Source organism: Kiritimatiellia bacterium (assembly GCA_026417735.1).
Lineage (GTDB): Bacteria > Verrucomicrobiota > Kiritimatiellia > PWTM01 > PWTM01 > CAACVY01.
Map to the genome: position 1 here is coordinate 15001 of JAOACR010000004.1, position 115343 is coordinate 130343.

Here is a 115343-nt window from a genome sequence, read left to right on the forward strand (position 1 = left end):
ACCACCGCGCAACGGATCACTCACACCCCACACCACCATTTTCAGCCGCGCCAGCACCGCCGCCCCCGCACACATCGCACACGGTTCCTTCGTCACGTACATCACCGCCCCCTCCAGCCGCCAATCGCCCCTCGCCGCCGCCGCCTGCGTGATCGCCAGAATCTCTGCGTGCGCGGTCGGATCACGCAGCCGCTCCACCTGGTTTGCCGCTTTCGCGATCAGCCGCCCCTCGTGCACAATCACCGCGCCGACCGGCACTTCGCCATCCTCCCCCGCCGCGCGCGCCTGCGCAAGCGCGATCCGCATGAACCGCTCGTGACGCCGTCGCTCCGCACCCGCCTCGATCATCTCCGCACCCATGCCTTCTACCCTGCCGTGCCGCACCATGCGCCGCAACCCGCACACCGCAGCGTGCCGCGACGTCTCCCATTCTCGCCGGCGTACCCCGCGGCGCTTATACTCAACCGCAACACCCCAGACCACCAACGATGAGGATGACCGAGACGCAGCAGGCCGCCTTACGCACGCTCGCCGCTTTCCTGCGCGAGCGCAGCGTACGCATCGCGATCCTCCGCGGGTACGCCGGCACCGGCAAGACCACGTTGCTGGCCCAGCTCGCCCAGCTCGCCGAGCGAGACAACCGTCACGTCGTGCTGCTGGCGCCAACCGGCCGCGGTGCGCGCGTGCTCGCCACCGCAACAAGACGTCCTGCCGCCACAATCCACGCGCACATCTTCAGCCTGACCCAACTCGACACCCGCCGCACCTCGGACGACGAACCCGACACGCTCCACGCCGCGTTCCGCCTGCGCACCAATCACGACCGCGCTCCGACCCTCTATCTCGTCGACGAAGCCTCGATGATCTCCGACACCTTCTCTTCTTCGGAGACTCTGTGCTTCGGTTCAGGACGGCTGCTGGCCGACCTTCTCGAGTATGCGCTCTTCAGTTCGCCCGGCGACGGTCACCAGATCGTCTTCGCCGGCGACCCCGCACAACTACCACCGGTGGACCAATCCGAGTCCCCCGCACTCGAACCCGCATGGTTTCGCGAACATTACGGGCTGCAGCCGCTGGTGGTGGAGCTGACCGACATCGTCCGCCAGGCCGCCGAGCATCCCCTCCTTGAGCTGGCCACAGCGCTGCGCGACGGCTTGCGGTCGGAGTGCTTCTGCGACCTCCGCATCGCGGACGCACCGCCCGGACTGCAGCGCATTGGCGCGTTCGACCCCGCCGGGTGGGCCGCCCATCTGCGCGAGCGAGGTATGGCCTCCGCAGTGGTGATCACAGATTCCAACGCCCGGGCGCTGCGCTACAACCGCGCAATCCGCGCCGAGCTTCACGGCACACCGTCCGCACCCCCGCAGCCCGGTGACCGGCTCATTATCGCCGCGAACTCCCACTACAATGAGCTACCATTGCTCAACGGCGATCTCGTCGAAATCGTCGCGGCGGACCGCGAGGTGGAAATCGTCCAGCAGCCGCTCGCCGCCCGCGATCGCGACAGTGGCCGGAGAGTGATCCCGCTGATGTTCCGCCGCGTCGTGATCCGGCCGCCGAGCGCCAGTCCCACCACGAAGCTCGAACTACGCATTCTTGAAAATACGCTCGACTCCGAGGAGCGCGACATCTCGCGACTCGAACACCAGGCCCTCTATGTGCACTTCCGTCAGCGGTATCGCTCACTGGACCCGCGCTCGCCGGATTTCATCTCGACGTTGTTCCGTGACCCGTGGTTCACCGCGCTCCGCGTGAAATACGCATACGCGCTCACTGCCCATAAGGCTCAAGGCGGCGAATGGCCACGGGTGTTGGTGGACATGGCCACCGTCTGGCACCCCGCCACCGCCACATGGTTCCGATGGGCCTACACCGCGGTCACCCGCGCACGCGAGGAACTCCAGCTGCTCAACGCGCCCACCCTTTCGCCAGACCTCCGCGCGGAGCCAGCAGCCGCCGGCATCGTCCGCGTGTGCGACGCCATTCACCCCACCCTCCGTCCCGCCGATGCGGCTCTGCCGCCGGAATGGCTGGGCAGCACCGCCTTCCTCCGCGCCGCCACGCTCGAGATCCTTCACGCGCTGCGGGAAGCGGGCTTCGAAGCCACCGGTGTCGCTCACTACCCCTGGCTGATCCGCTTCGAACTTGTTCACGACAGGCGCCCGATCTCCGCGAACGTGCACTACAACGGCCAGCAGCGCCTCACCACGCTGGTCACTCCGCCACAGGCGGACCAGACCCTCGCCGACGCGCTGCGCACCGCGATCGCGCCCCTGCTCGGTCGGCCGTTCGTGCTGGACCACCTTGCGCTGCCGGTGCCATCGCCCGAACTTCCACCCCACTCGCCGTTGCCGGAAACCTGCCCTCACCCCGGCATGCGGCGATTCGATCAGCTCCATCGCGCAGCGCTCACCGGCCAGCCGCTGTCGATCACCGCCATCGAAGTGCTCGGACGCCACCAGCTCCGCTACACCTACCGCGACGCCAGCGGCGCGCAGGCGGTCATCAACTACTACTTCAACCGCGCCGGCGCGTGCACCAGCCACTCAGTGGACGCCCGGCGCACCACCGCCGCGGAACTGGCCGGCCGTATCCTCGCCCTGCGCCGGCCACTACGCGAGGCGCCCCAATGACCGCGCCGGTTTCCGTTCGTGAAGTCTACACCCTCCGCCGGGCCGACCGATTGAAAGAAGCCATCGCGGCGGCGCGCAGCCTCTTTCAACGGCACCCCTCCGATCCCAACACCCGCCACGCGCTCGCCTGGTGCCTGGTAAACCTCGCCTGGGCCGCACTCCGACGTGCCGACACCAACACCGCCCACGGCCATGTGGAAGATCTGGACCCACTGGTCGATTCCTCTGACGTGCAGTTCCATGATGCCCGCGCCCGCCTTCAGGACCGCCCTGCAGGCGACCCCCGTGCCCACGAGATCCTCAAACGGCTCGTGCAACTGGCCGGCGATTCCGCCGCCAGCAACCCCCTCCGGTCAGACTCTCCGCGAACGGAGGGACTCCGACTGCTGCGGCAGTACGCGCGGCTGACCGCATTGAAGCGGCCCGGCGGGATTCACTCTCAAATCCTCTCCACCGCGATCCGCCTCCACCGCCAGATCCCCCGCTTTGTCGCGTTTGCGCGGTGGTGGGACCCCGCCCATCTGCAGGAGGCCGATTGGCAGCGCCCCGCGAAAACCTCGGCGACGCGGTCATCTGACGCCCCGCCACGCTCGCTCGTTGAACGACTGATTGCCGCACTGGCCCACTACCGCCAACACCCCGACTTCACCCGCGACAACCTCGCACCATTCGAGCCCGTGTGGACCCGCGCGCTGCAGCGATTCCCCGACAACAACTGGCTGCTCTACCAGGTGGGCGTGATGCTCACCCGACTCGGCCGCGAAGCTGACGCACAGCCGCTGCTGCTCCGGTTTGTCGAGCGTCATCCGGATGACTGGTGGAGCTGGAGCGCGCTCGCGGAAGCGTACGCCGGTGAGCCACGCACTGCCGCTGCGCTGCTCGCCCGCGCGATCAGATCTGCAGCGCGCCAGCCGCATCCCGCGCAGCGTCTGCGCCGACAGCTTTCGGAATACGCGGCGCGTCTGGGACGACCCGAAGTCACCCGCGCGCTGTTGGCCAAGCCGGCCGTGCAGCAGCCCGCAGCCGGCCCCGCCCTAACTCACAAGCCCGACCAGGCCACCGACATGGCCGCGTTGGACTGGTGGATCGCCGAACTGGCCGCGCGCGCGGACGCGCTGGTGTTCCCCACCAATGTGCTCGGCGTCATCACACGCCATGACACCGCGCATCACCTCACCGTCATCGCGATCGGCCCCGCGAGAGTCGCACTCGGCCGTCGTCCCCTGTGGCCCGAGGTCGCCCTGCCGCGGCCGGGATCCAATGTGCTCGTCGCGCTGGCTGCCCCGCTCGAGCCCGGTCGACCGGCACTTGTCCAGGCCGACCGCTTCGTTGAGCGACCGCACCCTTCGGACTTCGCGCGCCGCATTTCCGGGCGTTTCCAGCGCCATCCCCGCGGGTTCGGCTTCGTTGGCGACATCTTCGTTCACGCGACCCATGCGCGCCATCTGGCCGACGGCGCCGTCCTGCGGGGTATCGCCACGCTCGACGCCCCCGCCCGTCATCCCGGCCGCCGGTCCTGGGCCGCGATCCCCATCGAGGTAGAGCCGGACACCCGCCCGCGCCGATCTGGAGACCTGCCATGCCCGGCCTGATCCTCATGACCCCCGGTACCCGCGTCTCGCTGGTCAGTGAACGGCTGCGCGTCACTGTTCCACCGCGCGATGGCGAGACCGAACCAAGCCACGTGGACCTTCACCTTCACGAGATCGACCACGTTGTCCTCACCACCCGCGTCGCGCTCACCGTTCCCGCCCTCGCGGAGCTGGCCGACCGTAACGTGCCGGTGTTGGTCATTTCCGGCGTCACCCACCGCATGGTCGCGCTGATCACACCGCCACCGCCCGTCAGTCCGGCCCGCGTCGCCCAATATGCCGCACTGCAGAATCCTAGCCGCGTCGGGCCCCTCGCCAACGCCCTCGTCGAGGCGAAGATTCGCAACCAGCGACGCATCCTGCAGCGGCTGGCGGCGCACCGCACCGAGATCCTCGCATCGGGGGCGCTCGAAGCGCTGCGGCAGTTGGCGGACCGCGCAGCAAACATTCCGCCGGGCGGCCTGGACGCGCTGCTGGGCCTGGAGGGCTCCGCCGCCGCGGAGTACTTTTCGCTGTTCGCCGCCTTTTTCCCGCCGCACGCGCCGATGGCCACGCGCTCCCGGCGCCCGCCCCGCGATCCCCCGAACGCGGTGCTCTCCTACGGCTACACGATCCTCGCCGGCGAAATGATCTGCGCCATCCTCGCCGCCGGCCTCGACCCCGCGCTCGGGTTCTACCACGATGCCGCTCGCAACCGCGCCGCGCTCGCGCTGGACCTCATCGAACCGTTCCGAGCCCCTCTGGTGGATGCGCTGGCCCTCGACCTCTTCAGCCACCACGTGCTCGAGCCGGACGAACACTTCCAGCGCGACGGCGAGGCGGTCTATCTGAACGCCGATGGTCGGCGCAAGTTCCATGCCGCCTACGAACGCCGAATGACCCGCCCGTTCACCCCCTCCGGTGCAGAGTCTCCGACCACCTTCCGAGATCTTCTCTACCAGCAGGCCCGTGACTTCCGTCGCGACATTCTGGGAGAGGCCAGATGGACGCCCTTCCGGATGCCTTGAACCCAACCCCCGGCGGCGGCAACGCCTGCGCGCCTCTCGTGCACAACATCGTCGCCGGCTGGTGGGAACAGGCCTTCAGCACCGAACCGTCCGACGAAGACCAGAGGGAATGGACCATGCTCATGGTGGTTGCCTACGACATCCGCGACCCGCGCCGGCTCGCCCGCGTCGCGCGCCACTGCGAGGACTACGGCGGTCGCGTCCAGTACTCCGTTTTCGAGGTCCGCCTGACCGCCGACCGTTTCGACCATTTCTGGGAAGAAATCCAGCGGCTGATCGATCCCCGCGAAGACCGGCTGGTGGCCTACCGAGTTTGTCAGGAGTGCGCTCGCAAGATCCGCATCAGCGGCACCCAAACCCTCACCCCGGAGTCGCCTTCTGCCTTCATCTTTTGACCGGCGTTGGTCCCAGCGCCTGCGCGGCCGTCCCCCGGTTGCCCCTCACACGCCGCTGTGGTAGCGTGCCCGGACGAGGCGGGACCGGACCGGGTCCTGCGCGGCGGTGCGCGACCGAACCCCGTCAGGCCCGGAAGGGAGCAGCGGTAAGGCCGCCGTGCCGAGCGCCGCAGAGCGCCCGGTCCGCCCGCTTTGCCCTCCGCGGTGCGAGCCGGCAGGCGGACTCATGGCATACGAAGTTCTGGCGCGCAAGTGGCGGCCCCGTCAGTTCGATGACGTGGTCGGGCAGCATCACGTCACCCGTACGCTCGTCAATGCGATCACCACCGGCCGCATCGCGCACGCGTACCTCTTCGTCGGCCCGCGCGGCATCGGCAAAACCTCGATCGCCCGCATCTTCGCACGCGCGCTGAACTGCGCGCAGGGCCCCACGCCCCGGCCCTGTGATCGCTGCCCCTCCTGCACCGACATTGCGGCCGGCGCCTCGCTCGATGTGATCGAAATTGACGGCGCATCGAACAACAGCGTCGACCAGGTGCGGGAACTGCGCGACACCGCGCGCTTCGCGCCCGCGCGGGACCGGTTCAAAATCTACATCATTGACGAAGTCCACATGCTCACGATCGGCGCGTTCAATGCGCTGCTGAAAACGCTCGAAGAGCCTCCCGCACACGTGAAGTTCTTCTTCGCCACCACCGAAGCGCACAAGGTTCCCGCGACGATCCTCTCGCGCTGTCAGCGGTTCGATCTACGCCGCATCTCCACGGCGGACATCGCCGCGCAGCTGGGCCGTATCGCCGAGGCGGAGGGCATTCAGATCGACGCGGAAGCCCGGCGCGCGATCGCCCGGCTCGCCGACGGCGCGCTGCGCGATGCGGAGTCCGCACTCGACCAGCTCGTCGCGTTCTGTGGGCGCAACATCACCGAGGAGGACGTTCTCTCCGTTTTCGGGCTGACCTCGCGCCATCACCTTGAACACATCGCGGACGCCGTCATTCGCGGAGATGCCGCCGGACTGCTGGCGGCGGTCGCCCAGCTCGATGCGGCGGGCAGGAACCTCGCGCGGCTGCCGCTGGAACTCGTCGAACACTTTCGCAACGTGCTGAGTGCCGCCGCAACCGGTGAGGCGGTGGACGCACCGCCGGATGAGGCCGAGATCTGGCGCCGCCAGGCCGCCGCCGCAGGCGTCGAGCGGTTGCTGCGCATCGTCGAGGTGCTGGTCGAGTCGGAGGCGCGGGTGCGGCAGTCACTTTCGCCCCGCACCGCGCTCGAGATCACACTGCTGCGTTGTGCGAGGATCGCGAGCGGTCCCACGCTGGAGGCGGTCCTGCAGCGGTTGGATGAGTGCGTGGCGATGTTGAGCGGGACCACGGAGCCCAGTGCCGGCGAAAGTGGCGCGTCGACCGCAGCGGCGTCAACGCCGGCAACCAGCCGGGTCACCGAAGCGCCGCCAGAGGGCCGGCCGGGCGACGCATGGGCCGCGGCGGTGAGCGCGCTCGGCGACGCCGATCCCTCGTTGCGTCCGCTGCTGCGCGATTCGGTGCTGCAGCCGCTTCCCCCCGGTCGTGCGCGCATTCTGCTGCACGGCACACCAGCCTCCGCAGATCATCTTCAGCCCCGACAGCGGCGCATGATCGCGAAGGCGGTGGCCCGGGTGCTCGGCCGCGAAGCCGAGATCGAGTTTGCCGCCGCTAGCCCTGGCGACCCACTCCCGCCCACCACGGCGCGCCCGGCCGCGGAGACCCCGCTGCTACCGGCGGAGGTGGAAGCGCGGCGCGCCGCGCGCGAGCAGCGCATGAATGAAGGCCGGGTGACCGCCTTCCTGGAACGCTTCAACGGCCGCATTGAGGAGGTCGAAGACTGAACGCAGCGGAACGGTGGAGATTCCGATGAACCTGTTTTCCGCGATGCGGCAGGCCGCAGCATTGCAACAAAAGATGGCTGAGGTGCACGCGCGCCTCGCGGCGCAAACAGTGGAGTTTTCCAGCGGCGGAGGCGCGGTGAGCGTCACCGTACGCGGCGATCTGGAGGTCGTCGCGGTCCGGATCCGGCCCGACGTGATGCACGCGGCCGACCCGGCGCTGCTGGAGGACATGGTACGCGCGGCGGTGAACGGCGGGCTGCGCGCGGCCCGTGAAATGATGGAGCGCGAGTTCGCCGCAGTCGCGCAACAGCTGGGACTGCCGCCGGGCGCCGTGCCCAACCGCTAAACGTCGTGTCGCAATGATCGAACCTCTGGAGCGTCTGATCGAGGTGTTTGCCCGGCTGCCCGGTCTTGGCCGGCGCTCGGCCGAGCGCATCGCGCTGCGACTGGCGCGCGACCGCAGCCGCGCGCTCGCCGACGAACTGCTGGCGGTGCTCACCGAGTTTCGCCAGCGCGTGGCTCAGTGTCGGATGTGTGGCGGCGTCACCACCGTCGAGGCAAACCCCTGCACCCTGTGCACCGACCCCCGCCGCGACCCCACCGTGCTGTGCGTGGTCGAGGACCCCGCCGACATCGCCGCGATCGAGGCGAGCGGCGCGTTCACGGGCCGGTATCACGCACTGCTCGGGCGGCTCTCGGCCGTGCGCGGTGAGGGCCGCCGCCACATCCGCGCCGATGAGCTGTTCCGCCGCGTGGCCGAGGAACACATCGAGGAGGTCGTGATCGCGCTGGACACCGATGCGGAAAGCGAGGCCACCGCCCGATGGCTCGCAGAACGGCTCGCGGCGCAGCGCGTGCGTACCACGCGTCTGGCCTGCGGCCTTCCGGTGGGCAGCGGGATCGCCTATTCGGATCCCCAGACGCTCGAACAGGCAATCCGCCGGCGCGTCCCATTCTGAACGGAGGCGCCGCCGTGCATCGCCTCACGCTCCACATCGAAAGTCCCGCGCTGAACCGGCCGCTGCGCGCACACGTGCTTTGCCCCGCAGGACGCGGGCCCTTCCGCGTGCTGTACCTGTTGCATGGACTGGGCGCCGACGCAGACGTCTGGCGCTTTTACGATGTCGAAACCCTCGCCGCTCCCCTCCGGCTGATGGTTGTGATGCCCGATGGCGGCGCCTCGTACTACGTGAACGACCCCCGGCCGGCGGGGCTCGGGCACTGGGAGGACGCGCTGATGCGTGACCTGCGAGGGGCGGTCGATCGGCTGTTCCGAACACTCGACAACCGCGGCGGCCGCGCGGTCGCCGGCATCAGCATGGGCGGGTATGGCGCGGTGATGCTCGCGCTCCGGCACCCGCACCTCTTCGCCGTGGCGGCGGGCCTTTCCGGTTCACTCTATTTCGGCCACGCGCCTCACCCTCGAGGCCAGCCGTTTCAAACGGAACTGTCCGCCGCACTTCCGACCGGCGCCTACGATGTGTTCGCGCTGGCCGAGCAGATCGTACGTCTTCGCGCGCCGAAGCCCGCCCTGTGGCTCGCTTGTGGCACCGAAGACGGCCACCTCGCCACCAACCGCGCGTTTCGCGATCACCTTGTTTCACTCGGCTGGCCGCCCGTGTACCTCGAGCGGCCCGGCGGGCACAACCGTGAATTCTGGCAGGCGTGTCTGCCGGACCTGTTCCAGTTCGTCGCCCAAAACCTCGCGCCGTCCGCTCCGGAACGAGAATGATCTGCCCCCTTGTTGGCCCCCCCGCAGGACGGCATCGCCAGACGTGAGCGTTCGCGACCGCGCGGCGGTGCAGCCAGCCCTCCCGTGGCGCGCAACGTGCCGCGTTCGAGTTCCGGACCCCAAGAACGAAGCACCTCAAGCCTTCACGACACGAAAGGACCGTCACTCCCCCGCCCTCCCGGCACCCCGCGCTACTGCGCCGACTCGGCCCGACCGCCGCCCCCGCCGCTTCCCGACAGCGAGGCGACCGACCTCACTCCTCGTCGTTCGCCAGCTTGCGGTACAACGTGGTCAAACTGATCTTCAGCGCGACCGCGGCAGCCTCCTTGTCGCCCCCCATGCGGTCCACGACCATCTTCACGTACTCACGTTCCTTCTGCCGCAAAAACGCCTTGAGCGACCGTCCCCGAAACTCGTCCGGAGAAGGCTCACCGTGCGTCGCCGATCCGGGCGCCGTGGCGGCCGTCGCGTTCACAATGCGGGCAGGCAGCACGTCCGGCGTGATCGTGTCGCCCCGCATGAACGTCAGCGCATGGCGCACCGCGTTTTCAAGCTCGCGCACGTTCCCTGGCCACGAGTAGTGCTCGAACATCCACTCCACCCGTGGGTCGAGCTTCGGTATGGGCGCCCCCGCCGGCCGCTCGCGGCGCAGCACGTAGGACACTAGCGGCAGAATGTCCTCCCGGCGCTCGCGCAACGGCGGAATGCGGATCGGGATCACGCTCAGCCGGTAGTACAAATCCTCGCGGAACAGTCCCCGCGCAATCCGGTTCTCGAGCGGCTCGTTTGTCGCCGCAACCACCCGCACGTCCACCGGATACGATTCGGTGCCCCCGACCTTCCGGATCGTCTTGTCTTGCAGCACCCGCAGAAATTTCGCCTGAATGCTCGGCGGCATCGCGCCGATTTCGTCAAGAAAAATCGTGCCGCCGTCGGCGGCCTCGAACAGCCCCTGTTTGTCGCTCACCGCACCGGTGAACGCACCCTTCACGTGGCCGAACATTTCGGACTCGAGCAACGGCTCCGGCATCGCCGCGCAGTTGATGGGCACAAAGCTCTTCTTGCGCCGCAGACTCTGGTCATGAATCGCCCGCGCGACCACCTCCTTGCCCGTGCCGCTCTCGCCGATGATCAACACCGTCGAGTCGGTCGGCGCCACCCGGTTAATCACCTCGCAAATCTGACGCATTGCGGCACTCTCCGCGACCAGCGAGGGGATCGTTTGGCGGAGCCGGCTGCGCAGGTCCTCCCGTTCCAGCAGCAGGGCGCGGTACTTCAGCGCACGCTGCAGCGTCGCCAGTAGTTCGTCCATCTTGAAGGGCTTCGTGCAGTAGTCGAACGCACCGCCCTTCATCGCTTCAACCGCTGTTTTCACCGAGCCGTAACCGGTCAGCAGCACCACCGGCGTATTCGGGCACATCTCGTGGGCCCGGTGCAGCAGCTCGATGCCATCCACCGGTGCCATGTGGATGTCCGTGAGAATCAAATCGAACTCCTGCTTACGCAGCTCCTCCAACGCCTCCTCGCCGTTCGCGCGCGGCACGACCTCGTAGTCTTCTTTCCGGAGCATCGAGGATAGAACGCTCAGCACGCTCGGCTCGTCGTCCACCACCAGTATCTTCGGCATGTTCAGCCCGCTCCCAACAGACCCTGGCAGCCGCGGCCGCAGCTCCGGCAGCGGCCCGCTGTTCACACTATCAAGTTATCCCTAATTTTCAATAGCTCCTTTCAATTTTGAGTGCTGCGAACCATTTTTGACCTTTTGCAAATCAATTGTGAGGTGCCTGCAGAATTGATTCGGCCACAACGCGAAGCAAATCTCGTGGAAAAACGTCCGGTGCCACGCTCCCGGCTCCCGGCGTTCTCCTGCGTCGTCCACGCCAAACGAGCGCCGGCATCAACATTGGAACGCGGAAACGAACTCTCCGCGCTTGCGGGAAGAGGACCAGTGGCCCGAGCCGGCGATAAACCCCTGCGCAGCTTGATGCCGGCGTGAAGAGGATCGGGTCTGGCGCCCCGATCCGTTTTGCCCACACCTGCGGAACGTTCAGCGCCGGCGGACAACCAGCACCCAGTCGTGCTCTTCGCCGGAGCTCGGTGGCGTGAACATCGCGGGATCCTCCGCCGGGAACGGCGTGATTGCGCTCTTCGCGCCCGTGCGCGGATCATACCAGAACGCTTCTGCGGGCCGGCCGAACCGGTCCGCGCGGAAACGGATCGGCCGCCCCATGGGCGAATACACGATCGCCACCGACCCGTCGGCGGACGCACCCACCTGAATGTGCGCGTCACCTTCTCCGGCCTCACCCTCCAGCAGTTCCATTGCGGGCCGGTGATCGTGAAAACGGGTTTCTTCCACGAGACGACGCAGGTGAATCATCTGCGTCGCGCCGGGCGCGTGCAGCCGTTCGTACCACGGAATGTGCGCGCCCCAGCGGTAGGTTTCTCCCTTCCGGATCCAGCCAATGAAACTCCGATGGCCATAGGTGTGGCCGAAGCCGCCGGCCAGCACATTCCACCACGCCGCGCGCCGCACATCCCAAGGCCGGATTCGGATGTCCTGCCGCTCGGTCTGGCGCAACGAAAGCGATTCCTCATATGCGACCTCCGCATCGAGCACCGGCTTCGGCGGCGTCCGTGCGAAATCCCGCATCACGGTTCGCCAGTTTTCGAAGGAAAAGCGGGTGGTCGTCTGCACCATGTTGAAGTCGAGCCACGGCTCATCGTGTAGCCACGTCGCGGACGATTTGTCCCCGCCCGGCGGATGGAACGTAATCAGCACCGCATCCCAGGCGGCTCGGCCATCGAACGCGTCCGCCCCCGTCGCTCCATCCGCAATCCCTTCCGCCATCGCGCGGACTAGTGCCAGCCGCGATGGCGTGTCCACATTGCGGCCCTTCTGATACGCGTCGCCGCCCATCACCCAGATCACCGGCGCACGGCCCCAGCGCGAACCCAGAAACCTTCCGTAGCGGTACGCGACCGTCGGATCGCGCGCGAGTGGATCGTCATCCTCGACGTCGTTGAGCCAGACCGGCAGCGCGGCAATCCGCAGCCCGTGCCGCGCCGCCTCCTCGATGCACCAACCGATGTGGTCCCAAAAGTCATCGAACTCTCCCGGCCCCAGCGCCGGCCGTGACGCATCCCCTTCCACAAACGGGACATGCCCGTACGCGTTTTCCTGGTTGCGCTTCGGACCGCCACCTCCTCGGAACTCCCGAACGATCACCGACTGGATCACCGTAAATCCCTGCGCGGCGCGCGTGCGAAAGTAGAGGCTCACAGAGGGCTGGTTCGTGGTGTCCTCGCGCACGCTCTTGCCCAACATGTGCCAGGCCGTGTCGCCCAGCCAGAAGAATGGCGTGCCGTCGTCGTGCACCAGGTACCGGCCGTTCGCACTCACTTTCAGCGGACGCAGCCCCGCTGCCGAGGCGGGCACCGCCAGCGCCAACGCCACCACCCCCACTGTTCGCGCCCAACTCCTCATCACAGTCTCTCCGCTTGTACCGGCGGCCTTGAACCTGGCTCGGCCGCTCCCACAAACATCGCCGCCCCCCCGGCGGGCCATCACCGCGTCAGTCAGGGGGGCGGCGATTCAGCCAACGACCCTCCTGATGGCTAGGGCTGCTGGGGCTGCGCCGGTGCCGCAGCAGGAGCCGGCGCGGTTTCCGCCGCGGCCGGCGCCGCCGGAGCAGACTCCGCCGCCTGCGCCACGTTGGGCAGCTTGTGCAACACCACCGCAAGGATCGCGAGCACCACACAGGCCGGCAACAGCAGCTTCAACGCCTTCTGAACCGACGCGCCCTTCGCCATGTTGCCGATCGCCTTGGGCACAATCACCGCCCCGAGCAGACCCACCGCAAAAATAATGCCGAACAGACTGCCCGACCCGCCACCGAACTTTCCAAACGTCACGCCCACAGTGGTGGGAAAGGCCGGCGCAAACACCAGACCGGACGCCGCCGCCAGCGCAAACGCCGCGCCGCTGCCGCTCACGCCGGTCATGATCAGGATCACAATTGCCGCAATCACCGCCGAACCGGCGATCAGCCAGCCACCCGCGTTCGTGATCGGCGTCAGCCCCGTGATCAACCGGCCCACCATCATCGCAATTGCAAACACCGACAGCATCCGCGCCGCGGAGGCGTCCAACTGCGCGGTCGGCATGCCCGGCTGCGCCTTCGAGATCACTTCCTTGCCGAACGGCGCCAGCCAGTTCGTAAAGCTCGACTCCAGCGCGATGTAGCAGAACAACACCAGCGCGGCGACGATCGTCACCGGCTGCTTCAACAATGCAAACGCAGAGGCCAGTGTGAAGCCCTGAGCGGCCGGGTATTTCGCCGGGAACGTGAACAGAACCGGCACCAACAGAATGATGCCCAGCACTGAAACAGCCTTCTCATACGGAAGCTTCTGGAAGAGGAAGCTCACCACGAAGGGCGTCAGAAACAGGCCCAGCCCGAAACAAACATTCACCAGATTGTTTGCCGCAGCCGGGTTGTTTTTCAGCATCTGGCCCACCACCGCGGTACCCAGCACGTTGCCAGTGGTGTTGCAGGCCATCGCACCGATCCCCAACAGCACGCACGCGATCACCCCCGCGTTGTAGTTCTTCGCGTTCGCGAGAATCAGCACGCTGGCCGCCGCCGCCACAAACCCGATGATCGCCACCGCCTGAAACCCGAGCTTGTCCTGCAACGTGCCGACCACCAGGGACGCGATCAGACACGCGAACATGAAGGCGGAGATCATCGAACCAAATTTCGCGGAGTCAATGCTCATCCGCGGCATCATCTTCACCGCGATCGAGCCCAGCATCGCAAAGCACATGCCCAGCCCGAATGCGCCGCTTAGCCCCACGATCAACGTCCAGCCGTTGTGGTCCATATCCCTGCACTCCCCTTTCTACCGGCGCCGGCGGCCGGAGCCGTGCGGTCGGCCCCTCTCGCCCGACGGCCGTACACTGGCAACAATGTCAAAAAGGTTCAGATCGCGCAAGCAGCGAGCGCGCCTCCGTGAAAGCCGGCGCAAACCACCGAACGTCGCGATCGCGATAGTGCCGAAGAGAAGCTTCGCCGGCCGGGCCGAACAGGGTCGCGTTGATCCGAAGGCGCCGCCCCCCGGTCCCACCGCAAAGCACCTGGTCGATGCACCTCGCAGCCCCGTGGCTGTCGCCAGCGCAGGGAATGTCAACCGGCCGCTCTGTTGGCCCCTCTTGAACAGCAGGGTCGCGAGATTCATACTCCCTGGCATCCGCTTCGCGGCCACCAGAGACAAGGAGCACTGACCATGCCCTCGTGCCGGGTTTCTCGCCGTTCGTTCTTGCTCACGGCTGCGGGGGTGAGCTCCTTTTTGATTCTCCCGCGTCGTGCGCGTGGCGCAAACGAGCGGATCCGGGTCGGCTGTATCGGAATCGATGGCAAGGGACGCTCGGACGTGCTGTGGACCGCCGCCGCGGGCGCCGAAATCGCGGCATTGTGCGACGTTGTCGACCCTCGGCACGCCGCCGCGCGAAAACCACCCAAGGACGGCGAATCCCTGTTCCAAAAGTTCCCGGATGCGAAGTTCTTCACGGACTACCGAGAGATGCTTGAGGCGATGAGCGACCTCGACGCGGTGACGATCTCGACGCCGGACCACCATCACTTCCACGCCGCAATGCTCGCGATGCGGAAGGGACGTCATGTCTACTGCCAAAAACCCCTGGCGCACTCCGTGTGGGAGGCGCGCAGGATGGCCGAAACCGCCGGCGCGGCCGGCGTTGTCACGCAGATGGGTAACCAGGCCCATGCGGGGGAGCCGCTTCGTCGGGGAGTGGAGCTGGTGCGCGCAGGGGCGGTCGGCCCTGTGACCGAAGTCCATGCGTGGACCGACCGCCCGATCTGGCCGCAGGGTATGAGCGCGTGGCCGAAGGCCGAACCGGTGCCGGAGGGGCTCCACTGGGATCTCTGGATCGGGCCTGCACCGTTCCGTGAATACAGCGCCGCGATCGCACCGTTCAAGTGGCGCGGATGGTGGGACTTTGGCACCGGCGCGCTCGGCGACATGGGCTGTCACATCCTCGATCTGCCCGTCTGGGCGCTCGCAAAAGGGCCGCCCAACCGCGTTGAAGCCTGGTCGGAAGGGGGCACCGAGATTTCGGGGCCGCTGCGCTCGATCGTCACCTGGCACTTTCCCACTAGCTGGTTCGGCAGGCCGTTCAAACTGGTCTGGTACGACGGCGTCAAGGGCAAGGACGGCAAGTACGAGTTCGCCCCGCCGGAGGAGCTCTGGAAGGCGGACTTCCCGACGCCGGACCACGTGTTTCGGCGTTTCGATGTGATCCTGGTGGGCGAGAAGGGCCGGATGTTTTTCGGCCGTACCCGGACCGACTGGGTCTTCAAACCCGACTCCCTCAAAGACGAAATCGGCGACCCTCCGAACACGATACCCCGCGTGCCGCCCATCACGGCGGACGGAAAATATGGCGGCAGCGACCCCTCCGTCGTGGAGTGGCTCAATGGCATTCGGGGCGGGCCTGCGCCGCTGTCACGTTTCGAACTGTCCGGCCCGTTGACAGAAATTGTTCTGTTGGGCAACGTCGCAGTGCGGGTCGGTCGGCCCGTTGAATGGGATTCCGGGGGTTTGCGCGCGCGCAATGTGCCGGAGGCCGCGGCGTTGATCCGACGCCGCTACCGGTCGGGCTGGGAGATTGAGCCGGCAACCTGATCATTCGCCCGAGCTCAAGGCCGACGGAGCCGCCGATGTGTCTTTTCCGCTCGCATCGTCCGCCAAAGGTGGTGCCACCGGATATCGCGCTTCTGATCGCGGTCGCGGTGCATACCGCCGCTTCAGCGGAATGGGTGACGCTCCCCTATGCGCCGGCACCACCGGACAACCCGATGAAGGGCCTTGTGCCCTACGCCGGACACGCGCAGGACTTCCCCCACAGCCTCGAATTCCAATACTTCGGCCTGAACGAAATCCTCCGCGGGCCAGACGAGTTCGACTGGACGCCCATTGAACGTTTTCTGGAGGGTGCGGCCTCGCGGCGTTGCCAGGCCATCTTCCGCGTGTGGGTCGAATACCCCGGCCGCTCGAGCGGGGTTCCGGATTTTCTCCTCCGCGCCGGCGCGCGGATGCACGTATGGTCGAACGCTTTGTTCTCCGATGGGCGAACGATGTGGACGCCCGACTACTCAGATCTCCGGATCCGGGCCGCGATCACCAGCACAGTCGCCGCGCTGGGCCGCCGGTACGACAAGGATCCTCGCGTGGCCTATCTGACCGCAGGCTTCCTCGGCCACTGGGGTGAGTGGCACACCCATCCCCGGCGCGACCTTTGGGCGTCGAAGGAGGTCCAAACAGAGCTCATGGCCGCCTTCGAGCGGGCTTTCCGACATGTACCGGTCCTGCTGCGTTATCCCGCCGGCGCCGACGATCCCCAGTATGCCCCCAACCACGACCGGCCCTTCGGCTACCACGACGATTCCTTCGCCTATGCGACCCGGCAGACCGGCCGCTGCGATGACGAATGGTTTTTCCTCGCCCGGCTCCGCCGCGCCGGGCCATCCGCGCTGGAGCGCTGGCGCACCCATCCGATCGGCGGCGAAATCCGGCCCGAGGTCTGGGTGAAGGTGTGGGATCTGCCGCCAGGCACGCCGCCCGGCCAGGAGTTTTTCGAGTGCGTCGCGGAAACCCATGCGACGTGGCTGATGGATTCGAGCATCGCGCGGCCGCTGACCGCGCAACAGCGGGCGCGGGCGATCGAAGGCGCACGGCGGCTGGGCTACGAACTGCATGTGGAGCGAGCGGCGCTCGCGCTCGACGCCGCCGGCCGCCTGCAGGTCGCCATCGCGGTGCGCAACCGTGGCGTCGCCCCATGGTACGCCGACTGGCCCGTCGAGCTCGGTATCTTCAGCGATGCCGCAGAGCCCCTGAAGGTCTGGCGCACTGACTGGACGCTGCGCGGCATCCAGCCGGACGAGCCAGACGCTCGCCAGTTCCGCTTTCAAACTGACCAGCCGCTTCCCGCCGGCGTGCAGTTCGCCGCACTCCGGGTCCCACATCCCATGCCCGGCGGCCGGCCGCTCAGGTTTGCAAACCAGGCGCAGGATGCGGACCGACCCGGCTGGCTCACGCTCGGCCCCTGCCCTCCTCCGCCGCCCCCCCGCTGACCGGCCCTTTTTGCCAAACCGGTCCCGTCCGTCTAGAGTTGAGTGCATGGGCCAGATTTGGACCACGGATGGCTCCCCCGCCGGCACGGACGTCGCCCGGGCCGCCGCGCTCCGCGAGACGGTCGTCGAAACCGCGCGGCCGGACGCTCCGACCGCCGGCATGGAGCAGCTCATCGAGAACTACAACGCGATCCTCGCGTCGCGCACGATCTACTACCCGGTCGCGTACCGGTTCGTCCGGGAGCTCGGCCGCGGGCGGCAGGGCGTGGTGTTCCTCGGCCTCCGCCACGGCGCGCGAGGTTGTCTGACGCGCCACGCAATCAAGCTCTTCGACCCCTCCATCTACGCGACACCCCGCCAGTACTGGACCGACATGGGCCGCATCGCGGCGCAGATCTCCCGTCTGCAGACCGTCAATTCGCCCAATCTGGTCGGCCGCGACGTGTACGACGAGGAGAACGGCATCGGCTACGTGCAGATGGAGGCCATCGACGGTCTCGACCTGCAGCGCCTGCTGTACGGCCGCCACTTCGACGCCGCCCGCGCGCGATCCTCGCCGGAGGAATGGGAGCGGTTCGCGGACGTGATCTTCCGTTTCGAGGAAGGAAAGGTCCGCATCCAGCCTGGCGTGGCCCTCTACATCATGCGCGCCGCGTTGCGCGGCCTCGAGGCGCTGCACGACGCCGGCTTCGTGCACTGCGACGTGAAACCCGCAAACATCATGGTCGACCAGCTTGGCAACATCAAACTGGTGGACTACGGCCGCGCGAACGTGATCAACGAAAAGGCGTCGCTGCTGCTGGGCAGCCCCCTCTACATGGCCCCCGAGGTGCACCGCCGCGAGCGCTACCAGATCCAGTCTGACATCTACAGCCTCGGCCTGGTCGGTCTCGAGCTGCTGCGCGGCGAAAGCCTCGTGGACTATAGCCGCATGAACGAGGCGCAGTTGCTGCAGTTCAAACTCGAGCTACCCCGTCGCCTCGCCGACCTGCTCCCGCCCCACGTGCGCCGTAACCGCGATTTCGTGGCGGTGATGCACAAGTTCCTCGATCCCGATCCGGCGCGACGCTACCAGCGCTGCGACGAGGCCGAGTCCGGCCCCATGGGGCTTGCACTGCTTCACAAGCAGCTTACAATCGCGGGACAAGACTCCGAGTACTATCGGGACCTGGAGAGCTACATGGCCAAACTCCAGCCGGCCGCCGCGAGCGGGTCGGCCAGTCCGGAGGGCCTGATGGCCTGAAGGCCGTCTGCATCCAGACCGACGCACGGAATTCGAGGACACTGAATGAACGTATTACATGTGTGTGCGAACCCGAAGCCGCCCGAAGAATCGGCCAGCAAACAGCTTTCGATCGCCTTCATCAGCAAGCTGATCGAGGTGAACCCGGACGCGGAGGTCAACAACGTCGACCTCTACCAGGATCCGCCGCCGTTCCTCTCCTACGAGGCGTGGCGAGGCATCTGGCTGGCAGCGATGGAGCCCACACATAAGTTGACGAAGAAGGAGCAGGAAGCCTCCGCCTACGCGAACCGGCACGCCGAACTGTTCAATCAGGCCGACCTGCTGGTGCTGACCATGCCGATGTGGAACTTTGGCCCGCCCGCGATCATGAAGGCGTGGCTGGATATGGTGCTGTCCCCCGGCCGTACCTTTGATCTGGCGCTGGCGGAGGGCGGCGGACTCCAGGTCAAACCCCGGCACAAGCTGCAGCGGGTGGTGCTGCTGGTCTCCTCCGGCGGCGTCTACGCAGAGGACGACCCCCGTGACGCGTTGACGCGGATGATCCGCAGTGCGTTCGCGTTCATCGGCGTGGACCGTATCCAGATCGCCTGGGCCGACGGCCAGACCCCACTGGTCCACGGCGACCACGAACAACGCCGGCAGATGGCGATCGAGGCGGCCACCGATCTCGCCGAGGAGATCGGCGAGGAAAGCCTCGCCGCACCGCCCGCGTGAGCCGCGGCGCGCCGGCATCGCCGTGAGCGAGCGCCCCCATCCGTTCGAAGCCTGCATCGGCGATCAGATCGAACACTGCCTGTGCGCCTCGGTCGCGCGCCTCCGCGCGCTGTACGCGGACACCGGCGAGGACCGGCCCGACAGCGTGCTGCGCGACTACCCGGACACCACCCGCGTCATCGAAGGGCTGCGGGTGTTGCTCGACGCGATGTTTCCTGGCCGCGTCTTTCCCAGCGACATCCAAGGCGACGAAATCGGCGTGTTCCTGATGCGCCGGCTCTCCCTTGTTTGGCGCGCGCTCCGCCCCGAAATCGAAAAGGCCTTGCCGTTCCGATGGCGCGGCGCCACCGGCCGCGACGAGTCCGTCGAGCCGCTCGCCGACGTCCGGGGCGAGTCGGTGCGCATTCTGCGGGAGTTCATCGAGGCGCTGCCGGACGTCCGCGCGATGCTGATTGACGATGTGCGCGCCGCCTACGAAGGGGACCCGGCCGCGCTGACTTACGCGGAAATCCAGCTCGCCTATCCGGGCATCCTTGCGATCGCCTCGCACCGGATCGCCCACGAGCTGTACCGGCGCAACGTGCCGGTGATCCCCCGGATCATGAGCGAGTGGACCCACGCGCAAACGGGCGTGGACATTCATCCCGGCGCACGGATCGGCCGCTCATTCTTCATTGATCACGCCACCGGGGTGGTGATCGGAGAGACGGCGGTGATCGGCGACCGCGTGAAAATCTATCAGGGCGTCACCCTCGGCGCGCGCAGCTTCGCGCTCGACGAGCACGGCCACCCCGTCAAGCACATCCAGCGCCATCCGACCGTCGAGGATGACGTGGTGATTTACGCAAACGCGACGATCCTCGGTGGTCGCACCGTGATCGGCCGAGGGTCGGTGATCGGCGGCAACGTGTTCCTCACCCACAGCGTTCCGCCCAACAGCGTCGTCACCATGGAACAGGCCCACATCCGCATCAAAAGCGCCGAGGACACAGACACCGGCACGCCACCGCCGCCGGACTTCGAAATCTAGCGGCGGACGGCCGTCCCGTGGGGCCCGCGGCGCAGCGGTGAAAGGAGGACGGGATGAACATCTGGCGGTTCGCGACGAAGGCAGGGCTCGGCCGCGCGGCCGCCGAGCGGGCCGCGGAATTGATGCGCGGCGCGATCGCCGCCCGCGGAAGTGCCCGGATCATCGCCGCCACCGGCGCGTCCCAGTTTGAGTTCCTCAGCGAGCTGGTCCGGCAACCGGCGGTGGACTGGCGACGGGTCGAGATGTTCCACCTCGACGAATACGTCGGTCTGCCGGCGACCCACCCGGCAAGTTTTCGGAAGTACCTGCTCGAGCGACTGATCCGGCCCGCCGGTATTGAGCGCTATCACCTGCTGGACGGCGATGCGCCGGATCCCGCCGCGGTCGCCCGCGAGATTGGCCGCCGACTGAACGATGCGCCGGTGGATGTCGCGTTCGTCGGCATCGGCGAGAACGGTCACCTCGCCTTCAATGATCCGCCCGCGGACTTCGACACGGAGGAGCCCTACCTGATCGTCACTCTCGATGACGCGTGCCGCCGCCAGCAAGTCGGCGAAGGTTGGTACCGCTCGCTCGACGAGGTGCCCCGACAGGCGATCTCCATGTCGATCCGGCAGATCCTGAAGTCGCGAACGATCCTCTGCATCGTGCCCGACCTCCGCAAAGCCGACGCAGTCGCCAAGTGTCTGGAAGGTCCGATCAGCCCGATGGCACCCGCCTCCGCGTTGCGGCTGCATCCGGACGTCGAGCTTTTCCTCGACCGCGATTCGGCCAGCCTGCTGCGGACTACGCCGATCGTGGACCGCTGAACGGTGGCCACCATGCTGCTCTCCGGCCCCGGCTGGTGTGATCTGCAGGTGAACGGTTTTGCGGGCGTGGACTTCAACCATCCCGACCTCACGCCGGAACAGGTGCACCACGCGCTCGCCGCGATGCGCGCGACCGGCGTCACGCTCTGCCTGCCGACGGTGATCACCTCCCCGCTCGAACAGTTCGCACGCGCGGCGAAGACGATTCTGTCGGTTCGCGATCCCGCGATCGCCGGTCTCCACATGGAGGGTCCCTACATCAATCCTGCCGACGGGCCCCGCGGTGCGCACCGGCGCGACGCGACCATGCCGCCGCTGCTCGGCGACTTCCTCCGTCGGCAGGAGGCGGCGGATGGCCGAATTCGCCTTGTCACGCTCGCGCCGGAGCTGCCCGGCGCGCTGCGCCTGACCGAGGCGCTCGTCAGCATGGGCGTGCGGGTCGCGATCGGCCACTCCGCAGCAACGCCCGGGCAGATCGCCGACGCGGTACGCGCCGGCGCCACCCTCTCCACTCACCTCGGCAACGGCGTGGCGCTGCTGTTGCCCCGTCACCCGAATCTCATCTGGGCCCAGCTGGCCAGCGACGAGCTCTCCGCCTGCTTCATCGTGGACGGCCACCACCTGCCACCGGAGACCGTGAAGGCGATGATCCGCGCAAAAGGCCTCGCCCGCTCGATCCTCGTCACCGACGCGACCGCGGCGGCCGGCGCGCCCCCCGGCCGCTACACGATCGGCGCGATCGAAATCGTCCGCACGCCGGACGGCCGCGTGACCCTCGCAGACGGCAGCTCGCTGGCCGGCTCCGCACTGACGCTGGACCGCGCGCTGGCGCTCGCCGCCCGCTATACCGGCCATACGGTGCCGGAGCTGTGGCCGCTGGCCGCGCAGCAGCCGGCCGCCGCTATCGGGCAGGTGCCTCGCGGCCGCGTCACCGCGCGATGGACGCCCGGCACCGGGCGCCTCGAGGTGCTGCGCGTCGAGCCGGAGACTGCGCAGTGAGCCGGCCGCCGATTCGCGGGCTGCGCTGGTGGATTGCGGCGCTGTTGGTGCTGTCCACGACGTTGAACTATCTCGACCGTCAGGCACTCTCCGCGCTCGCGCAGACGGTGCAGCGCGCGCTCGAGCTCTCGAACGAGGACTATGCAAGGATCACCTCCTCGTTTCTGCTCAGCTACGGCGTGATGTACCTGCTCGGGGGGACGCTGGTGGACCTGCTCGGCGTGCGGCGGAGCCTCGCGCTGTTTGTGCTGGCCTGGTCGCTGGCGACCGCCGGGCACGGCTTGGCCGCGTCGCTCGCACATCTGTGCGTGGCGCGGTTCCTGCTCGGCGTCGCGCAGCCCGGGAACTTTCCGGCCGGCGTGCGGGCGGTGAGCGAGTGGTTCCCGATGCGCGAGCGCGCGATGGCGGTCGGCCTCTTCAACGCGGGCACCGCGCTGGGCTCGACGCTCGCGATGCCGGTGGTCTCCGCGCTCGCGCTGCGCTGGGGCTGGCGCGCCGCGTTCGTTGGGGTCGGCGCGCTCGGTCTGCCTTGGCTTGCGGCGTGGCTGTGGCTGTACCGGGCGCCCTCGGAACACCCCCGTCTTGCGCCGGAGGAGCTTGCGCGCATTCGCGACGGCGCGCCCGCGGCCCCATCGGCCAGCCGCATCCCCTGGCGCTGGCTTCTGCGCGCGCCGGAAACGTGGGGCTGCGTCGCGGTGCGCGTGCTCACCGATCCGATCTCCTATTTCCTCGCCTTCTGGACACCCAAATACTTTCAGGCCGAGCGCGGCTTCGATCTGAAACAAGTCGGCACCTTCGCGTGGCTGCCGTTTCTCGGCATGGCGCTCGGTAGCACCGCTGGCGGTGCACTCCCGCGGTGGCTCACCGCGCGCGGATGGAGCGTGAACCGCGCACGAAAGACGACGATGGCGCTGGTCGCGATCGCCATGCCGGCGCTATGTCTGGCGGTGACGCGCGTCCGTGGCGCACCGGCCGCCCTCGCGGTGATGTTTGCGATCATGTTCGGGCACGGCGCCTACGGCAACATCACGCTCCCCGCCGAGGCATTTCCGAGCCGCGTGGTCGGCACCGTCTCCGGCCTCGGCGGCGCGCTCGGCGCCGCGGTCGGCGTGCTCACCCAGCTGCACATCGGCGTGGCGGTGGACCGATGGTCCTATCGCCCGCTCTTCGCAGTCTGCGGTAGCGCCTACGCGGTCGGACTGCTGGTGGTGATGCTGACCATTCCGCGGCTCGGCCATCCCCGCGAGCCGCCGGCCCCCACCCCGCCGCGGACGCGCTGAGGGCATCCGCGCCAACTGTCCCACCCTTGGACACCGCGCCGCCGGCGCCGTCCAACGCTTGGACCGGCCGCGGCGGCCGCCCGCCGGTCATCGCCGGTCTGCGGTCAGCGGTGAGACGCTCTTCGTTTTTTTGTGTATGCTCTGGCCCCACGGGGTCCGCGGCCCGCGCACCGGCGCTCGAGGCCGGGAGGGCGGCGACCATCGTGGGTCCAGTCCGGAGATGTGCGGCGATGCCGTTGGAGTACGCAGACCTTCGTGAGGCGCTGTTCGAATCGCTGAGGTCGACCCTCGCGGACGGCGTGGCGGTCGCGGAGCTGTCGAGCCTGAGCTGCGCGGACCGCACGTTGGGCGTGTTTGTGGTGCGTCCCGCCGGCGTTCCGCTCGCCCAGCTGCGGCCGGCCGACCTGCCGGTGCTGTCGCTGGCAGACGGTCATCTCGTCGCCGCAAACACCCCGCCACCTGCGGACGCCGCAGTGCATCTGATCCTGTACCGCCACATCCCCGAGGTTCTCGGCATTGCGGGCACTCGTTCCCCGTTCGTCACCGCGTGGGCGCAGGCCGGCCGGGAAATCCCCGCGTTCGGCACCGCGCACGCGGAATGGTTCGACGGGCCGATTCCCCTCATTCGGATGCCGGCCGAAAACGTGCATGGAACCGCGGAAGACACGCGCATCGGCGCAGGGATCGTGCGCTGGTTTGCGGAGCAGGGTGTGGACCCGCTGGCCCGGCCTGCCGCACTGGTCGAATCGCACGGTGCCTACAGCTGGGGTCGGTCGCTCGCGGAGGCACTTCGCTGCGCCGCCGCGCTCGAGACGATTGCAACGATCGCCGCCTGGACCGTGCTGCTGCAGCCGAAGGTTGCCCCGATGCCGCGGGAGCGGCTCGCCACCTACTTCCTGCGCGCACGGCGCAAACCCTCCGCGCCTGGCGCAGACCGCCTCGGCGCCTGAACCGGGGGCCGCTCCGCGCCTCAGAAATCGGCGGAGGAAATGTCGGCCGCATCGCCGGTGCCGCCCGGCCGGCCGTCCGCGCCGTAACTGACAATCTCGAACGGTGCACCGTCGCGGCCCGGCACGATGTAAACGTACTCGTTGCCCCAAGGGTCGCGCGGCACCTGCCGGCGGCTGAGATAGCCCTCCGGCGGATAGTTCTCAGGGATCGGCGGCACGGTTGGCCGGCGCACCAGCGCCTCCAGCCCCTGCTCCATGGTCGGCAGCCGCCCCTGTTCGATCTGGTAGTGCATCACCGCGTTCTTCAGCTCGCCGAGCTGGATCTTCGCGGTGTCCACGCGGGCCTTGCGCTGCCGGCCGACCACGTTCACAGTGACGATCGTCGCCAGCCCCATCAGGATCGCGAGCACCACCAACACTTCAATCAACGTAAATCCGCGGCAGCCTCGCCGCGGCCTCGGATCGCCGTTCATTCCGTGGCCTCCCGCTGGCGGTCGCGCCGTGCCGTACGCGCACCGCCGGTGTCCGACGGCTCGTCCTCCTCGGTCTCGCCGCCCTCTGCGGCTTCGAGCCGGGCGACCAGTTCCTCCAGCCGCGCCACATAGTACGCGACGTTTTCGTCGCGCTGATCGGGGCGGGCGTCTGCCAGCAGCCGCGCGTTCGAGTGGATCGGCACGCTCTTGCGAGTGCCGGTGACGTAGTAGGAGACTTGGTCGCCCGCACGGTAGGGCCGACCCGACGCCAGCGCCAGCTCCGCGGCGGCGCTGCGCGCGCGGCTCCCTGCCGCCCGCTTTGCGGCATACGTCTCCGGCGCCTCGCCGAGCCGCTCTGTGCGCGCGAGGCGCTCCAGCGGCCACTCGTGCCGGATCAGCGCGCGCCGGTACCGGTCCACCAGCGCGGGAATCTCCGCGTCGCGGCCGTCCAGCTTGTGCTCGACCCAGTCGCGAATGAAGTCGCGCAGATACGGTTCCAGCCCGCGCGACCGCAGCGCCGCGCCGGTCAGCAGCAGCTCGCCGTCCGCGCCGCGCAACGCGTAGTTTTTTGCACGATAGCTGAACATCGCCGGCCAGACCGAATCAAACTCCAGCTCGACGCCCGGCGGCAGCACCGAGCGGACCCGCGCGCGGAACTGCTCCAACTGGGCCGCGTCGCCCGGCGGCGGCACGAAGAACACGCCGTCGGTGTCGATTTCCACCGGACGGCCGCCCCCCTCCCGGATCGCCGCGACCATCGCGCGCAGCAGCTCGCGGCCGCGCGCGGCGACGCGCTCCGCGGCATCAAAGTCGTTGAAGCGGGCGCCCTCGAATCCGAGATAGCCGTAGAACGAGTTGATCAGGATCTTGAACGAGCTTTGCATCGCCTCCTCGAACGCGCGCGCGCGCGGCGTCGCGGCCGAGCGCATCCGGTCTTTCGCGGCGAGGCGCACCTCGCGCAAACGCTCCAGCAGCCCGAGGAACACGTCGAGATGGTCCGAGGCGGGACGGATGCGGTCGGCGAGCATCAAGGAGGGATAGAGCGAGCGCACATCGCAGTGGTGCACGTCGCGGACCACGCCGCGCTCATAGACCTCTGTCAGGCCGCCCTCGAACGGTCGCGGTGGCTGCGGCTGCGGGATCGCCGCACGTCGCGCCAGATACTCGCGCAGCATCAGCGCGTCAATCTTCGCCGCGGTGCCGCGCAGCGACATGTTCTGCAGGCTCATGGGCACCATCCGTGCCTGCGCGAGATACACCGGCGCCAGCCGCATCGCGAGGTCGGCGGTCTCCTGAAGGTCATCCGCCAGATAGCGCAGCACGCGCTCCGGGTCGCGGCGGAACACGCGGCCGACCTCCGGCCCTTCGATGTGTTCCCGGCCGGCACGGGCAAACCCGAAATGCCGCGCGATTTCCTTCAGTCCCAGCCCCGGCAGCGAGCGGTGGCTGACATCGTAGATTTGAGCCAGAAAGTACGTGTCGAGCACCGTCCGCCCGAAGATGTCGATGCGCGGATAGCTTGCGGCGCGCTCCGCCGCAACGAACCGGCCCGGGCGCACCGACGGCAGGCTGCCGTCGCGGCCGAGCGGCAGCCGGACCCCGTGGCGCGCGGCGCGCCGGATCAGGTAGTCCAGATCGAACGAGAAGATGTTGTGGCCCTCGATCACGTCGGGATCGCGCTCGCGCACCCGCGCGGCGAACCGCTCCAACATCTCGGCCTCGTCCAGCTCGTCGCCGCGGATCAGCTCGCACCAGCCGGTGTTGTCGGCCAGGCCGATCGCAATGATCCGGTCCTCTTCACGGTCCGGATTTGGAAACTCGTAGCCCTCCGCGGTCGCGGTCTCAATGTCCAGTTGCATTCGCCGCAGGCCGTCATAGTCCAGGCCGTGACCGATCGTGTGGCCGCTGTCCATCAGGTGCTGCTGCACGGGATCGTTCACGAACGCGTAGGGCGCCTCCCGGTCGGTCGGCGATCGTTTCGTGGTCTTGTGCAACCAGCGGACCGCGGTCTCGAGCGCGGCCCAGGTTGGAAACCGGGCAAGCGCCCGCAACGTGCCGGGTCCCGCCAGCGGTTCCACCTCCGCCGGCGTCGGTCCGCCACGGAGCGTCTCCGGCGAGGCCAGCCACACGAAGGGCCGGAACGGCTCCATCGTGGTCTCGACGCGGTCGCCCCGCCGCCAGAACAGCACCATGCGGTCCGCGGTCTTCCCCGGCAGATGCTCGGCCGCGACCAGACCCGGTTCTGCCCGCCGGCCGAACAGTAGCGCCGATGCGCCCGCGTCCATTCCACCCCCCGCGTCAGCCGCCCAGGCTCACCGAGGAATAGGGCATCGCCAGCAACCAGAGCTGCACCCACACGCTGAAGTCGTCCTCGCGGCCTTCGTCGCCCGGCTCGTGGCGGACGCCCACTCCCCACCCGATGCAGTTCATCCGGTGCTGCACAAAATAGGAGTGCTCCTCGATGCGGCTCTGCTCCAGATCATACCGCGCGTAGAGGCCCAGGCTCCAGCGGGCCTTCGGAAACAGCCGCAGCTGCGCGGCCATCTGGTCCCGCCGGTCGGCCTGATAGAGGTAGTTGGCGGTGAGCGTGAACTCGGGCGAGGAGGCCAGCGACAGCTGACCATCGAACTGCGTGAGCCCCTCGCCGTAGAGGTCCACGAGCGCCTTGAAGTCGAAGCGAAATCCTCGCGCGGGCCAGAGCCGGACATTCGCATACAGCGGGCCGAGCGGGTCCTCGTCCTCCTCCGGATCGAGCCGCAGCAGCGTGCCGACGTCCGCGTTCACCAGATCGTGGACGGTGGCGTGGCCGGCGGCGGGCAGCTCCCGCAGCTCGGTCTGGTCCATTCCCTCCGCCTCGCGCGCCAGTGGATCCGCCTCCGCCCGCTCGTAGGAGTGATCCACGTAGAGCACCGAGCCGCGCCGCGTCTGCAGCTTGTTGCGCAGCCCGAACTGGAGCGTATGCCCGCCGGCGAGGCGGTCCACCGCGTCGAACTGCGGCAGCCGCTCGGGCATGAGGTCGGGCACCGGGATCCACGTGTGCCGCGCGTACGGCTCGACGACATGCCGCAGCCCGCGGCCAAACACGTTCGGCGCCTCGTCGAGCACCTTGTAGGCCTTGAACGAGATCTCCGCGCCCAGCTCTGGCAGCGAGCGGAAGTCGGCGCCGAGCTCCCGCCGAGTGGTGAGCACCTCCTGGACCGTCGTCGGCACGCCGTTCGAGTCGCTTCGCGTGACGATGTTCGTCGTGCTCACGGGGTCGGCGTAGGTGGTCGAGTACCAGGTGCCGCGCCAGCCCGCCCGCGGCGTGAACGCCAGAAACCCAAAGTAGCGGTGCGGCAGATACAGCATGTGCCGCGTGTCGAGCCGCAGCGCGTCGTAGTTCTCCGGCTCGGCGATTTCCGGGTACACTCGGCGCAGCGACGAGCCGACGGTGACGCTTTCGTAGTAGAGCGGCAGCTCTCCGAGCCGCAGCGCCGGAATCGTCAGCGAGAGTTCCGGCAGCCGGTCCACGCTCTCATAGAAATCGTTCAGCCGGCCGCTCGCGAGCACCGAGAACAGAAAGCGGTCGCCGCGCCACAGCCATGAGGCGCGGTTCTCGGGCTGCACCGCGGTGCGGTAGTCGCGCCGGAAGAAATCCTCTTCCACGAACGGATCGCTCATGTACGTCGACTGTACGAAGAGCGATCCGCGCTCACCGGCGGGGCTCTGGTGGCGCAACCGCACACGGTAGCGGGAGTCCTCCGTGAGCGTGTCGCGGCGCTCCTCCTCCTCGCGGGCGTTACGGAAGGGCTTCTGGTCCTGGATGAAAAAGCCCTCCAGATTGCCCCGGCTGACCGCGCTCCGGTTCGGGGGATCGCGCCACAGCACATTCTGCGACACCCCCACACCGCGTTCGGAGTACAGGTGCAGGGAGGAGCGGCCCAGCAGACTGCCGGTGTCGGTCAGCCCGTAGTTGTAGGTCGCAATCAGAAACGCGCCCAGCCGCGAGCTGTACCCGGGCACGATGTCCCAGCGGCCGGGTTCGCCCTGTAGATCGCGGCGGTAATACGGCACGTAGGCGACCGGCACCGGGCCCAGCCAGGCGGTCGCGTGATACAGCGTCGCGTAACGTTTCTGTTCCAGCGTTGCGCGGGGCGCGCGAATCTGAAACTCGCGATTGTCGCCCTCGCAGGTGGTCAGCGTGACGTCTTCCAGTTCGATCAGGTCGGCCGTCACCATTCGGAACTTTTCCCCGTACAGATAATAAGGGTGGTGGTACACCATGAACCGGCCGAAGTCCCCCTCACCGGTGCGGAAGTTGTACACGAGCCGCTCGCCCTTCCAGACCGTGCCGTCCCAGCGCACAAACACCACGCGGCCGGTGGCGATGACGGTGTCCGTCGTGCGGTCAATCTCGACCCGCTCCGCGGCCAGCAGCTGTCGCCCCTGCCGGATGTGCACGCCGCCCTCCGCGACCAAGCGGCGGCCTCCCTCGCGCGCTTCCATCCGACCGGCGCGCACATCGTAGGGCTGCCCCGCATCCGGGTTGAGCTCCGGCATGCGCTGTGCGGTCGCGGTGCTGCCGAGGAGGACGACCAGCGCCGCGGCGAGCGCTCCACGGCGCGGCACGCATCGCGGCCGCGGGACGGCACAATCGACTGCGGTCGCCATGCGCCGCACGCTATCACAGCGCGGGGACAGGGCCAAGCGGTCCACCCTCCGATGAGGCGCACCGCTCCCAGCGACCCTCCGGGCGCTGCGAAGTCGGGGTGAACTCCGCGCTCGCCGCCGCACCTAGCCCGGTTGTCCGCGCACGGATGCCGCACCTGTACCGCCAGCACTGCGGACCGTCGTTCCGTCGGCTGCCGGACCGAGGGCGTCGACCGCAAGGATGTGCCGGCGCTCACCGCGGCCCATGCACGGTTGCCGCCGGCCTCCGATGAACACGCTGCCGCGTTCAGCGCGGACGCACCGAGAAACGGTACACCGTCTCGCTGCGCAGCGTCTGGCCAGGCCGAAGGATCGTTGAGGGAAACTGCGGCTTGTTCGGCGAGTCCGGAAAGTGCTGCGTCTCCAGACAGAAGCCGGTGCGATGCTGGTACACGACCCCCCCCTTGCCGACGTTCGAGCCGTCCAGGAAATTGCCGCTGTAGAACTGCAGGCCCGGTTCGGTCGTGAACACCTCCATCACGCGACCACTCCGCGGCTCGTGGACGACGGCCGCCTTTCGCAGCGTGCCGGCAGGACCGTTGATCACCCAGTTGTGATCGTAGCCGCCCCCGAAGCGCAGCTGCTCGTCCGGCTGGTTGATCCTCGCTCCGATCCGCGTCGGCGTGCGGAAGTCCATCGGCGTGCCCTCGACCGGTCGCAGCTCGCCGGTGGGGATCAGTCCCGCGTCTATGGGTGTGAACCGGTCGGCGAGGATCTGCAGTTCGTGGTCCAGAATGGGCCCGCCGTCGTGGCCGGCGAGGTTGAAGTAGCTGTGCTGAGTGAGGTTCACCGGTGTGGGCTTGTCCGTGATGGCCTCGTACGTGATGCGCAATGCATGGTCGGCGGTCAGCCAGTAGTGCACGGTGACGCGAAGGGTACCCGGATACCCCTCGTCGCCATCCCGGCTCGTGTGGCGCAGGCGCAGGCCGACCGCGTTCCGCTCGCGCACCGGCTCGGCCTCCCACACGGCCTTGTCGAAACCGCGCAGCCCCCCGTGCAGCGAGCAGGGAATGCCGCCGGGCGCATTGTTGGTCGCCAGCCGGTACTCGACGCCGTCGAGCACAAACCGGCCTCCTGCGATGCGATTACCGTAACGGCCGATCAGCGCGCCAAAATAGGGGTGGCCCGCCAGATAGTCCGCGAGCCGGTCGAATCCGAGCACTACGTCGGCGGGGCGGCCGTCCCGGTCGGGGACCTCGAGCGAGACGATGATGCCGCCGTAGTTCGTCACCCGCATCTTCAGGCCACGGCCGTTGTCGAGCGTGAACAACTGAACGCGGCGGCCGTCCGCCTCCCCCCACGGCTGACTGGTCACGGTCATTGCGGTCTCCTCGTGCGGCGCGCCCGCATCGGGCGGCTCGACTGGCGGCAGCGGCGTCCGACAACCCGCCGCGAGCCCCAGCAACGCGGACATCGCAGTGATTGGAAAGCTGCGGCTCATCACGTGGATCTCCGGCAAGGCGTATAGAACGCGCGACCGCATTCGTCGAGCCGGTTCAGCGCGCCGGCGCGGCCGGCCGGGAGGGTGCCGGCGCGGAATGACGTGCCGGCTGCACGGTCTGCGGCACGACGATGGTCCGCGCACCGCGGGGCGGCAGCGCGTTGGTTTCGGTCTCCTTCAAGAACTGCTCAATCCGCGGCGGCAGTTTTGTGTCGGGCCGCAGCGGCGGCAGCTCCGCGCGCTTTGCGCGCGCGAGGTCGCTGTCGCCAAAGCCTTTTTCGAACCAGCGGCTCATGTCCGCGTTGCTCGCGTCGTGAATGCGGCGAGTCTCCGCGCGGGCCTCCTGCGGCGTGCGGACGACGTACGGCGTCAACAGCACGAGCAGCTCGGTGCGCTGCTTGGTGCGGGAGTCGGAGCGAAACAGCCGGCCGAGCAGCGGGATGTCGCCGAGCACGGGGATTTTCGAGCTGCTGTCGCGGTCGGCTTGGCTGACGAGTCCGCCCATCACGATGGTGGAGCGGTGCTCCACCGCAAGGTTCGCCTTCAGCTCGCGCTTCGTCACCACCGGCACCTCGTTGCCGTCAATCACGACGATGTCACCGACGTTGTCCGCGGTCTGGGTGACCTCCATCACCACCACGCGCTGCGGGTTGATGCGCGGTTTCACAGTCAGCTCGATGCCGATGTTCTTGTATTCGTACGCGGAGGTCTGGTTGCCGCCGACGGTGACGGTGGTCGCGGTAACGATCGGACGCTCCTCGCCGGCGACGATGCGGGCCTCGGTGTTGTCGGTGGTCAGGATGATCGGAGTCGAGAGGATGCGGGCGCGGGAATCCCTCGCGGCGAGACGGATCACCGCGTCGAGGTTCACGCCCTCGAGGGTGAGATAGTAGGTCAGCGCCCCGGCGGACAGCGGCACGTCGCGCCCGACCTCCGCGCCGCTGCGGAACGCCGCGGTCGCGCCGCTCAGGAACCCGCCGCCCCACGACATCACCGGCTCGCGCAGCACAATCCCGCCCCCGGGGCCGAGCCGGCTCGTGCTATAGGCCTGAAGGGAACGCTGCAACCAGTCGAGACCGGTGGTGGTCTCGTCGCTCAGCGATACCTCGATGATGACCGCTTCGATCACCACCTGCGCGAGCATCACGTCGAGCTCGCGGATCACTTCCTCCAGCACGGTGAGGTCGGTGCGGCGGCCCATCAGCAGGATCGAGTTGCTGCGCAGGTCCGGTAGGATTCGGGTTTCGCTGGAGAGCTCGCCGACCCCCTCGCCCTCAGGGCCCCCGGCCGCACCGGAGGCGGGCGTCGGCGTGCGGGAGATCTGACTCTGGATGAACTCCCGGATCGTCTGGCTGCGCGACTCCTGCGTAGTGGAGCCGCCGGCGGTGGTGCGCGTGCCGGTGGTGCCGGTGCGCGTCCCGGTCGCGCCGGTGGTGGTCCGACGCCGGAGGCTGGTGGTGCTGCCAATCAGCGCGCTCAGCAGGTCCGCGATCTCGTCGGCGGCCGCGTACTCCAGCGCGTAGACCTTCACGAGCGTTTCCGGCTCCACCGCCCGGTCAAGCACCGCGATCATATTGTCAAAGAACGGAAAGTTCGCGGGGTCGGAAATGATGATCAACACGTTCGTGCGCTCGTCGGGGACGATTTTCACTTGTCCGACGACGATCCCCCGTTCCGCGAGGCTGAGGTCGGTGCGCACCGCGGTGGTGCCGGCGGACGGCGGCCGGATTACGCCGGGGGGCGTAGGTTGCGCGGGCTGTACGATCGTGACGGTGGGGCGCCGCTGCTGCGAGGTGTCGCTGATGAGCTCATTGAGCCGCTGTGCGACGTCTGCGGCGGCGGCCTCACGCAGCTCGTAGATGCGGGTTTCGACCTTCGTCTCGGCAGGGCGGTCGAGAAACGCGATCAGTTCCAGCGCGCGCGCGACGTTGCTCTCGCTGTCGGTGATCATGATCGCGTTCGCGCGCTCGAGCGGCTGCACCTTTCCGTGCGCGTGCAGAATCGTCTGCAGAAGCGTCATCACCTCGCTGATCTCGGCATGCTTCAACTCCACGATCTGGCTGACCATGAAATCACCCTCGCGGGGCGCCGCGTTGGTGGGGAAGCGGATCGGCATGCCCTCCTGCCGGGCGGCGGGGGGCTGAACAACCTTGTAGAACTTCTCGCCGAGCGGCACAAAGGAGATGTTGTTCAGCGCCAGCACCGCTTCGATCGCCTGCCGCACCTCCTCCTCGGTGAGCTTCGAGTGGGAGCGGATTGTGATGTTCGCCTGCACGCCCGGCGCCTTGATCATCGTGCGGCCGGTCAGCTCGCTGTAGAGCGCGAGGATCTGGTCCACCGGCGCGTCCTGGAAGCTGAGCGAGATCAGGCGCTGCGGCGCGTTCGTGTCCGCGGCAGCCGGTGCGGCGGCGGGCACCGGCAGCGTGGGCATCGAGGTCGGCGCGACCGGTTCGGCGGCCTGCTCGGGCGGCGCGGGCATTTCGGCGGCGGTGGCGGCGGCCGGTTCGGCAGCGGGCGGTGAGAGGCGCGGCGGTGAAGCGGGCGTGAGCAGCGGGCGGGGCAGATCCGCGGGCGGGGGGTTGGTCGGGGCCGGGGGGGCGTCGGTCTGCGCAAGCAGTCGCAACGTCAGCAGCGCTGCGACGGTCAGCAGCGCGCCGGCCAGCATCGAGCGTTGAATCCAGCCGTTCATGGTGGACGAGGGACCTCCAAATAACGAGGGCCGGTTCGAGTTCATTTCGGGCGCGCGCCTCCGGAACTGGCGGCGGCGGCCGGACGTGAGCGCGTGTACGCACAGGCGATGGAGAAGGTGCCGGCCAGCGCCGAACCGGTACCTTTCGGCGAGGTCACGTTCAGTTGCCGCACGTCGAGCACCGCACCCTGTGTCTGGATCGCGAAGAGGAAGCGCGTCAGCGCCTCGAGCGTGCCCTCCCAGTTGCAGTTGATGGCCACTTCGTACAGCTCGCCCGCCGCGCGCTCGCGCTCGGGCTCGCGCCGGGTGAGCCGCAGACCGTGTTCGGCCGCGGTCGTTTCCACGAGTTTCAGCAGATCCGCGGTGACGTCCCGGTCGGCGGGGTAGCGCGGCAGCGCGCGAAGCAGCTCGTCGAGCCGCCCCTCGACCTCCGCGCGCCGGCGCACCAGACGTTCCGCGACCTGCCGTCGCTGCTCGAGCGTTTCCGCGGTGCGTCCCAGCTCCGCCCACCGCGCCAGTCGGCTGGCGCCGCCCCACCAGGTCAGCGCGGCCAGTCCGATCGCCAGCGTGATCAGCGCCAGTACCGCCTCGCGCGGGTTGAGCCGGATCATCCGGGCGTCTCCTCCCCCGGCAGCACCGCGGTGACCCGGAACTCGGACTTCGCGCGCCCCGCGGACGGACGGGACGTCACTCCTTCCGGTTTCACCTCGCGGAACAAACCGCTACGCTCCAGCGCCGCGAAAAAGTCGTACACCGCGTTCACCGCCTCCGCCTCACCGCGCAGGTTCACGCTACGGCCCTTTCGGAACGAGAACGACGTGAGCGTGAGGCCGGGCGGCAGATCGGCGCTGATCTGCCGCAGGATTTCCAGCGCGGACCGGGTTCGGTCGCCGTACTCCTCCAGCGATCGGATGCGGGCCTGAACCGCGCGCACCTCCGCGGCAGGCTTTTCGAGCACCTCGACGAACCGCGCCAGCCGGGCGACCGACGCCTCGCGCACGTAGAGCGCGACCAGAAACCCCACCACCAGCAGCAACCACAGCCCCAGGCATACGCCGGCCGCCGCAGCAAAGCGGCGGGTACGGCTGCGGTGGCGCCGCACCTCCTCCCACTCCGGCGGGGCGAGGTTCAACGTACGGGCGGGATCCGCCAGCGCCCGCTGCGCGGCGCCCTCCGTCAGCGGTGGCAGCTCCTCGAGGCGGGTGGCGGTCGCCGGCAGGCCGCAGACCGCCGCCAGCCGTGAGGTGAGCGACGCGTCCGGCTCACCGTCAAACCAGACGATCAGCTCCCCCTCCGGGGCCACTCCCCACTCCGTCTCCAGCGCCGCAAACGTGAGTTCGAGCTCGTGCTCGAGTTCCTCCGGCGCGTCCCCGCCGGCGGCCAGCGCGCGCACGATGAGCGGACGGCCGGCGCGCACGGCCAGCACGCGCGCGGTCGCCGCCTCGATCCGCAGATGCACCCGCAGCCCGCCGTCCTCGGCGCCGGACACCGCCGCCAGATGGTGCCACCAGGCTAGCACGTCAAGATCCACGCGGCGCACGTCTCGCCCGACCGCGCGGAACAGCGCCGCCTCGCGTTCCACCAGCTCGCGCGGCATCGCCGCGACCAGTACACGGCTGCGACCGGCGCCGCTCGCAAAGACCTCATGGCCGATGACCAAATGCTCCACCGGAAACGGCGAGATGCGGTCGAGCTGGAGCGCCGCCATGTCGGCCAGTTCGGCGGGATCCTCGCTGGGAAGCTCCAGCACGCGCATCAGCGCGCGGTCGGCTGGCAGCAGCAGCGAGAGTTCACCGTGAAGTTGTTCCAGCGCGGGGCGCAACGCCGCGGCGGCCACCTCCGCCGACGCGTCGGGGTCGAGCGGCGGCAGCGGCAGCGCACGGGTTTCCGGCGCGACCGCGCGCCCGTCGCGACGCAGGCGGATCTGGGTCCACACCAGCGAGTCGGCGGTCCGGCGCACCGCGGTGACAGTCCGAACTGCCGCCACCTCCGGCCACCATCGGCCCCACGAGCGGTTCATCCGTTCGACCCCGTCACGGCATCACTTCTTCCCGCCAGAACACGGTATGCACCCGACCGCCTTCCACCTGGAAAACCGCCCACACGCCGTACCGCACGCCCTGCACCTCGCCGCGCGAAATGACGCGCACAAACCGCACGTCCCGCACGCTGAAGTAGGCGCGCAGCGCCGGGTTGATGCCGGTGCGCGCCAGCAGTTCATCCACGGAGCCGTACCCGTCGTCCCGCGTGCCGGTGACGCCGTCCAGACCCGCCCGCCCCTCGATGATAGCATCCGCCTCCCACTCGGCAATCCCGGGGATCGTCATCAGCACCTCGAACGACGCGGTGTTCGCGTTGATGCGACCATCACCCCAAGTGGTCAGCCACTGCGCAATGCCGAGCATCGGCTCGCCGTCCGGTCCCGCACCGCCAAACAGAATCTCCTCGGTGAAGCCCTTCACGAGCAGCAGCTCGTCAATCGTGTCGATCGGCCCGTTTTTCACCCGGTAGCCGCGGTCCCGATAGAACGGATCATCGCTCTCGGCGCCGTTCGGTTTCGCGTTGTCGTCCGCATCGATCCAGTCACCCGCGCACGCGATCAGTTCCTCCCACAGGTCCTCCGGCACCTGCGCCTGTCGGAGCAGCTCCCGCCACTCGAGCGGCTGCAGCCGGTTCACGTTGCGGCGGCCTCCCTCGGGCAGGATGTCCAGCCGAAAACGGCCCTCGCCCATCTCGTGTTCGAGGCCGCTGACGCCGACGCCGCGCGCCAGCAACATCGAGTTCAGATACACCGGGTCCTCGTCGAGCGATTCCTCGGCGGTGGGGTCCACCCGTCGCGACTTCAGTAGCAGCATCCGCGCATACTCGGCGCCGGCACGCGCGAGCGCGGCCGCCTTCGCGCGCTTGCGGTAGTGCGAGGTGATGCCCGCCTCGATGCGCATTTCGAATGCCAGCGTGCCGACCAGCATGGAGAGAATCACCACGACCCAGAGCGCAACGATCAGCGCCCCGCCGCGGCACGAGCCGGCAGCACGTCTGTTCATCGTCGGCGCACCTCGGTGCGAGACACCGCCGTCGTCGCATAGGCCGCGACGGGGATATCCACCAGCCGACGCAGCCTCACCGGTTCGTCGCCCGGCGCTGGCGGTTCAAAGAGCAGCGTGAGCTCGACGCGGGTCGGTAGCCGGTTGGTCGCCTCCCAGACGTCGCTCCACTCCTCTCGCTCCGCATCCCAGATCCGGCAGTCGAGCCCCCGCACGCCGGCGCCAAGAAACCAGGGCTCGGGCTCCTCCATCTCGTCCTCGTCGAGAAACGGCGGCCATGCGCGCACAGCCAGCGCGGGCACGCCGTCGGGCCCGTCCTCAACCGACACGCTCAATCGGTGGAGCCCCCGCCGATACGGAGAGTCGGGCGGCATCAGCGCGGTGCCCGAGGCGACCCACGAGATGGTGTCGGCCGGATACGTATCCTCGCCGTTTTCGAGCCGGAAACCGTAACGTCCACTCGCCGTACGGAACCAGGCCGCGGAACGCAGCGCGGCGACGAGCTGGTCCATGAGGAACTCCCCCTCGTGCAGACCCTCCAACGCGTCCGTGCCGCGACGCCACGCCCGCGAGGTGCCGAGAAACGCCGCCCCCGCGATCGCGAACGCAGCGGCGAAGATCGCCAGCGCGATCAGCATCTCCAGCAGAGTGAACCCGGCCTTCTCAAAAGCCCGGCGGCGGCGGTGGACCACCATCGAAACCTCCAGGAGATGGGGGAGGAAGCCAGCGCGGCGTACGCGGCGTGCGCGGCGTAGCGACTTCGCCTCCCGCGGCCGCGCCGCCAACGGGCTCGCGGCCAGCGGTGAACGCCCGACCCGCACCAGCGCGGCCCGAACCCGGCGGCGGCCGCACCGGCGCGCCACCGCGCCGCTCCGCGCCGCGCCCGAACGCCTCTCGCAGAAAATCCCGAACCGCGCGCGGCATGCGCTCTGCGGCCCGCGGACCCCCTCCGCCAGGCACACCAGGCTGCGCGGGTGGCTCACCCGGACCGGCGGCCCCGTTTCGCGGGTCGCGGCCGTCGCGCCGGCCACGCCCGCCCACCGGCGCCGGCGCCCGCAAGCCACCACCCACCGCCCCGTCGGCGCCTCCCGTTTCGGCGTCCATCGCCTCCGCGTCCGGTGCGACGCCGGCGGTCTCAGTTGGCGCATAGGCGCCGGTGACCACTTCCTCATAGGACTCCCGCCCGCGCTCGCTCCATCGCAGCCGGGTGCGGATCACGTAGTAGTCCGTTTCCTCCCCCATCAGATCCAGCATTGGCTCGACCGAACGTTCCCACGTGTAGGCGTCGTACGGCGGATCAAAACCGCCGCTCTCGACCGTCCCGGCCGCCTCGGCAAGGTCCAGAATCGGATTTTCCAGCTCGACGATGTCCAGCAGGTGGCGCGCAGTCGCAAGGTTCCGCGCCCTTCGGACCACGCCCAGCGCCTGTCCCGCCGCCGCCACCAGCACTGACAGCGCAATGCCGAGGATGGCGATCGCCAGCAACGTCTCGATCAGCGTCAGCCCCCTGCGCGATCTGCGGCTGCGCCCGCCCCGACGAACTCCCCACCGCACGGTCATCGAGGCCCCTCCACGATCTGCGCGCGCCCGGTGAGGCCGTTCACCTCGATCGTTGCGCGGTGACCGCGATCGTCGCTCAGTTCCACCGCAAAGGGGTCGCACATGCCGTTGGGGAGATAGTCGACCCACCAGGTCGTCTCGTGCCGTTGGAGCGGGTCCGCATCCACCCTAGACAACCGAATGCCATCCGGCAAATAGCGGTCCAGCTCGGCGGCAAGTGCGTTCGTTGGCGTAGAGAGCGAGGAGGCCGCCGCACCGCTCAGATAGAAGGCGGCCTCTCGATGGGCGCCGGAGTTCGATGGAGAGAGCGCCTCCGCGTCGGTATTCGTCGATGCATCGGAGGACTGCACGCGGACCACCTGGATGCGACCCGAACGTTCGTCGAGCAGCAACACCATGTCCGCCTGCTGCAGCACCGCCATGCCGCGCGCATACCGGTGCGCGGCCACGATCGTGCGCGCCGCGGTGCGCAACCGGTTCGAGCGGGAGGCCGCGGAGAACGCGGGAATCGCCAGCGAGAGCGACAGCAACGCCAGCACGACGACCATCAGCAGCTCAATCAGCGTGAAGCCGCTCGCCGGCCGCACGCGATCAGGGCGACGTCGCCGTGTCCGAAACCCAGTTGCCAATATCATCCGCGCTTTCGACTCCGTCCGGCCCCAGCGAGTAGAGGTCGTAGCTGCGCGGATTCCGCTGACCGGGGTACACGTACACATACGGCCGGCGCCACGGGTCGTTCGGCAGTCCCTTGGTCAGGTAGGGCCCGTTCCAACGATCGCTGCCGGGTGAGGTGACCAGCTCCTGCAGCGAGCGCGGAAATTCCCCCATGTCCATTTCGTACTGCGCCAGCGCGGTGCCGATGTTCTCGATCTCCGCCCGCGCACGCGTGATCTCCGCACGCCGGGTGTGTCCGCTCAGCTTCGGCAGAGCGATGCCCGCGAGAATCCCGATGATCACCACGACCAGCAGGATTTCAATCAGCGTGAAGCCGCTCTTCCGGCGGCGATTCGGCCTGTGATTCGCCTTCATGCGCTCGTCTCCATGGCCTCTGCAACGCAGTCTACCGCGTTTTCCAGCCAGGGAACAGGGCGGCGCGGCCCGCCCGCGCACACCACGGGCGGCCGCGCACTTGTCGCCAGCCGGCGATCACCCCCGCGCGGCTCACTCGGACAGGTCAGCACGGAGCGCACCGCCAGAGGCCGCACGGAGGCCGTTCGTCATGCAGTCACCGGAGGCGATCGACCACCGATCCCGACCGGCCACATCCACAAACAGGGTCGCGGCGCCGCGTGAGGCGCGGCCGGGATGATTGCGCAGCTCGTAGACATCGTCGCCCGCGAGCTCGACGAACGCGCTCCAAGAACCGATGTCGGCCAGCGCCGGACCGTCCCCCGCGGCCAACCGGTATTCGTCGTCGCCGCCGTTGTCGAGAAAGAGGCCCACCGTACCATCCCACGCACAGCCGGCCGCGTAGGTCGGGCCGGTGGTCGCATAACGGTCGCGGCCCTCGCGGTCCACGCAGAGGGCCACGCCCGCGTGCGCACCGGCGCCCAACCCGTAGCGCGCACAGGTCCATTCGTCGTCGCCACCGCCGTCCATTGCCACACCGATCCCGAAGTAGTAACCGCACCCGAGCGCAAAGTTGGAGGCCTCGTAGCGGTCGTCGCCGGCGAGGTCCATCACGATGCCCAGCCCACCCGCCAGCGCGAACGCCGCATGCTCACGTGGATCCTGCGAGAGCACGCGCCGGCCCAGCCCCAGGCCGAGGCCGAATGCGTCATACTGAAAGCCCGGATCGCCCGGCCGGGCGTTCGGACGCTCGGACGCGTTGTAGCCGCTCGGCACCGCAAAGCCGCAGCGGTAGCGGTCGTTGCCGTCGGTGTCCACCAGCGCGCCCACCCCAGCGGCCGCCCCCAAACCCATCGCAAATGCCTGCGCGCCGTACCGGTCATTCCCACCGAGATCCAACCACAGACCCGTGCCGGCTACACCGACGCCGATCGAAAAGGCGGTCGCGACCACAACGTCGTCGCCCGCAACGTCGTAGACAACGCCGAGCCCACCTGCGCCCACCCCTCCGCCCCCCGCCCCCAGCTCGTAGTGGTCGGCGCCGTTGAGATCCACCAGCACGCCGATGCCGAGCCAGCCGCTGCCTAGACCACGATCTTGCGCCACATACCGGTCGCATCCGTCGAGATCCAGCACCATTGCAACCGGCCGGCCCGCCACCGCGGCCGCGACCGGCCCGACGTACTCGTCGTCACCCCCCACGTCCACAATCAGCGCAGCGTCCGGCACATTCTCGTAGCGGTTGGCCCCTGCTCCGCCGACCAAGACCCGACCGTGCGGCGTGGAGAGGTCGAGCAGCACGGCTCCCCGCACGCCCGAGCCGGAACGCTCTGTGGCGCTCGCGCCACTCCACGCCGCCCAGATCCGCGCCACGGATGCGGACGAGGCGAGGGACGCCAGATGGGCCAGCGCCACCTCGAACGCGGGCCACCGGATGGAAGCAGCCAAACGGACGAATGCCGCGTCGTTCTGCAGCTGTGCGCGCGTGTCCTCCCGGACCGGCAGCTGGGGACGGTAGCCGCCGATCAGCCGCGGCGCCCACGCGATCATATGCCGGCGCTCCGCCGGCGGCAGCGGGGCGAGCGCCTCCTCCACCGCGGCCGCGGCGGCAGCCACGGTGGCGGCCAGCCACGCCGCCGTTTCCGCGGCCGTCGCCGGAGGCGGAACGGCCGCCGGCGCCGCGGACGGAGGCAGTCCCCTTGCGCCCCCCAGTCTCCGAACCGCAGCGAGGATCTTTCGGTCGTGATCACCCCGGGTCGCAGCCTCCGCAAGACGCAGTCCCACCTCCTCCACGGCGGCCAGGCCCGCCCAGCGATCGGCCACCACCGCTTCGTGCAGCGCAAGCCGTCCGAACGCCGGCATCCGGCCGGATTCCGCCACCGAAGCCACCGCGGTGACCACCGCCTCTGAAATCCAGGCACGCTCCAGCGGTTCGGCGAGCGCGCGGGCACGGTGGACACTGCCGGTGGGCTCCGGGGCCGCGATCGCGGCGCAGCCCAACAGCCACGCGCCAAAAGCTGCGCTGCAGCTATGCCGGCTCATTGCGGCACCACGGCGCGAAACCTGACTTCGTGGAGCCCAGTCGCCGCGCGCCATTCCGCGCCACCATCGGGGGTTTGCGTCACATCGAGCAACTCGCCGGTCGGGCCAGTGACGCGCGCGACCGGCGCAGAGGCCCACAGGCGGATCCGCAACGGTCGGGCGAACGCGAGCTCCGCGCGCGCCGGCCGGCCATCGCGCCATTCCAGCGCCGCGGTCACGCCGCCACGCGCCCGCAGACCGCGAAAAGCGCCCTCGGCCCATGCGCTCGGCAGCGCCGGCAGCAGCAGCAGGTCGGCCTGATCGTACGACCCCCCGGCCGGCCATCGGGATTGGAGCAGCATCTCGCAGATCGCCGCGGTGATGCCGTAGTTGCCATCGAGCTGCATGGGGGGGTGATTGCCGAAGAGATTGTTCAGCGTGTTGTACGTCAGCAGATTGCGCAGCATCTCGTGAGCCCGCTCGCCCTCGCGCAGCCGTGCCCAGAGTGCGCCGCGCCACGCCCACACCCATTCGCGGCGGCTGTCCCCGGTCGTTCCGCGCGCCTCCAGGGAAACGCGCGCCGCGCGCGCCCACTCCGGCGTTTCCTCTAGCGAAATCCACGAGCCCGGGAACACCGCGAACAGATGTGACGTGTGACGGTGCCGGTCGTTGGGATCGTCGCGGTCCACGCGCCATTCCTGAAGCTGCCCCCACCGGCCGATTTTGGGCCGTTCGAGCCGGTCCCGCACGTCGCAGAGCCGCTGGCGGAAGACGGGATCGTCGCCGAGAAGCTCGCTCATCCGAAGCGCAAAGCTGAACAGCTCCCACACGATCTGTTGGTCGTGCGCGACACCATCCTCGACCGGGCCGTGCTCGGGCGACCATCCTTCCGGCACGACCAACGTGCCATCCGGCAGCGCTTTCAGGCGGTCAAGCCAGAACTCGCAGATTTCGCGCGCGACCGGCCAGGCGATCTCGCGGAGAAAATTCGTGTCCTGCCCGAACGCAAAGTGCTCCCAGAAGTGCAGCGCATACCACGCGCTCGAGGGCAGATTCCACTTCCACCCATGACCGCCGAAGATGTTGTGCGAGGTGCGGGCGGTCCAACCTCGCACGTTGCCGAACGCGGCGCGGGTCGCGGCACGGCTCGGCTCCCGTATCGCCAGCACCAGATCGAAAAACGGCAACGCGCACTCCGGCAGGTTCGCCGGCTCCGCGGGCCAGTAGTCCATTTGCACGTTGATGTTCGAGTGGTAGTCGGAGTGCCACGGCGGATTGTTGCTGTCGTTCCAGAGCCCCTGCAAGTTTGCGGGCAGTCCCGGCCGCCGGGACGACGCCATCAGCAGATACCGCCCGTACTGGAACAGCAGCATTTCGAGCTCCGGGTCCGCGGCACCGGCGCGGTAGCGCTCGAGGCGACGATCCGTGGGCAGCGCGCGGATCTCCGCCGGTGTCTCGCCCCAGCGGACCGCGACACGATCGAAGAGCGATCGGTGGTCCGCAACATGCCGCCGCCGCAGCTCATCCCAACTGCGCGCGGCCGTGGCTTCCAGCTGCGCGGCCAGGCGCGGCGCCGGCGGCGCACCCCGCCACCCGCGGCCAGGATCCATCGCATAGTCGGTGCCGGCGGCGAGCAGCAGCCGGAGCTCATCCGCGCCCGCGACCACGAGCGAGTCGTCGCGCACGTCCATCCGCCCGCCGCTGGCGACCGCGCGCAGTCGCGCTTCATAGCGGAGCGCATTCGGCAGCGTACCGGCGAAACGGAGCTCGCCGGACAATGGGCCCATCGCGTGCGCGGTGGTCGTTTCTTCGTGTGCGCCCCGCAGCCGGATCCGCGCGTTCACCGCGCCGGGGCGATCGGCCGTCCATCGCCACGCGATGATCTGATCGGGATGGCTTGCAAAGGCCTCCCGACGATGGCGGATGCCGTCGCGATCGAACTCCACGATGTGAACGCCTTCGTCGAGCCGCAGCGTGCGCCGCACCGGCGGGCGACGGTCCGGCAGTAGCTGGATCTCCGCCATCTGCAATCGCGCGTCCCCCCGGGGCGGCTCGAACACGAAGCGATACCATTGGCCAACCGCCGGCGTCGAAAGCCGGAACTGCAAGGTGTGATGACGCCGTGCAAACGGTGCGGCGTTCGTGCGCCGATCGATCAGCGTCCACTGCCGGCCGTCGGTCGAGCCCTCCAGCGTCCAGACGCGAGGATCGCGGGCGGGCACGTCGTTTGCGCTGGTGATCGCATACGCGGTGACCGTGTGGGCGGAGGCCAGCTGCAGCTCCCAGACCACCGGCCGCCCACCGTGCTCCACGCACCACTTCGTTGCGGGGTTTCCATCGACCGAACTGGCCACGTCCTCATGGGCATAAAACGGCCGGTGCCCGCTCGAACAACGGACGTTGACCTCCGCTCCATCCTCCCTTTCGATCCACACCTCGCCAAAGTTCTGATAGGCGCCCATCGTTGCATAATCACCGGAGGGGTTCTGATCGCCAGTCCAGAGGCTGTCCTCGTTGAACTGCACGCGCTCGGTGGCGACTTCGCCAAACAGCATCGCACCCAGCCGTCCGTTGCCGATCGGCAGCGCTTCTGACGCCCATACCCGCGCCGGCCGATCGTACCAGAGCGCCCACTCGGCTTGCGCCGCTGTCACCAGCACCCCACACACCGCCGCGGCCCGCCAAGATGAGAACGAACGAGTCATCTGGCTCATCTTCGCCCGCATGTCGGCCTTCTGCCAAGCACCACCCCGCGGCCATCCCTCACCCGGGCAGGCGGCTCCCCGGCGGCCCCTCCCAACCCCATGCTCAGCGCCGGTGCATCCTCGCCAAAGGGCAGTTCAATCACCTGCCCGTTTCGCCATCCCGCTCAAGCCAGATCCGCGGAAGCGAGGGGTCCAGCCACAGCACGCCGTCTGTGGTGCGCGTGGCATATCGCCCGTCCAGACGGCGATCTGGGAGGTCCGGTAACATATGCGCCACCACCTGCGCAAGCTCCCGCGGCCGCGCAGCCAGCCCCTCCAGATGAACCGTCCGGCCACGACCGACCCCCCGGGTCGCCGCCGCAACGGCCTCGTCCGACACCTCCCGGACCACCGACACCGCGCTGGCCGGCGTTCCGCCTCCCGCGAGCCGTCGCCACACCACCTGCCGCACTTCAACGCCCAGCTGCCGCGTGTCGGAGGAGCCCGAGACCTCGGAGGGTCGCCATACGGAACAGCGCAGCTCCAGCTCGGCGAGCCGGCCCCGCGCGATCGGGGCTGACACTTCGAAGTCGACCACCCGCAAGCCCGGCTGGTTGACCGCTGCAACCCTCCGCCCATCCACCAGTACTTCGACTGGCCCCTCCTTGAGAGCCGGCGCGGGCACGTGGAGCTCGATTGCGCCGCGACCCGGCGTGCCCGGCTCGGACGGTACCCTCACGACCGCGCGCCGGCCTGTCCAGCGGCACGTGCCCTCCCCGCGCCTTTCCGGGCCGTGCCAATCGCCTTCGAGCCACGGGCTGTCCGACCCCGAGCCAATGTCCAACCGCCACTGATCCGGCACTGGCCCCTCGAGGCGCGGCTCCACGAAACGCGGCGGTGCGCCGGTGAACTGCACCAGCATCCGGGCCCGCCACTGCGCCAGATCGTACAGCCGTGATCCCGGCGGGCGCCCTGTACGGGTCGCGACGAGCAGCAGGCCGCCATCCCGCACCCAGCGCTCGATTTCGTCCGCGACCGCCGGTTCGATCACCTCCGCCTCTGCAACCAGCAGCGCGGAATACCCGCGCAGATGTCCATCGCTCACTGTCAGGCGGGTCAAGTGGTCGTGGTCCGCGACGTCGCGCAGCTCGCGCGCAATCGCCCGCAGGCGCTCGTTCGCCGCCGGATCCAGCGCCCAGGTCTCGCGCGGCAAATACAGCGCCAGCTCCGTGCGCGGTGTCCGCGGCGCAAGCATCGGCACCCACCGCCGAAAGAGCTCCATCGCGGTTGCGTCGGCGACGATGTTGTCCGCATACGCGTGAAGCTGACGCGCACCGGACGCGGTCGCGTTGTAAATGCGTGCGACGTTACCCGTCGCCGAGACGTTTCCGGCCGGCTCGAAACCGCAGAACGTCCGATACGCCCGTGTCGCGGTGGCGACCTCGCGGGTCAGCGTGAAGTCCTGCGCGTAGTCGCCACTTTCGTTGGTGATGCGGATACCGATCCCCAACCGTGCCATCGCCTTCGCCTGGGCGGTGAAGTCGGCCCCGAGCACTGGGTCACCCCCCCCACCAGTGCACAGGTAAACCGGCAGGTCCGGAAAGTGTCGCCGGACGATCTCGGCCCACCGGACACACCAGTCCGTCATCGCCTGCTGATACCACTCCACAAAGTCCGCGCGCGCACGGTCCGACGGCGCACGATCGGGAAGAAATGTCGTCACCTGCTCAAACGAATCCAGCGCGGTCCCCCAGGCGTGGTTCAGCGCTGCGATTTCGCGGTAGCGTGCCCGCATCGCAGCACGGAACGCGGCAACTGCGTCTTCGTCGGCCGCCCACCAGCCCGTGTGATTGTGGTAGGGACCCGTCAGCCGAGCGGTCCAGCCCCCCTCCGGACCGGCAGGGTAGATGCTCTCCCCGTAGATGCCGGTGATGCCGAGCAGCAGCGACTCGAGGGTGCCGCGGGACCGATACCGCTGCGCAAACGCGGCGATGAACCGCTCGATCTGGTCTGGCAGATGAGGGTTGAACAGACTTTGGACACGACTTTCACGCTGGTGTTCCAGACATCGGTAGAACCGGGATGCCGACGACTGCTGAAACCACAGCGGCGTCGCGTAGGCGGGCCCCGCGATCAGAAACGGCACCCATCGCAGGCCCGACGCCTCGAGCGTAGCCAGCTGGGCATCCCATCGGGACCAGGTCCATCGCCCGGGCGAGGGCTCGACGCCGGCCCAGTCCACGTAGCTCTCCACGCTCGAAACGGAGAGCGCCCGATAGACGGCCGCGTCATCCCGGCCAGCATCATTGCCGAACGTCAACTCCATGCCGGGCGGGCGGACCGCGCGCGGCAGCACCGGGGGCGGAGCGTCGGCCCCGGGGGGCGGTGAGGGATGAAGCTCCACCGCCCGCACCGCAATGCCGGGGGCGCAGAGCCGGAAGTCCGCGCGGTGGTTCTGCCCCCCCCGAAGCGCCAACGCCGGCATCGGAAACACAAGACGCCGCCACTGCCGCGTACCGGTAAGCCAGCGGGTCTCGGGCGACTTCGCGTACCGGTCCGCCGGGCCCGCGTCGGAGGGCGCCCGGTCGTACTGCAGCGCGATGCCGGCGATTCGGTCGTCGTACACTTCAAACACGGCCCACGCATCCACCGGCCCGTTCGTCCATGCCGGATGCGTGACGCGGATGTAAACGTAGCGCGACGAGCCGCCGCTCAGCCGTCGCACCGCCACCCCCTCCACAACGTCCGCTTCGTGCACGCCGTCGCCGGCCGACGGCATCACGAGACCTGGCTCGGCGGTGTCCGGCACCTCTAACGAAAGGCGCAGCAGGGGACGCGACGAGCCCGCCGTCGCCGACGCGACGGAGACAATCATCACCGCCACGACCCGCCGCACGGTCTGAAGCTTCATGCGCCCAGTATGGCACGGCGCCACGCGAATATCCCCTGCCGGTCGGCTACGGGATCGGCCCGCTCCGAGGGCCCCAAACGGCACGGGCGCCGCGCGACATTGCCGCGCGACGCCCACGCGAACCAGGCCGCGGCCCCCGTCCGTCTCAGCGGAAGAACAGTGGCGGGACGTTCTTCAGCACCGGCGCAATCACGAGCGAAACCACGCTCATCAGCTTCATCAGAATGTTCAGCGACGGACCCGCGGTGTCCTTGAACGGATCGCCGACCGTGTCGCCCACCACCGCAGCCTTGTGCGCGGGCGACCCCTTGCCGCCGTGCGCACCGGCTTCGATGTGCTTCTTTGCGTTGTCCCACGAGCCGCCGGCGTTGGCCATAAACAGCGCCATCATGACGCCCGACGCGGTGACGCCCGCCAGCAGCCCGCCGAGCATCTCCTTGCCGAAGAGAAAGCCCACCGCGACCGGAGTGATCACGCCCAGCAGCGCGGGCGCCGTCATCCGGCGGATGGCTGCGGCGGTCGAAATGTCCACGCAGCGCGCGTAGTCGGCGCGAACGCCCGGCTTACCCTCCAGCAGCCCGGGGATTTCGCGGAACTGACGGCGCACCTCCTCCACCATCGAGAGCGCGGCCTGCCCCACCGCTTGCATCGCGAAGGCAGAGAACAGGAACGGCATCATCGCGCCGACCAGCAAGCCCGCACAGACCTTCGGGTTCATCACATCGATGCTGCTGAGGCCGACGGTCTGCCCGTACGCGGCGAACAAGGCCAGCGCGGTCAACGCGGCGGAGCCGATCGCAAAGCCCTTGCCAATCGCGGCGGTCGTGTTGCCGCACGCGTCCAGCTTGTCGGTGCGCTGGCGCACCTCCTTCTCAAGGTGCGACATCTCCGCCACGCCGCCGGCGTTGTCCGCGATCGGCCCGTAGGCATCCACCGCCACCTGGATGCCCGTCGTCGCGAGCATGCCCAGACCCGCAATCGCGATGCCGTACAGACCGGCCACCTGGTACGCCACCACCAGCGCGGCGGCCAGCACGACCGTCGCATAACCGGTCGACAGCATCCCGTTACCCAACCCCGCGATGATGTTCGTCGCGGCGCCAGTGTTCGAGGACGCTGCAATTTTGTTCGACGGGCCTTTCCCCTCGGCCGTGTAGTACTCTGCGAGCAGCCCGATCATCACCCCCGCAGCTAGTCCCGCGACCAACGCATAAAAGATGCCGATGCCCTGGTGGGTCGCCTCGCCGCCGAGCGAGAAGCTCGCCGGCGCAAACCGCTGGATCACAAAATACGAGACCACCGCGGTCGCGATCGCGGCCGCAAAGGTACCCATGTTCAGCGCCGTCTGCGGATTCCCTCCCTCCTGGGTCTTCACGAAGAACGTACCGCTGATCGAGAACACGATGCCGACGCCGGCCAGCAGAAACGGCAGCATCACCAACGACACCGCATGCTCCGCGGCGGCGGCACCCAGCACCATCGCGGACACGATCGCGCCGATGTACGACTCAAAGAGATCCGCCCCCATCCCGGCCACGTCGCCGACGTTGTCGCCCACGTTGTCCGCGATCACCGCCGGGTTCCGCGGATCATCCTCCGGAATCCCCGCTTCCACCTTGCCCACGAGGTCCGCGCCGACGTCCGCCGCCTTCGTGTAAATGCCGCCACCAACGCGCGCAAAGAGCGCGATCGAGCTCGCACCCATCGAGAACCCGGCGAGCACCGGCAGCACGGTGGACTGCAGCGTCGCAGCCTCGTGACCGAACACCCGCAGGTAGATCATCGCGAGGATCGAGAGCCCGAGCAGCCCTAGCCCGACCACGCACATCCCCATCACCGAGCCGCCCGCAAACGCCACTTCCAGCGCGGGCGAGAGCCCCTTGCGCGCCGCGTTCGTGGTCCGCGTATTCGCCGCCGTCGCCACCCGCATGCCGAAGAAGCCCGCGAGCGCCGAGCACGCCGCGCCCACCACAAACGACACGGCGACCAGCCGCACCGGGCCCTTGTTGATCGCGGCAAGCACGGCCGCCACCACCACCACGAAGACCGCCAGCACCTTGTACTCGCGCGCCAGAAACGCCATCGCGCCCTCGCGCACTGCCGCGCCGATTTCGCGCATCCGCTCGGTACCGGGATCCAGTCCGTTGATCCAGGTCGTCTTCCAATACGCGTACAGCAGGGCCAGAACTCCGCAGCCGGCTGCTGCCCAGAGTGCCGTTTCAATGTTCACGTTCGCCGCCTTTCTGTTTACGTTGTGCGGTCGGCCGACGACCGCCCGAACTGAAAAAAAGACCGCCACAGGGTAGGCAACGCGCCCGCGCGGGTCAAGCCGCTTGCGCCCCCAGCCCCTCGAGTGTTCACTCAAAGGTGCAGCTCAAGCCATGAGCTTTTCGATTTGCTGGTTGCTGGTGTGCGCACTCGCGGCCGCTCAGGGGCCGGCCCACGCCGGTTCCCCGGTGCCGTCTCCGCCGCCCGCGCGGACGCCGACCGGTGCCTTCGAGCTCGAACTGCCGGACATGCACTTCCGCCAGGCGCCACTGGCGGAGATCCTCGCGTGGATCCGCGATCGCAGCCGCGAAGCCGACCCGGAAGGTGTCGGCGTGAACTTGATCCTGAAGGACGACGCCGCCGGCACGCTGGGCGCGATGCGCCTCACGCTGCGACTCACGCGTCCAACCGTCCGTCAGGCTCTCGAGCTGCTGGCCACCACCGCAGGGCTCTACATCCGACGCGAGCGCAACGTCGCAGTGATCGAGCGCTCTCGTGCCGGCCCACCGTCGCGCTGAGCCCGCCGCGGCCGTCCCTGGCCGCGCCGTTGTTCCCGACCCGGGGCCTCTGCGTCCGGCCTCGTGCAGCGCAGATCTTGCCCGAGGGCCAGCAGTCACCTCCCGCGAGGTGAGGGCCGGCCGAATATCGCAACCGCGCGACTTTTTCCAATCGATGGACACCGCAGGTCATCGGTCCTCCAAAGATTGGACCCCAAAACCCGTTTCGTGCTGCGCGCCCGGCCTGCCACTTCGCGCAGAGGAGAGGCCCAGCGCTAGACCCCCGTCACCCGTATGGTCGCCGCCATTCCCCGCGCGCTTCGCCCACCCCGCCCGACCGCCGTAGCCTCACTCACGACGGTCGAAACCCACCTCTCTTACCTCCTCCACGCGCCCATGCGAATGGAGCACCGGCTCGTCTCACGCAACAGGGCCGAAACTCTCAACCGCACACGGCGGACGGGCGGTTGCGCATACGGCTCGCCCGCTACAGAGCACCCCGAGCCAGTCGTCTGCAGGAGGCCGCCGAGCCCCCTCAGGTGGATTCCGCCAGCGCGCGGTTCATCCGCTCGATCGCCTCGTCAATTTCCGCGCGGCTCTTGAACCCGATCGTGATCGCGTCCACCTCCGGCAACGACATCGCAAAGCGGATGGACTTTTCGCGATCGGCCGGGTCCCGGAAATCGCCATTGCCGATGATCTTCATGCCGATCACGCCGTGGCCGTTGCGGCGCATCACGCGGAGCTGCTCGAGCACCGGCGCGATGTCCGTGCCCTGCGCGTCCCAACGGGGTGTCGGCCCGTCAATGTGCCGCGCCTGCGGATTGATGCGCACAAGGTTCACCTGAACCCACTCCGACTCCGCCGCGACCTTCAGCGCCGGCAGCGCGTGACACGACACACCCTTGCAGAGAACCCGCCTTTTCGACTGTGCCTCGTCGATCGCGTCCATCAGGCGCTTCTGATCGTCCGTCCACGTGTGGGTGACCTGGCAGTGGACCAGCAGGCAGTCAAGGTAGTCGGTTCGATAGACGCGCAGCAGGTTTTCGATTTCCTCAGCGGGTTTCTCGGGTTTGCCGCCGATCTTCGTCAGCAGAAAGATCTTCTCGCGAGGCAGCGGCGCGATCGCCTCGGCAATCCACGGCAGCGTTCGATAGCTTTTCGCGCAGTCGAAATAGGTGATGCCGCGCTCGAACGCGTAGCGGACGAGGTCGTTGAACGCCGACTGGCCAAGGTCAAACTGCACGCGGCCACCATTGGAGCCGGTGCCCATGCCGAGTCGGCTGATGCGCAGCCCCGTTGTGCCGAGCGGAACCAGATCGGTGGCCGTCCGCCGGGACGCTGCCGCCGCAGCGGCGGAAGTGGCGGCGAGCGCGGCGGTCTGCGTGAGAAAGCGGCGGCGGCTCCACTGGAGGTTCGGATTCATCACTCGCTCCTTTCGCCGGCTCCGGCCGGTTCTGTTGAGCGCCACCGACCCAGCGCGAGCGTGCAGCCCATCAGCATCGCCATCAGAATCAGCACGGTGCCCGTGCCAAAGTTATACTCGACCACACCGTTGAGCAAGAGGGCGATCGCAGCCGCGAAAATGCCGCGCCCCAGCGCAGTGGGTGGCGCTCCGGCCACCGAGCCGCGGTGAACGTCACCGGCAGCGCGAACCAGCCAGTGAACCATCCATCCGCACCAGACGACGAGGCCGGCCCACCCGGTTTCCAGCAGCACCTGCAGCGCGTTGTTGTGCACATGGCTCAGTTTTGTCTCGATACCGGGGACGTGATGTCGCAGCTCATAGTTTTTCATCCCGCCGTACCCCAGCCCAAAGGGATAGCCCCGGCCATTGATCTCCAAAATGCGGGGCACGGCGCTCGTCCACAGCTCCCATCGCCCACCACGCCCGAGAAACTGTCGCGGCGCGTCACAAACGCGCGAGCGCACTGGCGGGCAGCACAGTAGCGCGGCGACGCCCACCAGGACGGCCGCGGCCACGCGCGGACGAAGCCGGCACCCCGCCGCGAGCAGCGCAAGAAGCCCTCCCGCCGTGGCCAGCCACACGCCCCGTTTGAAATGCAGCACAACGCCCGCCGCGTTGCTGATCCATCCCAGCGCCGCCGCACGACGCGGCCCCCTCCAGGCACCCGTTGTGCAAGCGGCCAGCACCAGCAGCATCGCCACCATGTGAAACTGTGGGGTACGCATGCTGCCCTGATGGTAGATCCAGAACAACCAGTCCACCCCTGGGGGCACCTGCAGGATTGCCCGGCCCAGGCGCACAAAATGGAGAGCTAGCGCGACCGCGCAGCCGCCCAGCAATGCCCAAACCAGGCGCCACAGGGCCGCCTCTCGCTCCGCCGGCGAGTCGGGCAGAGAATCCGGAACCGCCGCCAGTAGCAAAAACCAGGCGGCCCGGTGCAGCTTCGGCAACGAGACGGCCGGACGCCAGCCGAAGACCGCACTCAGCGCGGCCACCACCCAAAACGCAAATGCCCAAGCCCACAGCGGCTCGCGAAGCCACCAGCTCGAGCGCCGCCGAACCGCGGTCCAGGCCCATCCCGCAATCGCGGCCACCGCCGACGCCTGCGCCGCCGCGATCGAGACCGGCAGCCAGAACATCACCGCCGCCAGCGCCAGCCGCACAAATCCCGACACGCCCGCGGTCCGGCAACCTTCAAACCACTGCTGAACGATGGGCGGCCCCTTCATCGCGCGGATTCTGAAGGCAGCCAGAGGCACAACGCAACCCACCCCGCTTCAGCAGCCACGGCCGCATCGTTTGCTCGCAACATCCGCGCCGGCGGCCGTACCCCTCGCGAGGATACGTCAGCCCACTCGGTTTGTCGGGACCCGAGCCCTACGTGCGGACTCGGCCTCCCTTCCGCCCGCCGTTCGTGCCCCTGAAACGCCGCCCCCCCGCGTTCTCTCCGGCGCCCCTCCACCGGCGGGGCTAGATCACCTCAACCATCACATCGTCTTTCGACTTTTCGGTGGGCTTTTCCTCGACCGCAATCGGCTGATAGGTCGGCAGGAACCGGTAGTACACCATCAGGCTCAACGCCGAGAACGTTGTGCCGTACACCTTGCCGTAGTCGACCTCCTCCTTGCCAGTGGACACCCAACTGCCATCCTCGTTTTGATTTTGCACCATCTCCCTCGCGAAGGTGTTGTTCCACCGGTCCCACGTGCCGCGCCCCTTGTGAAACATTGCCTGCGTAATGTAGTACCACGAATACAATGGCCTCGTCGTTCCCTCGGGAGCTTTGTAGTTCGGAACATGCTGCTCCAGCGTTTTCAGCGCCCCCTCGACTTCCGGCGAGGACGCATGCCCGAGCAACTGCAAGCACAACGTTCCAATCCCGGTACAGGCCAGCGTCGGATTACTCCCCTCCGCCTTGCCCGGCTGTGGCGCATACCGGAAACGCCCTTGTTCCGGGATGTAGTTCATCTTGAAGCCGTTCGCACAACGCTGTAACGCTTCGGCCAGACCCGGCACGTCGGCTCCGGCAATATACGCCGCTTTCATCGCCTGCGCCTGCCACCCGGCCACCGAGGTGTCCCGCCGGCCATTCTTCTCATAGCCGTAGGTAAAGCCACCCGTGTCCTGCATGCCCCGAATGATCCTCTCAATCCCTTTTTCCATCGCCGTTCGCAGCGACGGGATTCTTGTCAGCGCATACGCTTCCGAAATCGCATACACCGCAATACCGTTCGCATAGGAGTTGCCGTCGAAGCTGCCATCTTCTTTCTGCTTGCTGATCAGAAACTTGATCGCACGGTCCACCGTCGGGCCGTACCGCTCGGAGGTCGCCGGGGTCTCGCCGTGGGCAAGAAAACACAAGAGTCCCAGACCTGTCATCGCCACCGCGTTTCTCGAACCTCCCTCGTTCAACCACGAGCCGTCCTGAAGCTGGTGGTTCTTCAGCCACTCCAGGGCCTTGATCACTGCCTGCTCGGTTTCCCCTGCAAAACGCCGATTGTACTTACTCAGCGCGCTCATCCGGCCCGAAGCGGTGCGTCCAGCCAGCAGCCCCTTCATGATCAGGGGGCTCTGAACGTCGGACGAAATGTCCAGCGCCGCCAGCTCATCATTCGGCGTGTTCGCGGTGGGCTGATCCATCTCCGGCGGCTGTTCCGCCACCATCTCCGCCTCCGGCGGCTTGATGTCCACCTCGATGTCCTGAAGCTGCTCGAGCTCCTTTTTGAACTCCTCCAGCTTCGACTCCTCGGGCTCGATGACCTGAACCTCGATTTCGGCCCGCTCGATCTTCTGCGGCGTGATCACCAGGTTGATCAGAAAGATCACTACGATGATGTGCAGAATCACCGAGCCAGTGGGCCCCCACAAATGATCAATGATCAGCTGAAGGCGCGGGTCTAGTCTCCGCCGGGGTTTCTCTTCCGCAGACGCGGTCTCGACGGGATTCGGTTCACTGCTCATGGCCATCACTCCTGTCGCCGTCTCTTCTTCACGCCAAACTCACAAGTTGGACGCAGCCCCGCTCTGCGATCCTGTCGGTCCCCGGCCGCGAAGCTCGGGAGCTGCCGCATCAGCACCCAACATAGCCCCACCGACTGCCGCGATGCAACCGGTACCCGTCCCCGAGGGGCGGCCGTCCCACCGGAGAGCTGCGGCGCCCATCGGACCTGGAGGCGCGAAGGCAGAGGGGCTGGTCGCCAGCAACGTCCGCGCGTGATATACAACGGCATCGGGAACCACTGGGATGATCTTGGACAGGTTTCGTCTGGACGGACGGGTGGCGCTGGTGACGGGCGCCTCGCGAGGGTTGGGGCGGGCGATGGCGCTGGCGTTGGCCGAGGCGGGCGCGGATGTCGCGGCGCTTGCAACGCGCGACTGCTCGGAGACCGCGGAGAGCATCCGCCGGCTCGGCCGCCGTGCCGAGGTCCTCGCGTTCGACCTGGCCAGCCGCAGTGCGCCGTCGGCGGCGGTGCGAGAAACCTTGGAACGGTTCGGCCGGCTGGACATCTTGGTGAATAACGCCGGCATCATTCGGCGGGCGCCGTTTCTGGAGGTCACTGAGCGCGACTGGGACGACGTGCTGGCGGTGAACCTCACCGCCGCGTTTCTGCTGAGTCAGGCCGCCGCCCGGCACATGGTCGAGCGCCGGTCCGGCAAGATCATCCACGTGGTTTCGATGTTGTCGTTTCAGGGCGGCATCCGTGTTGCGCCATACACCGCGGCGAAAAGCGGGCTTCTCGGGCTCACTCGCATCATCGCCAACGAGCTTGCCCCGCTGGGCATTCAGTGCAATGCGATTGCGCCCGGCTACATGGCGACGGACAACACCGCGCCGCTGCGCGCCGACGAGCGTCGCAACGCGGAGATTCTCGCCCGGATTCCCGCCGGCCGCTGGGGCGTGCCGGAGGATCTGGCCGGCGCGGTGGTATTTCTGGCCTCGTCGGCGTCCGACTACGTCAACGGCGCCGTGCTGGCGGTGGACGGCGGCTGGCTTGCGCGGTGAGCCGCACGCCTCCCAGCACGCGACCGTCGCGCAGAGGCTGAGGACGGAGGACTCCACATGACCGTTCGATGGTTGAGCCTGGCGATGAGCGCAGCGATCACCGCCGGCGGCGCGATTCCACCGCCGGACGACCTGACCAGCCGCTGGATGATGACGCTGTCCCGCGTGCTCGACGGTGGCCCCCCGGTGTACGACGTCGCGTTCGTGCTCGCGGACGCGCTGCCCCGCCACGAGCGGCGGTTCACCGAGTTCAGCGGCGACGTCTCCGGCCGCTTCATTGAGGCGCTCGTCGTGGTGGAGCGCCACCTCGGTCAGAAGTTTCCAATCCTCGACGAGGTCGTCGCCCGGCTGCCCGCCGCGCAGAAACCGGAGGGTTTCTTCGGCGACGCATTTCCGGAAGGTCCGATCCGGCCGCAGCCGCACATGGCGCTGCTGTGGGGCAACGGGCGGCTGCTGATTGGTCTGGCGGAGTACGCGCGGCTTCGCGGTGATGCCGCCGCGCTCGCCTGCGCGCGGCGGCTGGCCGACTTCATCGTCGCGGTCGCACCGCGCCTGAACAACGACGTGGTGATGGAGGAGTTTTCGGGCGACCAGCATGCGGTCGGCTACATTTGCTGGACCCAGATCATTGAGGGGCTTGCCGCGCTGCACGAGGCGACGCGCGAGCCGCGCTACCTCGACGTCGCCCGCGAGATGGCCCGTCGCGTCCGGCTGCACGAGGGCCAGCACAGCCACGGCCTGTTGACGTCAGCCCGCGGCATGGTGCGGCTGGCCGCGGTCACCGGCGAGACCGAGTGGCTCGCCCGCGCGACCAGTCTGTGGCACCGCGTCCTGGCCACTGGCAACCTGCTGGCGCCGCACGGCTGCATTCCCGAGGCGTTCCGGCCCATGGTGATGCGCGACGAAGGCTGCTCGGAGGCCGACTGGGTGCGGCTTTCGCTGGCGCTGTGGCAGGCGACCGGCGAACCCGCCTATCTGGACGCGGCGGAACACACGCTGTTCAACGAGTTTTCGATGAACCAGTTTTCCACCGGCGACTTCGGCCACCGCACCATTTCGCCCGATGGCATGGGCGGCGCGGTGCTGCGCGCGCCGAAAGGCGGTGCGACCAACGTGGCCTTTTCCGCGGTCAGCATCGCCCACGGCTCTGCCCGCGCGTGGTGGTGCTGCACACTGCACGGCCTACGCACATTCCCGGACGTCGCCGCCGCGGTGTTTCGGTCGGAGGGCGGCGCGCTCTACTACGATTTGCCGTTCAGTGGCGAGGCAGTCGCCTCCGGGCTGGTGGTGCGCGCCCGCTCCACGCTGCAGCGTGACGCGACCTGCCGGCTCGAGGTCGTTGAGTCCGACGGGCGCGAACATCTGCTCGGCATCCGGGTTCCGCCGTGGGCGGAGGACCTGGAGATCAGCCTCTCGCCCCCGGGGGCGGCGGAAGGAGCCGGCGCCTGGCGCACGCTGCACCGCGTCTGGCGCGCGGGCGACACGATCACCATACGGTACCGTCTCCGCACGCGGGCGGTGCCGCATCCGGAGCGCAAGGATGTAGTCGCGTTCATGGTGGGACCGTGGGTGCTCGGCGTGGAACCGTCGGGCAGTCCGTCCTGGTTCGACGAACCGCGCCATCGGAACCGGATCCTCGTGGAGGGCCTTCCGAACGCGCCGGTCCTGCCGAGCGCGCCGGACGAGGCCGTGCGTCGCAGCCCGCGGCTCGCGGCTCCTGTCGCGTACCGCGGACTGCCATTCCGACCAGGCGGCTACCCGGTCCAGCCCCAGCTTGCGTGGTTGCGCCCGATCGCCGAGCAGACGGGCCTGCGCGACGACACCGAGTGGGTGTACTGGTTCACGTTCGAACCGCGCTGAGCTACCCCACCCCCACACTAAACGGCCGGCCCGCACGTTGTGCGAGAGAAGGAACAGCCGGCCGATGAAGCGACGACTGGCTCTGGCGATCGCCCTGCTCTGCCCTCTGAACGGAACCGCGGCCCCAAAGCCGAACGTCGTTTTCATCCTCGCCGACGATCTGGGTTGGAGCGACCTGCGATGCCAGGGATCGGGGTTCTACGAAACGTCCGCGATCGACCGGCTGGCGGCGGAGGGGATGCGCTTCACCCACGCCTATACCGCCGGCCCGAACTGCCAGCCGACCCGCGCGGCGCTGATGAGTGGCCAGTACGGCCCACGCACCGGCATCTACACCGTCGGCGGCACCGACCGGTTCGACACCTCGATGCGGCCGCTGGTGCCAGTGGAGAACGTGCAACGGCTCAATCCCGCGATCGTCACCGTGGGCGAAGCGCTGAAGGCGGCCGGCTACCGGACCGGCTACTTCGGCAAATGGCATCTCGGCGACGGTCCGGAACATCATCCCGCCGCGCAGGGCTTCGACGAGGCGATCACCTCGATGGGGCGTCACTTCGCGTTTCGCACCACTCCCCCCACCAACGTCCCCGCGGACGTCGAACTCGCGGACTTTTTGACCGACCGCGCCGTCGCGTTTCTGGAGCAGCACCGGGACCATCCCCTGTTTCTGGTGCTGGCGCACTTTGCGGTGCACGCACCGCTAGAGGCGAAGCCGTCGCTGATCGAACGGTTTCGCGGTCGCCCGCCCGTTGGTGGTCACCATCACCCGGTGTACGCGGCGATGATTGCGAGTCTCGATGAGAGCGTCGGCCGCGTGGTCGCGACGCTCGCGCGGCTGGGGCTGGACCGCAACACGCTGGTGATGTTCTCCAGCGACAACGGCGGCGTGGGCGGCTATGCGCGGGAGGGGCTCGGCAAGGAGGACATCACCGACAACGCGCCGTTGCGACACGGCAAGGGCTCGCTCTACGAGGGCGGGGTCCGCGTGCCGTTCATCGCGTGGTGGCCCGGCCGAATCCCGGCGGGCACCGTCTGCGACACGCCGATCATCTCGGTGGATCTCTACCCCACGCTTTGCGCGCTCTGCGGCGCACCGCGCCCGCCCGGCCAGCCGCTGGACGGTGTGGACATCTCCCCGCTCTTCTTTGGCGGCACGATCCCGCCGCGCGCGCTCTTCTGGCATTTCCCCGGCTACCTCGGCAGCGGCCGCAACCTCTGGCGCACCACACCGGCCGGCGCGATCCGCGAAGGGCCGTGGAAACTCATCGAATGGTTTGAGGACGGCCGCGTCGAGCTGTACAATTTGGCGTCCGATCCGTCGCAGTCGCGCGATCTGTCCAGTGTGGAGCCGCAGATCGCGCGGCGGCTGCGCGAGCAGCTGGCGGCCTGGCGGCGTGAGGTCGGCGCGCCAATGCCCGCGCGTCGTGCCCCCACCAGCGAGACCGCAGCTCGTCCGCAGTCAGAGGAACGCGGCGCATCGGTCGGACGGCGACGGGGGCGGCTGCGGCGCTCCGCAGACAGCCGTCCGGGGCGCCGCCCGTTTGGCTGACTTCCGGAGGTTCGACGATGCTGCCGTTTGTGTACCGGAACCCGACCGAGATCCTGTTCGGCGAGGGAATGATCCGCGAGATCGCCTCGCGGTTGCCCGGCGACGCCGCGGTGCTCTGGGTGTATGGCGGCGGATCGATCCGCCGCAACGGCGTCTACGATCAGACGCGCGAGGCGCTCGGCGCCCGCCGTTTCGTGGAATTCGGCGGCATCGAGCCGAATCCCGAGTACGAGACCTGTCGGCGCGCGGTGGAGGTGGTGCGACGCGAGCGGCTCAACTTCGTTCTGGCCACTGGTGGGGGCTCCGTGCTCGACGCGGCAAAGTTCATCGCGGCGGCGGCGGTGTTCGAGGGTCCCGACCCGTGGGACATCCTCCGCAGCCGTGGCGACATCGTCCGCGGCGCACTGCCGCTGGGCACCGTGCTGACGCTGCCGGCCACCGGATCCGAGGCGAACGGCAACTCGGTGATCTCCCGCCGCGCGACGCGGGAGAAGCTGTACTTCACTTCCGACCACGTCTTTCCGCGCTTCTCCGTGCTCGACCCGGCAACGACCCGGACGCTGCCCGCCCGCTACATCCGCAACGGCATCGTCGACGCGTTCGTGCACGTCACCGAGCAGTACGTCACCCGGCCCGCCGCCGCGCCGCTGCAGGACCGTCTCGCCGAGGCCATTCTCTCAACGCTGATCGAGGTCGGGCCGCGCACGCTCGCGCATCCGGAGGACCGGGATGCGCGCGCCTCATTCATGTGGAGCGCGACGCTGGCGCTGAACACACTGATCGGTTGCGGCGTTCCGCAGGACTGGTCCACCCACATGATCGGCCACGAGCTGACTGCGCTCTACGGCCTGGACCACGCCGAGACCCTCGCGGTGATCCTGCCCGGCGTCTGGCGGCACCGCCTCGCGGCGAAACGCGCAAAGCTCGAGCAGTACGGCCGGCGGGTCTGGTCGGTGCTGTCCGCCGAGGACGCGATCCGCAAGACGGAGATGTTCTTTGAATCCATCGGCATGCCCGTTCGACTGGGCGCGTACGGGGTGGACGCGGAAAGCGCCGCCGAGGAAATCGGGCGGCGGTTCCGCGAACAGCAGGCCGCCTACGGCGAGGACGGCGACGTGGACGCGGATGCCGCCGCCGCGATTGTGAGGTCCCGCGCATGAGCGCGGTGCACTTCGGCTGTCGCGGACGCCGGATCGGAGCTGCGCACACGTGAACAGCCGCCCGACCACCTCGCCGTCGGTTCCACCCCACAGCGTGGTGCGTCCCCATCATGTTCACATTCCGGCCTGGGCGTTTCTGGTGCTGGCGGCGCTCGCGGTCGCACCGTGGATCTGGTTCGCCCTTCGGCAGCCCATGGCGCGGCTGGACAATCCGCCGCCGCGCCCGTTGCCGGCCGCACCCGCGCCGCCGCAACTGGAACGCCGCGTGGGGCCATGGGGCGAAATGGAAAGCCTCGAAATCATCCTGATGCCCACCGAGGAGCTCATCCCGGCCGGCTGGTCCGAGCCCCGGCCGGTCGAGTGGTCCTTCGCGGGTTTCACCGTCGAGCGGCTCGCCGAGTGGTTCCGCGGGCTGCCGCTGTCGGCGACGCACCGTGCGGAGCTGCTGGATATGTCGCGCTGGCGCGCAACGCCGGAGACCGTGATTGTGCCAGTGTCGGACGAGGTGGTGCTCGATCTCGATCCCGCCGCCCGCATCGCAATCAATCGCGTGTTGGCGCGCGACGAACGCAACGCCAGCCACAGCAGTCCGTGGTCGCTGCGCACCAACCTGTGGGATGTTGCGTGTCAGACCGCGGGCATCTCCGCGGAATCCCGCAGGCGACTGGAACGGCTCGCCTATTACGGTGGCCATCGGCTGTTCATCTCCGACGTGTTCGCGGTGCTCAACCAAACAACTTCGCGCGAGGAAAAAGTTCGGATCGTGCGCCTGACCTCCTCCGCCTCCGCGCACCTGCTGCATCTTCGCATCCGACCGGACAGCGATCTGAACGCGCTGGTGCTCTACTGGGCCGGTCGCGGGCGGCGAAAGGACCTGCGGCCGATTTTCGAGGCGCTGAAGGCGCTGCCGGGCGGCGGCACGCTCGACATCAGCCACCTGCTGCCCGCGTTCGCCCGCCAGCGCGTGTTCACGTATCCACACCCCGCACAGAGCGCGGACGGGGTCCGGCGCGACTGCCACTGGACCACTCTGAACTTCTTCTCCGTGACGCCGGATGACCGATTTGGCGATTCCTCGTTCGCGCAGCAGTACATCATCGATCACTACTACCCCGTCGGGGAAGCGCCGCAGTTCGGCGACGTGATCTTCTTCACCCGCACCGACGGTTCGGTCGTGCACTCCGCCGTGTACCTGGCCGCCGACTACGTGTTCACCAAAAACGGCGACACTGTGCGGCAGCCGTGGACGATCATGGAGCTTCGGGACCTTCGCGAGCTGTACTCGATCCTGGCGCCGGACGGCCTCCGGGTGCAGTTTTGGCGCAACCGCGACTACGAAAACTGAGCCCGTTGCCGCCGGCTTGCATGCAGCGCGCGCCCGTTCGATGCTGACGGCAACAGGTCGGGGCCATCAACCCATGGACACGCTCTGGGCACCCTGGCGGATGGAGTACATCCGCGCGCCGCGCGAGAGCGCCGGATGTTTTCTCTGTGACGCGTTCGCGGAGGGCGCCGATGAACGCGAGCGGCTCGTCGTGCTTCGCAGTCGGCACGGCGGCGCGGTGCTGAACCGCTACCCCTACAATAACGGCCATCTGCTCATTGCGCCGATGCGTCACGTCGCGGAGCTGCGCGAGTTGGACGCGGAGGAGCGGCTGGACCTGATGAACCTGCTCGAGCGCGCCGTTGCGCTGCTGCGCCGCGCGATGCGACCGGACGGCTTCAACGCGGGGCTGAACCTTGGCCGTGTCGCGGGCGCCGGCCTGGAGTCACATCTCCACTTGCACCTGGTCCCGCGCTGGAACGGCGACACAAACTTCATGCCGGTCACCGCGGCGACGAAGGTGATTCCGCAGGCTCTCGACGACCTTTGGGTGGAGCTCCGACGGCTGGCGACGGAGGAGACGACGTCATGAGGATCCTCGTCACCGGCGCGGCCGGTTTCATCGGCTACCACGTCGCGGCGGACCTGCTGCGCCACGGGCACGAGGTGATTGGCGCGGACAACTTCAACGACTACTACACCGTCCGGCTGAAGCGCGACCGGCACCGCCGACTCGAACGGCATCCGCGCTATCGCGGTGTCGAGCTGGATCTCGCCGATGCGGACCGCACCGCGGAGCTGTTCCGCGACGCGCGTCCGGAACGAGTCTGCCATTTGGCCGCGCAGGCGGGTGTGCGCTACTCGCTGGTGAACCCGCGCGCGTATGAGCGTTCGAACCTCGCCGCGTTTCTCAACGTGCTGGAAGGCTGCCGGCACGGCAATGTGGAGCGCCTCGTCTACGCGTCCAGTTCCAGCGTGTACGGCGGCAACACGAAGCTGCCGTTCGCGGAGACCGACCCGGTGGACCGTCCGGTCAGCCTGTATGCGGCCACGAAGAAGGCGAACGAGCTGATGGCGCATACCTACACGCATCTGTTCGGCCTGCAGACGATCGGGCTGCGGTTCTTCACGGTGTACGGCCCCTGGGGACGGCCCGACATGGCGATGTGGATCTTCACCGAGCGGTTGCTGCGTGGCGAACCGATCCCGGTGTTCAACCACGGCCGAATGCGGCGCGATTTCACTTACATTGACGACGTCGTCGAGGGCGTGCGGGCGAGCTTGTTTGCGGAGACGTTGGACCGGTATGAGGTGATCAACCTGGGTCACCACCGGCCGGAGGAGCTGCTCGATATGATCGCCCTGCTCGCGCGCGCGCTCGGCGTCGAGCCGCGGATGGAGATGCTGCCGATGCAGCTTGGCGACGTGCCCGCCACCTATGCGGACATCGAACGGGCGCGCGCGAAGCTCGGTTTCGAGCCACGCACCGCGCTTGCGGAAGGGATCCCGAGGTTCGTTGCGTGGTTCCGCGAGTATCACGGGCTGTAGACATCGCGCGGCACTGCACGGAGGACTGCACGATGAACACGTTTGCGGAGCTGGCCGCGCGCCGCGTGAGCGTGCGCGGTTATCGTCCGGACCCGGTGCCGGAGGATCTGCTGCGACGGGTGCTGGAGACCGCGCGAATGGCGCCCTCCGCCGCGAATCGGCAGCCCTGGCGGATCGTGGTGGCCCGCTCGGAGGCGCGACGTCGCGCGATCGCGCGCGCCTACCCTCGCGACTGGCTGCTGACCGCGCCGTTGATCCTCGTCGTCGCGGTGGAACCTGCCGCCGCCTGGGTGCGCGCGGAGGACGGCTGGAACGCGGCCGAGTGCGACGGCGCGATTCTGATGACGCATCTGATCCTCGCCGCCGCGGCGGAGGGCCTGGGGACCTGCTGGATTTCCGCGTTCTCGCCCTCGAAGCTGCGCGAGGCGCTGCCGCTGCCCCCCGGCTGCGTGCCGTACGCGATCACGCCGCTGGGCTATCCCGCCGATGCGGGGCGCCCGAAACAGCGCAAGCCGCTGTCTGAGATCGTGCTCGACGAACCGCTCTAGGCTGCGGCGATCGCAGCAGCGCTCGAAGCAGCGCGAACGCCCGCCGATACAATCGCGGCGCCTCGCTCGCGCGCGGGCCGGCGACGTTCAGCCGGCGGATGCGGTGCTTGGCCAGCCATCGCCGCAGCTCGCGCAACGCGCTCGCGGGCCGCGCCCGCTCCAGATTCAGCACCAGCAGCGGCCGCCCCAGTCGCCGGGCGGTCTGCAGCGTCAGCCTCGTACCGCCGGCGATGCGGCCGTCGTGCAGGATTAGCGTGCCGTCGCTGTCGCGCACGTTCGCGCGGGTGCGCTCCGCGCGGCCGCCGGCGACACATCGCAGCGGATAGCGGGCGGGAATCACGCCATCCTCCGCGCGGCGGCCGCGCGGGCACCAGCCGCCACATCGCACACCCTCCGCCAGCGCCGCATCCAGCGCGGCGCGGTCCACCCCTGTCTGCCCTCCGCTGACAATCTCCGGCGGCCAGCGGGGACAGTCGCCCCTCACACCAGCGGCGTGCGGCCGGGCATTGCGACCGGCTCGACCGGCAGCGGGCCGAACTCGTACTTCGGGGGCCGCAGGTCCAGCTTCGACTGCTTCAGCACCCACTCCCATTTCAGCGCGCGACCGGTGTAGGTGCTCATCCGGCCCATCACCGCCGTGAGCGTCGCCTCCGCGAGCCGGGTGCACTCGTTCACCGGTCGGTCCGACCGAATCGCCTCGATCAGCGCCCGGAACATCTCGAGATCGCCGCTGGAAGGCGGGCCGCCGTAGCTCCACGGCCGCTCGCCCTCGATCCGCGCCATGCCTCGGTTCACCTCTGCGCGGCCCTTCGTGCCGTGAATGATGTTGCACACCCGCGTGGTGATGCCCCGGATCTGCGTCGCAACGCCATACATCGGCAGGCCGTTCGGATATTCGTAGCGGACGGCGAAGTGGTCGTAGATGTTGCCGGTCTGCCGCACCTGCCGGCCGCCGACCCCCTGACAGACCGCTGGCGTCGCGCCCGCAACCCAGTTGGCGACGTCGAGGTTATGGATGAGCTGCTCCACGTAGTGATCGCCCGACAACCACGTGAAGTGCGGCCAGCAGCGGATCTGAAACTCCATGTCGCTCCACTCGGGCTTCCGCTCCTGGTAGTGCCACAGCTCCATGTCGCCGATCCACAGCGCCTCGATCAGCGTCAGCTCGCCGATCTGCCCGTCGCGAATGCGCTGGACCAGCTCAAGGTACTGCGGCGCGTACCGCTGCTGCGTGCCGACGACGATCGAGCGTCGTTTCGCCTCTGCCGCCTGCGCGGTCTCCAGCAGCGACCGCACCCCCACCGGATCCACCGCGCCGGGCTTCTCCATGAACACGTGTTTGCCCGCCTCGATGGCCGCCGCGGCCATCTCCGGCCGGAACGCCGGCGGCGTCAGCAGAAGAACCAGGTCCACGTCCGCACGCTCCAACACCCGCCGGTACGCGTCAAAGCCGAGCGCAATGTCGCTCTCGCCCACCTTCACCCGGTCCGGCACGTTCTTGCGCAGACGCTCCAGCGCCGCAGTCACTTTGTCGCGGAAGAGGTCGGCCATCGCGACCAGCTCCACGCCGGGAGCGCACTTGAGGCAGCACTCCGCGTCGTAGGTGCCTCGGTCGCCGGCGCCGATGGTCGCGATGCGGACTATGTCCGAGCCGGCCGCGAACACGCGGGGGGCGGCCGCGAGCGTTGCGGCGGCACTGTTTCCCAAAAAACGTCGACGGCTGATCACGGCGGTGGTCCTCCACTGAGTTGTCTTGCGCTCGCGCACGAACGCCACTGTGGGAAGGCGCGCGCCCGATGTCAAGAAGCGCGCCACGCCGGCCCCGCTTTCAGGGCTGCCGAAGCGTCAGCGCCACACCCCGCAGATGCATCACCTCGCGCCCGGCTACCGACAGCGCGCGCAACACCAGCGGGCCGCGCCCCGCCGGAAGCCGCAGACGGCCGAGCCCCAGCGGGCGGAAGTCCTTCACAAAGGACTCCTCCCGCGGACGGGGAATCACGTCCTGGTCCGTGATCAGCGGCGGGTCCCAAGCGGGCTCGACCCGGCCCCGGAGCGCCGCCCCCAGACACGACACTTCGACCACCGAACCGGCGTCGGCGGGCGCGCAGGTGTACCAAAGCTCCACCTCGTACTCGCCGGGACTGACCACCTCGACGTCGTACGTAATCCGGTCAGCGGTGCTGGTCCAGTTGACGAAGTACGAGCAGTTCGGTGCGCTCGAACTGCGCGCCACCGTTCCGGACGGCACCCCATCCTTCGCCGGCAGGAATGTGCGGGGACACTCGGCGTAACCGATCGGGTGGGGGCGATGATCCACGGGCAGCGGACTGCGGCGAGCGCGGCGGGATGAATCCGGTGGCGCAAGCCCCACGTCGCGCCTCCAAGCATCCAGCGCCGCCTCCAGCCGGGCGGCAACCTCCGGCAGTTCCGCGCGCCGATCGCGGGTCTGGCCGGGATCGGTCCACATGTCGAACAGCGCCCCGTCGGCATCAAGGCGGTAGCGGTCGGTCCTCACGCTGACGCGCCCACCCCAGTGTGCGAACAGCACGCGCTCGCCCCACTCCACCGGCTCGCCACGCAGCAGGGGGCTCAGATCCCGCCCATCGAGCGGGCGTTCCCCCACATGCGGAATGCCCGCCAGAGCGGTCAGCGTCGGCAGCAGGTCCACCGCGGCACAGATCTGCGTCACCACGCGGCCGGCGGGCAGCGTGCCGCTCCACCGGATGAAGCAGGGCGAACGCACACCGCCCTCGTCGGTGGAGCCTTTCCGGCCCTTCATGCCGCCATTCCAGCGCGAGCTGTTCGGGCCGTTGTCGGAAAAGAACACCACGATCGTGCGTTCGCGCTGGCCGCTGCGATCCAGCGCGGCGAGCAGGCGCCCGACGTTCTCGTCGACGTTCTCCACCATCGCGAGCACCGCGCGGGTGACGTCGAGCGGCTCGTGGTCGCCATCCGGTCCGCGGAGTTCGATCGGCCGGTTCCGCCAGCGCTCCCAGTTGGCGCGCGGCACGATGAAAGGGGAGTGCGGCGTGTTGATCGCCAAGTAGACCAACCACGGGCGATCGCGGTGGGATTCGCAGAATTCGATCGCCCGGTCGGTGAGGTCGTCCACGATGAACCCGCGACCCCGCACTGGCCTGCCGTTGTGCTCCAGCGGCGGATCGATGTACACCCCCCAGTGGCCCTCGGTAAAACCGTAGAACTCATCGAAGCCCCGCGCGTTCGGGTGGTAGGGCCACTGACCACCGTTGTGCCACTTGCCAAAACAGGCGGTCGCGTACCCGGCGGCGCGGAACGCCTCGGCGATCGTGCGCTCATCGGCGTTCAGGCGTTCCTGGCCGGTGGACACGCCCGTGACGCCGCCGCGCAGATGCCAGCGACCGGTGAGGAACTCCGCGCGCGTCGGCGAGCACACCGGCTGCACAAAAAAACGATCCAGCGTGACGCCATCGCGCGCGAGCGAATCGAGATGCGGCGTGGAGAGCTGGCGATGGCCGTTGATGGCGAGGTCACCCCAGCCCTGATCGTCGGTGAGGATCACCAGCACGTTCGGTCGGGGCGCGGCGGCGGCCAGCGCGGCCGACGCGATCATCGCCGTCGCCGGGCCGACCAGCAGCAACCGGCAGCGTCGGATCATTCGCGAGTCTCCTCTGTGGCGGCACGCCGGGCAGAAGCCGGCGTCCATTGCGGATTGGGTTCGGGCATGCGTGCGCCGGTCTGCCGCTGCCAGTCGGCAAGCCGGCGACGCAGCTCGGCCACGCGGCCGGGTTCTTCGGCGGCCCGATCGCGGCGCTCGCCCGGATCGTCTCGCAGATTGTAGAGCTCCGCGCGGTCCTCCTCGTAGAACTCGATGAGTTTCCAGTCGCCAAGGCGGATCGCCGCGCCGGGCGTCCATCCGGAGCCGTGGTAGTGTGGGTAGTGCCAGACGAGCTGCCGCGGGGTCGCCGGCGCCGGTCCACGGAGGACGGGCACCAAGCTGATGCCGTCGAGGTGCAGATCCGGCCGCGGCGGCACGCCGGCCAGCTCCAGCAACGTCGGCGCAAGGTCCATCGTGATCGTGGGCAAATCGCAGACCAGCCCCGGCACCGTCACCGCGGGCGCGCGGATGATCAGCGGCACGCGAATGCCCCCCTCGTACAGCCACCCCTTGCCGGCGCGCAGCGGCAGGTTGCAGGTGGGGCCGGGCGAGCGGGAGGTGCACAGCCCGCCATTGTCCGAGGTGAACACGACGACGGTGTTCGTGGTCAGCCCGAGTGTTTCCAGTCGGTCCAGCAGCCGGCCCACCGCATCATCTACCGCGGCGACCATGCTCGAATACTCGGGATGATCCTGCCGCGCCCGAGAGCGGACAGCGCGTTCGGGGATCGGGGCTGGCGCAGGCGGCAGCGCGCGGGCCCTCCTGCGCGCGGCCTCGATGCGACGGGGATTCGCATGAAGCGGCGTGTGCACGTTGTAGTCCGCGTAATGGAGAAAGAACGGACGCGCCGGATCCCGCTGTTCGATCAGCCTCACCGCCTCCGCGGCGAGACGCTCGCCGAGGTACTCTCCGTCCGGACCATCCGGCAGGCCGGGAAGGTGATAGGGCGAAAAGTACCCGCGTGGAGGCTGCCCGAAGTTGTGCCCGCCAATGTTCACTTCGAACCCCTGGTCCGTGGGCAGAAAGCCGTCAGCGCCCAGATGCCACTTGCCCACGTGCCAGGTTTGGTAGCCACGCTCGCGCAGCAGCTCCGCTAGGGTGACCTCCTCGAGCGCCAGCTCCGAACGGTCCTCGATCTTTCGAAAGCGCGCGGTGGCCGGGTCGCGGGGATGCATGCCGGGAATCCAATCGGTAATGTCCACCCGCACCGGGTGACGGCCGGTCAGCAGCGCGGCGCGCGTCGGCGAGCAGACGGGCGCCGCCGCGTAGGCCTGCGTGAATCTCACGCCGGACCCGGCCAGCCGGTCAATGTGGGGCGTAGAATAAAAGGTGCTGCCATAGCAGCCGAGGTCTGCCCACCCGAGGTCATCCACCAGAACGACGACGATGTTCGGCGCGCCACTCACGGCGGCCGCAGCCGCGGCCAGCAGCGGCAACGCTGGCCAGATCCAACGGCGAGACAGGTTCATACTCCGTTCCTCCGCGCGCCGGAGCCGGTCCGCTCTGGGCGCGCCACACCACCCTCTTGCCGGCAGGCGGGTGCGGAGGGGACGGCACCGGGTCGTGAACAGCCGGCCGCACGGATCGCATCGAGCGCGGTCTGCAGCTCCGCAACAAGTTCCGGGTGGAGGCTCGCAAGGTTGTTCGTTTCACCGACATCCGACGCCAAATCGTAGAGCTGCGGTTCGGGCGAATTCCCGAGCTCGATACCGGTGTTCGCGTTCCGGACCGGTCCCTGAGCGGGGGGAATGTATTTCCAGCGGCCGCGACGCAGCGCAAGTCCGCCCGTCCCCTGCAGGACGATGTCGGTGCGGCCCGTCGCGGAGCGCCCGAGCATCGCCTCCAGGAGTGGGAGACCATCGGGCGAGTCGGCCGCCGTCAGCGGTCGGCCCACCAGTGCCGCAAAGCTTGCAAGCAGATCGATCTGGCAGACGATCGCATCGCTGACAGCGCCGGCCGGCACGCGGCCGGGCCAGCGGACGATCCAAGGCACGCGCGTGCCCCCCTCAAACTTGCTGTACTTGCCCCCGCGCAGTGGGCCGGCGGGTCGGTGGTCGCCGAGCCGCTCGACCGCTTCGTCCTGATACCCATCGTCCACCACCGGGCCGTTGTCGCTGGTCACCACCACAAGCGTCTGCGTCGCGAGCCCGAGCCGGTCGAGCAGTTCGAGGATCGCGCCGACCGTGCCATCGGCCTGCGCGATCGCATCGCCGCGCGGGCCGTGGGGCGTGCGGCCGACCCATCGTGGGTGTGGAACCCGCGGCACGTGCGGGTCGTGGAGCGACAGCAACAGAAACCACGGACCCGTGGCTGCCCGCTCAATGAACGCGGACGCCCGGCGGACGAACTCATCGGCGATCTCCTCGTCGCGCCAGAGTGCGGCTTGTCCGCCCCGCATGTAGCCGATCCGGGGGATGCCCCGAACGATCGTCTGATCGTGTCCGTGGCTGGGATGCATGCGCACCAGGTCGGGGCGCGCCCGGCCGGTCAGCACGCCGGGAAGGGGTCGGCCGTAGCTCACCTCGATCGGGTCGGCCGGATCGAGTCCCACCACCCGGTCGTTTTCGACATACACGCAGGGCACCCGGTCGCCGGTGGCCGGCAGCAGGAACGCGTATTCGAACCCCAGCTCGAGCGGACCCGGCCGGATGGGTCCGTTCCAGTCGAGATTGCCCGCGCCCAAACCGAGATGCCACTTGCCCACCACCGCGGTGCGGTAGCCCACCTCGCGCAGGATCGAGGCCAGCGTGGTACGGCCGGGCTCAATGATCAGCGCCGCGTCGCCGGGCAGGATGTCGGTGCCGCGTCGGCGCCACGCGTACTCGCCGGTGAGCATCGCGTAACGCGAGGGCGTACAGGTCGCCGCCGCCGCATAGGCGCTGCGGAATCGGGTTCCCTCGTGCGCGAGCCGGTCGAGCGCCGGCGTGGGGATGGTGCGCGCACCATAACAGCCGACGTCGCCATAGCCGAGGTCATCCGCATAGATCAGCAGGATGTTGGGGCGTTGTTGCTCTGGCGCACCGTGCACCCCCACCGCGACCGCCAGCGCGGCCGTCGCGCAACCCAAAACACGACGGATCATCTTCCTCCTTGTTCGGCCCCGCCGCTCCCTTGGCCCGCCGGCTATGGCCGCCGGACCGGAGGCGGCCCCGGCGGCGATGGTGCGCCTTCCGGAGGCGGAGCGGCGTCGAACTCCGCCACACTCATCAGCGTGTCCGGCGAAGTACCGACATACTTCAGCGATTTGATATCGGCGACCAGCGCGCGCCACCGCGGCGTGTCGGCCGCAATCACCAGCGTCGTGAGCTTCGTGAGACGCATGAGTGCCGACAAGTGGCGAACCCGCGCACAGCCCGCAAGATCGAGGTATTTGAGCGGCAGATCCGCCAGCGGCGTGAGGTCCGTGAGCGGGCAGTGCGAAAGCACGAGGTGCTCCAGCGGCATGCCCACCAGTGGCGAGAGATCGGCCACCTGCGTGCGGGCCGCATGCAGCGATTCCAGCCGCATCCCTCGCAGCGGTTCCAGGCTGGTCAGCTCCCGGTTGTCGCTGATTTGCAGCCGGCGCAGCGGCAAGCCCGCAAGAAACGACACATCGGTAAGCCCGACGCCGTTCAGGCGCAGCTCGACGAGTTTGAGCGCCCGTATGGGAGACCAGTCGCGCACCTGCGTGCAGCCGCTCACATTGAGCACCTCCAGCGGAAGGTCCGCCAACGGCGAGAGGTCCGCGACCGCGGTACCCTCCATCGAGAGTGTCTTCAGCGGAAGACCGCGCAACGGCCGCAGATCGTCCACGCGGCTGCAACCGTCCATGCGCAGCTCTTCCAGCGGCATGCCGGTGAGATGGCGCACGGTGGTGATCTGCGCATTCTGGCTGATGTTCAAACGTCGCAACGGCATGCCGGTGAGCGTCGCGATCGTGGAGAGGCGGTTTTCGGAAACGTCCAGCGACTCCAGCCCCAGACCGGCCAGCATTGCGAGGTTGTCCAGCCGGCAGCGAACCAGCGCCAGACGCCGCAGCGGCAGCTGGCGAAGCACGTCGTAGCTTTCCAACCGTCCGCCGCGAATCTCCAACTCTTCGGCGGGCAGACCGCGCAGCAGTGCGAGGTCCCGCCAGGGAGGGGCAGTGAGCACGATGCGGACAACCGGCAGACTGGCCAGTGGCGCCAGCGTGACCAGTTGTTCCGCAGCGGCGGCGTCCACGTTCAGCTCCAGTCCGCTGGGCGTGCTGCGCAGCAGCGCGTCCGGTGGGGTGGTCAGCGCGGGGTTCGCGCGGCGCAGACCGTCGCGCGCACGCTCCAGCACCGCCGGGTCCACTTCGCGCGGCTGCGTGTGCACCCGTTCCGCCGACGCGAGCGCCTCCTCCGCCTCCGCGGCGCACCGGGTGGAGCCATGGGTGCGTCGGAACTCTGCGACCGCCGCGCGAATGGCTGGCAGGTCGTTCGCCGGGTAACCTGTGCGGCGGATTTTCGCCGCCGCTTCCGCGGCGGAAGCGCCCTCCGGCACGCCGAGCCGCCGCCACAGCGCCGCCAGCGCCCGCTGTGCGGCCGTCTCCGCGGCCGCCTGCGCCTCTTCCTCCAGCGCACGCAACATCAGCGCCACAAACGGATCGCTTGCGGCCGCCTCCAGGTGCCGCCGTGCCGCCGGAAGGTTCCCTCCCTCGATCAACAACAACGCTTGCAACACGCGGTTTGCCGGAGCCGGCACGCGTTCGAGCCGCCGAAACCGTTCCGCGGGCGAAAGCTCCGCATACTGGATTGTCCGTTCCGCGTAGCCACCGCCCACCTTCCGGCGCGCCTGGATCGCATTGCCATTGACGCCGAGGATCTCCCACGCTTCCGTGCCGCCGGTGAGCTGCAGCTCGACTGTCCGGCCGACGTCCGCGCGCACCGCCTCCAGCACCAGCTCGCGGCTGCGCTGCGCGGCCAGCAACAGGTTGCGGAACGTGGCCAACGGCTCGGAGGAGGCGTCCGCGCCCGCCTGCCGCACGGCCTGATCCCACGCGGCGATCGCCTCTGAGGGTTTCAAACGGACCAGCAGACGGACCGCCTCCGCACGGCCCCGCTCGAGCGCCTCGCGCATCGTGCGTTCCCGTTCGAGCGCCGCCTGCTCCTCCATCGCCCGCAGCCGCGCTGACTCGGCAGCGCGCATCTCCGCGGTTTCGGCCTTCCAGGGGCCGTCATATTCGTCCAAGCGGCGCCGCGCCTCCGCGAACTGATTGGAGGCGACCAGCGGTTCCACCTCGCGCTGTAGTGCCTGAAACGCCGCTTGGACCTCCGCCTGCAGGCGCCGGCGCGCCGATTCGAGCTGCTGCCGGGCGAGGCGTGCGAACTCCGTCCCCTGACTCTCGCGTTCGAACTCGGTCCACCGGCGGATCACCTCGCGGAGCTCCGATCCATGGTCTTTCTGAAACTGCAACAGTGCGAGGTAGTCTGATTCCAGCCGGCTCAGACGCGCGTGCGCGGGATCCGGAGGTGCGCTGGTGACCGCCGGTGCGCCGGGCCGCTGATCGGCGCCGGAACCCGCCTGCCGCAACACGAGCCGCGCCACCACCGCCACCACCACGATCGCGGCCAGCGTCACCCCCAGCCGGATCAAGACGTCCACCGGCCGCGACCGCGGGGTGCTGCCTCCCTCCCGGATCGCCTGCAGCTCCGCGGCGGTCACGCGCACCCGGTTGGTCGGTTCTCCCGGCAGCGAGCCGTGCAGGGGGGGTTTGCCCGCCAGCACACGGTCCAGATCGGTGATGAGCTCCTTCCAGGTCGAATACCGCTCCGCGCGATCGTGCGCGAGCATGCCGGAGAGCAGCGCCACCGTCGCCGGCGATATCTGGGGCTGAAAACTTCGGGGATCGGGCAGCGGCTCCTCGAACTTGCGCCGCAGCGTCTCCTCCGGCGTGTCCGCCGCATAGGGAAGCTGGCCGGTGAGCATGTGGTAGAGCGTGGCACCGAGCGCGTAGATGTCCGATCGGCAGTCGAGATCGTCCCGGCCCTCGGCCTGTTCCGGGCTCATGTAGTTGGGCGTGCCCGCAACCCGCGGCCGATCGGTGCGGCCCTCCGCCGCCTGCACAGACTGCGCCAGACCCAGATCGGCGAGTTTCGGCTCGCCGTGCGCGTCCATCAGGATGTTGCCCGGCTTGATGTCACGATGCAGCAGACGATGCTCGGTCCATGCGTACTCGAGCGCGCGCGCGATCTTGCGGACGATGCGCAGCGCCTCACGCTCCGGAATACGCCCCTGCGTCGCGAGCCGGCGGTCCAGCGCCTCGCCGTTCACATAGCTCATCGCGAGGTAGAGATAGCCGCCGTCCTCGCCCGCCTCGTGCGCGGTGACAATGTTCGGATGCTCCAGCCGCGCCAGCGTCTTGACTTCCTGGACGAACCGCTCCTTGTCCTCCGGACTGCGCGCGTGCGCGGCCAGAATCTTCAGCGCGACCGGGCGGTCCATGGACAGCTGCCGGGCCAGGTACACCTCCCCCATCCCGCCGGTGCCCAGCAACCGTTCGATGCGGAAACCGCCAATCGTCACCCCCGGTCCCAGGCGCGCCTGCGGCACCACCACGTCGGTGCCGCACTGCGGGCACTGCACCTGCTGGCCCGCTGCAGAGGCGTCAATCGCCATCTTGCACTGGCAGGCCGAACATCGGAAACTGATTTGCATTGCACAACGCGGTACACGTCCGCGCTCCGCATACTAAGGGAAGCTCTCCGTGAGTGACAAACCGTCGCGGGGATTGACCGGCCCAGCAACGCCAACGCGTTCGTGAGGCCATGAGCACGCTGCGCAAGTGGGAGCTGGGGCTACGAATCGTCGCCTACCTCAGCGGGGCGGCGGGCGCGGTGCTGGCGCTCCGCGCCCGGCCGGGATCGCCGGCCGTCGCCACCACGATGGCGCTGCTCGGAGTGATGCTCGCCGCCTTTCTGGGCGCCAACGGCTTGCGAGTCGCGGCCCAAATCCGTTCGATTCACCGGCCATCGTCCCGGCCGCCCGACCGCCGCGCCGACGCCACCAGCCCGCCCCCGTCGGGGGATCGGGCATCGTAGCGGGCCGTTGGCGACACACCCCAGCGAGCCGGCGAGGCCGAACCTCGGTGCAAGGAAGGGGGAGCCGCCGTCAAGTTGGGCTGGCGCGCGCACGACAGCCGCGATACGGTGAGGTTCGAAATGGTGAACCCTGATCCCTGTTCGGAATCTCGGACCTCGGCTCGCCTCTCGGACGCCGGCGTCGACTCACTCCGGCCACCGGTGTTGCTCGGCGCCACGCTCGAAGAGTTGCGCGCCGTTGCCCGCGAACTCAATCTGCCTCCCTACGCCGCCGGCCAGCTGGCGGGCTGGCTCTACCGCCGCCACGCCGGCTCGTTCGACGAGATGACGGATCTGCCATTGCGCGCGCGGCGCCAGCTCGCAGAACGCTTCACACTGGGCGCATACCCCCCCCGCGAAGTCTGGATCTCCGCGGACGGCACGCGGAAGTATTTGTTTGCGGCCGGCGAGGATCGCTGCGTCGAAACCGCCTGGATTCCCGACGGCGCTCGCTCGACGCTGTGCGTGTCCACCCAGGCGGGATGTCGCATGCGATGCCGCTTCTGTCTCACCGGCCGCCAACCGTTCGCCGGCAATCTCCGGCCGGCGGATATCCTCAACCAGTACCGCTCGCTGCCGGAACGCGAACGTGTCACCAATCTGGTCGTGATGGGCATGGGCGAACCGCTGGACAACTGGAGCGCAGTGCGGCGCGCGCTGGATGTCTGGACGGCGCCATGGGGCTATGCGCTCAGCCCGCGCCGCATCACCGTGTCCACCGTCGGCTTGCTGCCCGCGCTCCTCGAACTGCTGCACCACACCCAAGTGCACGTCGCGATCAGCCTGCACTCGCCATTCGAAGAGGAGCGGGCCACGTGGATGCCGTGCGAGCGCGCGCATCCGATTCGCGAAGTGCTGCGGGCGCTGCGCGAGGCCGATTTCCAGGGCCAGCGCCGATTGATGTTCGAGTACATCGTGTTCACAGGTCTCAACGACACGCCCCGCCACGTCCGCGAGCTCGCGCGGCTGCTCGCCGGCCTGCGGTGCCGGATCAATCTGATGCGGCATCACGTGGCCCCCAGCAGCGGCTTGCCGCCGACCGACGAGGCGGCGCTCTTCCGGTTTCGCGATGCGCTCGAGCACAAGGGATTCATCGTAACGATCCGCCGCTCGCGCGGTCAGGACATCGCCGCCGCCTGCGGGCAGCTGTCCACCGCCCGTTACCGCCGTTCCGCCGCCGAGGCACAACGTCCGCCCCGCTGCGCCGGCGCGCCGGGATCCGCATGAGGGAAATGTCAACCACGGAAGATGGACTCCGATGAACGCGATCACCACCCGCATCCAAAATCTGATCTTTGCGATGTCGCTGGCGGTGCTCACCGCCCCCGCCGCGGAGCCGCCGCGCGTGCTGATCTACACCCGCAACGGCAAGGGGTACGTGCACGGCAACATCACCTCCTGCGTGGAGGCGCTGACAACGGTATGCCGCGACGCCGGCCTCGCGACCGATGTCACCGACGACTGGTCCATCTTCGCGCCGGGCCGCCTCGACCGCTACCGCGCGATCGTGTTCGCAAACACGAACAACGAGGCGTTTGAAAACGACGCCCAGCGCGAAGTCTTTCGCGCCTTCATCCGGGCCGGCGGCGGTTTTGTCGGCATCCACTCCGCGACCGGCTCCGAGCGGCAGTGGCGCTGGTACTGGGCGCTCATCGGCGGGACGTTCGCGTGGCACCATCCACTGCAGACGTTTCGCGTGCGCGTCGTGGACCGCGCGCATCCCGCCACCTCGTTCCTCCCAGACCCCTGGGAGTGGAAGGACGAATTCTACTACGTGAACGAGCGCAACCCGAACGTGCGCGTGCTGCTGGCCGGCGAACAGGCGAGCCTCGCAAAACCGGGCAAGGTGCCGGACCGGGTCACCGACCGCCCCGAACCCTATCCGCTGGCGTGGTGCCATGAGTTCGAGGGCGGACGCAGCTTCTACACCGCGCTCGGCCACCTGAACGAACACTACGCCGACCCCTTGTTCCGCCGCCATCTGCTCGAAGCGATTCGCTGGGCCGCTCGCCTCGAGCGCTGACAGCGGCAGCTGCCGGGCGGGTTAGGGCGCAGCGGAGTACGCCGAGGCACTCAGGGTGCCGGTTGACCGCTCGACGTGCCCCAGTGCTCCCGCTATGTTGGCGACATGACCGGGCGCGTTATCCGTTACCGGCGCCGTCCTTCCCGGACCGCGCTGCTGCTCGCGATGATGTGCTGGCTGACCGGTGCGGTGGTCGCGGCGTGGTGGCAGGCGCCGGAACGCGTTCATCTGCCGGAAGCGCGCCGGCGGGCGGCCGCCGCGCTCGCCGTCGGCGGCGTCACCGGCGGCTGGATCATCGTGATGGCGACCGCCCATCTGTGGTTCCCGCATCTGCGCGCTCGCACCCGATGACCGAGCGCGATGAACCCCTCCGCAGCAGCGATCGGAGCGGCGCACTGGCCGCCTGGGAGGAGTGGCGCGCCCGCTGCGCGCTCGGAAGGTGCGGCGAGGCCACCCGAACGTGCCTCCACCGCTTCGTGCACAGCCGAGCCGCCGCCTTCCTTTTCCGCGCCGGAACCGACGGCCGGGCGATCGGCTCCCCCACGCCCGCCGAACTCTGGCACCGGCTGGAAGTCCACCTCGTGGCCGATCGCACCCGCGCTCGTCAGCCCTACAAGCAGTGGCTGTTTGCCCGTGCCGCGCCGCTGCACGGCGAAGCGCGGCTGGATGCGATTCAGGGCGGCGCAGCGCTGATTTTGCGCGACGTGCTGCGTGAGTGGCTCCGTCGCGAAGGACCGGCCCCCGCCTCCGTCTCGCTCGAGGATCCCGTGCCCGGCTGCGAAGATCTCAGATACGCGGATCTGGTCGGCGGGGAGGACGCGCGCGAGCGGATCGAGGCTCGGGATCTGGAGGCCGCAGCACGGCAGTTGGCGTCGGCCGCGTTCTGGGCGGCGCCGCGCACGGTGCGCGTGGGCCTGTGCCTGCGCGCGCTCGGCCGGCCGCTCTTCGGCCCGCTCGCCGAACGTCTGGCCGGCTGCGGGCACACGAAGCTGGCGGCCTCGGTCCGCCGGTTCGTCGAGGACCTCGCGGCCGCCGCGATGCGGCGCCATCCCCGCGAGGAAGCTTTCGAAATCGCGATGCGAGCGCCCGCCTGGGCACGGAAATTGGCGCTGGACTGGGGACGCGCGGAAATCTCGATGGCGCCAGCCTTCCAGACCCTGACGGCCGAGCGTGGGCGCCGGCCATCGCGGAGAACACGAACATGACACCGAAGCACGCGAGGATGCCGGCGGCACCAGCCGCCCTGCTCGCCGAGTGGCTTCGCGGTTGGCGGCTGTACCGCGCCCTCGGAGCCGGTGAGTCTCCCGCTGAGATATCGCTCCATCGCGGTGCACCTGTCGCCGGCGACGAAACCGCGCCGCCGGAGGAGGGCCAAGTGCGACTGCTGGCGCCCGCGACCGCGGCGACCGCCTGCCGGGCGTGGTTTGTGGCAGTTCTGGAGCGCGCGGATCTGACTGGCTGGTATGTCGCGCCGTTCGGCGTGGTGCCGGTGCCCGCCTTCGAGAGCGAAGTGCGCCTGTCGGAGCGCCGGCCACCCTACCTGCGGACGCTGTGTCTATGGAACACGCGGCGAGTCGAAGGCCGTCGGCTCGAAGAGTTCAGCTGGCTCTGTGCACGGCTGAGCCCCAGCGAGCTGCGGGCGGCGCGGGCGGTCTGGCGCGCATGGCGCCATGCGGCGCCGCTGCCAGCGTTCCTCCGTGCCCGTGTCGGCCCACCGCTGGCGCACCCGCGCGACCCACGGCGGGAATACGAAACAGAGGAAGCTGCCGCGTGGGATGAGGCCTGTGCCTTTCTGGAAGGATCGCTGGCCCGGGAAGCGGAGGAGGTGCCGTCGTTGTACGCGATTCCCGAGGCGGAACGCTTGATGGCGGCCGAGCCCGAGGCGACGACGCCGCCCCCCAAGAAGAAACCTGACTCTCGCCCGCCACGCCAGACGGGCCACACGCGGACCTCCTGAACGACGCCGCACATCTCTCGCGCCGACGGTACCCCTCGAGCCGCTTGTGACCCTTCGGCTCCCGCGGCCGCTGGGTCAATCGGCTCTGCGGCCGGCAGCGCCCGGGCGCGATGCACCGTCCGACCGTCGTTCGGCGTCGGTCCGTCCCCACAGCCAGACGAACCCATTCTCTCGAACACGACTGTGCCGGAATTCCGCAGGCGCGGATGCAGTCGTCGCCGGGGCATCCGCGCGCAGCGCGGAGCAGTCGCCGTCCAAGCGTTGGAAAGCCGCGGGCGAGGTTCATCCAACGATTGGACGCGCCGCCTCCCGCGCCCTCTCCGCTGGCCAAGGAGAGATCCTGCCGCTCGAGAGCCTGCGCTCACGTCATCGTCGCGGGGTTTCACGCCGACGTTCCCGCGATGTGTGATGCGCGGCGCTGGCAGCTTGAGCGCGCCGGTCATCGGTATCCTTCGGGAAGCCGGCCCAACCGACCGTTCCTATGGCCGAGGGGAGTAGCCAGGTGAGCGTGCACTGCCACAGCGAAGGGGCGAAGCTCAACGCCCCTGGTCGCAGACACATTCGGCTTGTCCACTCAGCGGCCCACCTCGATCTCGCCGATCGCGTAGAAACCGCCTGGCCGATGTCGGGCCGGACGCAGGGGGAGCACCACATCCCGCGAGGCCACCGGCGCATGCAGTTTGAACTGCAGCTCATATCGGCCCGCCGGCAGATCCGCCGGCAACACCAGCGCGTATTGTTCCGGCCAGCCGTCCGCTGGACCATTCGGCAGCCACCGGCTGTTGCCGGCGGCCACCGTGGTGGTGCATGTCGCCGAGCCCTGTAGACGGAAGCACAGTTCGTACTCCCGATACGCGCGCGCAACGCCGCGGTTGAACCAGGTCATCGCCACGCGGTTGGTACCGCCGGGGCGCAGCGGTTCGGCGACTTCAACGTGGGATGGAAAATACCAATAACCGCACCGGTTGAGCAGCTCGACCGTCAGCGCGGGATTGTCGGCGAGCCACTCGCGCGCGTAGCCGTGATATCCGATCCATGTGGCGCGCAGAAGTTCCAGCGCGCGTCGCAGCACGTCCGCACCGGTCAGACCTCCGCCCCGCTCGCCCAGCGGCGAACCGGGCCGCGGAATCCAGTTGCCGACGCGTTTCACATGCCCGTAGTGCTCCAACTCCAGCACCGTGGGACGATGCGGAGCGACGTCCGCAAACAGATGCGGCATCCGAACCGTGTAGTTCGTCATCAGGCTCCAGACGTACCCCTCCACCAGAATGCTGTCATCGCGATAGCTGATGCCGGACCGCAGAATCTTCTCATGAAAGCGGCGCCGGTCATCCGGGGACTCGAGGCTAGCGACGTAGTCGTCCGAAATGACGAGTTGGCTCCGCCGGAAGTGTTTGAGATGCAAATCCACATGCCGGGCGAGCACGTCATAGCCGAACTTGCGGCGGCTGCCGGCCCAGGTGTGCCCCTCACCCCAATCACCAAAGCTGCCAATGTCCACATAGCGCACCCACGGCCGGCCGTCGTAGCGCGCCGCGAAAGCGGCCAGAAACGCGTCTAGTTTTTTCAGAAACACCGGATGACCGTAGTCCGGCTCCCAGGGCCAATCCGGGGGGCCTTGCTTGCCGTGGAAGCAGTGCTGGCCGGGGACGCCGGCATCTCGGACCCACCGTGGCGTTGCAAAGATTTGTTCGGGCCGGTTGCGGCCGGCGGTTTCTTTGCATGAGATCCGGAACGCAATGCCCAGCCCTCGGGACGTCCAGCGGGCGATCGGCTCGTCGAGCACGAGCCAGTTGAACTGCCCCTCGGCCGGTTCCAGATATGACCAGGCCAGCCGCAGGTAGACGTGATCCATGCCGGGAAACTCGGCGAGCTCCTCGTCCCGCTCCGCGAGGTATTTCTCGAGGCTGTTGTCGTAAAAGTGGTGGTACCAGCCCTTGTCGGGGTTCGGCAGCGGCGCGGTTTCATCCCAGTCGGGTCGCAAATCGAAAACCGCGGCGCGAAGCACACCACAGCTGGCGGCGGCCAGGGCTGTGGCGATCGCCCGCCGCCATACGCGGCGGCCGGCGAAACGCGGCGGCAGTCGGTTTGGTCGGCCCGCGTTCATGTCGGTCAGGTCCCTGGCCCGGCGGAGTGGTGGCCGGCTCACAACCCCCACATCAAATCGGTTCCGTCGTCCTCCTCGATGTCCCCGGCACCGGCAGCACGGGGCATCCACCGTCGGCCATCGGACTCGGCGACAACAGCGCCGGTGGCGGTCGTGAACCACGCGCCGGGGCCGAGGTGCTGCTGCACGAGCTGGCGGGCGAGCTCGACGAGCATCTCGCGCTGCCGGGTTGATGCGCCCGGCATCCCCGACGATCGCCCAAATTCCGCAACGACGACGTCCGCACCGGTTAGCTCCAGCACCCGGCGGAGACCCGGTTCGAGCTCGCGTTCCGCACCAGCGCGATCCGCCGCGGGGATTGGCGGTGCGCCGTGGTGGGGCGCGCTGATCAGGTCCGCGCGGGCGAGCCCGCCGGCGCCGGCGAGCGCCTGCGCAAGATCGGCGGGCGAGAGGTCGGAGGTCAGCAGCGCAACCGCATCGCCGTGGACCACACGCAGCACCACCGAGCCGGCGTCAGGCGAAGGGGTTCCGGGAAGCGCGGCGTGCAGCACCTCGATGCGGAACTCGCCGGTGGGAGTGCTCTCGCGCAGGATCACCTCGCCGGCACGCGCGGTGCGCACGCGAGTGGCCCAGCCGGCCCATCGGTTCAGCGCGCCACCGGCGCGCGCACGCAGCGCACGCGCCAGCGACGGCCGCGCATACCGCCCGGGGTTGCCGACGAGGGTCGCATGCATCAGCGCGGCGAGCGGGGAATCGATCGGCAGTCCGAACTGCACCGCGAGCGATTCGACGGAAAGCCCCAGGTCAATACCTTCGAAGGCGGGCGGCCGCCACAGCTCGCGCACCCAGAGGTGGTCCAGCAACCAGCCCGCGCCACCCGCCCGCTCGGGCCGCGGCGAGGTCAGCACCAGCGCGTCGAGCCGCCGGATGCCGCGGGAGGAAAGAAATGGCAGCACCGTGCGAATCGCCTCGTTGCGCCACGGGCGAGCGGGATCGGCCGGACCGGCGTCCACCAGCACCCGGCGGCCACTGGGAGTTTCGATCAGCGTCGCGCCGCCGTAGCCGACGGCCAGGAACGTCAGGCGCGGACGCTCCAGCCGCGCAGGACGCAGCGCGGCCGCCGCGACGAGCACCAACGCCGCGACGAGGCACCGCGCGACCCCGTCCACCCACGCGGGCCGCAGCTGCCAGGCCGCCAACCGCGCGACCGCCCACTCGCGAAGCGGCCGCCACCAGACGAACAGCGCACACAGGCCGTACCAGGCCCACAGGAACCAACCGCCCGGCTGGCGCACGAACGGATACGGGCAGGTTGCGGCGGCGACATGACCGAGCACCAGAAACAGCGTCGAGGCGAGCCAGTTTGCCGCGCCGAGCACCAGTGAGAGCCAGATGCCCACACCCGGAACCAGACCGACCAATCCGCCGATCGCGCCCAGCTGCACGATCACGCCGATCAGCGGAATCGCGATGAGGTTCGCCCATGCTCCCGCCAGCGGCCAGCGGGCGAAATAGTAGGCGGACAGCGGAATCATCATGCCGATCTGAATCGCGCATTGCGCCGCAAAAAAGGTGAGCAACGGTGCGGGCAGTCGGCCCAGCGCAAACCAGTCCGGCCCGCGGACGCCACGCCGTTCGAGGATCACACCGGCGCGCCAGACCATCGTCCCGAGCAGCAGCGCGGGTCCCCAGAACTGCGGAGTTGTCACCAGCGGCCAGCGCAGAATCGCGAGCGCGGCCGCCGGAAGACCCAGCGCGAGCGCCGCGGCGAGCCGCGGCCCCCGCAGCGTCTCGAGCCGTTCCAGCACCGGCGGGGTGAGCAGTCCCAGTGAGAGGATTGCGCCGAACGACAACGTAAAGGAGGGGTCGGTGAGCACCAGGGGGTTGTGCGCGAGAATCAGTGCGGCCGCCACCGGCGCACCCAGCAGCACCGAGGCCCGCAGCCCTGCATGCAGGTACGCCCAGCTCAACAACATCAGGCCGTTCATGATCACCGCGCGCAACGTCGAGGGTCGCGCGCCGGTGACAATCGCGAACACCACCAGCGCGGCGAGGACCAGCGGCGTGTACACCTGACGCGGCAACCGGATCGCCGAAAAGAGGCCGACAAACATCACCGTTAAAATCGTCACGTGCAGCCCGGACACCGCCAGCACATGGCTAATGCCGGCCGCCCGAAACTCGTCCGCAATGAACTCCGGACAGCCGCCGAACGGGCCGGGCGCCTGCAGCAGGCAGGGGACGTTTTGCAGCCCGTACCGCAGACCGAGCGTCACCGCGCCGACGAAGGCGGAAGCTGGAAAGGGGATCGTCTCCTTGATCACGCGGGTCAGTCGGTCGCGCAGGTCCAACGAAAACGCGACCCAGGACGACCGGTACGGCGCACGCTCCTCACCACCGGCCGGCAGCAGCCGCACCGGCGCCTCGCCGCCGCGCGCCGCCGGAAACATCACCGCCTGCACGCCGCCGGCGCGCAGATGCCGGCGCGGATCGAAACCGCCGGGGTTCGCCGCGCCACCCGGCAGCTGCAGCGCGCCAACCACCTCCACCAGCCGTCCGTACGCCGCGCTGGAGGACAGCCGAGCATAGTCGGGCATCTCGGGCCGGACCGTCACGTGCACCAGCCCCCCCTCGACCTGCATCCACGTGCCGCCGGCTGGCCATTCGATAAACTGCGGCAAGACCGGCAGCACTGTTTTGAAGTCGTAAACGACCGGATCTCCGCTGACACGACCGATCAGCCGCAGCGGCGCCTGCCGCTCGCCGGAGCGCGCGAAGGACGCCACCTCATTTAGAGAACGCCGCACCACAAACCGCGCCGGCCCGGTACCCCGAACCACTTCGATGCCGGTCAGCCGCGAAAACGGCGTCGCGAGCGTCCAGACCCGGCCGGCGCGCTCGCCGGCGCGTACAGTGATCACATCGCTCGTGACCCCGATCGTGCCGCGCAGCGTCCACCAGCGGCCCCGCCGGTCCGCCAGCGGACGTCCCTCGTCGTCCCGTTCGGGCACCCGCAGTTCGAGCTCACCAACCAGGCGAACTTCCAGATCGGCGGGCGGCGCCACCTGCAGCTGCAAGCGCGGACGCGCTGCCTCAGAGAGCGCCGCGGCAGCGATATGCGCCGATCCGTCCGCGGCCAGCTCGATCCGAGCCCATTCACGCTCGGGTGAAACCACCGCGGCCCGGTGGCGGACCCAGCCGCCCGCCAGGCCCAGCAGGAGCGCGGCGAGCACTCCGCGCGTCGACCGGCCGGCACCCTGCACGCGGCGCGCGGCCATCGCGAGCGCGACGCCCGCTGCCCCCGGCAGCAACGCCGGCAGCACCACGGACCACGTCGCATCGGTCGGTGCCGCCCACGACAGCGCGATTCCCGCCACGAACGCGCCGCAGCCTGCGATGATCGCGCCCCTAACGCTCATCGGCGGCGTCGGTGGTTCCAATGCCTGGATAGTAGCGGCTGTTGGAACGCCAGATCGGCGACTCTTCCGGCCGCCCGCGCCAGCGCGCAGAAACCGCGGCTCGATACTCCGGCCGCACAACCAGCACCGCGATCCCCACCGCCAATGCGCCGATCAAAATCGCCAGAAACCTCGAACCTCCCGTCTCCATTGTTCAATCTCCCGCCGCCGTTCCACCCCGTTCTCTGTCGCCGACCGCCAAACCCGCGAACACAAACAGGAACGCAAGGCAAGGCAAGAGTTCCACCGCCCCCTCCGGATCAAAGAAGATGTGACGGCGGCGTCCGGCAAGCCACAGCACGTACAACGCAAAGCCGGCGGTGTTGATCGCCAGCACCCACCGCCGCCCGGCGCCGCGCATCACATCGCCTCCTGGACGCGGCGGATCACTCGTTCGATGTCGTCCGGGCCGATCACGGGCGGCGCGGCAAGCCGCGCGGACCACCAGCGCGGCAGCTCCTCCGCCCGAACCAGCGGCAGGGGCCGGTCCGACTCAATGTTCAGCCGCACGTCCGGCGCGGCGAAGACCACCAGCGGGTCCACCGGCACGTGGCCAAGCTGCGCGCCGGCCAGACACGCCCGCACCACGGTCACCTGCTGGCGGTTCTGCCGCAGCGGGTTGTCGAGCCGGCGGGACGGTCGGCCGGGCCGGTCCTGTCGCCAGGTCGTGTCCGTCGCGCGCCCGCTGAGCGTGCCGCCCCAGTTCTTCGTTTCAATCACCACGACGCCGTGCGGGCCTACCACAAGGTGATCCACCTGAGCGCGGCGCAGACCGCTGCGGATCGAGAGGTCATTGAATACCGCGTGCCGGTCGTCGAGCTCCGCAAGTCGGTCGGCGACGCGGTGTTCGCCGCCGCGTCCGATACGAAGCATCCGATCTTCTTCTACGTCCTGACGGCTTTTCCAGCCGTGCCCGACCGCCAGCACCACCGCCGCCCCCGCCGCCGCCAGCCACGGTGCCGCGCGACCGCCGCGCGCCACCGTGACGGCCGCCAACACCCCACACACCACAGCGGCGGCCGCCTCCAGCGGCACGAGGCGCTTCAGCCGTCGCGCCTCCGACCGCACCGCATCTCGGCGCTCGGCCAGCGAGGACTCCGTCGTCAACACCCGGGCCATGGTTCAGGGGGCATCGGTCAACCGCTCCGCCACCGCATGTCGTTCGCGGATCTCGAGGATTCGCACGCGGAGCGTCTGACCGGTCTGCGTGCCGGGCACGATCACCGGAAATCCGCCGACGCGCGCAACCCCGTCGCGATCCGGCGCCCGGTACGCGCGTTCCGTGATGGTCACCTCCAGCACGTCGCCCACCCTGAGCGGGCCGCTGCCACCCGACGGTCCACCGCCCTCCGCCCGCAACTTCGCAACCAGCCGCCCGGTCGCAGACCGCTCCCCGCGCCGCACAATCTCAAACACGACGCGCTCACCCGCCGCCGCCCCAGGGATGTACACCGGCAGACCGTCGAGCATCACGCGCCCGTCGCCCCGGCTGCCCACCCCCTCAACCACTGCGGTGTGCAGGTTTGCCGGCGGCACGGGTACGGGCTCGGCACCACCCTCGGCCGGCAGCTTCTCCACTAGACGCCCGATCGCGGACCGCTCCCCGCGCCGCACAATCTCAAACACGACACGCTCACCCGCCGCCGCCCCGGGGATGTACACCGGTAGACCGTCGAGCATCACGCGCCCGTCACCCCGGCTGCCCACCCCCTCAACCACTGCGGTGTGCAGGTTTGCCGGCGGCGCCGGCGGTGCGGCAGCTCCCTGCGCGAGCTGCACGGCCGGCACAGCGGACTCCGGTGGGCCCAGCGGCACCGCCTCCGCAATGGTCCCGCGCAGCGAGATCACCTCCACCGTTCGGACCTCACCGGCTCGTGCCCCGCTCACGAATGTGACGCGACCACCGATCCGCGCGACGCCATCCGCCTGTTGCCGCGCTGCCTCCTCAATCCGCACGCGATAGCGACCGCCCACCCTCGGCGGCACGTCCGGATGCGCCAGCACATCGAGCGTCGTGCCGAGGTTGAGGCTCAACGCCGCGCTCTCCTCTACCGACAGGTGGCGGCGGACCACTTCCGGCGCCTCCGGCCGTGCGCCCCAGGCCAGTCGAATTGCTGCGCCCCCAGCCACCAGCGAGACCGCCAGCAACAGCCAGCCGGGTGGCGCAGAACGGGGGTAGGAATCGGACAGCGGGTTCGTCATCGCGTTCACTCCCGCATGCGGCGCGATCCCCGGCAGCATGCGGCATCAATAAACCAGCGTTTCTGCAGCGAGGCAACCGCCGCCCGGCGGGTCGGTCCGTGGGGGTTCTCGACGCGCGCACGCGCGACCGCTAGGCTGATGCCATGAGCGCGACGCAACCGTACGGAGGACGGGGCCGGTCGCTGCGCTGGGGGGTGGTCGGGCTCGGCACGATCGGTGCGGACCACGCAGAAAGAATCTCGCGGACGCGACGGGCAAGGCTCACCGCGGTCTGCTCGCGGGACCCGGCAAAACGAGCGATCGCAGAGCGGCTCGGTTGCGCGTTCGTGCGCGACCACCGCGAGCTGGTCCGCTCGGGCCTGTGCGATGCGCTGCTGATCGCCACCCCGCACTACGCACACGTCCCGATCGCGCTCGACGCGCTGCGGGCGGGGCTCCACGTGCTGGTGGAAAAGCCGGTTGCGGTGACGCTGGCGGAAGCCCAGCGGCTGCTCGAGGCGGCGCGTGTGCGCCCCGCCCAGCGCGCTGGCGTCATGTTCCAGATGCGCACCGAGCCGGTTTGGCACCGGATGGCCGCACTGCTGCGCGACCGCGTGCTCGGCGAGCTTCAGCGCGTGACGTGGGTGGTGACCGACTGGTTCCGGCCCGACGCCTACTACCGCGCGGCCGGCTGGCGGGGGTCGTGGGCCACAGAGGGCGGCGGAGTGCTGGTCAACCAGTGCCCCCATCAGCTCGACCTGTGGCTGCATCTGTTCGGACCGCCCTCGAAGGTCTGTGCACTCGCAGGGTTCGGCCGGCGTCATCCGATCGAGGTGGAGGACGAAGCCGCCGCGCTGTTCGAGTATTCGCGAGGACTGACGGGGGTGTTCATCACCTCCACCGGCGAGGCGCCGGGCGAGCGCCGGCTCGCGGTCGCCGGCACGGGCGGCCTCGCGGTGGTGGAGGGAACCGCGATCCGGCTGCGGTTGAACCAGGTGCGGTCGGACCGCTTCGCCCGCGACGCGCGCGAGCCGTTTGCCAAACCCCCCGCGCGCGAGCGGACGATCGAGTGCGGTGCGCCGCGCGAACCGCCGCACGAGGCGGTGATCCGGAACTTTGTCGAGGCGGTGCTGGACGACGCGCCGCTGGTTGCCCCGTTGGAGGACGGTGTGCGGCAGGTCGAGCTGGCGAACGCGATATTGTGGTCGGCGCTGCGCGAACGGCCGGTTCCGCTGCCACTGGACGCGCGCGCGTTCGAGCGCCTGCACCGCTCGCTGCGCCGCCGCTCCGGCGCGGCAGACAGGACCAGCCGTGGACACGCGCAAAGGAAGCCGGAAGGGTGAGACGAGCGTGGAAGGCTGGGTGGGTGGTGCCGCTGATGGGTGCGGCCGCGGCGATGACTCAGCCCGAGTCCGCCCCCGTGCCACCGCTGGAACCCGCCCCGCTCGGGTCGGTACGGTGGCGCGGGCATCTGGGCCGCCGGCTGGATGGGGTCGCGACCGCGCGCATCACCGATCCGGCAGCGTGGGCGCGGATCTATCCGGAAACTGAGGAGGCGTTCCGGCGACGGGAAGACGACCTTACCTACCCCAAGGCGGGTCAGTGGCGGGGAGAGTTCTGGGGCAAGTACATCCTTTCCGCGGTCGCCGCGCAGCGCTACTACGCCGACGCCGCGCTGCGTGAGCGAATCGCCAGGGCGGTCGAGGGACTGCTCGCTGCGCAGGATCCGAACGGCTACCTCGGCACGTATCGTCGGTCCGCTTTTGCCGGCCCCACCACCTGGAACATCTGGTGCCGCAAATACACGCTCTGGGGGTTGCTCGAGGCGCGCGAACTCCTCCGCGACGAGCGCATCCTCCCTGCCACCCGTCGGTTCATAGACCACCTTGCCAGCGAGTTCGGACCAGCTGCGAGCAACCTGATCGAGACCGGCCACTTCTATGGCCTGCCGAGCACCTCGATCCTCACGCCGGTGGTGCTGCTGTACCGCGCCAGTGGCGACCCGCGCGACCTCGCTTATGCGAAGTACATCACGGAGCAGTGGTCGCGCCATCCCGCCGGTCCACCCGACCTTTTGCGGCGCGGCACCGGCAGCACTCCAATTCACCGCTGGTTTCCCAACATTCCTCCAACGCAGTGGACTAAGAGCTATGAATTCATGTCTTGCGTGGAGGGCATGCTCGCGCTCCACGGTGTGACGGGAGAGGCCGCGCTGTTCGATGCCGCGCGCAATCTGTACCACCTCATCCGCGACTGGGAACGTTCTCCCCTCGGCTCGGTCAGTCTGAACGACAAGTTCGTTGGTGCGCGGGGCCTCGTGAACACCCTCGCCGAGCTTTGCGACGTCGTGTACTGGAACCGCCTGGCCTTCGAGCTATTCCGCTGGACCGGTGAGGTCACCTATCTCGACGAGTTCGAGCGCAGCCTTTACAACGCGCTGCTCGCTGGACTCTCGCCGGACGGCACATGGGGCCTGCGCCGCCTGCGGTCGAGCCATGAGCATGTGCCCGCGCATCCTCACTTCCTCCCTCACCACCACTGTTGTGTGGACAACCTTCCGCGGGGACTCTTTCAGGCGGTGGAAGCATCCTTGTGGACCGATGCGGAGGGGGTCCGGCTCGCTCTTTTCGAACCGATGAGCGCACGGATCGTCCTCCGCGACGGTACCGCCGTGCGGCTAGAGCTGGAGGGAGATGTGCTGGCCGACGAGCCGCTGCGCCTGGTCGTCGAACCGGCACGGCCGGCGGAGTTTGATCTGCGCGTTCGGCGGCCGCTTTGGGCACGACAGGTGCGCGCACGCGTTGCCGGACGACCGGTCGAAGCCGGGACTGCGCGCTGGATCTCGCTGGGACGGAACTGGCCGAGCCGGACGGTGGTCGAGCTCTCGCTGGCGACGCCCGTGCACGCGGAGCTCTTCGAACCAGCCAGGTATGCGTGGACGGATGTCGAGCTGCAAAAGGCGGCGGAGGAATGGGCGTCGCTCGGAGTGCCGCGGTGGGATCCGACAAGGCGCAAGACGGTACAGGTGAAGACTGTCACGCCAGCCGACGCGCTGCCGCACACACGGGCGGTCTTTTGGTTTAAGGGACCGGTCGCGCTTGCGCGGGACGCGCGGCTCGGCGAGGTCGCGCCGATGCGGCGGTGGCCGTGGAGCGTTGGTGAGCCGCCGACGCCGCGCGCGGAGCCGCTGCCCGCACCCGCGAACGTCTGGAAAGCGTGGCGGCTAGTATGGCCCGATGGCACTCGCGCGGAGGTCTGTGACTTTTCCTCCGCGGGCAATACGTGGGACGCGCGCTCGCGCTTCAGCGCCGTCTGGCTGTGCGCCGATCGAACAGGTGGCGGGTCCGATTCCGCCGCGGCGCAGTGAGCTCGCGCGCGAGCAGCGCTGCGCCGACGGCAGTTTCTTCCGCCGCAGGCGACAGCGCCATCGGCAGTCCGAACTCGCGCCGCACCATATCGCGCAGCAGCGGGTTGCGACGCAGCGCATTCCCGCTGGCGACGATGCGGCGCCGGCCGCGCAGCGCGATCGCCGGCAACCGCTCCCGGAGATTGCGCGCAATGCCTCGAGCCACCCCACGCGCCAGTTCACCGAGTCGCGGTGGGATCGGACCGAGCCGCTCGATCCGGCCGGTCCGCCCCTCCTCGCCCCGCTCTCCGAACCAACAGGGGTCCACGAGCACCTCGCGGCGGGCCCTCCGGCCGAGACGGTTGAGCCGGCCAAACACCTCGCCGCGCGGCGGACGCCGGCCCGTTGCGGCAGCGCACCAGTCCTGTACGAGCTCCGCCAGCCAGCGCCACGCCGCCCCACCGTTCAGCGAGGCGGCGGTGCACAGCCACTGCCCACCGAAATAGGGCCGGTACTCCCAGCGCGCTCCGCTCGGTCGCGACCGCGGGCACCGACGGCACACGACCGCCGCCTGCGCGCCGGTCCCCACCGTGACGGCGATCTCCTGCGCCGGCTCGCGCACCGTCGCGAACGCAGCGGCCGCCTGGTCCCCCACCGCCGCGGTGACGGGGATGCCGGCGGGCAGTCCCCACGCCCGGGCGGCCTGTGCACTCACGGTTCCCGCCGCACTTCCGTTCGAAACCACGCCCGGCAACCACCGCAGCGGCACGTGCAGCCGTGCAAGGGCGGCGCGGTCCCACCGGTGCCGCAGCGAGTCATACACCCCCCACGAGTCGGCGATGGACTCTGTCATCGGCGGCCGGGGGAGCCCGCACAACTCCGCGACCACCACGTCGCCGATGTTCAACGCGAGCGCTGCGCCGCGCGAGGGCGCAATCCGCGAGCGCCGCCACCACGCCAGCGTCACCGCACCGTAGCCGGCCTGCAGCATGCGGCGCGCTCGACGCCGCAGTCCCGCCAGCCAGCCGGGCCGCTCGATCGCCCGCGCGTCCTGCCAGGTGACCAGCGGTGTGAGCGGCCGTCCCCGACGGTCAACCAGCAGCACGCCGTGCATTTGCGCCGCAATACCCACCCCGCCGACACGCCGCCGTAGCGACGCCGGCAGCGAGCGAACCAGCGCGCGCGCACAACGCAGAGTGCGGCGAGCGTCTTGTTCCGCGCGGCCCTGCGGCACCGGCAGGTCCGCGCGATGCGGCCGCGATCGCACCGTAAGCACCCGTCCGTCGCCGGCGATGAGCACCGCGGCCACCTTGCTGGTACCAAAATCCAAACCGAGCCACACCAGCCCTTCCCCGTCCGCATGGCGGCGCACCGCTGAGCCGCGAGCGAAGAACGGCGCCGCGGCACTATGGCTTGGCTTCATCGGGAGCACCGACAACCGCAGCGACTGTAGCGCGCGGTGCGCCCCACCTCCAGCGCCGCTTGACGCGGATGCGCGCGCAAGCTCACGATTCGCGCGGCCCGTGCGAACCGACAGGCACCGGCCGTCTTCGAGCGCACCCCGATGAAGGACGTCCCGAACGATGCCACGGTCAGCGGAACGGTGGCGATCGTCGGCCGGCCGAACGTCGGCAAGTCCGCACTGTTCAACCGAATCGTCGGCCGACGCCTCGCGATCGTGCACGACGAGCCGGGTGTCACGCGCGATCGCATCGCCGCGGAGGCGCGATGGGCGGGCCGAACCTTCCGGCTGTTTGATACCGGCGGTCTCGCTCTCATTGACCGCGCCCGCGCACCGGACGAGATCACCGCGGCGATCCGCCAGCAGGTGGAGGCCGCGATCGAAGACGCCGACGCGATCGTGATGGTCACCGACGTGCAGGCGGGTTGCACGCCGCTCGATGAGGAGGTCGCACAGCGACTGCGCGAGTCCGGCCGCCCAGTCGCAGTGGCTGCCAACAAGGCCGACCGGTCCGAGCTGGAGCCGGCCGCGGTTGAGTTCCACCGATTGGGCTGGCCGGTGTTTGCGGTCTCCGCGGAGCACGGTCGCGGCGTGGATGCGCTTTTGGACTGGGTCGTGGCCCGCTGGCCGTCGCGCCCCGAGGGCGGCGGTTCGCAGTCCGTCGGCCCGCCGCCCACCCGTGTCGTGGTGCTCGGCCGGCCCAACGCGGGCAAATCCTCGTTCATCAACCGGCTTTTGCGGCAGGAGCGCCTGGTGGTCTCACCGGTGCCCGGCACCACCCGCGACTGCGTAGAAGTGCCGTTCTCAGTGGACATCGGCGGCGGCCGCCGGTCGTACCTGCTTGTCGACACCGCCGGACTGCGGGCCTCCAAGCGGCTCGAGTCGGCGGTGGAGCGGTTCAGCATCGCCCGCGCGGAGCGGGCGCTGCGGCGGGCGGACCTCGCGGTGGTGATGCTCGACGCCTCGCTGGGGCCCACCCGTCAGGACCAGCGTATCGGGCGGATGGTGGCCGACTCGATGGTCGGCTGCGTGCTGGTCGCGAACAAATGGGATCTGGTCACCGCGGGTCTGTCGCCCCGCGAGCGTCGCCTTCGCGAGCGCGACGCCCGTGAGGATCTCCGGCGCGAGTTCCCGTTTCTCGATTACGCACCGATGTGCTTCGCCTCCGCGCTCACCGGCGAGGGAGTGGCGGAGGTCGTCCGGGCGCTGGACCAAGCCGCCGGCCACACGCTCACGCGGTTGACAACGGGTTTGCTGAACCGGGTGCTCCACGAGGCGGTGGAGCGGCAGGCTCCGCCGACGGTGAAAGGACGGCGATTGAAGCTCTACTACGCGGTGCAGACCGGTGTCCGGCCGCTGCGCGTGCGTCTGTACGTGAACGATCCGGCGTTGCTGCTGCCGACCTATCGCGCCTATCTGGTCCACCGCCTTCGCGCTGCCTGGAGCCTCGAGGGCGCGCCGCTGGTGCTCGAGGCGGAGCCCCGGCCCCGCGGCGCTCACCGCGGCGTCTCTGGCGCGGCCGCCTCCTCCGACGGCGCGCCGGCACCGAACCGTGCGCCGGGCCCTGCTGGATCCGGGCGGTAGACGCCGGGCGCCTCGGCCACAAACCGCGGGTCTGCGAACACCGACCGCCGGTCGAAACCGCGTTGGTGCAGGAACTCCGCGATCCGTTCCGCCGGAACGCGCTCCTCGCCCCACCACAGTCCCTCCCCCGAGGGCTGGAACCACAGGTTCTCATCCATCGTGAGCGCCGCGGTCCAGTCCCGCCCCTGCAGCCGCACTAGGCTGTCGGCCGAGCGGGCGAAAATGTTCCGGCGGATCACGAAGTTCGTCGTTCGCGCCGCGTTGTCGAAAAACATCAGATGTCGGCTGTTCGGATCGGGCCTCTGTGCGTGCCCCCAGCCGCGGCCCGCATCCACGCAGGTGTTGTACTCAAAGCGAATGTTCTCGGTGAGACTCGCCTCGCCCCGGTTCCAGTATTCGAACGAATACTCGCAGTTCCAAACCACGTTGCGCCGCCACACAATGTTCCGCTGCCGGTTGGTCCCCGCACCCTGATTCGTAAGCGCGGCGTCGTAGATTTCCCACAACCGGCACTCCTCCACACGGCAGTCCTCGGCGTCCGCCCAGAACTCAATGCCGTTGCCATACCGCACCGGCCGACCGTCCTTGCGCCAGTGTTGCAGGCCGCCGCCGATCCATGCCAGGTCGCATCGCCGGACGGTGATGCCCCGCGTCGAGCCGCCACCGATCCCGTGCGCGGCGCCGTAGGCAAGCACAAGGTCCTCGTAGACGACCCACGAACAACGGGTCTGGTCAATGATGTGGCGCGTCAGTGCCAGCTCGATCTCGCGGTGACGTCGCGCGGGATGCTCCGCGCACACGAGCGTCACGCACCGCGTCCGCGGGTCATACCAGAAATCGTACTCGCCGCGCAGTTCCGCCGCCGACCATCGTTTCACTCCCCAGCGCGCGCCGCCATCGAAAATGATGTTCCCGACGTCCGCATCCAGCTCGAACGGCGGAGAGCGTCGGGGCCGGACTTGCTGCCACCGCAGCCCCTCCAGCTGTAGCGCGGTCGCCGGCTCGAGCAGGCCGCCGAGCATCCACGCGATCTCCGCCTCCGTACAGCTTTCGCCGACGGCGAACATCAACGCAGAGGCGACATCGCCCGATGCCACCATGAATGCGGGCGGCGCCAGCGGCCGCCACGGCGCGCGGGGCTCGCGCAACCGTACCTCCACCGCGCCGCGCAACGGGCCGAGCGCACGGACGCCCAGCCGCCAGTATTCGCCGGCGCGAACCGCGCCCACTGGCAGCACCAGCTGCACGTGATTTGGCCGAATGCCGGGCGCACCACACCCGAGCTTCAGCGCGCCGTTCGTTGCGCGCTCGAATGCGACCTGCGCGCCCCCCTCCGTGTGCAGATATGCGCGAGGCACATCGAGATGCCGGACGGCGCCGATTTCGTCGTACCGGGGTGGCGCGCTGCGCCACCGCTGCGGGCCGGCGGGTAGCCAGTCGTCCGCACCCGCCATCGAGACCGAGCCCAGCAGGCGCGGCGTCGGCCCCTGGCCGTAGGCGCCATACACGATGGGCGCCCCCGGTGCACCGGAGCGAGGCCGCAACTGACCCCGCCATTCGCCACCGCGGCGGAACAACACGTGATCGCCCGGCGCCAGCGCCGCGCGGTTCACCCGTGCGAGCGTCGCCCACGCGCGCTCCGGCGAGGTACCGTCGGCGTCATCGCGGCCACCCCGGTCGTCTACGTACCAGGTGGCCGCATGAGCGGCGGCCGCGAGCGTGACGACCGCCAGCGCACTGGACGGCCAACGTCGCGGCGCGGGCATACGCGCAGTATAGCGGCGGAGAAACCGCGCACGAGCCGCGCTCGCCGCGCACGACCGCGCCGGCTATGTTCGCGCGCAGTGCACACCGCTCTTCCTATTGTCGAACTTCGTGACGAACTGCTCGATGCGATGCGAGTCGCTCGTCGTGCGGTGGTCTGCGCACCCACCGGTTCCGGCAAGTCCACGCAGATTCCGCAAATGCTCGTGGACGGCGGCGTCGCGCCCGGCCAGGTGGTCGTGCTGCAGCCACGCCGGCTCGCCGCGCGACTGCTGGCCGCGAGGGTCGCCCGCGAGCGCGGCGGCACGCCCGGGGAAGAAGTCGGATACCAAGTGCGATTCGAGACGCTCTGCGGACCGTCCACGCGGATCCGCTACGTCACCGAGGGTGTGCTGCTGCGCCAAATGCTCGACGATCCACTGCTGCAGGGAGTTTCGGTGGTCATCTTTGACGAGTTTCACGAGCGTCACCTTTACGGGGACGTGACACTGGCGCTGGCGCTCGAGCTGCAGGAGGGGCCACGGCCCGACCTGCGGCTGATCGTGATGAGCGCCACGCTCACACCGGAGCCGCTGCGCGCCTATCTCGGCGACGCCCGCCTGTTGCAGTCGCCGGGACGCGCGCACCCGGTCGAGATTCGATACCGCGCCCCCGACCCGCGACGCGGCCCTTCACCGCCGGTCTGGGAGCAGGCCGCCGATGCCTGGGCGGAATGGGCGCGCGCCGGCGGCGACGGCGTCGCACTGATTTTCATGCCCGGCCACTGGGAAATCCGCCGCACGATCGAGGCGGTTCTCAGCCGCCCCGAAGCCCGCGGGTGGGCGGTGTTGCCGTTGCACGGCGACCTGCCGCCGGCACAGCAGGAGGAGGCGGTCGCTGCCGGCGGTGGCCGGCGCGTCATCGTCGCCACAAATGTCGCCGAAACCTCGATCACGATCGAGGGCGTGCGATTGGTGGTGGACAGCGGCCTCGCCCGGATCGCCCGGTACGACCCCGCCCGCGGCATGGACACGCTGCTGATCGAGCGCATCAGCCGTGCCGCCGCCGACCAGCGCGCCGGCCGCGCTGGCCGCACGGGTCCCGGCCTGTGTATCCGGCTGTGGTCCGAACGTGATCAGGCGGCGCGACCGGCGGCGGAGACGCCGGAGGTTCTGCGAGTGGACCTCAGCGAGGTCGCGCTGTTGTTGAAAGCTGCCGGCGTGCGCGATCTGGCCGAGTTCCGCTGGCTGGACGCGCCTTCCGCGGAGCGCCTGCGGTGCGCGGAAACCCTGCTGCAGGCGCTCGGGGCGCTCGACGAACAAGGCGACATCACTCCCCTCGGCCGCCGTCTGCTCGCGTTTCCGGTGCATCCACGCCACGCACGGATGTTGTTGGAGGCTGCACGCCGTGGCGCCACCGCGCCGGTCGCGGCGGTGGCGGCGATGATCCAGGGGCGCGACTTCTGGTTGCCGCGTGTACCGCGGGAGGTCGAGACGCGTCGCAGGGAACTGTTCGTGTCCGACCACGACGCGACGGACTTCGCACCGCGCCTGCGGGCGCTCGCGTGGGCTGAACGCCAGCGTTGGAATCCGGCGGCAGGGGCCGCGCTCGGTCTCCACATGGCCGCCGCGCGCGAGGCCGCCGCGCTGCGGGACCGGTTCCTCTCGATCGCGCGGGCGGACGGGCTGCCGGTCCCCGACGCCGCGCCGGACGATGCTGAACTTCGCCGCTGCGTGCTGGCCGCGTTCGCGGACCGTGTCGCGCGCCGCCTTGACGCCGGCACGCTGCGCTGCCGGCTCGTCCACGGTCGGCGCGGCGAGCTGGCGCGATCGAGCATCGTGCGCGAGGCCCCGTTGCTGGTCGCCGCGGAGGTTCGCGAAACACAGGGCCGGGAGATCGAAGTGGTGCTCTCGCTCGTGACCGCGATCGAGGAGGCGTGGCTGCACGAGCTGGCGCCCGGCGCCATCCGGGAGCGCAGCGTCGTTGAGTGGGACCCCGCCGCCCGCCGCGTCGTTGGCTGGCGGGAGCGGGTGTACCACGACCTGCCGCTCCAGCGGGCCCCGGCCGAACCGGATGCCGCACAGGCCGCGGAGCTGCTGGCGGCCGCAGTACTGCGAGGCGACGCGGCACCGCCGGGGTGGGACGAGCCCGTGCGGCGCTGGCGGCGCCGGGTGGAGCTGGTGGCCCGGTTCGTGCCGGAGGCCGGTGTGCGCGAACTCACCGAGGAGGATCTCCGTGCCGCTCTCGTCGATGCGTGCCGCGGCGCGCTCAGCGCGCGAGATCTGCGCGACCGATCGTGGCTGGCGGCAGTAAAACGGCAGATGCCAGCCACCCACGTCGCGGCAGTGGAACGGCTGGCGCCGGAACGCGTCGAGCTGACCCCGGCCGGCCGGCCGGTGCGCGTGAACTACGACGACACCGGCGAACCATGGATCGCAGCGACGATCCAGCAGCTGTATGGCGTTGAGCGCCTGCCGGCGATTCTCGGCGGACGGCTGACCCCCGTACTGCACGTGCTGGCACCGAACCAGCGAGCGGTGCAGATCACGCGCGACCTCGCCGCGTTCTGGCAGCGGGAGTATCCAAACCTTCGCGCACAGCTCGCACGGCGGTATCCGAAGCACGAATGGCGCTGAGGCGCTAGCGAAGCGCATGCGCCGGTGCTAGCCTCATGTCGTCCAGCCCGGCTGGCCGGAGGTGGATATGAACCGGAACGCCATAGGAGTTTTGCTCGCGGTCGCGGTCGGTGCCGGGGCCGCGGAGCCGCCACCGGCCGGCTGGAGCCACACGCTGAGCCTCGGCCTGAACCTCAGCGACGGCAACACCGAGGTGCAACGCTACAACGCCAGCTGGTTGAGCGCCTGGCGCGGCACCTCCGCTGAGCTCCGGCTGCTCGCCGACTACAACTATGGTGAGAGCTCGGGCGTCCGGGACGTGGACAACGCACGCGCGGAGACCGGCCTCCGCCGCAATCTGGATGCCGCATGGTTTGTGCTCGCGAACGCCGGCTACCAGCAGGACCAGGTCGCGGACGTGAACTACCGCTGGATTCTCTCGCCGGGCGCGGGCCTTCGCCTCCTCGACCGGAGAACCGTCCGGCTCACCGTTGAAGCCGGCCCCGCATGGCTCGCCGAAGATGTGGGCGGCGTGCGGGACCGGTACTGGAGCCTTCGGGTGGCGGAGCGATGGGAACTGGAGCTGGGCAGTGGCGCGAAGCTCTGGCAGTCGCTGGAATATCTGCCGGCGTTCGACGACTTGAGCGACGTCCTCATCAACGCGGAGTTCGGCGCAGAGGCGGCGCTGAACGCGCGGGTGAACCTCCGGCTCCTCGTACGGGACACCTATGACCGCACGCCGGCCGCAGCACGGGAAAAGAACGACGTCTCCGTCATCGGCGGCCTGGCGCTGAAGCTCTGAGACGCGCCCTCCGCCGACATGTACGAGTACGAACAGCTCGGTCTATTCTACCTGGGGCGGCTCGTCGATCCGGCAACCGGTCAGCTCGCCGACACGCCGCTGCTCTACGACTCCGCGGATCTGACGACTCACGCAGTGATCGTCGGCATGACCGGCAGCGGCAAAACGGGGTTGGGCGTTGTGCTGATCGAGGAGGCCGCGATCGACGGGGTGCCGGCGCTGGTGCTCGATCCGAAAGGCGATCTGGCCAATCTCCTGTTGCAGTTTCCCCAGATGGAGCCCGGCGATGTGCGACCGTGGGTGGACCCTTCGGAGGCGGCGCGGGAAGGGTTGGATCCGGAGGCGATGGCGGCGCGGATCGCGGCGGACTGGCGCCGCGGCCTCGAGGAGTGGGGCCAGCCACTGGAGCGGATCGCGCGGCTGCGCGCCGCCGCCGACTTCTCCGTGTACACGCCGGGCAGCACTGCCGGCCGGCCGCTGGCGTTGCTGCGCTCGCTCGAGCCGCCCAGCGGCGGCGCTGGAGACGATCCCTCGCGACTGCGCGACCGTGTCGCCGCCACCGCGGCCAGCCTGTTGAGCTGGGCGGGCGTGGATAGCGATCCCGTCCGCAGCCGGGAACACATCCTCGTCGCGGCGCTGATCGCGGACGCTTGGCAGCGCGGCCGTGCGGTGGACCTGCCTTCGCTGATCGGTGCGATTCAAAAACCGCCGTTTGACCGCATCGGAGTGTTCGACCTCGAAACCTTCTTTCCCGCCCGGGCGCGGCTCGAGCTCGCGATGCGGCTGAACCACCTGCTCGCCGCGCCCGGTTTCGCCGCATGGCTGGAAGGCGACCCGTTGGATGTGGGCCGGTTGCTCCATTCGCGCGATGGGCGTCCGCGCGTGTCGGTGGTATCGCTCGCGCATCTGGCCGACGAGGAACGCATGATGGTGGTGACGCTTCTGCTTGGCGAGGTCGTCGCGTGGATGCGGACGCAGCCCGGCACCTCCGCGCTGCGCGCGGTGCTCTACATGGACGAAATTTTCGGATTCTTTCCGCCGACCGCCGCGCCACCTTCGAAAGCGCCGATGCTCACGCTCCTCAAACAGGCCCGCGCCGCGGGGCTGGGCGTCGTGCTTGCAACACAGAATCCGGTGGACCTGGACTACAAGGGCCTCGGCAACACCGGCACTTGGATGATCGGCCGTCTGCAGACCGACCGCGACAAGGCCCGCGTGCTCGAGGGCCTTGCCTCCGCCGCCGGCGATGTGCCGACCGACCAGTTGGACCGGCTGATTTCGAACCTGGGCAAACGCACGTTTGTGATGCGCAACGTGCACGAGACGGCGCCGGTGCTGTTCCGTACTCGGTGGACCCTTTCGCTGCTGCGAGGCCCGCTCACCCTCGCGCAGATTCGCTCGCTGGCACCGGCCACGACGGCCCCGGAGCCGACCGTGTCCGCGCCGGCCGTGCCGCTTCTCTCCGCCGTCCCGACGGCGACGGTACCGCCGCTGGTGCCGCCGGACCTGCCGGAGATCGAATGGCCCGCGCCCGTGACCCCTTCCGGCCCGCGGGTCGCCCGGCCGTTTGTATTGGGCCGCGCGCGGCTGCATTTCGTCGACCCGTCGGCCGATGTGGACACCTGGGTTTCGTGGGCGGAGCTGGCGCCGATCTCGGGCGGCGATGGTCTGCCCGACTGGTCCGCCGGCCGCCGGCTAGACGAGGTCCCGCCGTTGTCGGCCCCCTCCGCGGAGCTTGTGCGCTCCGCGCCCTGGAGCGGGATGCTCCCGGCTCGTTCGGCGCAACTCTGGACGAAATCGTTTACGGTGCACCTGCAGCAGAGCGCGGTGCTGCAGCTGTACCGTTGCCTGCCGCTGCGGATGACCTCGCGGCCGGGCGAACCGGAGGGCGAGTTCCGCGTACGCGTCGGCCTTGCGCTGCGCGAACGACGCGATGAGCGCGTCGCAGAGATCCGGCGCCGCTACGCGGAGCGGTTGGCGGCGCTCGAGCAGCGGATCGCCGCGGCCGATCAGCGCGTCGAACGAGAGCGGGCGCAGTACCGCTACCAGACCATGAACGCGACGATCGCGTTCGGCTCGGTGCTGCTCGGCGCGCTGCTGGGCCGCAAGGCGCTCGGTGTCGGAACGGTCGGTCGCGCCGCGACCGCAATGCGGTCCGCCGGCCGTATCGGTCGAGAGCGGGGTGATGTCGCGCGCGCCGGCGAGATCGCGGCACAGCTCCGCGAGCGGCTCGCCGCGCTACAGCAGGAACTGCAGGCCGAACTCGACCGGGTCGCAGCGGAGTGCTCGCCGGCGGCCGCGCCGGTCGAACCGTTCGAGATCCGCCCCCGCAAGAGCGACGTGGTGATCGAGTTGGTCGCGCTCGCATGGGTGCCGACCACCGCGGGCCGTTGACCTGCCGCAGGCCCGGCTCAGCGCGCTGCGGTCGGCAGTGTCACGACGAATTCGCTCCCTCGCCCTGGCTGGCTCGAGACCTCGATCCGGCCTCCCTGCCGCCGGACCGCCTCCTGGGCGATCGCCAATCCCAGGCCCGCACGGCCGCTCGAACGGCTGCGCGCGGGATCGGCGCGGTAGAACCGCTCGAAAATCCGCGGCAGGTGTTCCGGCGCGATCCCGATGCCGGTGTCGCGTACTGTGAGGTGCGCCCCCTTCTCGTCCGTCCAGGTGACGATCTCGACACGACCGCCGTCGCGGTTGTAGTGAATCGCGTTCGCGATCAGGTTCAGCGCCACCTGCGCCAGCTCCTCCGCTCGCCCCTCGCAGACGGCGGGTCGCAGGTCGGCCACGATCTCCAGACGGCGTTCGGCTGCCAGTGGCCGCAGCAAATCGAGCGCATCCGCGGCGACCCGCTCCAGCGGGACGCTCTCTGGCGGCGTTCCTCCCCCGCCCGCGTCAAACCGCGCCAGCATCAGCAGCGATTCCACCAGATGCTGCAGCCGGCGCGCCGCGCGGCGACAGGCCTCGAGCGCCTCTCGGTACTCCGCCGGGGGCCGCTCGCGCGCGAGCGCCGATTCGGTCTGTGACAGGATCACGGCCAGCGGCGTGCGCAGCTCGTGTGAGGCGTCGGCGGTGAACCGGGTCTGACGCGCGAGCGCCTCGCAGAGGCGGTCAAACGTGTCGTTCAGCACGCGGGCGAGCGCGCCGAGTTCGCTGTCGGTGTCGGCGAGCGCGATGCGTGAGCCGAGGTCGCCGGCGGCGATGCGCGCGGCGGTGGCGCTGATGGTTTCCAGCGGACGGATCGCACGCCGGACCAACCGTGCGCCGACCGCCAGCGCCGCCACCCACACCAGCGCGGCGGCGGTGACCAGGCCCGCCCCAAACCGGCGCAGCTCGGCCAGCTCCGCGCCGATCGGCCGACCGACAATCAGCGCCAGCCCCGGTCGCAGGCGGCGCACGTGTTCCCGCAGTTCTCCGCGCTGGCGGACCGCGCGATCGGCAGCGGGCAGCTCGAAGTCCGCGGGCGGGGGGGGCGCCGATACGGACGCGCGTTGAACCGTGCCGTCCGTGCCGACGATGAAGAAGTACGCGGCGTCCCGACCGGTCTCGGGAAACACCGCCGCCTCGATGGTGTCGAGCGGCGGGCCCGGTGGCGGACCGTGCGGCTCCGGCCGAAAGCGGGGAGGCGAGGCGCGCTCGACGCCGGGCGGCCGCTCATCCGGTGTGGCGGGCCGCCGGCCCCCCGGATCGCCGGCGTCCGGGCGCAGCGGCGCAGGGGGCACAGCGCGCAGCCCGCCGAGACGATCCCGAAGCGGGGGACGCAACGCCGGCATCAGTGCCGCGGTGCGGCGTTCGAGATCCTCGTCGACCCGGCGCATTCGACTTTCGCGGGCGAGCGCGAACGCGGTCGCCGCGAAGCCGGCCAGCACCGCGGCCAGCAGCGTGCCGTACCAGAGCTGCAGACGCCATCGCAGCGATCGCGGCCAGAGCCTCATTCGATGCAGTAACCGTGGCCGCGGCGCGTGCGGATGAACTCGTGGCCGAGCTTGCGGCGGATGTTCGAAACATGCACGTCCAGCAAGTTCGAGAGCGTGTCGTCGTCTTCGCCGAACAGGTGATCGTACAGCTCCGTGCGCGTGACGACGCGGCCGCGGTGCAGCGCCAGATATTCCACCAGCGCATACTCGCGGGGCGTCAGCGGCACCACCCGGCCGTTGCGCAGCACCGCGCGCGCCCGCAAATCGAGCACCGCGTCGGCGAGCGGAATCAGCGGGGAGGGCTGGTCGGCGCCGCGACGGATCAGCGCGCGCACGCGCGCCAGCAGCTCCGCGAGCGCGAACGGCTTGGTCAGGGAGTCGTCGGCCCCGCTGTCCAGCCCTCGCACCCGATCGGCGACGGCGTCGCGCGCGGTCAGCATCAGCACCGGCACCCGCCGGCCGCGCGCCCGCAGCCGGCGCAGAATTTCCCATCCGTCCGGTCCCGGCAGCATCACGTCGAGCAGAATCAGGTCGTAGGGCCAGCTCTCGGCCTTGAACAGACCGTCCTCGCCGTCCGCCGCGGTGTCCACCGCATAGCCCTCATCTCGGAGCGCACGCGCGATGCCGGTCAACAGGTCCGGCTCATCCTCGATCACAAGCACACGCATGTCCGGTCCGGCGCGGGAGTGTCGCCAACCCCGTCTGAAGCGATCATGAAGACCGCCCTCCGTGCGGTGGTCCTCCTCACCGCGGTGCGGCCGGACGGCCGCCCCAAACGAGGCGGGCGTAGTCGTCGAGAAGTTCGTACCGTTTCTGCCAGGTGGTGTACATGTAGCCGCGAACCTGCGGCAGCGCTCGACCCAGTTCCAGCCACTCGCGGACGTGGGTGAGGTCGTCGGCATCGTAGTAGTTTGCGATCACGATCGACCGCCCCTCGTTCGCAAAAAAGCGGAGGCTCGCCTCGCGAGGTCCGCCCCCCCAGACCACGATCGCCACCTCACGCGGAAGATGCCGCCACGACCCGGTGAAGTCCCCCCTCACCAGATAGTAGCCGGCCCGCGCGTTGTGGTGGGGGTCGAACATGTCCGACCAGATGAACAGCTCCACCTCGGGCAGGTGCCGCCGCAGTGCCGCGCCCATACGCTCGGCGCAGCGGCCGAGCAGCTCCGCCATGTTGCACCCCTCGCACGCGCGGCAGGTGCCGCCCATGCGGACCTCGTCCATGCTCAGCAGCGCACGCCGCGGTCGCAGCAGCCGGCTGATGCGCTCGGCCTCCTCCGCCGCGATCTCGTCGAGCTTGGGCTCCGCCATGCACACGGTGACCTGCGACTCGTGCACCACCATCGGGTGATACCAGTCGGCGCGCAGACGTTCACCGTCTCGAATGCGGCTGCTCTCGGGACGGCGAAACACCAGCGGGGGGCGGTCCGGCCGGTAGGGGCTAAAACGCGGATCGTCTGGCACGATGAAATCGCGGCCTTCGAGGTAAGCGACCGCGCCATCGTCGCTGTGCAGCGACACCGGCGTGCCGGGACGACGCAACACCTGCGACGGGCCGACCTCCTCGAGCTGCCAGTCGTCGAGCCAGAGCCGTCCGGCCCGCCCCCCCCAGACGCCGGCATAGAGCCGGACGGTTTCGAACTCCATGGAATTGAACAGCACGCTCAGCTGCGTCCAATCCCGTGTGGGCCCCAGATGGAATTCCCTGGGCGCGAGTGAGCGGTCACCCGCCAGCACCTGCACCCGCAGCGCGTCGGCGGGCGCGAGATTCTCCGTTCGGACCCAGACGCTGAATCGGTACGTTCGCCACGGGCGCACCTGTACTTCCTGCATCGCGCGCGCATTGCCGGCGGAGTGCGCGGTGAAGTTTTCGAGCCGCAGCGACGAGCGGCCCTCGTGAACCGTGCTGGTGTCGGCAAAGCTGATCACGCCCGGCAGATCCACAAACCGAAAGCCGGGGAACCGATGATGGGTGTGCTCTTCGAACCCTGGATTCCGCAACGCCGGCGCCGGCTCCGGTTCCCATCGGATCTCGGATCCGCGCGCGATCATTCGCGCCCCCCGCACCGGCAGCCCTTCCGCCAGGTGCGGATCATGCGCCAGCGCCCAGCCGCCGTACCCGATCGCAAACAGGGCGGGCACCAGCTCCAGACCCTCCCGCTCGCAGGCCTCGCGGAGCCGCGCGATGTTCGTCACCGCCACGGGCGAGGCCCGACAGAGCGTATCGAACCCTCCCATCACCACACCGTTCGCGCCCGCTCGGGCCGCCCGGTGCACCAGCTGCAAAATCTCCGGAAGATCCCGCTCGCGATGGACGCTCCAGCCGAAGATCCACACCCATCGCAGCGGGGGTACCTCCGCTGCCGCACCATTGGACAACGCCGCGATCCACATGGCCACAATATGGGCTGGGATTCGTTTCACTTCGCGGGACCTCCCACTGGCGGGGCGGCGACCGCCGGCGTCGCCTCGGCTCGGTCGACAGCAGCCGGTCGCCACGGCTTCGCGTAGAACGGATAGCGTTCGGCCGGCGCCCCGGGCGGCACGTGTTTCCACCGTTTGTAGCTCCAGAGCCAGGCATCGGGCCAGCGCCGCACCGCTCGCTCACACAACGCGGCCACTTCCGCGGTCAGCTGCGCGACCGCCTCCGCGTCCTCGCCGCTCGGAAAGGCACTCGGCTCGATCGCTTCTCCCGCAATGACCCGGCAGGTGCCGTCCGATTCCGCCAGCATGAACGCGGAGAGAATCGGGCACCGCATCCGGAGCGCGAGCGCGGCGGCTGCGCGCGAGACCGGAACCGGCAGACCGAAAAACGGCACAAACACGCCGCCCTCCTCCGGCTTCACGTTCTGGTCCAGCAGCATCGCCACCTGACCGCCGTCCTTCAAGTGCCGCCACAGCCGGAGCATCGCGCCGCGCTGCGGAACGATGGTTTGCCCCGATGCGCGTCGGAGTTCAGCGAAGAGGCGATCGACTGAAGGATTCGCCAGGGGTGCCGCGACGCTCATCAACCGCACGCCCTCCGCGGCCACCGCCTGCCCGAGCGCCTCCCAGTCGCCCAGGTGGGCGGTCAACAACACGTGCGGACGATCAGCCCGAATCCGCTCCAGAAACGCCCGATCATGCCGTACGTGATCGCGCAGCCGCTGCGGCGCGCCACCGCCAAACCAAACCGCGTCGAGCAGCGCGAGCGCAAAGCTTTCGAACGACCGCCGCATTCGCTGCCGGCGCGCCGCCGCGGACAGCTCTTCTCCGTAGGCCAGTTGGAGGTTCGCGAGCGCGACCTTTCGCGCGTGCGAGGGCGTCGCCGCGGCCGCTTTTGCGAACGCGCGAGCAGCCGCCAGCACTGCGGATCGGCTTAGGCGGGGAATGGTCGCGCACGCGGCTCGCGTCGCGATCAACTCGAACACCGAACGTATCGGATGGCGGCCGGACATCACGCGAGCATGGTGAGCCGGGCGGGAATCGAACCCGCGACCCCAACATTAAAAGTGTCGTGCTCTACCTACTGAGCTACCGGCCCGTGCGGCGGAAATCGTATCGCCGGCCGGGATCGGGCGCAAATCCGGGCGATTTTTTGCGCGTGCGTGGGCCCCTGGGGGGTGCGGGCCGGGGGTGTGCGCCCAGGGTCTCGGGCGTCGTCATTGTCCGTTCCGAACGCGGCCGTTCGATCCGCCGCGGGGTTGGCACAATCTCCAGAGCGTGTGGGTCCTGGCGGCGCGGCGGGCGCGGGGTCGCCCCTCGCATTTGTCCCATCGTCCGGTAGATTGAAGTCGGATGAACCGCGCCGACACCAGTTGGGAAGAGAAGTGGGCGGCCGGCCCGCGCACCACCTCACGGGTTTCGCCGTCGCCCGACGCCGCCGATCTGGTCTGTGAACGTTGCGGTGGCTCCGGCGCGGTCGAGATCGGGGGTTGCCGCTTTTGCCTGGCCTGCTACAGCGCCTGCAGCTCCTGCTGCCTGGAGTTCGGCGGCGACGACCTCTGGGCGCTGCGGAGCGATCTGTAGCACCCAGAGCTCCAGCGCGACACTCCGATCCGGCTCCGGCGTCTCCGGCGGTGCGCGGCCCCGGACCCTCACAGGCCCGGGGCCGTCGGATTCTCCGGTTTGTGGAGCTCTAGCTCAGCGCCGGCTCGACGCCTTACGAGCGGCCGCCGACCGTGCGGGTGCCTTGCGACCCTTCGGCTCTGCGGATTGCAGCGCGGCCTGCGCGGCAGCGAGGCGCGCGATCGGCACCCGGAACGGCGAGCAGCTGACGTAGTTCAGCCCGACGCGGTGACAGAACGCAACTGAAGCGGGATCCCCGCCCTGCTCACCGCAGATGCCAACCTTTAGGTTTGGCCGCGTCGCACGGCCCTTCTGCACGGCCATCTCGATCAACTGGCCGATGCCCTCCTGATCAATCGTCTGGAAGGGATCCGCCTTCAGAATCTTCTGATCCAGATAGTGCTGCAGGAATCCGCCGATGTCGTCGCGGCTGAAACCGAACCCCATCTGGGTGAGGTCGTTCGTGCCGAAACTGAAGAACTCGGCCTCCGTCGCCATGCGGTCGGCGAGCAGCGCCGCCCGCGGGATTTCGATCATCGTGCCGACCAGGTGCGGAATTTTCTTCACACCCGTGGCGGCGCACACCTCCGCGTACACGCGCGCGATGATCGCCTTCTGATGGGTGAGTTCTTTCACGTCGCAGGTGACGGGGATCATGATCTCCGGCATCGCCTTGCGACCGGCCTTCTGCAGCTCCGCCGCCGCCTCGAAGATCGCCCGCACTTGCATCTCGGTGATCTCGGGGTAGGTGATGCCCAGGCGCACGCCCCGGTGGCCCATCATGGGGTTGTTCTCGTGCAGCGCGTCGCCGCGGGCCTTCACCTCCTCCGGCGTGATGCCGAGCGCCCGCGCCAGTTCCGCCTGCTTTTCGGGGCTCTGCGGCACGAACTCGTGCAGCGGCGGATCGAGCAGCCGGATCGTCACCGGCAGGCCGTCCATCGCCTCGAGGGTTGCCTTGATGTCGCGCTTCACGTGCGGGAAGAGCTCCTGCACCGCGGCGCGCCGCTCTTCGGGCGTGGTGCTGAGGATCATCTTCCGCAGCAGGAAGAGCGGCTCATCGGAACCGGCGCCGTAAAACATGTGTTCGGTGCGGAACAGTCCGATGCCTTCCGCGCCGAACGCGCGCGCGGTGCGCGCATCTTCGGGCGTGTCCGCGTTGGTGCGCACGCCGAGCTTCCGGAACTTGTCCACCAGCTTCATGAACGCCTGGAAGCGGGGGTTCTCGGTCGCGTCCACCATCGGCAGCGCGCCCTCATACACGAGCCCCCGCGTGCCGTTCAGCGTGATGGTGGTGCCCTCGGGGTACTCGCGCCCGCCGACCACCATCCGCCGGTTGGGCACGTCCACATGGATTTCGCCGGCCCCGACGACGCAGCACTTGCCCCAACCGCGCGCGACCAGCGCCGCGTGCGACGTCATGCCGCCACGCGCGGTGAGAATGCCCTGCGCGGCGCGCATCCCCTCGATGTCCTCCGGATTGGTCTCCTCCCGCACGAGGATCACCTTGCGGCCCTCCGCAGACCAGCGCACCGCGTCCTCTGCGGTGAACACGATCTGCCCCACCGCGCCGCCCGGCCCGGCGGGCAACCCTTTCGCGATCGCCTTCGCGTTTTTCTCCGCCGCCGGATCCACAAACGGGTGCAGCAGCTGATCGAGGTGCGCCGGCTCGACGCGCATCACCGCGGTTTTCGCGTCAATGAGCTTCTCCTCGAGCATGTCCATCGCCATATTCAGCGCCGCGGTGCCGGTGCGCTTGCCGCTGCGGCACTGCAGCATGAACAGCCGCCCCTCCTGGATCGTGAACTCGATGTCCTGCATGTCACGGTAGTGGCGCTCGAGCGTTGTGCGAATGCGTTCGAGCTGGCGATACAGCTCCGGCATCGCCTCCTCCAGCGAGGGCAGATGCTGGTTCTGCTCGTTCTTCGTCGCGCGATTCAGCGGATTCGGCGTGCGGATGCCGGCCACCACGTCCTCCCCCTGCGCGTTCACGAGCCACTCGCCGTAGAACTTGTTCTCGCCGGTCGCCGGGTTGCGGGTGAACGCGACGCCGGTGGCGGAGTGCTCGCCCATGTTGCCGAACACCATCGCCTGGACATTCACCGCGGTGCCCCAGTCGTCCGGGATGCCCTCGATGCGGCGGTACGAGACCGCGCGCTTGCCGTTCCAGCTCTTGAACACCGCGCCGATGCCACCCCAGAGCTGCTCCCATGGGTCGTCCGGAAACTCGCGACCGAGCACCTCGCGGATGCGCTGCTTGAACGCGTCGCACAACCCCTTCAGATCCTCCGCGGTCAGATCGGTGTCGGACTTGTATCCCTTCGCTTTCTTGACCTCCTCGAGCATGCCGTCGAGCTGCCGGCGGATGCCCTGGCCCTCAGCCGGCTCAATTCCCTCCGCCTTCTCCATCACGACGTCCGCGTACATCATGATCAGCCGGCGGTACGCGTCGTACACAAAGCGCTCGTTGTTCGTCTTCGCGATCAGCCCGGGGATCGTGCGCGAGCACAGCCCGATGTTCAGCACCGTCTCCATCATGCCCGGCATCGAGCGCCGCGCGCCGGAACGGCAGGAGACCAGCAGCGGGTTGGACGGGTCGCCGTAGCCGCAGCCCATGATCTTCTCCACCTTCGCAATCGCCGCACGGACCTGGGCGTCGAGGCCCGGCGGAAACTTGCCGCCCCGCGCAAAGTAGTCGGTGCAGCACTCGGTGGTGATCGTGAACCCCGGCGGAACGGGCAGCTTCAAGTGACACATCTCGGCGAGGTTCGCTCCCTTGCCGCCGAGCAGGTTCTTCATGTCCGCCCGCCCTTCCGCGGTGTTGTTGCCGAACGAATACACGTACTTTTTCACTGCCGCCTTCGCCATCGGTGCGCTCCTCAGCTCTCTGTGATGTGTGATCCGGACGACTCCAACGCTCCCGGCCGCTGTCCGGACACGGTCCGGTCCGGCGGGGTGCGCGAAAAAAGCCGGTTCAGAATACCGGACCGGCCCGCGCCGGTCAACGGCGGCGCCCCCGCCTCAGGTTGCCTGCGGCCCGACCGGTTCCGCGGCCAGGTCATACTCGAACGCGGCAGAGACGCGCGCGCGCAGCACCTGGCCGGGCCGCAGCCCCGCTGCCGCCGCCCCGCGCAGGTACACCACTCCGTCCACGTCGGGCGCCTGGCCGCGATGCCGGCCAACCGCCCCCTTCCGGCGGCCCGCCGGCGTGGGCGCGTCCACCAGCACTTCGAGCTCGCGGCCCACCCATGCGCGCAGGCAACTGCACGACACTTCCCGCTGGATCGCCATCAGCCGTTCCCGTCGCGCCGCGGCGACCGCGGCGGGCACTTTCGGCTGCAGCGCCGCGGACGCGGTGCCGGGCTCCTCGGAATAGGTGAACACGCCCACGTGCGCGAAGCGCGCCTCCCGCACGAAGTCGCACAGCTCCTCGAACTGCGCCTCGGTCTCGCCCGGATGACCAACAATGAACGCGGTGCGAATCGCGACGTCCGGCCAGCGGTCCCGAATACGCTGCAGCAGCGCCTCGGTCGCCGCTCGGCCAGGCCGACGCATCGCGCGAAGCTGCTGGTCGGCGATGTGCTGCAGCGGCAGATCGAAGTACCGGCACCAGCGCGGATCCTCCGCCATCGCCTCCATCACCGCCTCGTTCAGATGTGCTGGGTGCGCGTACATCAGGCGCAGCCACACATCGCCCTCCACCGCGGCAAGCCCCCGGATCAGGTCTGCCAGCCGCGGCAAACCTGGCCGCTCCAGGCCGTACGCGGTCGTGTCCTGCGCGATCAGACAGATCTCGCGCACACCGCAGGCCACCAGCTCCCGCGCCTCCGCAATCACCGATTCCAGCGGCCGGCTGACTTGTGGCCCGCGAATCGTTGGGATCGCGCAGAACGAACAGCGGTGCGAACAGCCCTCGGCGATCTTCAGCCACGTCGTGTGCGGCCGGCCCGTGAGCAGCCGCGGCGGCGCGAGGCCGGACTCGGACAACCCCGTGGCCGGCCCGACGCCGTCCGCCAGCCCCAGCAGCTGCCGGCAGAACGAGACCAGCCGCGGATAGACATCGAATCCGGCGACCGCGTCCGCCGCCTCCAGAAACCGCGCGAACGCCGGCGCCGACGCGGCGCGCTCGACCAGACAGCCGATCGCGACCAGCCGACGCGGCCGACCGCGACGCCGCAGCGCCGCCAGCTCACGCAGCACCGTCGCCGTTTCCTCCCGTGCCGGCGCGATGAACCCGCAGGTGTTCACCAGGCAGAGGTCCGAATCCTCCGGCCGCTCCGCAATCCAGAAGCCCGCCTGCGCGAGTTGAGCGAGAATCCGCTCAGTGTCGACCGTGTTCTTCGGGCAGCCCAGACTGACCATCGACACGACCGGGGGTCGCGCCGCGCGCGGTGGACGTGGAGTTCCGGCGGCCATGTCCGCAGTATAGATCGAGCGCGTTCGGCCCGGGAACCGCGCCGGGCGGCCCGGCCACAACCGATACCCGCCGTGCAAAGGGTGCGCCAGGAGGTGCGGTGCTTTCCCACCGCGCGCTGGCGGTGGGATTCTTCTCCGCCTGCGTTCGCCGCCTCTTCCCACCGTCGCAGGGCCCGCCGGCTCGCCGGCGCCGGGAAGTACGAACGCCGCTGGACAGGGCGGTCGGGCCACCGCTGCGCCGGGGGAGGGTTTGATCCAACCAGAGGCCGGCGTGGGCCGCGGGCACCACGTCCGGACGGTTTGGGGCGCCGAGCGGGCATTCCTCTTACCCGACGGTCGCGCAGCGGGGCTTCGCGCTTGACTTGAGTGCCGGGGAACGCGATGAATGCGCGCTTGCATGCCGCCACGACGCGGCGCGGGAGTTCCATGGGCGCGGACGACGCGATTCGGATGGATGTGATCGTCGTCGGCGGCGGGCCGGCGGGCCTGACCGCGGCGTTGGTACTGGCGCGCGCGGGCCGCCAGGTGATGGTGGTGGAGCGGGGGGAGTACTGCGGATCGAAGAACGTCGGCGGTCTGCTCTACGGCAGTGTGCTTGCGCGGCTGATGCCGGAGTACGTTCGTGACGCGCCGCTGGAGCGGCCGGTCTCACGGCGCCGATTGATGTTCCTAGCCGACGGGGAGCAGATCGCTCTGGAGTTCGGCGCCTCCGCCTGGTCGTCGCCGCCGTTCAACCACACGCACGTGGTGCATCGTGCGCAGTTCGACCGCTGGTACTCGAAGCAGGTCGAGGCCGCGGGAGCGAATCTGATCGAGGGAATGGTGGTGGACGCGCTTCTGTACGAGGGCCAGAACACGTCGAAGCGCGTGGTGGGCGTGCGGCTGCGGGGCGAGGAGGACTTCCGGGCGCCGATCGTGATTCTCGCGGACGGCGCAAACTGCCTGGTCAGCGAGGGCGCGCGGCTCGCGCTGGGCCTGCGGCCCGGGCGTGTGCGGCAGGAGTACGCGGTGGGGGTCAAGGAGATCCTCGGCCTGCCGCGCGGCACGCTGGAGGATCGGTTTCAGCTCGAGCCGCACGAGGGCATCGCGCTGGATTTTTTCGGGTCGCCCTTCCGCGGTCTCATCGGGGCGGGCTTCCTTTACACCGCGCGCGAATCGCTGCATCTGGGCTTTGCCGCGCGCATCGAATCGCTCGCCCGCTCGGGCTTGACCCCGAACGAGGTGATCGAGGGGCTGAAAGCGCATCCGGCGGTGCGTCCGCTGATCCGCGGCGCGGAGCTATTGGAGTACTCCGCGCACATGATCCCCGAGGGTGGCTACGACGCGATCGGCGACCTCCACGGTCCCGGCGTGATGATCGCGGGCGACGCGGCGGGCCTGGTGAACTTCTCCCTGTACAAGGAGGGCACGAACCTCGCGATGGAGTCCGGCGCGATCGCCGCGGAGACCGCGCTGGAGGCGCTCGCGGCGGGCGATGTGTCGGCGGCGCGGCTAGAAGGTTACCGGCGCCGCCTGGACGAGAGCTGGGTGATGGCGGACCTGCGCCGCTACCGCCACGTCGGCGAGGTGCTCGCCGCCTCGCCGGACCTGCTGGATCTGTACCCTCGCAAGGCGGCGCGGTTGCTCGTGGACTATTTCGCGGTAAGTTGCCGGAGCAAGTCCGAGATCCAACGCGAGGCGTGGCGCGCGTTCTGGCGCGGGTTGCCAAAGCTCCGCGCCGTTCGCGATCTGTGGCGCGCGCGCCGGCTGTTGTGAGGCCGCATACCGGAGAGCTGAGATGAACGCGAACGAACCGACCCCGCTGCCCGACAAGCTGTACCGCACCCGGTATGAGCCCGATCCCGCGCACCCGCACGTGCGGGTGAACGCCGAACAATACCGGCGTGCGCGCAGCCGCAAACTGCTGAAGGTGTGCCCCGCCGAGGTCTACAAGCCCGCACCGAACGACCCGGACGCGGTGCAAACCTCTCACGAAAACTGTCTGGAGTGCGGCACCTGCCGCCAGGCCGCGCCGGAGGAGGGCGTGGAGTGGACGATGCCCGACGGCGGCAAGGGCGTGAAGTACCGGTACGGCTGAGCGAGCGGGAGGAAACAGCGCATGGGATTGAACGTCGTCGTGCTGGCACGCGAAGTGTGGGACACGCGCGACCTGACCGGAGCCATATTGGATGAGTCCGGCGGCATTCGGCCCGGCGCGCTGCAGACGCGCTACGAACCAGAAGACCTGAACGCGCTCGAGGCCGCGCTGCGGTTGAAGGATGCGCAGGGCGCCACCGTCACGGTGCTCAGCCCCGGTGAGGTGCGGCAGGTGGACGTGGCGCGGGAGGCGCTCTACCGCGGCGCGGACGCCGCAGTTCGGGTGGCGGCGGACCCGGACGAGCTGGACGATGCGGCGCTGGCGGGCGTGCTCGCCGCCGCAGTACGCAAACTCGGCACCGTAAACCTGCTGCTGGTCGGCACGTCGGTGCCCGACACCGCTGGCTCAATCCTCGCCCGCCATCTCGCACACGCGCTCGGGTGGCCCGCGGTGTCATGGGTGGATGCGATCGAGCAGATCACCGCCGACCGCGTCGTCGCGCGCCGCGCGGTGGAAATGGGGTACGAATCGGTCGAGGCGCCGCTGCCGGCGGTGCTGGCCGTCGGCGTCGCGCTGCTGGAGGACGACCCGCGGGCGCCGCGGCCCGCGAAGGCAATGCTGAAGCTCAAGCTGAAAAAGGCGGAGATCCCGTGCTGGACCGCCGCCGAGCTCGGAAGCGGAGACCCGGCGGCTGCGCGCACCACCCGGCGGCTGCGCCGCGAGCCGGTCCCGCCGCGCACGATTGAAACGCGCACGGTGGATCCAGAGAACGAGGCTGAGCTGCGCGCGATGCTCGACGCCGTCCGGAAAGGAGCCTGACCGATGCGCCGCGTGCTTGTGTTCGCAGAAGTGGTTGACGGTTCGTTCAACGAGGTGTCGCTCCAGTGCCTGACGGCCGGCCGCACCCTGGCCGGTCCGGACGGCGAAGTTGAGGCGCTGCTGATCGGGGCGAACGTCGGTGCGCACGCCGGCAGGCTCGCCGCCGGTGGAGCGGACCGTGTGACCGTGGTCGAGGATGCACGGCTGAGCGCCTACACCACTGAACCGTGGCTGGCGGTGGCGTGCGCCCGCTTCGCCGCCGCACCCGCAAGCGCGGCGTTGTTGCCCGCCTCCACGCTGGGCAACGATCTCGGTCCCGCGATCGCGGCCGCCATCGGCGCCGCCTGCGTCGTGGATGCGGACGGGGTGGCGCTGGAAAACGGCCGGCCTGTCGCCTGGCGGATTGGATTCGATCGGAAGGTCCGCACCACCTGGGCGGCCGAAGGCGCTCGGCCGCTCGTGGCGACCCTGCGGGACGGCGCCGCGCCGCCGCCCGACGCCGGCGCCGCGCGCGCCGCCACGCACGAGAAGGGTTCGCTCGACGATGCGCTCGCGCACGCCGGCGCCAAACCGGCAACCCGCGTGGTTCGGCGCGACGTCACCGCTCGAACCGTGAACCTGCGCGACGCGAAAGTGATCGTCGCCGCGGGCGCCGGCGTCGGCAGTCCGGAAGGAGTGGAGCTCGTCCAGCGGCTGGCCGCCGCGCTCGGCGGCGAGGTCGGTGCGACCCGCGCGGTGGTGGATGCCGGCTGGCTCTCTGCGGATCGGCAGATCGGTCAGACCGGTGCGACCGTGCGGCCGGACCTCTACATCGCCTGCGGCATCAGCGGCGCAATCCAGCACCGCGTCGGCATGCTCGACTCGCGGACCGTGATCGCGATCAACACCGATCCGAACGCGCCGATCTTTCGCTCTGCTCACTACCGCATTGTGGGCGACCTGAAGGTCGTGATTCCAAAACTCCTCAAACTGCTGAGCTGACATTTCTGATCCGGACCCGGCAGACCGGCCGGCATTATCTGTGCCGTTGAGGGGCGGTTGGCCGGCGGCGGGGTCGTCCACCGCGACCGACGTCTCCGATGCCGGACGCGATCTTATGGGTTGAGCTCTTTTGCCGGCCCATCCGCAGCCACGACCGCGGGGAGGGCCTGCGGCGAACGGGACCCGCGCTCCCGCGGTTTCGATGAAATCCGTCTCACCGGCGAAGGTATCGCCGATTGAGCGGGCGCTTCCTGCTCGCTACGACGAGCGCGCCGCACGGCGTGCGCCCGTGAGCGGTCGGAGTTGCGCTGAACTGTTCCCGTGCTATGTTGAGCGTTTACACGTTTCCGGTCTCCGTCTCCCCGGGGCGTTGGCGATGGAGCGGGGGATGAAGTCCGCGGTTGAAAAACTGTCGCGCGCCCTTTTGCGCCGCGACGTGGCCCTGTACGGCGCCTCCCCCGATGAGCGCCGGCTGATGGAATTTTGCGCGCTTTCCCCGGCGGAGGCGATGGCGCGACTGGAGGTGTCGGAACAGGGGCTGGATGCCGCCGAGGCCGAGGCCCGCCTCGCCAAGTACGGGCGAAACGAGATCACGATCACGAAGCGAGGGCCGCTCGCCGACATCCTGCATCGATGTCGCAATCCCCTCGTCATTCAACTGCTGATCATTGCCGCGGTCTCGCTGGCCATGGGGGACGTGAAGGCCGCGATTGTGGTGAGCGGAATGGTGGTGTTGAGCGTCGGCCTGTCCTATTTCCAGGAAAGCCGCTCCGCGCGCGCGGTGGAAAAGCTGAAAGGGATGATCCACTCCCGCGCAGTGGTGATCCGCGAGGGGCGGGAACAGGAGATCGCCCTCGCCGAAGTGGTGCCCGGCGACCTCGTCGTCTTACAGGCCGGCACGCTGATTCCGGCGGACGTGCGGGTGGTGCGTGCGAAAGACCTGTACGTCAGCCAGTCCACGCTCACCGGCGAATCGCTGCCGGTGGAAAAGCGTGTGGAGGACAACCCCGTTACCCGCGGCAGTATCCTCGACAACGAGGCGGCGTGTTTTCAGGGGACGAACGTCGTCAGCGGCACGGGCCTGGGGCTGGTGGTCAATACGGGTGATCACACGCTGTTTGGAGCCACCGCCCGGCGCCTCTCCGAAAGTGCCGTTGAGACCAGCTTCGACCAGGGCATCCGCGACTTCACCTGGCTGATGGTCCGCTTCATGACGGTGATGGTGGTGATCGTATTTCTGCTGATCGGCCTCACCAAAGGGAGCTGGATCGAGGCGCTGCTCTTCGGACTCGCCGTCGCGGTCGGGCTGACCCCCGAGATGCTGCCGATGATCGTCACCGTGAACCTCTCCAAAGGAGCGGTCAGCCTTTCGAAGAAAAAGGTCATCGTCAAACGGCTGAGTTCCATCCAGAACTTCGGCGCGATCGACATTCTGTGCACCGACAAAACCGGCACGCTGACGCAGGACCGGGTCGTCCTCGAGCGACACGTGGATGTGACCGGCCGGCCGAGCGAGGACGTGCTGCGTTACGCCTACCTCAACAGTTACTACCAGACCGGACTTCGAAATCTGCTCGACCGGGCCGTGCTGGCGCATGCGGAGCTCGACGTGGAACGGACCTGCCGCAAGCTCGACGAGATCCCGTTTGATTTCCAGCGCCGCCGCATGTCGGTGACCGTCGAATACGAGGGCGTGCCCGTCCTCATCTGCAAGGGTGCCGTCGAGGAAATCCTGAAGGTCTGCTCGCACTACCAACTGGACGGCGAAGTCTATCCCATCCTGGACATGCTGCGGGAAGACCTGCTGGAGGAAGTCGCGCGGCTGAATGCCGAAGGCTTCCGTGTGCTGGCGATCGCGTACCGCGAGTTCCCGCCAGACAAGCAG

86 protein-coding genes, 1 tRNA gene, 1 other RNA gene and 1 pseudogene (2 of these 89 only partly in view) are annotated in these 115343 nt (G+C 69.1%); 45 read left to right on the forward strand and 44 right to left on the reverse strand.

Annotation, left to right across the window (positions count from 1 at the left end):
* Positions 1–348, reverse strand: partial view of a nucleoside deaminase gene (locus N2652_01400; protein MCX7817859.1) — the 5' portion only. The gene continues 138 nt to the left of window position 1, outside the view; only the first 348 of its 486 coding nucleotides appear in the window; the start codon lies at positions 346–348; its stop codon lies off the left edge, out of view.
* Positions 349–488: 140 nt separating this feature from the next.
* On the opposite strand from N2652_01400, the gene N2652_01405 reads away from it, so the two are divergent.
* From N2652_01405 to N2652_01445, 9 genes are all read left to right on the forward strand, one after another.
* On the forward strand, positions 489–2633 hold the full coding sequence (locus N2652_01405) for an AAA family ATPase (GenBank protein ID MCX7817860.1): 2145 nt from the start codon (positions 489–491) through the stop codon (positions 2631–2633).
* Entirely contained in the window at positions 2630–4225 is a 1596-nt protein-coding gene (locus tag N2652_01410) for a hypothetical protein (protein ID MCX7817861.1), read from the forward strand. Before N2652_01405 ends, N2652_01410 begins: the two co-directional genes overlap by 4 nt.
* A complete protein-coding gene (cas1, locus tag N2652_01415) occupies positions 4213–5232 on the forward strand; it encodes a CRISPR-associated endonuclease Cas1 (GenBank protein ID MCX7817862.1) in 1020 nt (339 codons plus the stop codon). The genes N2652_01410 and cas1 overlap by 13 nt, the downstream gene beginning before the upstream one ends.
* Entirely contained in the window at positions 5208–5627 is a 420-nt protein-coding gene (gene cas2 / locus N2652_01420; GenBank protein ID MCX7817863.1) for a CRISPR-associated endonuclease Cas2, read from the forward strand. Before cas1 ends, cas2 begins: the two co-directional genes overlap by 25 nt.
* Positions 5628–5714: 87 nt before the next feature.
* Positions 5715–5814, forward strand: an RNA gene (ffs, locus tag N2652_01425) — signal recognition particle sRNA small type.
* Positions 5815–5853: 39 nt separating this feature from the next.
* Positions 5854–7491 carry a DNA polymerase III subunit gamma/tau gene (gene dnaX, locus N2652_01430; GenBank protein MCX7817864.1) on the forward strand — a complete coding sequence of 546 codons (1638 nt, stop codon included), beginning with the start codon at positions 5854–5856 and terminating at the stop codon, positions 7489–7491.
* 25 nt (positions 7492–7516) lie between these two features.
* A complete protein-coding gene (locus N2652_01435) occupies positions 7517–7837 on the forward strand; it encodes a YbaB/EbfC family nucleoid-associated protein (GenBank protein ID MCX7817865.1) in 321 nt (106 codons plus the stop codon).
* Positions 7838–7850: 13 nt separating this feature from the next.
* Positions 7851–8450, forward strand: a complete 600-nt coding sequence (gene recR / locus N2652_01440; protein MCX7817866.1) for a recombination mediator RecR — start codon at positions 7851–7853, stop codon at positions 8448–8450.
* A 14-nt stretch (positions 8451–8464) separates the two neighbouring features.
* Positions 8465–9223: an esterase family protein gene (locus N2652_01445; GenBank protein MCX7817867.1), complete on the forward strand. Its 759-nt coding sequence runs from the start codon at positions 8465–8467 to the stop codon at positions 9221–9223.
* A gap of 253 nt (positions 9224–9476) precedes the next feature.
* Here the strand turns inward: N2652_01445 and N2652_01450 are convergent, their stop codons facing one another.
* From N2652_01450 to N2652_01460, 3 genes are all read right to left on the reverse strand, one after another.
* Entirely contained in the window at positions 9477–10850 is a 1374-nt protein-coding gene (locus tag N2652_01450) for a sigma-54 dependent transcriptional regulator (protein MCX7817868.1), read from the reverse strand.
* A gap of 420 nt (positions 10851–11270) precedes the next feature.
* Positions 11271–12710, reverse strand: a complete 1440-nt coding sequence (locus N2652_01455) for a glycoside hydrolase family 140 protein (protein MCX7817869.1) — start codon at positions 12708–12710, stop codon at positions 11271–11273.
* 131 nt (positions 12711–12841) lie between these two features.
* Positions 12842–14110, reverse strand: coding sequence for an MFS transporter (locus N2652_01460; GenBank protein ID MCX7817870.1), 1269 nt, complete (start codon positions 14108–14110; stop codon positions 12842–12844).
* A gap of 402 nt (positions 14111–14512) precedes the next feature.
* Here N2652_01460 and N2652_01465 point away from each other — a divergent pair, with 402 nt between their 5' ends.
* The 9 genes from N2652_01465 to N2652_01505 all read left to right on the forward strand — a co-directional run bounded on the left by N2652_01465 (position 14513) and on the right by N2652_01505 (position 24407).
* Positions 14513–15931 (forward strand): Gfo/Idh/MocA family oxidoreductase, encoded by a 1419-nt coding sequence (locus N2652_01465; protein ID MCX7817871.1) that lies wholly within the window; start codon positions 14513–14515, stop codon positions 15929–15931.
* A 35-nt stretch (positions 15932–15966) separates the two neighbouring features.
* A complete protein-coding gene (locus N2652_01470) occupies positions 15967–17379 on the forward strand; it encodes a DUF4832 domain-containing protein (GenBank protein MCX7817872.1) in 1413 nt (470 codons plus the stop codon).
* A gap of 46 nt (positions 17380–17425) precedes the next feature.
* Positions 17426–18622, forward strand: coding sequence for a serine/threonine protein kinase (locus tag N2652_01475; GenBank protein MCX7817873.1), 1197 nt, complete (start codon positions 17426–17428; stop codon positions 18620–18622).
* 45 nt (positions 18623–18667) lie between these two features.
* Positions 18668–19339, forward strand: coding sequence for an NAD(P)H-dependent oxidoreductase (locus tag N2652_01480; protein MCX7817874.1), 672 nt, complete (start codon positions 18668–18670; stop codon positions 19337–19339).
* Between the two features lie 22 nt (positions 19340–19361).
* The gene (locus tag N2652_01485) at positions 19362–20369 is read left to right on the forward strand and encodes a serine acetyltransferase (protein MCX7817875.1); all 1008 of its coding nucleotides are present in this window, start codon (positions 19362–19364) and stop codon (positions 20367–20369) included.
* A 53-nt stretch (positions 20370–20422) separates the two neighbouring features.
* Positions 20423–21178 (forward strand): glucosamine-6-phosphate deaminase, encoded by a 756-nt coding sequence (locus N2652_01490; protein ID MCX7817876.1) that lies wholly within the window; start codon positions 20423–20425, stop codon positions 21176–21178.
* A gap of 3 nt (positions 21179–21181) precedes the next feature.
* A complete protein-coding gene (locus N2652_01495) occupies positions 21182–22177 on the forward strand; it encodes an N-acetylglucosamine-6-phosphate deacetylase (GenBank protein ID MCX7817877.1) in 996 nt (331 codons plus the stop codon).
* Positions 22174–23457, forward strand: coding sequence for an MFS transporter (locus N2652_01500; GenBank protein ID MCX7817878.1), 1284 nt, complete (start codon positions 22174–22176; stop codon positions 23455–23457). Before N2652_01495 ends, N2652_01500 begins: the two co-directional genes overlap by 4 nt.
* A 230-nt stretch (positions 23458–23687) precedes the next feature.
* On the forward strand, positions 23688–24407 hold the full coding sequence (locus N2652_01505) for a class II aldolase/adducin family protein (protein ID MCX7817879.1): 720 nt from the start codon (positions 23688–23690) through the stop codon (positions 24405–24407).
* 20 nt (positions 24408–24427) lie between these two features.
* On the opposite strand, the gene gspG (N2652_01510) is transcribed toward N2652_01505, so the two are convergent.
* The 16 genes from gspG (N2652_01510) to N2652_01585 all read right to left on the reverse strand — a co-directional run bounded on the left by gspG (N2652_01510) (position 24428) and on the right by N2652_01585 (position 49218).
* Entirely contained in the window at positions 24428–24880 is a 453-nt protein-coding gene (gspG, locus tag N2652_01510) for a type II secretion system major pseudopilin GspG (protein MCX7817880.1), read from the reverse strand.
* Entirely contained in the window at positions 24877–27165 is a 2289-nt protein-coding gene (locus N2652_01515) for a DNA polymerase II (GenBank protein ID MCX7817881.1), read from the reverse strand. The genes gspG (N2652_01510) and N2652_01515 overlap by 4 nt, the downstream gene beginning before the upstream one ends.
* 13 nt (positions 27166–27178) lie before the next feature.
* A complete protein-coding gene (lptD, locus tag N2652_01520) occupies positions 27179–29488 on the reverse strand; it encodes an LPS assembly protein LptD (GenBank protein ID MCX7817882.1) in 2310 nt (769 codons plus the stop codon).
* A gap of 328 nt (positions 29489–29816) precedes the next feature.
* Positions 29817–30890, reverse strand: coding sequence for a galactose mutarotase (locus N2652_01525; GenBank protein MCX7817883.1), 1074 nt, complete (start codon positions 30888–30890; stop codon positions 29817–29819).
* Between the two features lie 175 nt (positions 30891–31065).
* The gene (gspD, locus tag N2652_01530; GenBank protein ID MCX7817884.1) at positions 31066–33699 is read right to left on the reverse strand and encodes a type II secretion system secretin GspD; all 2634 of its coding nucleotides are present in this window, start codon (positions 33697–33699) and stop codon (positions 31066–31068) included.
* A 41-nt stretch (positions 33700–33740) separates the two neighbouring features.
* Complete coding sequence (gene gspM / locus N2652_01535; protein MCX7817885.1) at positions 33741–34310, reverse strand: type II secretion system protein GspM; 570 nt, start codon at positions 34308–34310, stop codon at positions 33741–33743.
* Complete coding sequence (locus tag N2652_01540; protein ID MCX7817886.1) at positions 34307–35719, reverse strand: PilN domain-containing protein; 1413 nt, start codon at positions 35717–35719, stop codon at positions 34307–34309. The genes gspM and N2652_01540 overlap by 4 nt, the downstream gene beginning before the upstream one ends.
* A 13-nt stretch (positions 35720–35732) precedes the next feature.
* Complete coding sequence (locus N2652_01545) at positions 35733–36743, reverse strand: general secretion pathway protein GspK (GenBank protein MCX7817887.1); 1011 nt, start codon at positions 36741–36743, stop codon at positions 35733–35735.
* On the reverse strand, positions 36740–37438 hold the full coding sequence (locus N2652_01550; protein MCX7817888.1) for a prepilin-type N-terminal cleavage/methylation domain-containing protein: 699 nt from the start codon (positions 37436–37438) through the stop codon (positions 36740–36742). The genes N2652_01545 and N2652_01550 overlap by 4 nt, the downstream gene beginning before the upstream one ends.
* Positions 37407–38303, reverse strand: a complete 897-nt coding sequence (locus N2652_01555) for a type II secretion system GspH family protein (GenBank protein MCX7817889.1) — start codon at positions 38301–38303, stop codon at positions 37407–37409. The genes N2652_01550 and N2652_01555 overlap by 32 nt, the downstream gene beginning before the upstream one ends.
* Positions 38300–38890, reverse strand: a complete 591-nt coding sequence (locus N2652_01560) for a prepilin-type N-terminal cleavage/methylation domain-containing protein (GenBank protein MCX7817890.1) — start codon at positions 38888–38890, stop codon at positions 38300–38302. Before N2652_01560 ends, N2652_01555 begins: the two co-directional genes overlap by 4 nt.
* 4 nt (positions 38891–38894) lie before the next feature.
* Positions 38895–39332, reverse strand: a complete 438-nt coding sequence (gene gspG / locus N2652_01565; GenBank protein MCX7817891.1) for a type II secretion system major pseudopilin GspG — start codon at positions 39330–39332, stop codon at positions 38895–38897.
* A gap of 132 nt (positions 39333–39464) precedes the next feature.
* Entirely contained in the window at positions 39465–41414 is a 1950-nt protein-coding gene (locus N2652_01570) for a hypothetical protein (protein ID MCX7817892.1), read from the reverse strand.
* Positions 41411–44107: a glycoside hydrolase N-terminal domain-containing protein gene (locus tag N2652_01575; GenBank protein ID MCX7817893.1), complete on the reverse strand. Its 2697-nt coding sequence runs from the start codon at positions 44105–44107 to the stop codon at positions 41411–41413. Before N2652_01575 ends, N2652_01570 begins: the two co-directional genes overlap by 4 nt.
* Positions 44108–44237: 130 nt before the next feature.
* Positions 44238–46988: a beta-galactosidase gene (locus tag N2652_01580; GenBank protein MCX7817894.1), complete on the reverse strand. Its 2751-nt coding sequence runs from the start codon at positions 46986–46988 to the stop codon at positions 44238–44240.
* Positions 46989–47133: 145 nt separating this feature from the next.
* Complete coding sequence (locus tag N2652_01585) at positions 47134–49218, reverse strand: sodium-translocating pyrophosphatase (GenBank protein ID MCX7817895.1); 2085 nt, start codon at positions 49216–49218, stop codon at positions 47134–47136.
* A gap of 151 nt (positions 49219–49369) precedes the next feature.
* Here N2652_01585 and N2652_01590 point away from each other — a divergent pair, with 151 nt between their 5' ends.
* Positions 49370–49774: a hypothetical protein gene (locus N2652_01590; GenBank protein MCX7817896.1), complete on the forward strand. Its 405-nt coding sequence runs from the start codon at positions 49370–49372 to the stop codon at positions 49772–49774.
* Between the two features lie 514 nt (positions 49775–50288).
* Here N2652_01590 and N2652_01595 read toward each other — a convergent pair.
* The 3 genes from N2652_01595 to N2652_01605 all read right to left on the reverse strand — a co-directional run bounded on the left by N2652_01595 (position 50289) and on the right by N2652_01605 (position 54182).
* Entirely contained in the window at positions 50289–51179 is an 891-nt protein-coding gene (locus N2652_01595; GenBank protein ID MCX7817897.1) for an aldo/keto reductase, read from the reverse strand.
* A complete protein-coding gene (locus N2652_01600; protein MCX7817898.1) occupies positions 51179–52450 on the reverse strand; it encodes an O-antigen ligase family protein in 1272 nt (423 codons plus the stop codon). Before N2652_01600 ends, N2652_01595 begins: the two co-directional genes overlap by 1 nt.
* Positions 52451–52691: 241 nt before the next feature.
* On the reverse strand, positions 52692–54182 hold the full coding sequence (locus tag N2652_01605) for a terpene cyclase/mutase family protein (GenBank protein MCX7817899.1): 1491 nt from the start codon (positions 54180–54182) through the stop codon (positions 52692–52694).
* A 286-nt stretch (positions 54183–54468) separates the two neighbouring features.
* On the opposite strand from N2652_01605, the gene kduD reads away from it, so the two are divergent.
* The 8 genes from kduD (at position 54469) to N2652_01645 (ending at position 63213) form a co-directional block, all read left to right on the forward strand.
* A complete protein-coding gene (kduD, locus tag N2652_01610; GenBank protein ID MCX7817900.1) occupies positions 54469–55224 on the forward strand; it encodes a 2-dehydro-3-deoxy-D-gluconate 5-dehydrogenase KduD in 756 nt (251 codons plus the stop codon).
* A gap of 57 nt (positions 55225–55281) precedes the next feature.
* Positions 55282–57084, forward strand: a complete 1803-nt coding sequence (locus tag N2652_01615) for a glycoside hydrolase family 127 protein (GenBank protein MCX7817901.1) — start codon at positions 55282–55284, stop codon at positions 57082–57084.
* Between the two features lie 64 nt (positions 57085–57148).
* Positions 57149–58633: a sulfatase gene (locus N2652_01620; protein MCX7817902.1), complete on the forward strand. Its 1485-nt coding sequence runs from the start codon at positions 57149–57151 to the stop codon at positions 58631–58633.
* Between the two features lie 17 nt (positions 58634–58650).
* The gene (locus N2652_01625; protein MCX7817903.1) at positions 58651–59793 is read left to right on the forward strand and encodes an iron-containing alcohol dehydrogenase; all 1143 of its coding nucleotides are present in this window, start codon (positions 58651–58653) and stop codon (positions 59791–59793) included.
* 49 nt (positions 59794–59842) lie between these two features.
* Entirely contained in the window at positions 59843–61138 is a 1296-nt protein-coding gene (locus N2652_01630; GenBank protein MCX7817904.1) for a hypothetical protein, read from the forward strand.
* 73 nt (positions 61139–61211) lie between these two features.
* Positions 61212–61709 (forward strand): HIT domain-containing protein, encoded by a 498-nt coding sequence (locus N2652_01635; GenBank protein MCX7817905.1) that lies wholly within the window; start codon positions 61212–61214, stop codon positions 61707–61709.
* On the forward strand, positions 61706–62665 hold the full coding sequence (locus N2652_01640; protein ID MCX7817906.1) for an NAD-dependent epimerase/dehydratase family protein: 960 nt from the start codon (positions 61706–61708) through the stop codon (positions 62663–62665). Before N2652_01635 ends, N2652_01640 begins: the two co-directional genes overlap by 4 nt.
* Before the next feature lie 32 nt (positions 62666–62697).
* Positions 62698–63213, forward strand: a complete 516-nt coding sequence (locus N2652_01645) for a nitroreductase family protein (protein MCX7817907.1) — start codon at positions 62698–62700, stop codon at positions 63211–63213.
* Here the strand turns inward: N2652_01645 and N2652_01650 are convergent.
* The 6 genes from N2652_01650 to N2652_01675 all read right to left on the reverse strand — a co-directional run bounded on the left by N2652_01650 (position 63128) and on the right by N2652_01675 (position 73507).
* Positions 63128–63697, reverse strand: a complete 570-nt coding sequence (locus N2652_01650; GenBank protein MCX7817908.1) for a putative molybdenum carrier protein — start codon at positions 63695–63697, stop codon at positions 63128–63130. The genes N2652_01645 and N2652_01650 overlap by 86 nt on opposite strands.
* Positions 63694–64941, reverse strand: coding sequence for a Gfo/Idh/MocA family oxidoreductase (locus N2652_01655; GenBank protein ID MCX7817909.1), 1248 nt, complete (start codon positions 64939–64941; stop codon positions 63694–63696). The genes N2652_01650 and N2652_01655 overlap by 4 nt, the downstream gene beginning before the upstream one ends.
* A 100-nt stretch (positions 64942–65041) precedes the next feature.
* Entirely contained in the window at positions 65042–66850 is a 1809-nt protein-coding gene (locus N2652_01660) for an arylsulfatase (protein ID MCX7817910.1), read from the reverse strand.
* The gene (locus N2652_01665) at positions 66847–68319 is read right to left on the reverse strand and encodes a sulfatase (protein ID MCX7817911.1); all 1473 of its coding nucleotides are present in this window, start codon (positions 68317–68319) and stop codon (positions 66847–66849) included. Before N2652_01665 ends, N2652_01660 begins: the two co-directional genes overlap by 4 nt.
* Positions 68316–69932 (reverse strand): arylsulfatase, encoded by a 1617-nt coding sequence (locus N2652_01670; protein MCX7817912.1) that lies wholly within the window; start codon positions 69930–69932, stop codon positions 68316–68318. The genes N2652_01665 and N2652_01670 overlap by 4 nt, the downstream gene beginning before the upstream one ends.
* Positions 69933–69973: 41 nt before the next feature.
* Positions 69974–73507: a protein kinase gene (locus N2652_01675; protein ID MCX7817913.1), complete on the reverse strand. Its 3534-nt coding sequence runs from the start codon at positions 73505–73507 to the stop codon at positions 69974–69976.
* A 110-nt stretch (positions 73508–73617) separates the two neighbouring features.
* Between N2652_01675 and N2652_01680 the strand changes: the two genes are divergently transcribed.
* The 6 genes from N2652_01680 to N2652_01705 all read left to right on the forward strand — a co-directional run bounded on the left by N2652_01680 (position 73618) and on the right by N2652_01705 (position 77909).
* Entirely contained in the window at positions 73618–73890 is a 273-nt protein-coding gene (locus N2652_01680) for a hypothetical protein (protein ID MCX7817914.1), read from the forward strand.
* Between the two features lie 108 nt (positions 73891–73998).
* Positions 73999–75156 carry a 23S rRNA (adenine(2503)-C(2))-methyltransferase RlmN gene (gene rlmN / locus N2652_01685; protein ID MCX7817915.1) on the forward strand — a complete coding sequence of 386 codons (1158 nt, stop codon included), beginning with the start codon at positions 73999–74001 and terminating at the stop codon, positions 75154–75156.
* 31 nt (positions 75157–75187) lie between these two features.
* Positions 75188–75952, forward strand: a complete 765-nt coding sequence (locus N2652_01690; GenBank protein MCX7817916.1) for a ThuA domain-containing protein — start codon at positions 75188–75190, stop codon at positions 75950–75952.
* Between the two features lie 105 nt (positions 75953–76057).
* A complete protein-coding gene (locus N2652_01695) occupies positions 76058–76303 on the forward strand; it encodes a hypothetical protein (GenBank protein MCX7817917.1) in 246 nt (81 codons plus the stop codon).
* Positions 76300–77157, forward strand: a complete 858-nt coding sequence (locus N2652_01700) for a hypothetical protein (protein ID MCX7817918.1) — start codon at positions 76300–76302, stop codon at positions 77155–77157. The genes N2652_01695 and N2652_01700 overlap by 4 nt, the downstream gene beginning before the upstream one ends.
* Positions 77154–77909: a hypothetical protein gene (locus N2652_01705; protein MCX7817919.1), complete on the forward strand. Its 756-nt coding sequence runs from the start codon at positions 77154–77156 to the stop codon at positions 77907–77909. The genes N2652_01700 and N2652_01705 overlap by 4 nt, the downstream gene beginning before the upstream one ends.
* A 574-nt stretch (positions 77910–78483) precedes the next feature.
* On the opposite strand, the gene N2652_01710 is transcribed toward N2652_01705, so the two are convergent.
* From N2652_01710 to N2652_01735, 6 genes are read right to left on the reverse strand one after another with little or no spacing between them, the layout of a single operon-like run.
* Positions 78484–80016, reverse strand: coding sequence for a DUF4832 domain-containing protein (locus N2652_01710; protein ID MCX7817920.1), 1533 nt, complete (start codon positions 80014–80016; stop codon positions 78484–78486).
* 38 nt (positions 80017–80054) lie between these two features.
* Positions 80055–83435 (reverse strand): ComEC/Rec2 family competence protein, encoded by a 3381-nt coding sequence (locus N2652_01715; GenBank protein MCX7817921.1) that lies wholly within the window; start codon positions 83433–83435, stop codon positions 80055–80057.
* The gene (locus N2652_01720) at positions 83425–83625 is read right to left on the reverse strand and encodes a hypothetical protein (GenBank protein ID MCX7817922.1); all 201 of its coding nucleotides are present in this window, start codon (positions 83623–83625) and stop codon (positions 83425–83427) included. Before N2652_01720 ends, N2652_01715 begins: the two co-directional genes overlap by 11 nt.
* 3 nt (positions 83626–83628) lie before the next feature.
* Positions 83629–83835 carry a hypothetical protein gene (locus N2652_01725; GenBank protein MCX7817923.1) on the reverse strand — a complete coding sequence of 69 codons (207 nt, stop codon included), beginning with the start codon at positions 83833–83835 and terminating at the stop codon, positions 83629–83631.
* On the reverse strand, positions 83835–84593 hold the full coding sequence (locus tag N2652_01730; GenBank protein ID MCX7817924.1) for an NERD domain-containing protein: 759 nt from the start codon (positions 84591–84593) through the stop codon (positions 83835–83837). The genes N2652_01725 and N2652_01730 overlap by 1 nt, the downstream gene beginning before the upstream one ends.
* A 3-nt stretch (positions 84594–84596) precedes the next feature.
* The gene (locus N2652_01735) at positions 84597–85676 is read right to left on the reverse strand and encodes a TRAM domain-containing protein (GenBank protein MCX7817925.1); all 1080 of its coding nucleotides are present in this window, start codon (positions 85674–85676) and stop codon (positions 84597–84599) included.
* Positions 85677–85819: 143 nt separating this feature from the next.
* On the opposite strand from N2652_01735, the gene N2652_01740 reads away from it, so the two are divergent.
* A complete protein-coding gene (locus N2652_01740; GenBank protein MCX7817926.1) occupies positions 85820–86998 on the forward strand; it encodes a Gfo/Idh/MocA family oxidoreductase in 1179 nt (392 codons plus the stop codon).
* On the forward strand, positions 86995–89022 hold the full coding sequence (locus tag N2652_01745; GenBank protein ID MCX7817927.1) for a glycoside hydrolase family 127 protein: 2028 nt from the start codon (positions 86995–86997) through the stop codon (positions 89020–89022). The genes N2652_01740 and N2652_01745 overlap by 4 nt, the downstream gene beginning before the upstream one ends.
* On the opposite strand, the gene N2652_01750 is transcribed toward N2652_01745, so the two are convergent.
* The gene (locus N2652_01750) at positions 88958–90424 is read right to left on the reverse strand and encodes an FGGY family carbohydrate kinase (protein ID MCX7817928.1); all 1467 of its coding nucleotides are present in this window, start codon (positions 90422–90424) and stop codon (positions 88958–88960) included. The genes N2652_01745 and N2652_01750 overlap by 65 nt on opposite strands.
* Positions 90425–90607: 183 nt before the next feature.
* Here N2652_01750 and der point away from each other — a divergent pair.
* Positions 90608–92047 (forward strand): annotated as a pseudogene (der, locus tag N2652_01755) (ribosome biogenesis GTPase Der).
* On the opposite strand, the gene N2652_01760 reads toward der, so the two are convergent.
* Positions 91960–93813 (reverse strand): hypothetical protein, encoded by a 1854-nt coding sequence (locus N2652_01760; GenBank protein MCX7817929.1) that lies wholly within the window; start codon positions 93811–93813, stop codon positions 91960–91962. The pseudogene der and the gene N2652_01760 overlap by 88 nt on opposite strands.
* Before the next feature lie 78 nt (positions 93814–93891).
* Between N2652_01760 and hrpB the strand changes: the two genes are divergently transcribed.
* The 3 genes from hrpB to N2652_01775 all read left to right on the forward strand — a co-directional run bounded on the left by hrpB (position 93892) and on the right by N2652_01775 (position 99601).
* The gene (hrpB, locus tag N2652_01765) at positions 93892–96426 is read left to right on the forward strand and encodes an ATP-dependent helicase HrpB (GenBank protein ID MCX7817930.1); all 2535 of its coding nucleotides are present in this window, start codon (positions 93892–93894) and stop codon (positions 96424–96426) included.
* A gap of 67 nt (positions 96427–96493) precedes the next feature.
* Entirely contained in the window at positions 96494–97207 is a 714-nt protein-coding gene (locus tag N2652_01770) for a DUF481 domain-containing protein (protein MCX7817931.1), read from the forward strand.
* Positions 97208–97225: 18 nt separating this feature from the next.
* Entirely contained in the window at positions 97226–99601 is a 2376-nt protein-coding gene (locus N2652_01775) for a DUF87 domain-containing protein (GenBank protein MCX7817932.1), read from the forward strand.
* 17 nt (positions 99602–99618) lie between these two features.
* On the opposite strand, the gene N2652_01780 is transcribed toward N2652_01775, so the two are convergent.
* The 5 genes from N2652_01780 to N2652_01800 form a co-directional block, all read right to left on the reverse strand.
* Positions 99619–101139, reverse strand: a complete 1521-nt coding sequence (locus tag N2652_01780; GenBank protein ID MCX7817933.1) for a HAMP domain-containing histidine kinase — start codon at positions 101137–101139, stop codon at positions 99619–99621.
* Entirely contained in the window at positions 101136–101789 is a 654-nt protein-coding gene (locus N2652_01785; GenBank protein MCX7817934.1) for a response regulator transcription factor, read from the reverse strand. The genes N2652_01780 and N2652_01785 overlap by 4 nt, the downstream gene beginning before the upstream one ends.
* Positions 101790–101865: 76 nt before the next feature.
* Positions 101866–103545 carry a hypothetical protein gene (locus N2652_01790; protein ID MCX7817935.1) on the reverse strand — a complete coding sequence of 560 codons (1680 nt, stop codon included), beginning with the start codon at positions 103543–103545 and terminating at the stop codon, positions 101866–101868.
* Complete coding sequence (locus N2652_01795; GenBank protein ID MCX7817936.1) at positions 103542–104522, reverse strand: lysophospholipid acyltransferase family protein; 981 nt, start codon at positions 104520–104522, stop codon at positions 103542–103544. The genes N2652_01790 and N2652_01795 overlap by 4 nt, the downstream gene beginning before the upstream one ends.
* Before the next feature lie 46 nt (positions 104523–104568).
* A tRNA-Lys gene (locus N2652_01800) sits at positions 104569–104644 on the reverse strand.
* A gap of 254 nt (positions 104645–104898) precedes the next feature.
* On the opposite strand from N2652_01800, the gene N2652_01805 reads away from it, so the two are divergent.
* Positions 104899–105129: a hypothetical protein gene (locus N2652_01805; protein MCX7817937.1), complete on the forward strand. Its 231-nt coding sequence runs from the start codon at positions 104899–104901 to the stop codon at positions 105127–105129.
* A gap of 114 nt (positions 105130–105243) precedes the next feature.
* Here the strand turns inward: N2652_01805 and ppdK are convergent, their stop codons facing one another.
* Together ppdK and rimO are read right to left on the reverse strand one after the other, a co-directional pair.
* Entirely contained in the window at positions 105244–108033 is a 2790-nt protein-coding gene (gene ppdK, locus N2652_01810; protein ID MCX7817938.1) for a pyruvate, phosphate dikinase, read from the reverse strand.
* A 153-nt stretch (positions 108034–108186) separates the two neighbouring features.
* Positions 108187–109581 (reverse strand): 30S ribosomal protein S12 methylthiotransferase RimO, encoded by a 1395-nt coding sequence (gene rimO / locus N2652_01815; GenBank protein MCX7817939.1) that lies wholly within the window; start codon positions 109579–109581, stop codon positions 108187–108189.
* Positions 109582–110007: 426 nt separating this feature from the next.
* Between rimO and N2652_01820 the strand changes: the two genes are divergently transcribed.
* The 5 genes from N2652_01820 to mgtA form a co-directional block, all read left to right on the forward strand.
* The gene (locus N2652_01820) at positions 110008–111336 is read left to right on the forward strand and encodes an FAD-dependent oxidoreductase (protein MCX7817940.1); all 1329 of its coding nucleotides are present in this window, start codon (positions 110008–110010) and stop codon (positions 111334–111336) included.
* Between the two features lie 22 nt (positions 111337–111358).
* Positions 111359–111658, forward strand: coding sequence for a 4Fe-4S dicluster domain-containing protein (locus N2652_01825; protein ID MCX7817941.1), 300 nt, complete (start codon positions 111359–111361; stop codon positions 111656–111658).
* A 21-nt stretch (positions 111659–111679) separates the two neighbouring features.
* Positions 111680–112477 carry an electron transfer flavoprotein beta subunit/FixA family protein gene (locus N2652_01830; protein ID MCX7817942.1) on the forward strand — a complete coding sequence of 266 codons (798 nt, stop codon included), beginning with the start codon at positions 111680–111682 and terminating at the stop codon, positions 112475–112477.
* 3 nt (positions 112478–112480) lie between these two features.
* Positions 112481–113458: an electron transfer flavoprotein subunit alpha/FixB family protein gene (locus tag N2652_01835; GenBank protein MCX7817943.1), complete on the forward strand. Its 978-nt coding sequence runs from the start codon at positions 112481–112483 to the stop codon at positions 113456–113458.
* Positions 113459–113933: 475 nt separating this feature from the next.
* Positions 113934–115343: the 5' portion of a magnesium-translocating P-type ATPase gene (mgtA, locus tag N2652_01840; protein MCX7817944.1), read on the forward strand. Its footprint extends 1155 nt past the window's final position; 1410 of the gene's 2565 nt are visible here — the first part of the coding sequence; it begins with the start codon at positions 113934–113936; its stop codon lies beyond the right edge, outside the window.

What these genes read in the sequence shown, in the direction of transcription:
- N2652_01590 (MCX7817896.1), top strand. Translation starts at nt 49,370, where the DNA reads ATGAGCTTTTCGATTTGCTGGTTGCTGGTGTGCGCACTCGCGGCCGCT.
- N2652_01680 (MCX7817914.1), top strand. Translation starts at nt 73,618, where the DNA reads ATGAGCACGCTGCGCAAGTGGGAGCTGGGGCTACGAATCGTCGCCTAC.
- N2652_01720 (MCX7817922.1), bottom strand. Translation starts at nt 83,625, where the DNA reads ATGGAGACGGGAGGTTCGAGGTTTCTGGCGATTTTGATCGGCGCATTG.
- gspD (MCX7817884.1), bottom strand. Translation starts at nt 33,699, where the DNA reads ATGAACGGCTGGATTCAACGCTCGATGCTGGCCGGCGCGCTGCTGACC.
- N2652_01645 (MCX7817907.1), top strand. Translation starts at nt 62,698, where the DNA reads ATGAACACGTTTGCGGAGCTGGCCGCGCGCCGCGTGAGCGTGCGCGGT.
- N2652_01700 (MCX7817918.1), top strand. Translation starts at nt 76,300, where the DNA reads ATGACCGAGCGCGATGAACCCCTCCGCAGCAGCGATCGGAGCGGCGCA.
- N2652_01635 (MCX7817905.1), top strand. Translation starts at nt 61,212, where the DNA reads ATGGACACGCTCTGGGCACCCTGGCGGATGGAGTACATCCGCGCGCCG.
- recR (MCX7817866.1), top strand. Translation starts at nt 7,851, where the DNA reads ATGATCGAACCTCTGGAGCGTCTGATCGAGGTGTTTGCCCGGCTGCCC.
- N2652_01545 (MCX7817887.1), bottom strand. Translation starts at nt 36,743, where the DNA reads ATGAACAGACGTGCTGCCGGCTCGTGCCGCGGCGGGGCGCTGATCGTT.
- N2652_01820 (MCX7817940.1), top strand. Translation starts at nt 110,008, where the DNA reads ATGGGCGCGGACGACGCGATTCGGATGGATGTGATCGTCGTCGGCGGC.
- N2652_01825 (MCX7817941.1), top strand. Translation starts at nt 111,359, where the DNA reads ATGAACGCGAACGAACCGACCCCGCTGCCCGACAAGCTGTACCGCACC.
- N2652_01555 (MCX7817889.1), bottom strand. Translation starts at nt 38,303, where the DNA reads ATGACCGTGCGGTGGGGAGTTCGTCGGGGCGGGCGCAGCCGCAGATCG.
- dnaX (MCX7817864.1), top strand. Translation starts at nt 5,854, where the DNA reads ATGGCATACGAAGTTCTGGCGCGCAAGTGGCGGCCCCGTCAGTTCGAT.
- N2652_01600 (MCX7817898.1), bottom strand. Translation starts at nt 52,450, where the DNA reads ATGAAGGGGCCGCCCATCGTTCAGCAGTGGTTTGAAGGTTGCCGGACC.
- N2652_01725 (MCX7817923.1), bottom strand. Translation starts at nt 83,835, where the DNA reads ATGCGCGGCGCCGGGCGGCGGTGGGTGCTGGCGATCAACACCGCCGGC.
- N2652_01760 (MCX7817929.1), bottom strand. Translation starts at nt 93,813, where the DNA reads ATGCCCGCGCCGCGACGTTGGCCGTCCAGTGCGCTGGCGGTCGTCACG.
- N2652_01455 (MCX7817869.1), bottom strand. Translation starts at nt 12,710, where the DNA reads ATGAGGAGTTGGGCGCGAACAGTGGGGGTGGTGGCGTTGGCGCTGGCG.
- ppdK (MCX7817938.1), bottom strand. Translation starts at nt 108,033, where the DNA reads ATGGCGAAGGCGGCAGTGAAAAAGTACGTGTATTCGTTCGGCAACAAC.
- N2652_01620 (MCX7817902.1), top strand. Translation starts at nt 57,149, where the DNA reads ATGAAGCGACGACTGGCTCTGGCGATCGCCCTGCTCTGCCCTCTGAAC.
- N2652_01640 (MCX7817906.1), top strand. Translation starts at nt 61,706, where the DNA reads ATGAGGATCCTCGTCACCGGCGCGGCCGGTTTCATCGGCTACCACGTC.
- N2652_01470 (MCX7817872.1), top strand. Translation starts at nt 15,967, where the DNA reads ATGTGTCTTTTCCGCTCGCATCGTCCGCCAAAGGTGGTGCCACCGGAT.
- N2652_01460 (MCX7817870.1), bottom strand. Translation starts at nt 14,110, where the DNA reads ATGGACCACAACGGCTGGACGTTGATCGTGGGGCTAAGCGGCGCATTC.
- N2652_01515 (MCX7817881.1), bottom strand. Translation starts at nt 27,165, where the DNA reads ATGGACGCGGGCGCATCGGCGCTACTGTTCGGCCGGCGGGCAGAACCG.
- N2652_01705 (MCX7817919.1), top strand. Translation starts at nt 77,154, where the DNA reads ATGACACCGAAGCACGCGAGGATGCCGGCGGCACCAGCCGCCCTGCTC.
- N2652_01665 (MCX7817911.1), bottom strand. Translation starts at nt 68,319, where the DNA reads ATGAACCTGTCTCGCCGTTGGATCTGGCCAGCGTTGCCGCTGCTGGCC.
- cas2 (MCX7817863.1), top strand. Translation starts at nt 5,208, where the DNA reads ATGGACGCCCTTCCGGATGCCTTGAACCCAACCCCCGGCGGCGGCAAC.
- N2652_01625 (MCX7817903.1), top strand. Translation starts at nt 58,651, where the DNA reads ATGCTGCCGTTTGTGTACCGGAACCCGACCGAGATCCTGTTCGGCGAG.
- gspG (MCX7817891.1), bottom strand. Translation starts at nt 39,332, where the DNA reads ATGAAGGCGAATCACAGGCCGAATCGCCGCCGGAAGAGCGGCTTCACG.
- N2652_01605 (MCX7817899.1), bottom strand. Translation starts at nt 54,182, where the DNA reads ATGAGCAGTGAACCGAATCCCGTCGAGACCGCGTCTGCGGAAGAGAAA.
- N2652_01490 (MCX7817876.1), top strand. Translation starts at nt 20,423, where the DNA reads ATGAACATCTGGCGGTTCGCGACGAAGGCAGGGCTCGGCCGCGCGGCC.
- N2652_01775 (MCX7817932.1), top strand. Translation starts at nt 97,226, where the DNA reads ATGTACGAGTACGAACAGCTCGGTCTATTCTACCTGGGGCGGCTCGTC.
- N2652_01465 (MCX7817871.1), top strand. Translation starts at nt 14,513, where the DNA reads ATGCCCTCGTGCCGGGTTTCTCGCCGTTCGTTCTTGCTCACGGCTGCG.
- N2652_01730 (MCX7817924.1), bottom strand. Translation starts at nt 84,593, where the DNA reads ATGGCCCGGGTGTTGACGACGGAGTCCTCGCTGGCCGAGCGCCGAGAT.
- N2652_01675 (MCX7817913.1), bottom strand. Translation starts at nt 73,507, where the DNA reads ATGCAAATCAGTTTCCGATGTTCGGCCTGCCAGTGCAAGATGGCGATT.
- N2652_01450 (MCX7817868.1), bottom strand. Translation starts at nt 10,850, where the DNA reads ATGCCGAAGATACTGGTGGTGGACGACGAGCCGAGCGTGCTGAGCGTT.
- cas1 (MCX7817862.1), top strand. Translation starts at nt 4,213, where the DNA reads ATGCCCGGCCTGATCCTCATGACCCCCGGTACCCGCGTCTCGCTGGTC.
- N2652_01575 (MCX7817893.1), bottom strand. Translation starts at nt 44,107, where the DNA reads ATGAGCCAGATGACTCGTTCGTTCTCATCTTGGCGGGCCGCGGCGGTG.
- N2652_01580 (MCX7817894.1), bottom strand. Translation starts at nt 46,988, where the DNA reads ATGAAGCTTCAGACCGTGCGGCGGGTCGTGGCGGTGATGATTGTCTCC.
- N2652_01750 (MCX7817928.1), bottom strand. Translation starts at nt 90,424, where the DNA reads ATGAAGCCAAGCCATAGTGCCGCGGCGCCGTTCTTCGCTCGCGGCTCA.
- N2652_01435 (MCX7817865.1), top strand. Translation starts at nt 7,517, where the DNA reads ATGAACCTGTTTTCCGCGATGCGGCAGGCCGCAGCATTGCAACAAAAG.
- N2652_01505 (MCX7817879.1), top strand. Translation starts at nt 23,688, where the DNA reads ATGCCGTTGGAGTACGCAGACCTTCGTGAGGCGCTGTTCGAATCGCTG.
- N2652_01405 (MCX7817860.1), top strand. Translation starts at nt 489, where the DNA reads ATGAGGATGACCGAGACGCAGCAGGCCGCCTTACGCACGCTCGCCGCT.
- N2652_01410 (MCX7817861.1), top strand. Translation starts at nt 2,630, where the DNA reads ATGACCGCGCCGGTTTCCGTTCGTGAAGTCTACACCCTCCGCCGGGCC.
- N2652_01735 (MCX7817925.1), bottom strand. Translation starts at nt 85,676, where the DNA reads ATGACGAACCCGCTGTCCGATTCCTACCCCCGTTCTGCGCCACCCGGC.
- N2652_01770 (MCX7817931.1), top strand. Translation starts at nt 96,494, where the DNA reads ATGAACCGGAACGCCATAGGAGTTTTGCTCGCGGTCGCGGTCGGTGCC.
- N2652_01785 (MCX7817934.1), bottom strand. Translation starts at nt 101,789, where the DNA reads ATGCGTGTGCTTGTGATCGAGGATGAGCCGGACCTGTTGACCGGCATC.
- N2652_01830 (MCX7817942.1), top strand. Translation starts at nt 111,680, where the DNA reads ATGGGATTGAACGTCGTCGTGCTGGCACGCGAAGTGTGGGACACGCGC.
- rimO (MCX7817939.1), bottom strand. Translation starts at nt 109,581, where the DNA reads ATGGCCGCCGGAACTCCACGTCCACCGCGCGCGGCGCGACCCCCGGTC.
- N2652_01480 (MCX7817874.1), top strand. Translation starts at nt 18,668, where the DNA reads ATGAACGTATTACATGTGTGTGCGAACCCGAAGCCGCCCGAAGAATCG.
- N2652_01615 (MCX7817901.1), top strand. Translation starts at nt 55,282, where the DNA reads ATGACCGTTCGATGGTTGAGCCTGGCGATGAGCGCAGCGATCACCGCC.
- N2652_01660 (MCX7817910.1), bottom strand. Translation starts at nt 66,850, where the DNA reads ATGATCCGACGCTGCCGGTTGCTGCTGGTCGGCCCGGCGACGGCGATG.
- gspM (MCX7817885.1), bottom strand. Translation starts at nt 34,310, where the DNA reads ATGATCCGGCTCAACCCGCGCGAGGCGGTACTGGCGCTGATCACGCTG.
- N2652_01740 (MCX7817926.1), top strand. Translation starts at nt 85,820, where the DNA reads ATGAGCGCGACGCAACCGTACGGAGGACGGGGCCGGTCGCTGCGCTGG.
- N2652_01570 (MCX7817892.1), bottom strand. Translation starts at nt 41,414, where the DNA reads ATGAGCCGGCATAGCTGCAGCGCAGCTTTTGGCGCGTGGCTGTTGGGC.
- N2652_01780 (MCX7817933.1), bottom strand. Translation starts at nt 101,139, where the DNA reads ATGAGGCTCTGGCCGCGATCGCTGCGATGGCGTCTGCAGCTCTGGTAC.
- N2652_01525 (MCX7817883.1), bottom strand. Translation starts at nt 30,890, where the DNA reads ATGACCGTGACCAGTCAGCCGTGGGGGGAGGCGGACGGCCGCCGCGTT.
- N2652_01670 (MCX7817912.1), bottom strand. Translation starts at nt 69,932, where the DNA reads ATGATCCGTCGTGTTTTGGGTTGCGCGACGGCCGCGCTGGCGGTCGCG.
- N2652_01475 (MCX7817873.1), top strand. Translation starts at nt 17,426, where the DNA reads ATGGGCCAGATTTGGACCACGGATGGCTCCCCCGCCGGCACGGACGTC.
- N2652_01595 (MCX7817897.1), bottom strand. Translation starts at nt 51,179, where the DNA reads ATGAATCCGAACCTCCAGTGGAGCCGCCGCCGCTTTCTCACGCAGACC.
- gspG (MCX7817880.1), bottom strand. Translation starts at nt 24,880, where the DNA reads ATGAACGGCGATCCGAGGCCGCGGCGAGGCTGCCGCGGATTTACGTTG.
- N2652_01690 (MCX7817916.1), top strand. Translation starts at nt 75,188, where the DNA reads ATGAACGCGATCACCACCCGCATCCAAAATCTGATCTTTGCGATGTCG.
- N2652_01695 (MCX7817917.1), top strand. Translation starts at nt 76,058, where the DNA reads ATGACCGGGCGCGTTATCCGTTACCGGCGCCGTCCTTCCCGGACCGCG.
- N2652_01805 (MCX7817937.1), top strand. Translation starts at nt 104,899, where the DNA reads ATGAACCGCGCCGACACCAGTTGGGAAGAGAAGTGGGCGGCCGGCCCG.
- N2652_01710 (MCX7817920.1), bottom strand. Translation starts at nt 80,016, where the DNA reads ATGAACGCGGGCCGACCAAACCGACTGCCGCCGCGTTTCGCCGGCCGC.
- N2652_01540 (MCX7817886.1), bottom strand. Translation starts at nt 35,719, where the DNA reads ATGAACCGCTCGTGGGGCCGATGGTGGCCGGAGGTGGCGGCAGTTCGG.
- N2652_01550 (MCX7817888.1), bottom strand. Translation starts at nt 37,438, where the DNA reads ATGGTGGTCCACCGCCGCCGCCGGGCTTTTGAGAAGGCCGGGTTCACT.
- N2652_01715 (MCX7817921.1), bottom strand. Translation starts at nt 83,435, where the DNA reads ATGAGCGTTAGGGGCGCGATCATCGCAGGCTGCGGCGCGTTCGTGGCG.
- N2652_01835 (MCX7817943.1), top strand. Translation starts at nt 112,481, where the DNA reads ATGCGCCGCGTGCTTGTGTTCGCAGAAGTGGTTGACGGTTCGTTCAAC.